The 112,960-nt window shown below is 65.7% G+C and carries 103 protein-coding genes, 1 tRNA gene and 2 pseudogenes; 45 read left to right on the plus strand and 61 right to left on the minus strand.

Annotated features, from left to right (window positions below; all coding sequences use genetic code 11):
* Positions 1-165: 165 nt before the first annotated feature.
* From ACX80V_RS18340 to ACX80V_RS18355, 4 genes are all read right to left on the minus strand, one after another.
* Positions 166-477, minus strand: coding sequence for an AzlD domain-containing protein (locus ACX80V_RS18340; RefSeq protein WP_485844356.1), 312 nt, complete (start codon positions 475-477; stop codon positions 166-168).
* A complete protein-coding gene (locus tag ACX80V_RS18345; RefSeq protein WP_485844442.1) occupies positions 474-1,277 on the minus strand; it encodes an AzlC family ABC transporter permease in 804 nt (267 codons plus the stop codon). The genes ACX80V_RS18340 and ACX80V_RS18345 overlap by 4 nt, the downstream gene beginning before the upstream one ends.
* On the minus strand, positions 1,274-1,762 hold the full coding sequence (locus ACX80V_RS18350) for a DoxX family protein (protein WP_485844357.1): 489 nt from the start codon (positions 1,760-1,762) through the stop codon (positions 1,274-1,276). Before ACX80V_RS18350 ends, ACX80V_RS18345 begins: the two co-directional genes overlap by 4 nt.
* Before the next feature lie 76 nt (positions 1,763-1,838).
* Positions 1,839-2,747, minus strand: a complete 909-nt coding sequence (locus ACX80V_RS18355) for a glycerophosphodiester phosphodiesterase (RefSeq protein ID WP_485844358.1) — start codon at positions 2,745-2,747, stop codon at positions 1,839-1,841.
* Positions 2,748-2,797: 50 nt separating this feature from the next.
* On the opposite strand from ACX80V_RS18355, the gene ACX80V_RS18360 reads away from it, so the two are divergent.
* Positions 2,798-4,147 carry a DUF445 domain-containing protein gene (locus ACX80V_RS18360; RefSeq protein ID WP_485844359.1) on the plus strand — a complete coding sequence of 450 codons (1,350 nt, stop codon included), beginning with the start codon at positions 2,798-2,800 and terminating at the stop codon, positions 4,145-4,147.
* Positions 4,148-4,175: 28 nt separating this feature from the next.
* Here the strand turns inward: ACX80V_RS18360 and ACX80V_RS18365 are convergent, their stop codons facing one another.
* Positions 4,176-4,925 (minus strand): LamB/YcsF family protein, encoded by a 750-nt coding sequence (locus ACX80V_RS18365; RefSeq protein WP_485844360.1) that lies wholly within the window; start codon positions 4,923-4,925, stop codon positions 4,176-4,178.
* A complete protein-coding gene (locus tag ACX80V_RS18370; RefSeq protein WP_485844361.1) occupies positions 4,915-5,718 on the minus strand; it encodes a hypothetical protein in 804 nt (267 codons plus the stop codon). Before ACX80V_RS18370 ends, ACX80V_RS18365 begins: the two co-directional genes overlap by 11 nt.
* 154 nt (positions 5,719-5,872) lie before the next feature.
* Here ACX80V_RS18370 and ACX80V_RS18375 point away from each other — a divergent pair, with 154 nt between their 5' ends.
* Positions 5,873-7,234, plus strand: a complete 1,362-nt coding sequence (locus ACX80V_RS18375; RefSeq protein ID WP_485844362.1) for an MFS transporter — start codon at positions 5,873-5,875, stop codon at positions 7,232-7,234.
* Between the two features lie 31 nt (positions 7,235-7,265).
* Here the strand turns inward: ACX80V_RS18375 and ACX80V_RS18380 are convergent, their stop codons facing one another.
* From ACX80V_RS18380 to ACX80V_RS18395, 4 genes are all read right to left on the minus strand, one after another.
* Positions 7,266-9,608: a glycoside hydrolase family 65 protein gene (locus ACX80V_RS18380; RefSeq protein ID WP_485844363.1), complete on the minus strand. Its 2,343-nt coding sequence runs from the start codon at positions 9,606-9,608 to the stop codon at positions 7,266-7,268.
* An 81-nt stretch (positions 9,609-9,689) separates the two neighbouring features.
* Positions 9,690-10,493, minus strand: coding sequence for an HAD family hydrolase (locus ACX80V_RS18385; RefSeq protein ID WP_485844364.1), 804 nt, complete (start codon positions 10,491-10,493; stop codon positions 9,690-9,692).
* A gap of 518 nt (positions 10,494-11,011) precedes the next feature.
* Positions 11,012-11,629 (minus strand): alpha/beta hydrolase, encoded by a 618-nt coding sequence (locus ACX80V_RS18390; RefSeq protein ID WP_056348960.1) that lies wholly within the window; start codon positions 11,627-11,629, stop codon positions 11,012-11,014.
* Positions 11,630-11,719: 90 nt separating this feature from the next.
* Positions 11,720-12,187 carry a MarR family winged helix-turn-helix transcriptional regulator gene (locus ACX80V_RS18395; protein WP_485844365.1) on the minus strand — a complete coding sequence of 156 codons (468 nt, stop codon included), beginning with the start codon at positions 12,185-12,187 and terminating at the stop codon, positions 11,720-11,722.
* A 108-nt stretch (positions 12,188-12,295) separates the two neighbouring features.
* Between ACX80V_RS18395 and ACX80V_RS18400 the strand changes: the two genes are divergently transcribed.
* The 6 genes from ACX80V_RS18400 to ACX80V_RS18425 all read left to right on the plus strand — a co-directional run bounded on the left by ACX80V_RS18400 (position 12,296) and on the right by ACX80V_RS18425 (position 18,319).
* Positions 12,296-13,537 carry an FAD-dependent oxidoreductase gene (locus ACX80V_RS18400; protein WP_485844366.1) on the plus strand — a complete coding sequence of 414 codons (1,242 nt, stop codon included), beginning with the start codon at positions 12,296-12,298 and terminating at the stop codon, positions 13,535-13,537.
* Between the two features lie 96 nt (positions 13,538-13,633).
* Complete coding sequence (locus ACX80V_RS18405; RefSeq protein WP_485844367.1) at positions 13,634-13,891, plus strand: DUF6458 family protein; 258 nt, start codon at positions 13,634-13,636, stop codon at positions 13,889-13,891.
* Between the two features lie 227 nt (positions 13,892-14,118).
* Entirely contained in the window at positions 14,119-14,922 is an 804-nt protein-coding gene (locus tag ACX80V_RS18410; protein WP_485844368.1) for a DeoR/GlpR family DNA-binding transcription regulator, read from the plus strand.
* The gene (locus ACX80V_RS18415) at positions 14,919-15,914 is read left to right on the plus strand and encodes a 1-phosphofructokinase family hexose kinase (protein WP_485844369.1); all 996 of its coding nucleotides are present in this window, start codon (positions 14,919-14,921) and stop codon (positions 15,912-15,914) included. The genes ACX80V_RS18410 and ACX80V_RS18415 overlap by 4 nt, the downstream gene beginning before the upstream one ends.
* 2 nt (positions 15,915-15,916) lie before the next feature.
* Positions 15,917-17,974 carry a PTS fructose transporter subunit IIABC gene (locus ACX80V_RS18420; RefSeq protein WP_485844370.1) on the plus strand — a complete coding sequence of 686 codons (2,058 nt, stop codon included), beginning with the start codon at positions 15,917-15,919 and terminating at the stop codon, positions 17,972-17,974.
* A gap of 66 nt (positions 17,975-18,040) precedes the next feature.
* On the plus strand, positions 18,041-18,319 hold the full coding sequence (locus ACX80V_RS18425; protein WP_485844371.1) for an HPr family phosphocarrier protein: 279 nt from the start codon (positions 18,041-18,043) through the stop codon (positions 18,317-18,319).
* Positions 18,320-18,391: 72 nt separating this feature from the next.
* On the opposite strand, the gene ACX80V_RS18430 is transcribed toward ACX80V_RS18425, so the two are convergent.
* Positions 18,392-18,823 (minus strand): SRPBCC domain-containing protein, encoded by a 432-nt coding sequence (locus ACX80V_RS18430; RefSeq protein WP_485844372.1) that lies wholly within the window; start codon positions 18,821-18,823, stop codon positions 18,392-18,394.
* A complete protein-coding gene (locus ACX80V_RS18435; RefSeq protein WP_485844373.1) occupies positions 18,823-19,668 on the minus strand; it encodes a class I SAM-dependent methyltransferase in 846 nt (281 codons plus the stop codon). Before ACX80V_RS18435 ends, ACX80V_RS18430 begins: the two co-directional genes overlap by 1 nt.
* Positions 19,669-19,931: 263 nt before the next feature.
* On the opposite strand from ACX80V_RS18435, the gene ACX80V_RS18440 reads away from it, so the two are divergent.
* The gene (locus ACX80V_RS18440) at positions 19,932-20,198 is read left to right on the plus strand and encodes a DUF7218 family protein (RefSeq protein ID WP_485844374.1); all 267 of its coding nucleotides are present in this window, start codon (positions 19,932-19,934) and stop codon (positions 20,196-20,198) included.
* Between the two features lie 72 nt (positions 20,199-20,270).
* On the opposite strand, the gene ku is transcribed toward ACX80V_RS18440, so the two are convergent.
* Entirely contained in the window at positions 20,271-21,287 is a 1,017-nt protein-coding gene (gene ku / locus ACX80V_RS18445; RefSeq protein ID WP_485844375.1) for a non-homologous end joining protein Ku, read from the minus strand.
* A 40-nt stretch (positions 21,288-21,327) separates the two neighbouring features.
* Here ku and ACX80V_RS18450 point away from each other — a divergent pair, with 40 nt between their 5' ends.
* The gene (locus ACX80V_RS18450; RefSeq protein WP_485844376.1) at positions 21,328-23,850 is read left to right on the plus strand and encodes an ATP-dependent DNA ligase; all 2,523 of its coding nucleotides are present in this window, start codon (positions 21,328-21,330) and stop codon (positions 23,848-23,850) included.
* Positions 23,851-23,977: 127 nt separating this feature from the next.
* Here the strand turns inward: ACX80V_RS18450 and ACX80V_RS18455 are convergent, their stop codons facing one another.
* The gene (locus ACX80V_RS18455) at positions 23,978-24,238 is read right to left on the minus strand and encodes a hypothetical protein (protein ID WP_485844377.1); all 261 of its coding nucleotides are present in this window, start codon (positions 24,236-24,238) and stop codon (positions 23,978-23,980) included.
* Positions 24,239-24,309: 71 nt separating this feature from the next.
* Positions 24,310-24,522, minus strand: a complete 213-nt coding sequence (locus tag ACX80V_RS18460; RefSeq protein WP_056347939.1) for a hypothetical protein — start codon at positions 24,520-24,522, stop codon at positions 24,310-24,312.
* 491 nt (positions 24,523-25,013) lie between these two features.
* On the opposite strand from ACX80V_RS18460, the gene ACX80V_RS18465 reads away from it, so the two are divergent.
* Both ACX80V_RS18465 and ACX80V_RS18470 read left to right on the plus strand, forming a co-directional pair.
* A complete protein-coding gene (locus ACX80V_RS18465) occupies positions 25,014-26,612 on the plus strand; it encodes an MFS transporter (protein ID WP_485844378.1) in 1,599 nt (532 codons plus the stop codon).
* Positions 26,613-26,849: 237 nt separating this feature from the next.
* Positions 26,850-27,929: an FUSC family protein gene (locus tag ACX80V_RS18470; protein WP_485844379.1), complete on the plus strand. Its 1,080-nt coding sequence runs from the start codon at positions 26,850-26,852 to the stop codon at positions 27,927-27,929.
* Here the strand turns inward: ACX80V_RS18470 and ACX80V_RS18475 are convergent.
* On the minus strand, positions 27,895-28,662 hold the full coding sequence (locus ACX80V_RS18475; RefSeq protein WP_485844380.1) for an SDR family NAD(P)-dependent oxidoreductase: 768 nt from the start codon (positions 28,660-28,662) through the stop codon (positions 27,895-27,897). The two genes, ACX80V_RS18470 and ACX80V_RS18475, sit on opposite strands and share 35 nt — an antisense overlap.
* Positions 28,663-28,680: 18 nt before the next feature.
* A complete protein-coding gene (locus tag ACX80V_RS18480) occupies positions 28,681-29,037 on the minus strand; it encodes a VOC family protein (protein WP_485844381.1) in 357 nt (118 codons plus the stop codon).
* Positions 29,038-29,244: 207 nt separating this feature from the next.
* Here ACX80V_RS18480 and ACX80V_RS18485 point away from each other — a divergent pair, with 207 nt between their 5' ends.
* Both ACX80V_RS18485 and ACX80V_RS18490 read left to right on the plus strand, forming a co-directional pair.
* Positions 29,245-29,664 (plus strand): YciI family protein, encoded by a 420-nt coding sequence (locus tag ACX80V_RS18485; protein WP_485844382.1) that lies wholly within the window; start codon positions 29,245-29,247, stop codon positions 29,662-29,664.
* Positions 29,665-29,685: 21 nt separating this feature from the next.
* Entirely contained in the window at positions 29,686-30,933 is a 1,248-nt protein-coding gene (locus ACX80V_RS18490; protein WP_485844383.1) for an RNA polymerase sigma factor, read from the plus strand.
* Positions 30,934-31,078: 145 nt separating this feature from the next.
* Here the strand turns inward: ACX80V_RS18490 and ACX80V_RS18495 are convergent, their stop codons facing one another.
* From ACX80V_RS18495 to ACX80V_RS18545, 11 genes are all read right to left on the minus strand, one after another.
* Positions 31,079-32,953 (minus strand): IucA/IucC family protein, encoded by a 1,875-nt coding sequence (locus ACX80V_RS18495; protein ID WP_485844384.1) that lies wholly within the window; start codon positions 32,951-32,953, stop codon positions 31,079-31,081.
* Positions 32,950-33,543, minus strand: a complete 594-nt coding sequence (locus ACX80V_RS18500; RefSeq protein ID WP_485844385.1) for a GNAT family N-acetyltransferase — start codon at positions 33,541-33,543, stop codon at positions 32,950-32,952. Before ACX80V_RS18500 ends, ACX80V_RS18495 begins: the two co-directional genes overlap by 4 nt.
* Positions 33,540-34,955 carry a lysine N(6)-hydroxylase/L-ornithine N(5)-oxygenase family protein gene (locus ACX80V_RS18505; protein WP_485844386.1) on the minus strand — a complete coding sequence of 472 codons (1,416 nt, stop codon included), beginning with the start codon at positions 34,953-34,955 and terminating at the stop codon, positions 33,540-33,542. Before ACX80V_RS18505 ends, ACX80V_RS18500 begins: the two co-directional genes overlap by 4 nt.
* Positions 34,952-36,628: a pyridoxal phosphate-dependent decarboxylase family protein gene (locus tag ACX80V_RS18510; RefSeq protein ID WP_485844443.1), complete on the minus strand. Its 1,677-nt coding sequence runs from the start codon at positions 36,626-36,628 to the stop codon at positions 34,952-34,954. Before ACX80V_RS18510 ends, ACX80V_RS18505 begins: the two co-directional genes overlap by 4 nt.
* Positions 36,629-36,927: 299 nt before the next feature.
* Positions 36,928-37,257, minus strand: coding sequence for a GNAT family N-acetyltransferase (locus tag ACX80V_RS18515; RefSeq protein WP_248763105.1), 330 nt, complete (start codon positions 37,255-37,257; stop codon positions 36,928-36,930).
* Positions 37,254-38,618, minus strand: coding sequence for an acyltransferase family protein (locus ACX80V_RS18520; RefSeq protein WP_485844387.1), 1,365 nt, complete (start codon positions 38,616-38,618; stop codon positions 37,254-37,256). Before ACX80V_RS18520 ends, ACX80V_RS18515 begins: the two co-directional genes overlap by 4 nt.
* A gap of 135 nt (positions 38,619-38,753) precedes the next feature.
* A complete protein-coding gene (locus ACX80V_RS18525) occupies positions 38,754-39,158 on the minus strand; it encodes a DUF1304 domain-containing protein (protein ID WP_485844388.1) in 405 nt (134 codons plus the stop codon).
* 36 nt (positions 39,159-39,194) lie between these two features.
* Positions 39,195-40,046 (minus strand): class II fructose-bisphosphate aldolase, encoded by an 852-nt coding sequence (locus ACX80V_RS18530; RefSeq protein ID WP_485844389.1) that lies wholly within the window; start codon positions 40,044-40,046, stop codon positions 39,195-39,197.
* Positions 40,046-41,512: a GntP family transporter gene (locus tag ACX80V_RS18535; protein WP_485844390.1), complete on the minus strand. Its 1,467-nt coding sequence runs from the start codon at positions 41,510-41,512 to the stop codon at positions 40,046-40,048. Before ACX80V_RS18535 ends, ACX80V_RS18530 begins: the two co-directional genes overlap by 1 nt.
* A gap of 148 nt (positions 41,513-41,660) precedes the next feature.
* Complete coding sequence (locus tag ACX80V_RS18540) at positions 41,661-42,560, minus strand: NAD(P)-dependent oxidoreductase (protein WP_248763110.1); 900 nt, start codon at positions 42,558-42,560, stop codon at positions 41,661-41,663.
* Positions 42,561-42,644: 84 nt separating this feature from the next.
* Positions 42,645-44,114, minus strand: coding sequence for a four-carbon acid sugar kinase family protein (locus ACX80V_RS18545; protein WP_485844391.1), 1,470 nt, complete (start codon positions 44,112-44,114; stop codon positions 42,645-42,647).
* Between the two features lie 143 nt (positions 44,115-44,257).
* Here ACX80V_RS18545 and ACX80V_RS18550 point away from each other — a divergent pair, with 143 nt between their 5' ends.
* The 5 genes from ACX80V_RS18550 (at position 44,258) to ACX80V_RS18570 (ending at position 48,480) form a co-directional block, all read left to right on the plus strand.
* Positions 44,258-44,962: a FadR/GntR family transcriptional regulator gene (locus tag ACX80V_RS18550; protein ID WP_248763112.1), complete on the plus strand. Its 705-nt coding sequence runs from the start codon at positions 44,258-44,260 to the stop codon at positions 44,960-44,962.
* Between the two features lie 105 nt (positions 44,963-45,067).
* On the plus strand, positions 45,068-45,277 hold the full coding sequence (locus ACX80V_RS18555) for a dodecin (RefSeq protein ID WP_056347910.1): 210 nt from the start codon (positions 45,068-45,070) through the stop codon (positions 45,275-45,277).
* 267 nt (positions 45,278-45,544) lie between these two features.
* Entirely contained in the window at positions 45,545-46,366 is an 822-nt protein-coding gene (locus ACX80V_RS18560; protein ID WP_485844392.1) for an aldo/keto reductase, read from the plus strand.
* A 90-nt stretch (positions 46,367-46,456) separates the two neighbouring features.
* On the plus strand, positions 46,457-47,428 hold the full coding sequence (locus ACX80V_RS18565; RefSeq protein ID WP_485844393.1) for an aldo/keto reductase: 972 nt from the start codon (positions 46,457-46,459) through the stop codon (positions 47,426-47,428).
* Positions 47,425-48,480: an NAD-dependent epimerase/dehydratase family protein gene (locus ACX80V_RS18570; protein WP_485844394.1), complete on the plus strand. Its 1,056-nt coding sequence runs from the start codon at positions 47,425-47,427 to the stop codon at positions 48,478-48,480. The genes ACX80V_RS18565 and ACX80V_RS18570 overlap by 4 nt, the downstream gene beginning before the upstream one ends.
* A gap of 58 nt (positions 48,481-48,538) precedes the next feature.
* Here the strand turns inward: ACX80V_RS18570 and ACX80V_RS18575 are convergent, their stop codons facing one another.
* A complete protein-coding gene (locus tag ACX80V_RS18575) occupies positions 48,539-48,919 on the minus strand; it encodes a nuclear transport factor 2 family protein (protein WP_485844395.1) in 381 nt (126 codons plus the stop codon).
* 335 nt (positions 48,920-49,254) lie between these two features.
* On the opposite strand from ACX80V_RS18575, the gene ACX80V_RS18580 reads away from it, so the two are divergent.
* The 6 genes from ACX80V_RS18580 to ACX80V_RS18605 all read left to right on the plus strand — a co-directional run bounded on the left by ACX80V_RS18580 (position 49,255) and on the right by ACX80V_RS18605 (position 54,607).
* A complete protein-coding gene (locus ACX80V_RS18580; RefSeq protein WP_485844396.1) occupies positions 49,255-49,746 on the plus strand; it encodes a DUF2975 domain-containing protein in 492 nt (163 codons plus the stop codon).
* Entirely contained in the window at positions 49,746-49,973 is a 228-nt protein-coding gene (locus tag ACX80V_RS18585) for a helix-turn-helix domain-containing protein (protein WP_485844397.1), read from the plus strand. Before ACX80V_RS18580 ends, ACX80V_RS18585 begins: the two co-directional genes overlap by 1 nt.
* Positions 49,974-50,157: 184 nt before the next feature.
* Positions 50,158-52,713: a rhamnogalacturonan lyase gene (locus tag ACX80V_RS18590; RefSeq protein ID WP_485844398.1), complete on the plus strand. Its 2,556-nt coding sequence runs from the start codon at positions 50,158-50,160 to the stop codon at positions 52,711-52,713.
* Positions 52,714-52,741: 28 nt separating this feature from the next.
* Positions 52,742-53,575 carry an aldo/keto reductase gene (locus ACX80V_RS18595; protein ID WP_485844399.1) on the plus strand — a complete coding sequence of 278 codons (834 nt, stop codon included), beginning with the start codon at positions 52,742-52,744 and terminating at the stop codon, positions 53,573-53,575.
* 134 nt (positions 53,576-53,709) lie between these two features.
* Positions 53,710-53,976 carry a GlsB/YeaQ/YmgE family stress response membrane protein gene (locus ACX80V_RS18600; RefSeq protein WP_058930334.1) on the plus strand — a complete coding sequence of 89 codons (267 nt, stop codon included), beginning with the start codon at positions 53,710-53,712 and terminating at the stop codon, positions 53,974-53,976.
* 112 nt (positions 53,977-54,088) lie between these two features.
* On the plus strand, positions 54,089-54,607 hold the full coding sequence (locus ACX80V_RS18605; protein WP_485844400.1) for a hypothetical protein: 519 nt from the start codon (positions 54,089-54,091) through the stop codon (positions 54,605-54,607).
* Positions 54,608-54,756: 149 nt separating this feature from the next.
* Here ACX80V_RS18605 and ACX80V_RS18610 read toward each other — a convergent pair whose 3' ends face one another.
* Entirely contained in the window at positions 54,757-55,347 is a 591-nt protein-coding gene (locus ACX80V_RS18610; RefSeq protein ID WP_485844401.1) for a DM13 domain-containing protein, read from the minus strand.
* Between the two features lie 123 nt (positions 55,348-55,470).
* Here ACX80V_RS18610 and ACX80V_RS18615 point away from each other — a divergent pair, with 123 nt between their 5' ends.
* A complete protein-coding gene (locus tag ACX80V_RS18615) occupies positions 55,471-57,294 on the plus strand; it encodes an HNH endonuclease signature motif containing protein (protein ID WP_485844402.1) in 1,824 nt (607 codons plus the stop codon).
* 105 nt (positions 57,295-57,399) lie between these two features.
* Here ACX80V_RS18615 and ACX80V_RS18620 read toward each other — a convergent pair whose 3' ends face one another.
* Entirely contained in the window at positions 57,400-58,224 is an 825-nt protein-coding gene (locus ACX80V_RS18620) for a putative protein N(5)-glutamine methyltransferase (RefSeq protein ID WP_485844403.1), read from the minus strand.
* A 283-nt stretch (positions 58,225-58,507) separates the two neighbouring features.
* On the opposite strand from ACX80V_RS18620, the gene ACX80V_RS18625 reads away from it, so the two are divergent.
* On the plus strand, positions 58,508-61,549 hold the full coding sequence (locus ACX80V_RS18625; protein ID WP_485844444.1) for an alpha-amylase family glycosyl hydrolase: 3,042 nt from the start codon (positions 58,508-58,510) through the stop codon (positions 61,547-61,549).
* Positions 61,550-61,559: 10 nt separating this feature from the next.
* Here the strand turns inward: ACX80V_RS18625 and ACX80V_RS18630 are convergent, their stop codons facing one another.
* Entirely contained in the window at positions 61,560-62,486 is a 927-nt protein-coding gene (locus ACX80V_RS18630; RefSeq protein ID WP_485844404.1) for an SDR family oxidoreductase, read from the minus strand.
* On the minus strand, positions 62,483-64,729 hold the full coding sequence (gene malQ, locus ACX80V_RS18635) for a 4-alpha-glucanotransferase (protein WP_485844405.1): 2,247 nt from the start codon (positions 64,727-64,729) through the stop codon (positions 62,483-62,485). Before malQ ends, ACX80V_RS18630 begins: the two co-directional genes overlap by 4 nt.
* Positions 64,730-64,958: 229 nt before the next feature.
* Here malQ and ACX80V_RS18640 point away from each other — a divergent pair, with 229 nt between their 5' ends.
* Positions 64,959-67,664, plus strand: a complete 2,706-nt coding sequence (locus tag ACX80V_RS18640; RefSeq protein ID WP_485844406.1) for a GH32 C-terminal domain-containing protein — start codon at positions 64,959-64,961, stop codon at positions 67,662-67,664.
* 122 nt (positions 67,665-67,786) lie between these two features.
* Here the strand turns inward: ACX80V_RS18640 and ACX80V_RS18645 are convergent, their stop codons facing one another.
* A complete protein-coding gene (locus ACX80V_RS18645; protein WP_485844407.1) occupies positions 67,787-68,080 on the minus strand; it encodes a putative quinol monooxygenase in 294 nt (97 codons plus the stop codon).
* Between the two features lie 99 nt (positions 68,081-68,179).
* Positions 68,180-69,181, minus strand: a complete 1,002-nt coding sequence (locus ACX80V_RS18650) for a LacI family DNA-binding transcriptional regulator (RefSeq protein ID WP_485844445.1) — start codon at positions 69,179-69,181, stop codon at positions 68,180-68,182.
* Between the two features lie 165 nt (positions 69,182-69,346).
* Between ACX80V_RS18650 and ACX80V_RS18655 the strand changes: the two genes are divergently transcribed.
* From ACX80V_RS18655 to ACX80V_RS18670, 4 genes are all read left to right on the plus strand, one after another.
* Positions 69,347-70,459: a substrate-binding domain-containing protein gene (locus ACX80V_RS18655; RefSeq protein WP_485844408.1), complete on the plus strand. Its 1,113-nt coding sequence runs from the start codon at positions 69,347-69,349 to the stop codon at positions 70,457-70,459.
* A 28-nt stretch (positions 70,460-70,487) separates the two neighbouring features.
* Positions 70,488-71,534 (plus strand): ABC transporter permease, encoded by a 1,047-nt coding sequence (locus ACX80V_RS18660; RefSeq protein WP_485844409.1) that lies wholly within the window; start codon positions 70,488-70,490, stop codon positions 71,532-71,534.
* On the plus strand, positions 71,531-72,325 hold the full coding sequence (locus tag ACX80V_RS18665; RefSeq protein ID WP_485844410.1) for an ATP-binding cassette domain-containing protein: 795 nt from the start codon (positions 71,531-71,533) through the stop codon (positions 72,323-72,325). The genes ACX80V_RS18660 and ACX80V_RS18665 overlap by 4 nt, the downstream gene beginning before the upstream one ends.
* A gap of 77 nt (positions 72,326-72,402) precedes the next feature.
* Positions 72,403-73,389 carry a carbohydrate kinase family protein gene (locus ACX80V_RS18670; protein ID WP_485844411.1) on the plus strand — a complete coding sequence of 329 codons (987 nt, stop codon included), beginning with the start codon at positions 72,403-72,405 and terminating at the stop codon, positions 73,387-73,389.
* Between the two features lie 25 nt (positions 73,390-73,414).
* On the opposite strand, the gene ACX80V_RS18675 is transcribed toward ACX80V_RS18670, so the two are convergent.
* Positions 73,415-74,419 carry a LacI family DNA-binding transcriptional regulator gene (locus ACX80V_RS18675; protein WP_485844412.1) on the minus strand — a complete coding sequence of 335 codons (1,005 nt, stop codon included), beginning with the start codon at positions 74,417-74,419 and terminating at the stop codon, positions 73,415-73,417.
* A 6-nt stretch (positions 74,420-74,425) separates the two neighbouring features.
* Positions 74,426-75,010 carry an HhH-GPD-type base excision DNA repair protein gene (locus ACX80V_RS18680; RefSeq protein WP_485844413.1) on the minus strand — a complete coding sequence of 195 codons (585 nt, stop codon included), beginning with the start codon at positions 75,008-75,010 and terminating at the stop codon, positions 74,426-74,428.
* A gap of 551 nt (positions 75,011-75,561) precedes the next feature.
* Here ACX80V_RS18680 and ACX80V_RS18685 point away from each other — a divergent pair.
* Complete coding sequence (locus ACX80V_RS18685; protein WP_485844414.1) at positions 75,562-76,479, plus strand: ANTAR domain-containing protein; 918 nt, start codon at positions 75,562-75,564, stop codon at positions 76,477-76,479.
* 97 nt (positions 76,480-76,576) lie between these two features.
* Here ACX80V_RS18685 and ACX80V_RS18690 read toward each other — a convergent pair.
* Positions 76,577-76,649: transfer RNA gene (locus ACX80V_RS18690), tRNA-Lys, on the minus strand.
* A 205-nt stretch (positions 76,650-76,854) separates the two neighbouring features.
* Here ACX80V_RS18690 and ACX80V_RS18695 point away from each other — a divergent pair.
* The 3 genes from ACX80V_RS18695 to ACX80V_RS18705 all read left to right on the plus strand — a co-directional run bounded on the left by ACX80V_RS18695 (position 76,855) and on the right by ACX80V_RS18705 (position 79,417).
* Positions 76,855-77,514 carry a hypothetical protein gene (locus tag ACX80V_RS18695; RefSeq protein ID WP_056347859.1) on the plus strand — a complete coding sequence of 220 codons (660 nt, stop codon included), beginning with the start codon at positions 76,855-76,857 and terminating at the stop codon, positions 77,512-77,514.
* 270 nt (positions 77,515-77,784) lie between these two features.
* Positions 77,785-78,402: a DUF47 domain-containing protein gene (locus tag ACX80V_RS18700; RefSeq protein WP_485844415.1), complete on the plus strand. Its 618-nt coding sequence runs from the start codon at positions 77,785-77,787 to the stop codon at positions 78,400-78,402.
* A gap of 1 nt (position 78,403) precedes the next feature.
* Positions 78,404-79,417, plus strand: a complete 1,014-nt coding sequence (locus ACX80V_RS18705; RefSeq protein ID WP_485844416.1) for an inorganic phosphate transporter — start codon at positions 78,404-78,406, stop codon at positions 79,415-79,417.
* Between the two features lie 172 nt (positions 79,418-79,589).
* Here the strand turns inward: ACX80V_RS18705 and pstB are convergent, their stop codons facing one another.
* From pstB to pstS, 4 genes are all read right to left on the minus strand, one after another.
* A complete protein-coding gene (pstB, locus tag ACX80V_RS18710; protein ID WP_058930354.1) occupies positions 79,590-80,369 on the minus strand; it encodes a phosphate ABC transporter ATP-binding protein PstB in 780 nt (259 codons plus the stop codon).
* 79 nt (positions 80,370-80,448) lie between these two features.
* Entirely contained in the window at positions 80,449-81,561 is a 1,113-nt protein-coding gene (gene pstA, locus ACX80V_RS18715; RefSeq protein WP_485844417.1) for a phosphate ABC transporter permease PstA, read from the minus strand.
* The gene (pstC, locus tag ACX80V_RS18720; protein ID WP_058930356.1) at positions 81,562-82,494 is read right to left on the minus strand and encodes a phosphate ABC transporter permease subunit PstC; all 933 of its coding nucleotides are present in this window, start codon (positions 82,492-82,494) and stop codon (positions 81,562-81,564) included.
* Between the two features lie 102 nt (positions 82,495-82,596).
* Positions 82,597-83,718 carry a phosphate ABC transporter substrate-binding protein PstS gene (gene pstS, locus ACX80V_RS18725; RefSeq protein ID WP_485844418.1) on the minus strand — a complete coding sequence of 374 codons (1,122 nt, stop codon included), beginning with the start codon at positions 83,716-83,718 and terminating at the stop codon, positions 82,597-82,599.
* Between the two features lie 233 nt (positions 83,719-83,951).
* On the opposite strand from pstS, the gene ACX80V_RS18730 reads away from it, so the two are divergent.
* The 3 genes from ACX80V_RS18730 (at position 83,952) to ACX80V_RS18740 (ending at position 88,277) form a co-directional block, all read left to right on the plus strand.
* Complete coding sequence (locus ACX80V_RS18730) at positions 83,952-85,079, plus strand: FUSC family protein (RefSeq protein WP_485844419.1); 1,128 nt, start codon at positions 83,952-83,954, stop codon at positions 85,077-85,079.
* 80 nt (positions 85,080-85,159) lie between these two features.
* Entirely contained in the window at positions 85,160-86,533 is a 1,374-nt protein-coding gene (radA, locus tag ACX80V_RS18735) for a DNA repair protein RadA (protein WP_056347843.1), read from the plus strand.
* Positions 86,534-86,603: 70 nt separating this feature from the next.
* The gene (locus ACX80V_RS18740) at positions 86,604-88,277 is read left to right on the plus strand and encodes a sensor histidine kinase (RefSeq protein WP_485844420.1); all 1,674 of its coding nucleotides are present in this window, start codon (positions 86,604-86,606) and stop codon (positions 88,275-88,277) included.
* 10 nt (positions 88,278-88,287) lie between these two features.
* On the opposite strand, the gene ACX80V_RS18745 is transcribed toward ACX80V_RS18740, so the two are convergent.
* The 12 genes from ACX80V_RS18745 to ACX80V_RS18800 all read right to left on the minus strand — a co-directional run bounded on the left by ACX80V_RS18745 (position 88,288) and on the right by ACX80V_RS18800 (position 100,284).
* Entirely contained in the window at positions 88,288-89,409 is a 1,122-nt protein-coding gene (locus ACX80V_RS18745; RefSeq protein WP_485844421.1) for an L-idonate 5-dehydrogenase, read from the minus strand.
* The gene (locus ACX80V_RS18750) at positions 89,409-90,179 is read right to left on the minus strand and encodes an SDR family oxidoreductase (protein WP_485844422.1); all 771 of its coding nucleotides are present in this window, start codon (positions 90,177-90,179) and stop codon (positions 89,409-89,411) included. The genes ACX80V_RS18745 and ACX80V_RS18750 overlap by 1 nt, the downstream gene beginning before the upstream one ends.
* A gap of 160 nt (positions 90,180-90,339) precedes the next feature.
* On the minus strand, positions 90,340-91,281 hold the full coding sequence (locus ACX80V_RS18755; protein ID WP_485844423.1) for a 2-hydroxyacid dehydrogenase: 942 nt from the start codon (positions 91,279-91,281) through the stop codon (positions 90,340-90,342).
* Between the two features lie 58 nt (positions 91,282-91,339).
* Complete coding sequence (locus tag ACX80V_RS18760; RefSeq protein WP_485844424.1) at positions 91,340-92,089, minus strand: SDR family oxidoreductase; 750 nt, start codon at positions 92,087-92,089, stop codon at positions 91,340-91,342.
* 79 nt (positions 92,090-92,168) lie between these two features.
* Entirely contained in the window at positions 92,169-93,509 is a 1,341-nt protein-coding gene (locus ACX80V_RS18765) for an MFS transporter (RefSeq protein ID WP_485844425.1), read from the minus strand.
* A gap of 48 nt (positions 93,510-93,557) precedes the next feature.
* On the minus strand, positions 93,558-94,571 hold the full coding sequence (locus tag ACX80V_RS18770; protein ID WP_485844426.1) for a 5-oxoprolinase subunit C family protein: 1,014 nt from the start codon (positions 94,569-94,571) through the stop codon (positions 93,558-93,560).
* The gene (locus ACX80V_RS18775) at positions 94,568-95,284 is read right to left on the minus strand and encodes a 5-oxoprolinase subunit B family protein (protein WP_485844427.1); all 717 of its coding nucleotides are present in this window, start codon (positions 95,282-95,284) and stop codon (positions 94,568-94,570) included. Before ACX80V_RS18775 ends, ACX80V_RS18770 begins: the two co-directional genes overlap by 4 nt.
* Position 95,285: 1 nt before the next feature.
* Complete coding sequence (locus ACX80V_RS18780; RefSeq protein WP_485844428.1) at positions 95,286-96,074, minus strand: LamB/YcsF family protein; 789 nt, start codon at positions 96,072-96,074, stop codon at positions 95,286-95,288.
* Between the two features lie 225 nt (positions 96,075-96,299).
* Positions 96,300-97,115 (minus strand): ABC transporter permease, encoded by an 816-nt coding sequence (locus ACX80V_RS18785; protein WP_160676873.1) that lies wholly within the window; start codon positions 97,113-97,115, stop codon positions 96,300-96,302.
* 2 nt (positions 97,116-97,117) lie between these two features.
* Positions 97,118-98,038: an ABC transporter permease gene (locus ACX80V_RS18790; protein ID WP_485844429.1), complete on the minus strand. Its 921-nt coding sequence runs from the start codon at positions 98,036-98,038 to the stop codon at positions 97,118-97,120.
* Positions 98,035-99,147 carry an ABC transporter ATP-binding protein gene (locus ACX80V_RS18795; RefSeq protein WP_485844430.1) on the minus strand — a complete coding sequence of 371 codons (1,113 nt, stop codon included), beginning with the start codon at positions 99,145-99,147 and terminating at the stop codon, positions 98,035-98,037. The genes ACX80V_RS18790 and ACX80V_RS18795 overlap by 4 nt, the downstream gene beginning before the upstream one ends.
* 48 nt (positions 99,148-99,195) lie before the next feature.
* Positions 99,196-100,284, minus strand: a complete 1,089-nt coding sequence (locus tag ACX80V_RS18800) for an ABC transporter substrate-binding protein (protein ID WP_485844431.1) — start codon at positions 100,282-100,284, stop codon at positions 99,196-99,198.
* A gap of 316 nt (positions 100,285-100,600) precedes the next feature.
* Between ACX80V_RS18800 and nac the strand changes: the two genes are divergently transcribed.
* From nac to ACX80V_RS18815, 3 genes and pseudogenes are all read left to right on the plus strand, one after another.
* On the plus strand, positions 100,601-101,518 hold the full coding sequence (nac, locus tag ACX80V_RS18805; RefSeq protein ID WP_485844432.1) for a nitrogen assimilation transcriptional regulator NAC: 918 nt from the start codon (positions 100,601-100,603) through the stop codon (positions 101,516-101,518).
* 286 nt (positions 101,519-101,804) lie between these two features.
* Complete coding sequence (locus ACX80V_RS18810) at positions 101,805-101,969, plus strand: hypothetical protein (protein ID WP_485844433.1); 165 nt, start codon at positions 101,805-101,807, stop codon at positions 101,967-101,969.
* A 133-nt stretch (positions 101,970-102,102) separates the two neighbouring features.
* Positions 102,103-103,597: pseudogene (locus tag ACX80V_RS18815) on the plus strand (HNH endonuclease signature motif containing protein).
* 152 nt (positions 103,598-103,749) lie between these two features.
* Here the strand turns inward: ACX80V_RS18815 and ACX80V_RS18820 are convergent.
* Together ACX80V_RS18820 and ACX80V_RS18825 are read right to left on the minus strand one after the other, a co-directional pair.
* The gene (locus tag ACX80V_RS18820) at positions 103,750-104,427 is read right to left on the minus strand and encodes a 4-carboxy-4-hydroxy-2-oxoadipate aldolase/oxaloacetate decarboxylase (RefSeq protein ID WP_485844434.1); all 678 of its coding nucleotides are present in this window, start codon (positions 104,425-104,427) and stop codon (positions 103,750-103,752) included.
* Between the two features lie 26 nt (positions 104,428-104,453).
* Positions 104,454-105,662, minus strand: a complete 1,209-nt coding sequence (locus tag ACX80V_RS18825; RefSeq protein ID WP_485844435.1) for an aspartate transaminase — start codon at positions 105,660-105,662, stop codon at positions 104,454-104,456.
* 268 nt (positions 105,663-105,930) lie between these two features.
* Here ACX80V_RS18825 and ACX80V_RS18830 point away from each other — a divergent pair, with 268 nt between their 5' ends.
* Positions 105,931-106,461, plus strand: coding sequence for a hypothetical protein (locus ACX80V_RS18830; protein ID WP_485844436.1), 531 nt, complete (start codon positions 105,931-105,933; stop codon positions 106,459-106,461).
* 12 nt (positions 106,462-106,473) lie between these two features.
* On the opposite strand, the gene ACX80V_RS18835 is transcribed toward ACX80V_RS18830, so the two are convergent.
* The 3 genes from ACX80V_RS18835 to ACX80V_RS18845 form a co-directional block, all read right to left on the minus strand.
* A complete protein-coding gene (locus ACX80V_RS18835) occupies positions 106,474-107,703 on the minus strand; it encodes a beta-ketoacyl-[acyl-carrier-protein] synthase family protein (RefSeq protein WP_485844437.1) in 1,230 nt (409 codons plus the stop codon).
* Between the two features lie 6 nt (positions 107,704-107,709).
* Positions 107,710-109,323 carry a peptide chain release factor 3 gene (locus ACX80V_RS18840; protein WP_485844438.1) on the minus strand — a complete coding sequence of 538 codons (1,614 nt, stop codon included), beginning with the start codon at positions 109,321-109,323 and terminating at the stop codon, positions 107,710-107,712.
* A gap of 617 nt (positions 109,324-109,940) precedes the next feature.
* Positions 109,941-110,159: a hypothetical protein gene (locus ACX80V_RS18845; protein ID WP_157768957.1), complete on the minus strand. Its 219-nt coding sequence runs from the start codon at positions 110,157-110,159 to the stop codon at positions 109,941-109,943.
* A gap of 160 nt (positions 110,160-110,319) precedes the next feature.
* Between ACX80V_RS18845 and ACX80V_RS18850 the strand changes: the two genes are divergently transcribed.
* Positions 110,320-110,772, plus strand: coding sequence for a hypothetical protein (locus ACX80V_RS18850; protein ID WP_485844439.1), 453 nt, complete (start codon positions 110,320-110,322; stop codon positions 110,770-110,772).
* Between the two features lie 342 nt (positions 110,773-111,114).
* Here ACX80V_RS18850 and ACX80V_RS18855 read toward each other — a convergent pair.
* Positions 111,115-111,254, minus strand: a pseudogene (locus tag ACX80V_RS18855) (IS3 family transposase); the annotation flags it as partial.
* A gap of 155 nt (positions 111,255-111,409) precedes the next feature.
* The gene (locus ACX80V_RS18860) at positions 111,410-112,066 is read right to left on the minus strand and encodes a hypothetical protein (RefSeq protein WP_485844440.1); all 657 of its coding nucleotides are present in this window, start codon (positions 112,064-112,066) and stop codon (positions 111,410-111,412) included.
* Between the two features lie 245 nt (positions 112,067-112,311).
* On the opposite strand from ACX80V_RS18860, the gene ACX80V_RS18865 reads away from it, so the two are divergent.
* A complete protein-coding gene (locus ACX80V_RS18865) occupies positions 112,312-112,716 on the plus strand; it encodes a VOC family protein (RefSeq protein WP_485844441.1) in 405 nt (134 codons plus the stop codon).
* Positions 112,717-112,960 lie beyond the last annotated feature (244 nt).

Here is a 112,960-nt window from a genome sequence, read left to right on the forward strand (position 1 = left end):
TTCAAGCCCTCTGCGCTGAACTACTCACCCTGACCACCGCGAAGCAAGGCCCTAAAAGCCAACCGCCCATCCGGGCACAATCAAGTGATTCTTCGATAGGAGCTACGCGCGCATCTTGACATGATTCCCCGGGGTGTTCCGGCGTCGGTTTCACCAGATCGGCGGTCAGTTCCATCCGATGAGCCGCAGCACGGCTGCGGCACCGGCTCCCACCACCACCACCAGCAGGAAGGGCGCCCGGAAAGCCAACGCGACGGCGGCGGCGGCGAGGGCTCCCAGGCGCGCGTCGGCGGCCAGCGTCTGGCCGGACGCCACAGTGTTGACAATGGTCAGGGATGCCAGAAGTCCGATGGTCATGGTGCCGGCGATACGCGACATCCGGGGGTCCTTCAGCAGCTTCGCCGGGACGAAATAGCCCACCAGCTTCCACGCGTAGGCAAGGACGCACGCCAGCAACAACCAGATCCAGAGATTCATGCGCCCGCCTGCCCCGTCTGCCCGTGGCCGTCCCCGTGGCTGTCCCTCTGATTGTCCAGGTGCGCGTCCCGGGTTTTGTCCCGGCGCCCATGGCGCTCGTCGTAGGGATCCACGTCCGGCTCCAGGCCTTCGTCACTGCGTCCGTGGCTGAACCAGCCGATCAGTGCAGCCACCACCGCGGCGATCAGGATGGGCACGCCTGCGGGAACGAACGGCACGGCTACAACCGTGGCGAGTGCGCACACCACGGCAATCGCCGCCGGTTCCCGCCCCTTGAGCCGCGGCCACAGCAGGGCCAGGAATGCGGCCACTGCCGCACCGTCCAGGCCCCACTGTTTGGGATCACCCAATCCGCTTCCGGCGAGGGCCCCCACGGCGGTGAAAAGGTTCCAAAGTACGTAGATGCCAATGCCGGCCGTCCAGAAACCGCGGCGTTGCTCGTCGGGGTCGGTCTGCCCGCTGCTGGTGGCGGTCGACTCGTCAATGGTGACTTGTGCGGCAACATACTTCCGCCAGCCCGTCGGATGCAGGAGGGCGTTGAGCTGCATGCCGTAGATGCCGTTCCGCATGCCCAGCAACGTGGCTGCGCTCATGGCGGCAATTCCGGAGCCTCCGCCCGCCACCACACCGATGAACGCGAACTGGGAACCGCCGCTGAAAAGCAGCAGGCTGAGCGCCATGGTCTGCCAGAAATCAAGTCCTGAGGTGACGGACAGCGCGCCGAAAGACACTCCGTAGAGGCCGGTGGCAATGCTGATCGAGATTCCGACGCGCACGGCGGGCGAGGCTAGCAGCTTCACCGCCGTCGTCCCGGGTTCCGCAGGCTCCAAGCCCACAGGATGAGCGGCAGCTGAAGCGGAAACCGGACGGTATGTACCTTGCGCTGCGTCGGGGACCCGGCGGAGCCATAGGCGCGGCGAATTGCGTCCACGTGGCCGGCCAGGAATACCGTGAACATTCCAGTCACGGCGGTGGCGGTAGCCCGCCGTGTCACCGGGATCAGGAGGCCGACGGCGGCACCCGCCTCCAGCAGTCCGCTCACCGCAATCCATTCCTCCCGTGACATCACTGCCAGGGGCCGCCTACCGCCGTCGGGCGCTGGCACTTCGCGCCCCTCCGGCGACTCGCCGCCGGCACCTGGAGTCTCGCGGCACAGATAATCCGGGACCACCTGTTCGAAGAACCGTGGCTCGCGGAAGTGCTTCATGGCGCTGGTCATCAGCAGCGCGCTCATGGCCGCCGCGGAGACTGTTTGGGTGGCCCGGGCGGACCAGCGAAAAGGCATGGGTCCACTCAATCACAGCGCCGCCCCGGGGGCGAAACAGCAGCGGCTGAACAGCAAACGACTGAACAGCAGCGGCTCAGGACGGCAGCTGGACCTGTTGCCCGCTCGATTGCAGCTGCGCCAGCACCTTGGCCGGTTTGTTCGTGGTGATCTCGTGGATTCCCAGCCCTTGGCAGAGCGCCACATCCCGCTCCGAATCAACGGTCCACACGCGGAAGCGGCGGCCGGACTCCAGCCAGCGCTGCACGGTCCGGGCGTGCTCGCGGACGTACATGATTCCGGGCCCCGCGAGTCCCACGTCGCACTCGTTCAGGATGCGTTCGCCTTCCAGCTGCGCCGCCTTCATCAGGTTGGCGATGGCGCCGCCAGCCAGGGGGCCGAGGCTCAGTTCGTCGCGGAGTTCGTCGACGTCGATGTCGTCCACCAGTTGGCAGAGGAATTCGGCCGGCACACTCCGGAGCAGGTGCTTTACGGAATCCGGGCTGAAGCTCATGAACGTCACCTGGATGTTGTCCACCGAGGAAGTTCCGGCGTCCCAGCCTTCGCCCCGGAGCACGTCCAGCACACGGTCTTCCAGTTTCAGCTGGTAAGGACTGGGGTGCTTGAGCTCGATTGCCAGGCCGATCGGCCGGCCAGCGCCGCGCAGGATGTCCAGGAGTTGAGGGAGCGTGAGGAACTGCTCTGACTTTGCGCCGTATTCCTCCGGGATCCGGGCGCCTTTCCAGGACGAGAAGTCCAGCAGCCGCAACTCCGCCAGTGTTCGGTCAGCAACAGGTCCGGTTCCGTCCGAGGTCCGGTCCAGGTTGGCGTCATGGAGCAGCACGGCGTGCTGGTCCCGCGTCAAGTGGACGTCGCATTCCACCCCGTCCGCGCCGTCGGCAATGGCCTGGAGGTAAGCGGCGCGCGTGTGTTCGGCAAATGCCGCGCTGGCGCCCCGGTGGGCAAACACCAGCGGCCGTTCCGGCTCAGGCTCCTCGAATGTCATGAGGACACGCTAGCGGACGCGGCCCGGCGGAGCGGGGCTAGGCTGGGCACATGCAGGTGAACTCTCAGCCAACTACCCGCCAGGACCCGCCCCGGCCCGCAGGTCCGGCGCCGCGGCCACCGAAGGTGGGCGCTGCCGTCGTCGGTCATCAACTCAGTGCCGGGGACGCTGAAAAGGCGGCAGCGCTGCGGAAAATGAAGCTGGTGGCACTGGGACTCCTCATTGCCATGGCCGTCATTTTTGTGTTCGCGTTCGCGCTGCAGAAGGAGTATCCGTGGCTGCAGTACGTCCGCGCCGCGGCCGAAGGCGGCATGGTGGGCGCGCTGGCCGACTGGTTCGCCGTGACCGCGCTGTTCAAGTACCCCATGGGCATAAAGATCCCGCACACCGCCATTATCCCGCGCCGCAAGGACCAGATCGGGGCGTCGCTGGGCGAGTTTGTGGAGACCAACTTCCTGTCCGAACAGGTGGTCCAGGAGAAGCTCGCTTCGGTGGACGTGGCGCGGAAGGCCGGCCAATGGCTCGCCGGTCCGGGTGGCGCCGAGCGCGTGGCGAAGGAGGGTGCCGCCGTCATCCGCGGTGCGTTCAAGGTATTGAACGACGACGACGTCCAGGCGGTCATCGAGGGAATGGTGCGTAAGCACTTGCTGGCTCCGCCCTGGGGACCGCCGGTGGGCAGGATGGCGGAACGGATTTTTGCCGACGGGCACCACCATAAGCTCGTGGACCTGCTGGTTGACCGCGCCGCGGACTGGGTGGACGACAATCACGAAACCGTCAGCCGGCTGGTCTCGGACCGCTCCCCCACCTGGGTTCCGCAGTTTGTGGACGGGCTGGTGGGCGACAAGGTGTACGTGGAGATCCTCAAGTTCACGCGCGCCGTCCAGTCCGATCCGAACCACCAGGTCCGGCAGCAGATCGACAAGTACCTGAACGACCTCGCGCAGGACCTTCAGCATGATCCCGCGATGATCGCCCGGGCCGAGGACATCAAGGCACAGGTTCTGGGAGATCCAGAGGTCCGCGAGCTGGCCTCCCGCACCTGGGGAACCGTGAAGAGCGCCCTGCTGTCTGCGGTGGACGATCCGGACAGTGAACTGACGGTTCGGTTCAAGGCGGCGGTGCGCGATTTCGGCTCACGCCTGGTGAACGACGCCGAACTGGCCGGCAAGGTCAATGCCTGGATCGGCGACGCCGCCGGCTACCTGGTGCGGACCTACCGCTCCGACATCGCCGGCGTGATCACCGATACCGTGGCCCGCTGGGATGCCGAGGAGACGTCGCAGAAGATCGAACTCCAGGTGGGCAAGGACCTGCAGTTCATCCGGATCAACGGCACCGTGGTGGGCTCACTGGCCGGACTGGTCATCTTCAGCGCGGCGCACCTGGTCTTCGGTTGACCTGGCCCTTCTAGGCAACGCGGGACGGCTACGCGAAGGACTCCAGCTGAACTCCGGCCGCTTCGAGCCCGGCGCGAACACCGGCGGCCATTTCCACGGCCCCGGGGGTGTCGCCATGGATGCACAGGGAGTCGGGCCGGACTTGAACCACCGTTCCGTCCACGGCCACCACTTCGCCCTTCGTCGCGAGGCGCACTGCGCGCTCAACGATCGAGTCGACGTCGTGCAGGACGGCACCAGCCTGGGAGCGCGGCACCAAAGTCCCGTCCGTCTGGTAGGCGCGGTCCACAAAAGCCTCAACAAACACCGGGTGGCCGGCTTCCTTGGCCTGGATCAGCAGCTGTGAGCCCGGCAGTCCGAGGATCGGCAGGCCGGGGTCGTAGGCCTGGATGGCGGCAACTACGGCGGACGCCTGCTCGGCGTCGTGGACGAGGCGGTTGTAGAGGGCGCCGTGGGGCTTGACGTAGTCAACGGAGGCCCCGACGGCGTGCGCCACGCCGTCGAGCGCGCCCAGCTGGTAGAGGACGTCACCGAACAGTTCGTCGAAGGACATGTCCAGGGACCGGCGGCCGAAGCCGGCCAGATCCCGGTAGCCCACGTGCGCACCAACGGTGACGTCGAGCTCGAAGGCGGCGCGGCAGCTGTCCAGCATGGTGACGGGATCCCCCGCGTGGAACCCGCAGGCCACGTTCGCGCTGGTCACCAGCCGGAACATGGCGGCGTCGTCCCCCATGTTCCACGAGCCGAACGATTCGCCGAGGTCAGCGTTAAGATCCAAGGTTGTTGCCTTCCAGAGTAAGTTTTTCCGGTTCCGCCGCCACGGCCCTGAGCTCCCCCGGGATGGTGTCCGGCATCGGGCCAAAGGCTTCCTTGGCGTTCGCCACCACGGCACGGCCCATAATGAGGTTACCGGCACCACCCACCACCGCGCCGATGCCGAACGGAAGCGCCCGGCCAAGCAGCGCCGTGCCCTGGCGTTTGAGCAGGTTCTTGAGGAAGGCCTTCTGGATCTTGTTCCGAATGGCACCGAAGCCCGATGGCATGGACTTGGTCAGCACGTTGCCCCAAGCCTGGGTGGCGCTCGCTCCCTTACCCATGGCCTGGCCGCTCAGCGTTCCCAGCAGTGAAGTCCCCTCCTCGCCCAGCATGATGGCCATGACCATGGTGCTGGCCTTTTCCGGGTTGGTCAGCCGGATGCCATGAAGTTCCGCCAGCGACGTGGCATAAAGTGCCGTGGCCTCGAGGAAGCCAACGGTAGCCACGGCGGAGAGGCCCAGGGAGGCCACGGTTCCGACGCCGGGCACAACGGCAGTTGCCCCGACGATCGCACCGCCGCCGGTCACCGCCCGCAGGTAGTCGCGTTCCAGGATCTCCGCGAGCCTGGCGGCGCTGGCGCGCGGGTGTTTGCGTTGCAGCCGCCGGACGTAGGCGAGCACCAGCGGCCGCTGGATTTCGACTGCCCGGAGGAGCATGTTGTGGACTCCGGGTTTCGGCTTGCCGTCGGCGTCGAACACCGCGTTGTGGGCGGTCTCCTGTGCGATACGGACTGCGGGATTGCTGCGCTTGGCCATGGTCACCTCTGCTTCGGTACTGCTTGTGTCCGCCGGCAGTTTTTGGCTGCGGCCCTGCCTTAACACTAAGGGTGCTTAAGAATAAGCGGTCCCGGCGCCCATCGGACCACGTCGTTGAGTTCCGCCAAAAACTGGCCCAGCCTAGACTTGCCCTATGCCCACACTCCAAGCCCTGCGGCCCTTTGCGCACCGCGAGTACCGGGTCCTCATAGCGGCGCTGGCCATCTCCATTTTCGGATCGGGAATGTGGGCTGTCGCCATGGTCTACCAGGTGATCCACCTCGGCGGCGGCCCGCTGGAACTGTCCCTGGTGGCCACTGCTGGCAGCATCGGCCTGGTGGCCTTCGTCCTCGCGGGCGGGATCGCCGCTGACCGCGTGCCGCAGCGGCTCCTGATCATTGCCGTTGAAGGCGCCAACCTCGCCGTTATCGCGGCGATCAGCGGGCTGGCCATGGCAGGGTGGCTGCAGCTGTGGCATCTCGCCGTGGGCAGCTTTGTGCTGGGCGTGGGCGCCGCGTTCTTCTTCCCCGCCTACTCCGCGATCCTGCCGCGCATCCTGCCGCCCGAGGACCTGCTGGCCGCGAACGGCATGGAGGGGACCATGCGGCCCATCCTGCAGCAGGCGGCCGGACCCGCGGTCGCGGGCGTGGTGGTGGCGGCGCTCTCGCCGTCGCACGCCGTGACCGGAGTGGCCACCTGCCATCTGCTGGCGTTCATCGTCCTGAACTTCCTGGGGCGCCATGCCCTGGACGCGCCCCACAACGGGGCCGACGGCGGGGCTCACGGCGGGAGCGCGAGGGCCGGGGCGCACGCCGGGGCAGACGGAGACGTCGAGGCAACGGGCGCCGCGAAAACGTCCTTCTTCCACGACCTCCGCGAGGGCATCAGCTACACCATCCGCACACCGTGGCTGCTCTGGACCTTGCTGTGGGCCTGCGTTTCCGTGCTCTTCCTGATCGGTCCCATCGAAGTGCTGATGCCGTTTGTGGTCCGCGACCAGCTCGGCGGCGACTCGAGGATGTTCGGCTTCCTGCTGGCCGTGATGGGCGTGGGCGGGGCCGTCGGCTCCCTGGTGACCGCATCCCTAAAACTGCCGCGCCGCTACCTCACGGTCATGATGGTGTCCTGGGGTGCGGGCAGCCTGCCGCTCGCCGCCGTCGGCATTCTGGACAGCTTCTGGACCGTGGCCGCCGCAATGTTCGTCTGGGGCGCCACCGGCAGCGTGGGCATGGTCATCTGGGGCACCCTGCTGCAGCGACGGGTGCCGAGCCACCTGCTGGGACGCGTCTCCAGCCTGGACTTCTTTGTGTCCCTCGCGCTGATGCCCATCTCCATGGCACTTGCCGGACCGGCAGCCGCGGTCTTCCCCATCTGGGCAATTTTCCTTGCCGCCGGCGTCGTCTGCCCGGTCCTGGCGGTGATCGCCATGATCGCCGCCCGGATGCCCGCCGACGAACTAGCCCACCCGCTGGACAGGCAAGTTGAAGTGGAACGCACGACGGCGGCAGGAGACTGACGCACCCCGTCACCTCAGGCGCGCAATCACGTCAGGCGCGAAACCCCACAATGGGGAGGCTCGCCGTCGAGGGCCCGCTGGGGAAGACAGTACGTTCAGGAACCTCAAAGGGATCCAGGGCAACCCGGACCGCTTCTTCACCGATGCTGTGCACCTGGCCGCGGACATCCACGTCCAGGGGTCCGCCGCTGCGGACGCTGAGCGTGAGTGCCCCGGCGTCGAGCTCCACCAGCAGCAGCCGGCCCTGGATCTTCAGGTGGAAGGACAGCGCTTCCCACTCCGCAGGAAGCCGCGGATCGAAGAACGGCACGGCGCCCTGGTCCCGGAGCCCGGCAAAGCCGGAGACCAGCGAGCTCCAGACTCCCCCGGCGGAGGCGATGTGCACGCCGTCGATGGTGTTGCCATGGGTGTCGTCCAGGTCGATGAAAACGGCGTTCGTGAAGTGCTTCAGGGCAGCTTCGGGGTGCCCCACCTCGGCGGCCATGATCCCCTGCACGCAGGCGGACAGGGTGGAATCGCCGGTGGTGATGGGGTCGTAGAAATCGAACGCGCGGCGCTTCTCCTCGGCGGAGAAATCCTGCCACTGCAGGAACATGGCCAGCACCGTGTCTGCCTGCTTCAGCACCTGGTGCCGGTAGATCACCAGCGGGTGGAAGTTCAGCAGCAGCGGGTACTTGGACCGGGGGGTGGTCCAGTCCCACGGCTCCAGGGTCATGAAGTCGTTGTCCTGCGAGTAGACCTGCAGGTCTTCGTCGAAGGGCAGGTGGATGCGGGCCGCGGCCTGCTCCCACACCTCGCGTTCGGCGTCCTCGATTCCCGGGTGGTCCAGCGCCGCGGCGGCCCGCAGGTTAAAGCGGGCCATCACGTTGGTGTAGAGGTTGTCGTTGACAACCGCCGTGTACTCGTCAGGGCCGGTAACGCCGTGGATGTGGAAGGCTCCGTCCTTGCCGAAGAAGCCCAAGGCGGCCCACATGCGGGCGGTTTCGATCAGGAGTTCGGCGCCCATACCCTCGCGGAAGGTTTCGTCGCCGCTGGCCCACAGGTAGCGGTTGGTGGCGAAGGCGATGGCGGCTGCGATGTGGAACTGCGCCGTGCCGGCGGCGTAATAGGCGCTGGCTTCCAGGCCGTTGATGGTGCGCCACGGGAACAGTGCGCCGTCCACGCTGAGTTCCTTGGCCCGGATCTTGGCGGCTGGCAGCATGTCGTGCCGGAACTCCAGGACCCGGCGGGCGCCGCCGGGGTTTGTGTAGGTGAGGTAGGGCAGGAGGTAGACCTCCTGGTCCCAGAAATAGTGCCCCTCATAGCCTGAGCCCGTGACGCCCTTGGCGGGGATGCCGGCGATGTCGGCCCGCGCGGTGGCCTGGGCCAGCTGGAACAGGTTCCAACGGATGGCCTGCTGGAGCTCAGGCTGGCCGCCCACCACGATGTCCGAGGTGTCCCAGTACGCCCGGTAATGCTCGCGGCTCTCGGTGAAGATGTCCTCCACAGACCGGAGCCCGGCTTCGGCGGCCTCCGCCGCGTCCCGGTCCGAGTCCTGGACGCCGCGGCCGGCGGCATAGCTGACGCTCTTTTCGAGCCGGAACGGCTCGTCGGAGCGGACGGCAAGGACGTACCGGACGCTGCTGTCGTCTTCGCCTGCCACGGTCTCAAAGGGCTGGTGGCCGGCGGAAGTCCAGTGGTCCACGGCGATTCCCACGCGCTGCCCGGATTCCGCCGCTTCCCAGGAGAGACGGAGCGAGCCGTCGCCGCCGTCGGTCCTTACCGGCAGCAGGACCCGGCCTGCGTGCCGGCCTGCCCGGCGCGGGTCATGCGCCGAGTGGTCCTCCACAGGCTGGTCCTGGCGGTTGATGACGGAGGACGTCACGTCGGCGGAAACCTCGCGGTCCGAAGCTACTTCGAGCGAGATGCCCAGGCTGCCGCGTGAGGCGAAGCCCACGGCGCGGCGTTCTGTGGTGGTCACCGTGGCGCCGGACCGGCACAGCCAGGTGATCCGGCATTCGTAGATGCCGGTGGCGAAGTCGACGGAGCGGCGGTAGTCCAGCACGGCGGATTCGGCGAGGGTGAGGCTCTCGCCGTCGATGATCACCGTGAAGTTGTTCGCATCCGGGATGTAGATGATCCGCTGCCCGGTCCGGGCGAAGCCGAATGCGTTCTCCGCATGCTTGATGTCCCAGATCTCATGGAGGCCGTTGATGAAGCTGCCCGGAAGGTCTGCGTCCGAGGCCGCCCAGTGGGCACCGCGGATGCCCAGGTGCCCGTTGCCCAGGGCAAAGAGCGTCTCAAGGGTGCCCGCGCTGCCCGGCTGGTGGTGTGTTTCCACAAGCTGCCAGGGGGTGTTGGGGAACCGTTCACGGTCCGCGGTGATAAGTGCCATGGTGTTGGGGTCCTTTGGCGTTGTGCGTTGCGGGGAAGTGCTTCGTGTCTGAGGCCGGGGAGCGTCAGGCGGCGGTGGCTGTTAGAGCAGTTCGTCGAGGTCGTTGACCACGCTCGTGGCTCCGGCGTCGAGCAGGGTCTGCCGGCCGGCGCCGCGGTCCACGCCGATCACCGAGTGGAACTGCCCCGCGTGTCCGGCCTGGACACCCGAGACGGCGTCCTCAACCACCACGCATTCTTCGCTGGGCAGGCCCAGCAGTTCCGCGGCGTACTGGTACGTGGCCGGGCTCGGTTTGCCGGGCAGGCCCTGGGCCGCAGCCACCACACCGTCGACCACTATTTCGAAGTGCCCGTTCAGGCCGGCGGCTTTAAGCACGGCCGGAGCGTTCCGGGATGAGGAGACGACGGCGACCTTGAGTCCGCGGTCCACGGCGGCTTCCAGGAAGCGCACCGAGCCTTCAAACGGCTCGACGCCGGCGCTGACGATGTCGTTGAAAACCGTGTTCTTCCGGTTGCCCAGTCCCTGGACGGTGGCGTTGGCGGCGTCCTGCTGGGTAAGGTCCTGCTGGGTGGCGTCCTGCCCGGAGTCCTCGGTGGAATCCTGACCGGTTGTGCCGTCACTGGGCGCGCCTTCGGGCAGCACGATGCCGCGGGACGCCAGGAAGTCCCGGACGCCGTCGAACCTGGGCTTGCCGTCGATGTGATCGAAGTAATCGTCCTCGCGGTAGCCGGGCACATCCGGACGGGACGCCAGGAAGCCCTCGAAGAGTTCCTTCCACGCCTGTTCGTGGACAGTGGCCGTGGGGGTCAGCACGCCGTCGAGGTCGAACAGGATGGCGGAGGCAGTGGTCCAGCTGGTGCTTTGGGTTTTCAGTACGTCAGTCATGCGCGGTGTCCTTTCAGACGGCGGGCAACAGGCGGGATGTCACGGGGCGGTAAGTAATGGGGCTACGTAAGTGGGGGCTGTGCAAACAGGGGGAACGTGGAAGAGCTGGCAGAAAAGCGGCGGGCAGCAAGGAGGGGTCCAAGCAAGGAGCGGAGAGGGGCGGCCACGATGCCGCCGGGTCAGCAGGGTCGGCTAAAGGCCACGGTAAAACCACGGCGGGCCGATGGGCTGCTGTTTAACGTCTTCTTCCATCATGAGCGCCTTGGCACGGCCTGACAACTTGGCGGAGCAGGCATCGCGGCGCAAGTCGGGCAGGAGGCTTGGATGGAGGCCTGGCACATGGCATCTGTCCGGCTGCCCTTTCCGACGGTTTCAACGGCCCGCAAAGAGTGGACCACGGACGAGTGTAAGCGCTTACAAATTTCGCGCGCAACTGTTTTTTCTCATATTGCGATACGGGGCACACGCCCGGCCGGGCACAGGTTCAACCGATCACGCGCTTGAACCGATGACGCAGGTCAGCCGAGCACGTAGTGGCGCAGGAAGGCGCTGACGTCCACCATCTCCGTCTTGCTCATGGCGTGGCCCATGCCCGGATACGTCCTGGCGGTCAACCGGGTGTTTTCGTTCAGCCATTGTCCGGTGTAGGCCGTGGCGTCCTCATTGATCACCAGGTCCGCCTTGTCCCGCCCCCAGAAGAAGGGCGGCGGGGCCGTGAAGGATTCGGTCAAGGACAGCAGCTCGTTTTCCAGCACAAAACCGGAAAGCCCAACCGTGGCCCTGTAATCCGCGGGATGGAGCCGGAGCAGCGTGCTGGCCATGGCCATTCCCTGCGAGTAACCCAACAGACTCACGCTGCTGTGCTGGCCCCTGACAGAGTTAATCCACGCCTGGACTGTGTTGGTGGCAGCGATGACATCCGCGAAATCGTTGGCCAGGAAGTAGTCCAGCAGGAACCAGCCGTAGTGGTCGCCGATCACCATGGGTGCGCGCAGTGCAACACAAGTGAACTCGGCCGGCAGGTATTCAAACAGCCGCACCATCCGCGACTCATCGGTGCCGTAGCCATGCATCATGACCAGTAGCGGCGTGCCATCCCGTTCGCTTTCCGGCTTGGACCACGTAACTGTTTCCATCGGATCAGCGTAGCCAGTCCAGCGGGCCAGCGGCTCGCATCGACTCCTGCCGCGAATGTGCCGGAAAAGCCGCCCGCCCTGCTTGGCTCTCTATTCTGCCCCGGACCCGAGGCGCCCGGCCGCATCCTGCTGGACCGCAGCAGCCTTGGACGAGAAGTCGGCGATGGTCCGCAACTGCTCGTCGCTGTAGCCCTCCAGCAGGGCCGCCAGCCCGCCCATGAAATCCAGGAAATAGGGCGCCGCGGCAGAGGCCTGGTCCCCCACCAGTTCGATCAGCACCTTGCGTCTGTCCTCCTCATGCCGGACGCGCCGGGCCACACCCTTGGCCTCAAGCCGCTGCATCAGGCCGGTCACGGAGGCGGGGGCCAGGCCCGACAGCTCGCCGAACTCCCCGGCCGTCAGGGGTCCGAAGCGCATCAGAATGTCGATCGCCTTGCCCTCGGTGGCTGAGAGTCCCCGCAGTTCGGAGAGTTTCGTATGGAACATGACCGCCGCCGTCGACAGTTCCCGTCCTGACTCGTAGACCGCCTGAAGCAGGTCCTCACGCTGTGTCCGCATGCTCAGAGGCTAACAAATTATTTCGTACCACCGAAAGGATTGCCCTGGATCCCTTTTGCGAATATATTTCTTTTGGACGAACGAAATAAATTCAGAAGGAGAACTGCCATGTTGAACTGCCTCATCATCGGGTCCGGCGTCGCAGGGCTGGCGACGGCCCTGTCACTGCAAAAGGCGGGGCACACCCCCCTTGTCTTCGAAGCGTACGGCGGCCCGTCGGACGGCGTCGGAGGCTTCCTTACTGTCGCCGTCAACGGCTTCGACGCCCTGGACACCCTGGGGCTGAAGCACGCCGCGGCAGGGCTGGGGTTCAGCACGCCGCGGATGTCCATGTACCTGGGCTCCACGGGACGCCACCTGATCGACTTCGAGTACGGTGGCGCCCTGTCGGACGGGACCACCGCCCGCACACTGACCCGTTCCGAGCTCTACGGCCTGCTCCGCACGGAAGCGACGCGTCGGGGCATCCGCATCCTGTACGGAAAGAGGCTCAGGCCTGTGACGGGAACCCCCGACGGCGTGACCGCAGCATTCGACGACGGCACCTCCGCCGAAGGCCACCTGCTGATCGGCGCGGACGGGCTGCGGTCCACCGTCCGGACGCTGATCGAACCCCAATCTCCGCCACCGCGGAGCATCCCGCTGCTCAATACAGGCGGCATCGCGGAAACATTGCCAGGGCAGATGAAAATGATCTTCGGCAAACGCTGCTTCTACTGCTACATGCAGGATCCGGACGGCCGGATCTGGTGGTTCGCCAATCCCTTACAGCGGGCCTCGGAGGATCCATCGAGGCTCGCTCCCGCGGCGCTGAAGGACTGGCTGGCAGGCCTGGTGTCCGCCGACAGGACACCCATGGCGGCCATCGTCACCGCCACACCCGACATCATCAGGCCTTACTCCACCTTCGATTTCCCGAGCATCCCCAGATGGCACCGGGGCCGGATGGTCCTGGTTGGCGACGCCGCCCACGCCGCCTCGCCGTCGTCCGGACAGGGCGCCTCCATGGCCTTCGAGGACGCCGTCACCCTGGGCCGGGCATTGCAGGGCATCAGCCCCGAAACCCCCACCGCAGGCGTCATCGAGGCCGCGTTCACACGCTACGAGGGCGAGCGCCGCGAACGCGCCGAGGCCGTGGTGGAGTGGGGCCGGCGCAACGCGGCGCCAAAGATCCGAGGGCAGTTCAAGCGCGTGTTCGAGGACCTGATCCTGAAATCCGTGTTCCGCTCGCTCTCCCGGAAGGCTGCGGAGAACTTCGACTGGGTCTACCGGCACCACATCGACTGGGGTGCCGGGCGCGGCTCGGGATTTGAAGCCAGCATTCCGCCCAACACCGGACGCATGATGTAGCCTGACGCTGGAAAGCATGCTTAGCAAGTGCGGCGCACAGAACACTGCCGCACACAGTACCGCCCTCCAAGATCAGCGGACAACAAGGAGCAAGTCATGAGAATCGGTTCCTCCATCTTCCTTATTGCACTCGGCGCCATCCTGGCCTGGGCCGTCGCCCCGGGACTCATCCCCTTCATAGACCAGGTCATGGTGGGCTACATCCTGATGGCCGTTGGTGTTATCGGGCTGATCGCCTCCCTCTTCCTGGCCTCACCGGGCCGCAGCCGCCGGGTCAGCGAAACCCGTTCGGTGGTTGATCCCAACACCGGCGAGCGCATCACCCGCAACGAAAGCCGCGACGGCGGCGTCTAAGCTCCACAACCACCCGGACGCCGGGCCGGACCACACAGGTCCGGCCCGGCTTTTTCGTCCTGCGGACCGCCCTACTCATAAGACCGGCCGGCAGGCTTTGTTTCATGTGGGTTTCCATTGACAAACCAACATAAGCGAAGATAAAGTCAAGTAATTCAACATCATGTGATGCCAGTCACTGAAGTTCGCAGCCGCTGGGATTCAGCACTTTACGCAATGGAGGGTACGTGTTCGCCGAGGAGCGCCAGCAGAAGATTGCCGAGCTAGTCGCCGGCACCGGCCGGGTCAGTGTGACCATGCTGGCGGACCGCTTCCGCATCACCACCGAAACCGTCCGCCGCGACCTCGCCACCCTCGAAACCACCGGCACCGTGCGCCGGGTCCACGGCGGAGCAGTGGCGGCCGACCGCTTCAGCACCACCGAGGAAAGCATCAACGAACGGACCATCCAGCGTCCGGACCAGAAGATGCGCATCGCGCAGGCGGCCCTGGCCCTGATCCCCCAGGCAAAGTCCGGCAGCATCCTGCTCGACGCCGGTTCCACCACCGAAGCGCTGGCCGACCTCCTCTCCCGGCGCGCCGCCGTCGAGCCTTCCGCAGCGGAACCCCGGCCCGAACTGGTGGTCATCACGCACGCCGTTCCCATTGCAGCGAAGCTGTCCAGCGCTTCCGGCATCGCCCTGCAGATCCTCGGCGGCCGGGTGCGCGGCCTCACCCAGGCCGCCGTGGGGCAGTCAACAGTGGAGGCCGCGCAGCGGATGCGCCCGGACATCGCCTTCATCGGCACCAATGGCATCCACCCCACCTTTGGCCTCAGCACGCCCGATCCTGAAGAAGCCGCCGTCAAGGCGGCCTTCGTCCATTCGGCCCGCCGCATCGTGGTGCTGGCCGATTCCTCCAAGCTGGACGCAGAAACCCTGGTCCAGTTCGCCTCCCTGAAAGATCTGGACACCTTGATTACAGACAGCGAGCCCAGCCCCGAACTGGCGGCAGCCCTGACCGAGGCCGGCGTCGACGTGGTGATCGCATGATCGTCACCTTCACGGCGAACCCCAGCCTTGACCGCACGGTGGCCCTGCCCGGCCCCCTGGAGCGCGGCGAGGTCCAGCGTGCCGTCTCCGTCAGCCAGGAATCCGGTGGCAAGGGTGTTAACGTCTCCCGCGCTCTGGTCGCCTCCGGCCTGGAGACCATTGCGGTGCTCCCGGGCGCCGACGCTGATCCCGTGCTCGCCGGGCTGCGCCACGATGGCGTGCCGTTCGCGGCCCTCCCCATCGACGAGCCGCTGCGCACCAACGTGGCGCTCACCGAGCCGGGCGGCGTGACCACCAAGATCAACGAGCCCGGACCGGTGCTGAGCGAGGACGAGCAGGAAGCCCTGATCAAGCTACTCCTCGAGCGCGCCCGCGGCGCCAGCTGGGTGGTCCTGGCAGGTTCCCTGCCTCCCGGATTCCCGGCCGACTTCTACGCCGCCGTCACGCGGCGGTTGCGGGCGGCAGCCAACGGCGGCGCCCCGCTGATCGCCGTCGATTCGTCCGGCGCCCCGCTCGTCGCCGCCGTAGCTGATGCTTCGGCGGACGGTGTGTCCGGGAAACCGGACCTCCTCAAACCCAACGCCGAGGAACTGGCGGAACTGGCTGCTGCAGCCGGGTTCGCCACGGCGTCCACCGCAGACGAACTGGAAGCGGATCCGGAGGCCGCCGCAGCGGCCGCCGCCGCCGTCGTGCGTTCCGGTGTGGGTGCTGTGCTGGCAACTCTCGGATCCAAGGGAGCTGTCCTGGTAACGGCCGACGGCGCGTGGCTGGCCACGCATCCGCCGGTCGCCGCGGTCAGTACTGTCGGCGCGGGCGATTCGTCGCTGGCTGGCTATCTGCTCGCCCACGGCCAGGGCGCCGCCCCGGCCGATTGCCTCCGTCAGGCTGTGGCACATGGTGCCGCCGCCGCTTCACTGCCGGGTTCCACTGTTCCGGCAGTCCACCAAACCACCCCGGAAGCCGTAACCATCACGGCCCTTCGAAAGGATTGACAGTGACTCAGCTCATCACCACCGAACTGGTCGAGCTCGACCAGAACCTGGGCACCTCGCCCGAGGACGTGATCCGGCACCTGGCCAGCAAAGTTGCTGCCACCGGCCGCGCGTCAGAAGTTGAAGGCCTCTTCGCCGACGCCTTCGCCCGCGAACAGAAGACAGCGACCGGCATCCCCGGCGGCATTGCCATCCCGCACTGCCGCTCAGCCGCAGTCCTCGAACCCACACTGGCCATGGCCCGACTTAACCCCAAGGTGGACTTCGGCGCCAAGGACGGCCCGGCGGACCTGATCTTCTTCATCGCCGCCCCCGAAGGCGCGGACCAGGAGCACCTGAAGCTGCTGTCCAAGCTGGCCCGGTCCCTGATCAAAAAGGACTTCACTGCCGCGCTACGTGCGGCGTCTTCCCGCGAGGAAATCGTGGAACTCGTGGACGGCGCTTTGGCGGACAAGCCGGCAGCCCACGCGGCTGCTGCGTCTGCTGCATCTGTCGATGCGACTGCAGCTGGCGCCGCTGCTGCCGGGGCCGGCGCCGCTGCTGCCGCCAGTGGGTCTGCAGCCCGGCCGAAGCGACTGGTGGCTGTGACCGCGTGCCCCACAGGCATCGCCCACACGTACATGGCGGCCGATTCACTGGTTGCCGCTGCCCAGGAAATGGGTGTGGACCTGCAGGTGGAAACCCAGGGTTCCTCCGGCGCCAAGCCGCTGGACCCGGCCGTCATTGCCGCCGCTGACGCCGTGATTTTCGCGGTGGACGTGGACGTCCGCGGCAAGGAGCGCTTTGCCGGCAAGCCCGTCATCAATGCGCCCGTCAAGCGCGGCATCGACGAGCCCGCCAAGATGGTCCAGGAGGCTCTCGCTGCCGCTGACAATCCGAATGCGCGCCGCGTCCCCCACTTCGGTGCGGAGGAACAGGCTGAGAACGAGGCCACCGAAAAGGGCGAGCACATCGGCCAGAAGCTGAAGAAAGCGTTGCTCACCGGTGTCAGCTACATGATTCCGTTTGTGGCCGGTGGCGGTCTGCTGATCGCCCTGGGCTTCCTGCTGGGCGGTTACGACATCACGGGCGTCGCTGACAAGGTGGTGGTGGAGAACAACTTCGGCAACCTGCCCGAGGGCGGACTCGCGATCTACCTCGGCGCGGTCATGTTCAAGATCGGCGCCCTGTCCATGGGCTTCCTGGTGCCCGCCCTGGCCGGCTACATCGCCTACGCGATTGCCGACCGTCCGGGCATTGCGCCCGGTTTTGTTGCCGGCGCCGTAGCGGGGTTCATGGGTGCAGGCTTCCTCGGCGGCATCGTCGGCGGCCTGCTGGCGGGCTACATGGCCCACTTGATCGGGACCTGGCAGGTTCCGCGGTGGCTCCGTGGCCTGATGCCTGTGGTGATCATCCCGCTGCTGGCCTCCATCTTTGCGTCCGGCCTGATGTTCCTGGTCCTCGGCGGTCCCATCGCCGGTCTTACGGCAGCGCTCAACGGCTGGCTCTCGGGCATGACCGGCGCCTCAGCCGTTGTCCTCGGAATCATCCTTGGCCTCATGATGTGCTTTGACCTCGGCGGCCCTGTCAACAAGGTTGCGTACGCGTTTGCTGTTGCCGGTCTGAGCGCCGGCAGCGCCACCAACCAGGCACCGTGGCAGATCATGGCGACCGTGATGGCTGCCGGCATGGTTCCGCCGTTGGCAATGGCCCTGGCCACCACGCTGGACAAGAAGCTCTTCAGCCTGGCTGAGCGCGAAAACGGCAAGGCCGCCTGGCTGCTGGGCGCGTCCTTCATCTCCGAGGGTGCCATCCCGTTCGCCGCGGCCGATCCGCTGCGCGTCATCCCCGCCAGCATGGTGGGCGGCGCCCTCACCGGCGCTCTCTGCATGGCCACCGGCGTCACCTCGCAGGCACCCCACGGCGGTATCTTCGTATTCTTCGCCATCGGCAACCTGGTGATGTTCGTCGTCGCCATCCTGGCCGGAACCGTGGTCAGCGCGCTGGCAGTCATCGCCCTCAAACGCTGGGCCGCCGCCAAGCCCGCTGCTACCGTGGAGTCCGTTCCCGCAACGGTCTGACCCAGCCTTACCAAAAAACGATTCACGGTGCTGAACCAACAGGCGCCGAAAGACAAAGGAGCAACAATGTCAGAACGCACCGCAACCGTCGCCAGCCGCGTAGGCCTGCACGCCCGCCCCGCCGCCATCTTTGCCGAGGCCGCCGGCGAGTTCGACCTGGACATCACCATCGCCCGCCAGGGCGAGCCGGTCGATGAGGCAATGGACGCCGCGAGCATCCTGTCCCTCATGAGCCTGGGTGCCGCCCACGGCGACGTTGTGGTGCTCCGCGCCGAAGGTACCGGCGCGGATGACGCCCTGGCGCGTCTGGTCCAGATCCTGGAAACGGATCACGACGCCAAGTAGACAGCTTAACGCCGGCGGCCGCCGTCGCGCCTGTCCCCTCTTTGGGGAAGGTACGACGGCGGCCGCTGGTTCTTAAGCGCGTTCCGCGATCTTCTTGACGTCCGCCACGAGCATGTCCCACATGCCCTTGGAGTGCTCCGCCGCGTCTTCGTTGGCGTTGTTGTCCTGTGAGAGCGTGAGCGTTGTTGCACCGTCCTGGTCCTCGAGGGTCCAGGTGAGCGTGTGGTAATTTTCCGGTTTGTCCTCTTCGCCGCCCAGCGGACTGAAGTGCGTGTGGACCAGCTTGCGGCCGGGATCTACCTCGAGGATCTTGCCCTTATCTTCGTAGGGTTTGCCTTCCCACTCGCCGCGCCACGCGATGGGGCTACCCTCCGTCCAATCCGTCTCCAGGTCCGCGCCGAACATAAATTCCTTCACGGCGGCCGGATCGGTGATGACCTTCCAGATGCGGTCCGCCGGAGCATCAATGGTGATGGTGGATATGGCTACGAGGTTCACGGGCACTACCGGGCCTCTTTGGCGGTCAACAGCAGATATTCCCACTCCATTTGCCATACGGCATCACCGTGGGCCTCGCCAAACGAATCGGCCAGTTCAGTGAGGGCTTTGTCCAGGGCCTGTGCCTTGTCCTGGTCGTCGCCGATGAACTTGTAGACCGAGATGGTCGGGCCGTAGTGGGACTTGAAGTACCGCAGGAAGTCCTCCGGCTGGTGGAAACTGCGGATGGCCAGCGTGCGCTTTTTCGCCTGGATATCGGTGATCCTGTCGCCGAAGAGTTCCCGCACGTGGTCTTCGCTGCCCCACAGCGGGGGCGGCTGGGCTCCGGGCGGGGGCGGCGGCGCGAACGGCTTCATGGTGGCAAACATCCTTCCGATGAACCCTTCGGGCGTCCAGCTGAGCAGGCCGATGGTGCCACCGGGTTTGCACACCCGCACAATTTCGTCCGCGCCGGCCTGATGGTGCGGAGCGAACATCACGCCCAGGCAGGACGTGACCACGTCAAATGAATCGTCCTCGAACGGCAGCGCCTCGGCGTCACCTTCCACCCATTCAAGCCCGACGCCGCGGTCTGCTGCCTGGTGCCGCCCGGCGTCGAACAGTTCCGGAGTCAGATCACTGGCAATCACCTGGGCACCCATCATGGCAGCGGGAATGGCCGCGTTGCCGGAACCCGTAGCGACGTCCAGAACACGCTGCTTAGCTTTGACTCCGCACGCATCCACCAGGATGGCTCCGAGATCCAGGAGCATCTCACTGGCCAGCGCCGGGTAATCCCCCGAGGCCCACATGGCCCGGTGCTTTTGCTTCAATGCCCGGTCTGCCTCGTCTACGTCCGCTTTGTCATTCATGGTGGCACCCCTCTTCTTTGACAGGCTTTTCCCTTGACAGGCTTCGAATGACAGCTCGCTGCTGCACAGGGCTGTAATGCGACCCATTGTGGCCGCAGTGGGGCGGGCTGTAAAGCGTCTGGAGCTATGGGCTCGGCGCGAAAGCAAGCAAACTTAGGTTTCCTTGTGTTTCCACAACCCCGGAATTAGCGTGGAAGCCTGACCAGCCATTACGGCGCTACGGCGTCCAGGATTTCCCGGTCCCGGCGAAGGAGGAGGACGATATGCCCGGCAAGAAGAACCCGAGCCTGAAAGATCCTGAACTCTACGAGGAACTGCGCGAGGACGGCGCGTCCAAGCAGAAGGCCGCCCGAATCTCCAACGCGGCCGCCAAGAAGGGCCGCTCCGCGGTGGGACGCAAAGGCGGCAAAGCCGGCGACTACGAAGATTGGACGGTTCCCCAGCTCAAGGCCAAAGCCAAGGAAATCGGCCTCAGCGGCTACTCAGCCAAAAAGAAGAGCGAGCTTATCTCCGCCCTGCGGAACTCCTAGGCGGCTGCCATCCCCACCAACACAGCGTGTTCGCGGCCTACGCATTCCCGGTCCGGTTTTGCGCGGACGGCCTCAAGCACCCTTTCGCGCCCGCGTGGTGGTGGCCTTCGCCGCAGGCTTCGCGGCGGCGGTTTTGGTTTCGGAGGACTTCGCAGCAGCCGTCTTGGCACTCGTTGTCCTCGTCCCCGCAGTCTTGGCACCGGCTTTGGCGGGAGCCTTCCCGCCTCCTGTGCCGGCGTCGTCCGCGTCCCCGGAGGCCGCGTCCTCAGCGTCCGCATCCTCAGAGGCGGCAGGCTTCCCGCCGCCGCGCTTCCGCTCCAGGCTGCGCTTCAGCGCCTCCATCAGGTCGATGACCTCACCGTTGCCGCCCTCACCCGCCTCCGCGCCGAACGTTTCGTCGGTATCGAGCGAATCGCCCTTCTCCAGCTTGGCCTCGATGAGCTTCCGGAGCTGCACCTGGTAGTCATCGGTGAAGTGCTCGGGTTCAAAATCAGCGGCCATAGACTCCACGAGGGCGGCGGACATTTCGCGTTCCTGGGCGGAAATCCGGATGGACGTGTCCAGCGCAGGGAAGCTGGCCTCCCGGACCTCGTCGGGCCACAGCAGGGACTGCAGCACCAGCACCTCGTCCTTGATGCGCAGCGCCCCCAGCCGTGTCTTCTCGCGCAGGGCGAACTGGACGATGGCCACACGGTCCGTATCCTCGAGCGCCCGGCGCAGCAGGACGTAGGCCTTGGGCGACTTGGAATCCGGCTCGAGGTAGTAGCTCTTCTCGAACATCATCGGTTCCAGCTGCTCCGACGGGACAAACTGGACCACCTCGATCTCGTGGCTGTTCTCCGCCGGGATGGATTTGAGCTCATCCTTGGACAGGACCACCGTCCGGCCCTCGTCCTCAAACGCCTTGTCGATGTCCGAATAGTCGATGATTTTGCTGCACACCTCACAGCGTCGCTGGTACCGGATCCGGCCGCCGTCGGCATTGTGGACCTGGTGGAGGCTGATGTCGTGGTCCTCGGTGGCGCTGTAGACCTTTACGGGCACGTTGACCAGGCCAAACGCGATGGCACCTTTCCAGATGGCTCTCATCCCTCAAGTGAACATCACGCGGGGCCGGAGGTGAAGACCCATGGCCGGCCCTAAAGAGCGCGTCAGGGTCGCGGGGCGGGAACTGACACTCACCAACCTGGACAAAATCATCTACCCGGAGACCGGCACCACCAAGGCCGATGTCCTGGCCTATTACGCCGCCGTGGCCCATGTTCTGATTCCCGCCGCGGCCAACCGGCCCGCCACCCGCAAGCGATGGGTCAACGGCGTGGGCACCGCCAGGCATCCCGGCGAGGTGTTTTTCCAGAAGAACCTGGAGGATTCAGCGCCGGGCTGGCTCCCCCGCGCCGCCATCACGCACAAGGACCGGACCATCTACTACCCGATGGTGAACGATCCCGCCACGCTCACCTGGTTCGGCCAGATCAATTCGCTGGAAATCCATGTCCCCCAGTGGCAGGTGGACTCCCACGGCAAGCAGCTGAACCCGGACCGCCTGGTCCTGGACCTCGATCCCGGCGACGGTGCCGGACTGGAGGAATGCGCCGAGGTTGCCAGGCTGGCACGGACCATCCTGCAGGACGTGGGCCTGGAGCCGGTGCCGGTGACCAGCGGCAGCAAGGGCATCCACCTCTACGCGGGCCTGGATGGCACGCAGACCTCCGACCAGATCTCGGACTTTGCGCACGAACTGGCCCGGGCGCTTGAAGCGGACCACCCGGATCTTGCCGTGAGCGACATGAAAAAGACGCTGCGCAAAGGCAAGGTGCTGGTCGACTGGAGCCAGAACAGCGCCGCAAAGACCACCATCGTGCCGTACTCACTGCGCGGCCGCCTCACGCCCACGGTGGCCGCCCCGCGGACCTGGCAGGAGATCGGGTCTCCCAAGCTCGAGCACCTCGACTACAAAGCCGTGCTGCGCCGGGTCAAGGCGGGCAAGGATCCGTTCGCCGCCGTCGCCAGCGGTGCCGGGCACCCTGGGGACGCCGGGAACCCCAGTGCGAAGACGGACGACGGCGGCGCGCACGCCCGACTGGAGCGGTACCGGTCGATGCGGGACCCTGACGCGACGCCTGAGCCGTTCTCCGGCGCCTCCGGAAATGGGGATACTTTCGTGATCCAGGAGCACCACGCGAGCAGGCTCCACTTCGACTTCCGGCTGGAGCACGAGGGGGTGCTGGTGTCGTGGGCCCTGCCGAAGGGCGTCCCGGAATCCGGCGGGAAGAACCACCTGGCCGTCCAGACCGAGGACCACCCTTTGGACTACGCCACGTTTGAGGGCACCATTCCCAGAGGCCAGTACGGCGCCGGCGAAGTCACTATCTGGGACCACGGCACGTATGAACTGGAGAAATGGATCAACGGACGGGAGGTCATCGCCACGCTGACCGGCGCCGAGGGCGGCGGCCTGGGCGGCACCAAGAAGTTCGCCCTCATCCACACCGGCCGCGGGCAGGGCAGTGACGCCGAAGGGCAATGGCTCATCCACCTGATGGACAAGGACCACCACACCTTCCATCCGCGGCGGGCTCCGGCGGAGGATGAACCGGCGGAGGGTGAGCCGGAGGAGGACGCGGCGGATGCTTCCGGGACTGAGCCTGCCGCGGACGTTTCCCCGGCCGCGGCCGCGCCTTCCCCACTGCGTGCTGAAGATTTCGGTCCCATGATGGCAACGTCCGGGACCGCCGCCGACCTTCACGGCAGCGACTGGCAGTTCGAGCTGAAGTGGGACGGCGTGCGTGGCCTGCTGGTCGCGGACGAAAAGAAAATCCGGATCTTCAGCCGAAACGGCATCGACGTCACCACAACCTACCCCGAACTGACGGACCGGACCTGCTGGCCGGCGGGCCCGTTCGTCGCCGACGGCGAGATTATCGCCGTCGGGCCTTCCGGCAGACCCGATTTCGGGCTGCTCCAGGGCCGCATGAAACTGACCCGGCCCGCCGACGTCGCCAAAGCCCGCGCAGCAATCCCTGTCCGGCTGATGCTTTTTGACCTGCTGTCCGACGCCGGCGGGGACCTTCGCCGGCTGCCTTTCGCGAAGCGGCGGCAACGGCTGGAGGAGTTCCATCACCCGTCGGAGTGTCCCGTGGAGCTGTCCGCCGTCCTGGACGAGAAGATCGAACACATCCTGGAGAGCGCGCAGGAACTGGGCCTCGAGGGCGTAATGGCCAAGCGGACCGACAGCCGCTACGTCAGCGGGCAGCGGACCCGGACGTGGATCAAGATCAAGCTGGAACAAACCCAGGAAGTGGTGGTGGGCGGCTGGCGGCCAGGCAAGGGCGGGCGGCAAGGTTCGGTGGGTTCGCTGCTGGTGGGCATCCCCGACGGCAACAAGCTGCGGTACGTGGGCCGGGTGGGCAGCGGGTTCAGCATGCGCGAACTGGAGGAACTCCGGCAGAAGGTGGACGATCTGGCGCGCAAGACGTCACCGTTCGACGACGTTCCCCGCGAGGATGCCTCGGACGCCCATTGGGTGACGCCACGGCTGGTCGGCGAGGTGACCTTCGGCCAGTGGACCGGGAGCGGGAAGCTCAGGCATCCGGTGTGGCGGGGCTGGCGGCTGGACAAGAACGCCGACGAAGTGGTGCCGGAGGGCTAATGACGCTGCGGTGGCGACGCGCAAATTTTCCCGGGACACGCAAAAGGCCTGGCGACACCCGAATTCAGGTGTCGCCAGGCCTTTTGCGTGTTGTCAGGTCAGATGCGCGTCGTCAGCGAGGGTGTTCCTAGGACGAGTGCGGCATCTGCGGGCGTCCGGTACGGTGCACGGCAGTCACTGCAGCTTCCTGGCCCACGCGGCCGTGGCCTGCACCCTGCTCTTTGGGGTGCCGGCGTTTGCCGTTTCCGTCCGGCCAGTGGCGTTCGCCGGCCATCGCCGTAGTCACCGCAATGGTGGCCGGGTCCGGCATGGACGGGGTGTCCATGGCTGCCGCGAGATGGTCCGCGACCTCCGGTTCGATCTTTGTTCCAGCATGTTTTTCAGCCATTTTTTCTTCCTTCCGCAATGAAATGAAGTGGTTACCAATAGTAGGTCTGGCGTGCTGTCCTGGCGCTGGATTTACCAGCGGACCTTCTTCTCTGCCGGGCCCTGCTTGCCGCTGACATGCGTGGGCTTGTGGTTCTTGCCGACGCTCTGCAGCCCGGAGTCGCCGCCCCTGGATTTGCTGGCCAGCATGGCCCGCTGCGCTTCGGTCAGCCCGGCCCGGATGCCCTTGGCTTCGGCGTCGTCCTGCGCGGATTCGGGCTGGCTGGGAGTGTTGTTTTCAGTCATTTGGTGGAACCTTTCTGAGGAGAATCAGTGTGTCTGACGAGATCAGCACGGACGGGGCCGGTGGTACCAAGCCGCAGGCGTCCGCCTACTCAAAAATCAGTGTTCCCATGAATCAACAATAGGCAGTTTCAGGCTCGGTTGTGAACCCCCGGTTTCCGGCCCGTACATGGGGCCGGGTGGCGGCCGGAACTGGTGCCCGAACGGCCGTGGCGGCCGTCACTTTTCCGCGCGAATCAGGGGAAAAATGGCACAAAAAATGGGTCGTGAACAAAAAGATTCGGTAACGATGGCGGCGAACCGTCCGAATCCCAATGATGACGGGGCGAGAGCAGCCAAAAGAAATCCCTGAAAACCGGTGGAAACCCTCTCTAAGGAAGGCACTTTACGGTATAAAACTCTCATTTGCCATGGAATCCGCGTAAAATTGAAAGCCTGCCCAGAGCGGGGCAGCTACAAGTCGCAAGCAAATGACCTCCATAGGAGTCGCCCAAATGCCCACAGACCGAAGCACGACCGACTCTTCAGCAGGCGTGAACAACGCCAGCCGACCCAACGAAGCAGCACCAAATAACGCACTCCCAAGTGCGCGTAAACCGAAGATCCTTGCACGCCGCAGGCTCAAAGAGTCCGACGTGAACGTTGTAAACCAGCCCATGCTGAAAAAAGCGCTCGGCGGAACCATCGTGGGTAACACCATGGAGTGGTTCGACGTCGGCGTATTCGGCTACCTGATCACCACCATGGGACCTGTCTTCCTTCCCGAGGCCGACAAGTCCGTCCAGACGCTGTTCCTGCTTGGAACGTTCGCTGCCACCTTCATTGCCCGTCCACTCGGCGGTGTTGTGTTCGGCTGGCTCGGCGACAAGATCGGGCGGCAAAAAGTACTCGCCGCAACACTGATGATTATGGCTGCCAGTACGTTCGCCGTCGGGCTGTTGCCCGGATACGCCCAGATCGGCATCTGGGCCGCTGCGCTGCTGGTAATCCTGAAGCTTGTACAGGGCTTCTCAACCGGCGGTGAATACGCAGGCGCCACCACGTTCGTGAGCGAATACGCCCCGGATAAGCGCCGTGGATTCTTTGCAAGCTTCCTGGACATGGGCAGCTACCTCGGCTTTGCCCTGGGTGCGGCGCTGGTTTCTGTCCTGCAGCTGACCCTTGGCCAGACAGCCATGGAGGAATGGGGCTGGCGCATACCCTTCCTCATTGCCGGCCCGCTGGGCCTCATCGCCATCTACTTCCGGAACAAGATCGAGGAATCCCCTCAGTTCCAGGCCACCCTGGATGCCCAGGAATCCATCGGGCAGGCCGCCGCAGCAGCTGACGTGGACGCCGCCAAGAGTCCGGTCGGAATCGTCAAGGCCTATTGGCGCTCGCTCATCGTGGCCATGATCCTTGTGGCCGCTGCCAACACCGCCGGGTACGCCTTGACGTCCTACATGCCGACGTACCTCACGGAGTCCAAGGGCTACGATCCCGTCCACGGGACACTGCTGACCATCCCCGTGCTGGTCATCATGGCCTTGTGCATCCCGCTGACGGGCAAGCTGTCCGACCGCATCGGCCGCCGGCCGGTCCTCTGGATCGGCGCCATCAGCACCGTGGTGCTGGCTACGCCGGCGTTCCTGCTGATCGGCGTCGGTGACGTCTGGTCCACGCTGGCAGGCCTCTCGCTGATCGCGTTCCCAGTGACGTTCTATGTTGCGAACCTCGCCTCGGCATTGCCCGCACAGTTCCCGACAGCCAACAGGTACAGCGCCATGGGTATCGCCTACAACTTCGCAGTTGCCATCTTCGGCGGCACCACGCCGTTCATCGTGGCCGCGCTGATCACGGCGACCGGCGATGACATGATGCCGGCCTACTACCTCATGGCGACCTCAGCCATCGGGGCTGTGGCCATCTACTTCCTGAAGGAATCAGCCAAGCGTCCGCTGCCCGGCTCCATGCCCAGCGTGGACACCCAGGCAGAGGCCAAGGAACTCGTGGCCACCCAGGACGAGAACCCGCTGATCGACCTGGCCGACATGCCGTTCGAATCCCAGGACGTCACCGATGCCGCGGCTTCCAAGGTTCCGGCCGGAGTCTAGGCACCACAGTTAAGCACCGCAACAACAAACCGGCCTGACCGGGCCGTCTTGTAGCCCGCGCTCAAAGGCCCGTCCCGCGCGCTTTCCTTGGGGGAAGCACGCAGGGCGGGCCTTAGCCGTGCCCGGCGCCGCCCTTCCGGCCGTGCCCACGCGACGCCCTGTGACCCAGCTAATGGTGGCCATTCCGGGGTTCTGCTAATTTTCGAACAAGGGCTTGATTGATAGGTGGTGTTGGCTGTGCGCAGAGTCATGGCCCATGCCCGCACGCTGCACGCCCTGGGCCCGGCAAACAACGACCGGCTCTCGGCCGTTCGGGTTGCCCTCAGCGTGGCAGTGCCCTCGTTGGTACTCCTGGCCATCGGCCGTCCCGAGCTGACCATGTACGCGGTATTCGGTGCCCTGACCGCCATGTATGGACGCTCGGAATCGCACCAGCTTCGCCTCAAGCATCAGGCGCAGGCTGCAGTGGTCCTGGTCAGCGGCATCACGGTGGGCGTGTTCCTGTCCGTCAACCACCTCCACTCCTGGTGGCTGGTGCTGGTTGAGGCCGTGCTGGCCGGCGCCGGTTCCCTGTTCTCCGACAAGGTGCGGCTCAAACCGAACGGACCGTTCTTCGGCATCCTGGCCCTGGGCGCCTGCGCCTCGGTCCCGACGAGCGTGCCGTTCCTGACGGCTGTGCTGATCGGTGCGGCCTCGGCCGCGTTCTCGATCCTGGTGGGCTTCGCCGGCTGGCTGCGCGTCCGGGCCTGGGAGGCGGGTGCCGTGCGGGATGCTCCGCGTCTCAGCGGTGAACTCCGGCAGGCCGCGCTGGTGCACGCCGCCCGCTATGTCCTGGCCGTCGGTGCCGCCGGAACCTGCGGCGTCCTGAGCGGCAGCGGCCACCCGCACTGGGCCATGGCCGCGGCCGCCGTCCCGCTCGCGGGGGCCGACCTGCCCAGCCGCGTCCACCGCGGGATCCACCGCATCGTGGGGACGTTCGTCGGTTTGGCACTGGTCGCCGTCGTACTTTTCCCGGGGCCATTGTCCCCGCTGCAGTATTTCCCCGGCCACACCGCCGCCGTGCTGGCGCTGCTGGTGATCGCATTCCAGTTCCCCACCGAACTCTTCATGGCGCGGCACTACGGCTGGTCCATGGTCTTCTTCACGCCGGTGATCCTGCTCATGACGCAGCTTGCCGCGCCCGTGGACCCGGGCTTGCTGGTCACCGAACGCGCGGTGGAGACCTTTGTGGGCGCCGTGATCGGTATCGCCGTAGTGGTGGCCGTCCGTGCGCCGCGGAGGGCTACTGCTTCGGACGCCGCGGCGGCCCGGAGGTAAACCGCGCCGGCAGCACGCGCGAAATGGCGGCGACCAGTTTGTAGCGTTTGGTGGGGATCGAAACGCCCTTCCCGCGGGCGTTGTCAGCCAGGCCGTCCCGGACCACCTCGTCCGCCCGCAGCCACAGCCAGCGCGGGGCGACCGACTTGTCCACGCCCATGCGGTCGTGGAATTCGGTGTGCGTGAATCCGGGGCACAGCGCCGTGACGTGCACGCCTCTCGGTCCGTAGGCCAGGTTGGCCCAGCGGCTGAAGATGACCTGCCAGCCTTTCGCAGCCGAGTAGCTGCCGCGGTTGGCGAAAGCCGACACGCTGGCCACGTTGATGATCCGGCCGGAGCGCCGCTCCAGCATCCCCTGCAGGGCAGCATGGCAGAGCTCCATGGGGGTCTGCACGTGCAGGCGAAGGTGCCTTTTCTCGTCCTCCAGGGAATTTTTTTCGAACGAATGCAGCAGCCCGATCCCCGCATTGTTCACCAGGACTTCAACCGGCCGTGCAGCGTCCGTGAGGCGCCCGACGACGGCGGCCACGCCGGCGTCGTCCGTCAGGTCGGCGGGCAGCACCTCAGTGGAAACGCTGTAATCACGCTCGAGTTCGTCAGCGATCTGCTGGAGCCGGGCGGCGTCGCGAGCCACCAGCACCATGTGGTGGCCTTCCTGCGCGAGCTGGCGGGCGAACTCCGCTCCCAGCCCTGCGGTTGCCCCTGTTACGAGCGCGGTGGTGGGTGTCTCCATGCGCCCAGACTAGCCGTGTTACGGAGCCGGCGGCTGGTGCAGGCCGAAGGTCGAGCCCTGATCGTCCTTGCAGAGCTTGAATCTTCCGTACTCCGCCCGGTCCTCGTCGCCCAGTTCCGCGCTTTCCGTCGAGCCGCCAAGTTCACGCACACGGGCCAGGGCGGCGTCCATGTCGTCCACCCGGAAGAACAGGTAAGGCACCGCGCCCTTGTCGCCGCCGTGCAGCCCGCCGGGGATGCCGGTGGTGCCGATTATGGACCCGCCCTCGTCGGACGGTCCGGGCCTGAAGTCCCAGCCGAAGAGCGCGCCGTAGAACGCCCGGCCCCGTTCGGGATCTTCGACGCCGATTTCAAAGAACGCTGGTTCGCCGGCCATGGCTTCTCCTTGTCTCGTGGGGTCAGGTGGGTCGAGTGCGGTCCATCGGACGACCCCACCCTAGACCTGCCCGGCACCCCGGTCCAGAGCCAGCCTGCCGTTCAGAGTTTGGAAAAAGTCCTGGGTTTGTGTCGATCCGGTCTCGCGCCGTTCGACCTATGGATGAGAAGGTCGAAGGGCGACCTTCCACAAACCAAGGAGTACGTGATGGCCAAGTACATGTTGATTATGCGGGAAACCGAAGAGTCCCTCGCGAAGTTCACGGACGTCGACTTCGACGAGGCGATGAACGCCATGGGCAAGTTCAATGACGAACTGATCCACGCCGGCATCCTGCTGGCGGCCGAGGGCCTGGAGGATCCGAAGGAGGGCGTTGTGGTCGACTTCACCGGCGAAACACCGGTGGTCACCGACGGCCCCTACGGAGAAACCAAGGAACTGTTCGGCGGCTTCTACATCCTCGATGTGGCGTCGAAGCAGGAAGCCATCGAGTGGGCGAAGCGGGCGCCGCTCACGGCCGGCCGCAAGACCGAAATCCGCCGCGTGCCCACCATCGACGAGTTCCCGCAGGACAACGAATGGATCCAGAAGGAACGCGCCTGGCGCGAGCAGACCGGGCAGCTGTGACCGGGTAGCGCTGACCCGACGGTGAGTGGTGCTGAGGCGCGGGGCGCCGTCGAGGCGGTGTGGCGGATGGAGTCTGCCCGCATCGTCGGCGCCCTGGCCCGCTATACAGGCGACTTCCCGCTGGCCGAGGATCTCGCCCAGGAGGCACTCGCCGAGGCACTCGTCTCCTGGTCAGTCAACGGGGTACCCGCCGAACCCGCCGGCTGGCTGCTCACCACAGGCCGCCGTCGTGCGATTGATACGTTCCGCCGGCGGGCGGCGCGGGACGAAAAGTACGCCCTGCTGGCCAGCGACCTCGCGGCGGAGGAGCCAGGAGCGGACGCCTTGTTCGACCCCGATGCGATCGACGACGACGTGCTCGCCCTGATGTTCATCTCCTGCCATCCGGTGCTGGCCAAGGAAGCCCGGATCGCGTTGACGCTGCGCGTAGTGGGCGGCCTGGGCAGCGACGAGATTGCCAAGGCTTTCCTGGTCCCGGTGGCGACGATCCAGGCACGCATCACCCGTGCCAAGAAGACGCTGGCCGCCGCGCAGGTGCCTTTCGCGGTGCCTGAGCCGCACGAGCGGGCTGAACGGCTCGGCTCGGTGCTCAACGTCATCTACCTGATCTTCACGGAGGGCTCGTTTGCCTCGGGCGGCGCGGAGTGGATCCGCACGGACCTGGCCGGCGAAGCCCGCCGCCTTGCCCGGGTGCTGGTGCGGATCTCGCCGGAGCCCGAGGTGTTCGGGCTGATTGCGCTGATGGAACTCACCGCTGCGCGGTTCCCGGCCCGGCTCGACGCGTCGGGCCGCCCGGTGCTTCTGGAAGACCAGGACCGACGGCGGTGGGACCAGTCCGCGGTCCGGCGCGGACGTGCGGCGCTGGCGCGGGCCGCGGGATCCGGACGCGGGTTGGGTGCGTACGGTCTCCAGGCTTCCATCGCTGAGTGCCACGCGGTGGCTCATTCGGTTGCCGAGACGGACTGGCAGCGGATCGTCATCCTCTACGAAGCCCTCGGCCGGCTGGCCCCGTCCCCCGTCGTCGAACTCAACCGTGCGGTCGCCGTCGCGATGGCCTCCGGCCCGGCGGACGGACTGGAGCTGGTGGAGGCGATCGCTGCACGCGGTGAACTGGCGGGCTCGCACCTTCTTCCCGCGGTCCGTGGCGAGATGCTCACCCGGCTCGGCAGGCGTGACGACGCACGGTCCGCACTCCTGCAGGCCGTGGCGCTGTGCGGGAACGCCGCCGAGCGCGCGGTGCTGCAGCGCAAGGTGGACGAGCTCAGCTGACCCGGGGGTGGGCCGCGGTCCAGCACCGAGCGCGAACGGACACTTAAGCCCCCGCCCTCCCCGCCGAGGTGGCACTTCACAGCAGTGTTGGGCGGCAACTGCCGCGAACTGCCACGAACTGCCACGAACTGCCACCTCGACGACGCTACGCGAACCTGGCGAGCGGGTTGGCGAGCCGGCCGGCCATCTGCAACCCGCCGGACGGGTCCGTGAGGTCAAGCATCTGCTGGTTGTTCCGCAGCTGCAGCCGGTTCAGGCACGACAGTTCAAAGTCAGGGGCGAACAGGTCGTGGCGGGCGAACTGGTCCGCCAGCTCCGGGTGTTCAGCCTGGTAGTCCTGGATGACCCGCGCGGCCGTACCCCAGAACTCCTCCTCGCCGAGTTTCCCGTCCTCCACCAGCAGGGCACCGAGGAAGCGGAAGATGCAGTCGAAGACATCCGTAAAGATGGCCAGCACCTTTTCGCCGTCAGGGATATCAACCTGGATCCTCGATACCTCCTCGGGCAGGTCCAGCCGGCGCCCCATCACCACGATTTCCTCGGCGATGTCCTTCATCACCGCACGGACGGGCACACCGTTATCCAGCACGAGGATCACGTTCTCGCCATGCGGCATAAAGGCGAGTTCGTACCGGTAGAGGCAGTGGACCAACGGGACGAGGTAGGCCTCGAAGTAGCGGCGCAGCCATTCGGAAGGCTCCAGTCCGGAGCGCTCAATCAGGGCAGACACCATCGGTTTGCCGGTCGAATCGACGTGCAGCAGGGACGCCATGGTGGCAAGCTGCTGGCCGTCCTCCAGCAGCGGGAGCGGACTTTCCCTCCACAGCGCGGACAGCATCTTCCGGTACGGCGAGCCCTTGGCGGACGCGGCCTCGTAGTAGCCGTTGTGGTAGCCGATGGCAGCGATTTCGCTGATCATGGCCAGTCCGCGTTTCTGCAGGGCTTCGTCTGACCTGATCAGGTCCTGCAGCCAGTCGTTGATGGCGGGGGTTGCCTTCATGTACTGCGGCGAGAGTCCCCGCATAAAGCCCATGTTCAGTACGGACATCGCCGTCTTGACGTAGCTCTTGGCGGGCGCGGCCGTGTTGAAGAACGTGCGGATGGACTGCTGGGCCTGGTAACTGTCTGCGCCGGTCCCCAGATGGATGATGTGCTGGTGGGCGATTTCGGCAGCGAACGTGACAGTGAGCTTGTTCTCCCACTGCCACGGATGCACCGGCATCAGGAAGTACTGGGCGGGGTCCACACCCTGGGCGGTGAATTCGGTGTCAAAGGACTGCAGCGCGGCGGCGCCGAGCTCGGCCTCCAGGTGGGCGCGGTAGTCCAGTCCGGCGCTGGCGGTGAAGACAGCCTTGCTGCGGTGGACCCCGATCCATTCCAGGCGGACGGGGGCTCCGGTCTCCGGCGCGAACGCCCGGTAGTCACTGATGCCGAACCCCAGCCTGCCGTTGTTGGCCACGAAACACGGGTGGCCCTCCGTCATGCTGCGTTCGATGGCCTGGAAGTCGGCGGCGGGGTCCGTGCCGCCGGTGACTCCTGCCGCGAGTTCCTCGGCGGACGGCTGTCCCAGCCACTGCTTGTAGGAGTGGCCGGCCAGGGTGCTGCTGATCTCTTCAAGGTAGACCGGGAGCATCTCCTCGCGGATGCCCAGAGCGCCCCTGAACTCGGTGATGAAACGCAGGGCGTCCGGGGCCGCATCCTCGCCGCTGCGTGTGCAGTGGATGGAAGCGGCGTCCACCGACCAGTGCTCCAGCTCAAGCACGCGGGCCGTGAACGAGTACGCCGTGAGGCCGTCGTCGCTGCGGACCACGTACACCGCGGGCTCGTCCGGACCCGTGGCACCCCTGCCGGAGCCCAGGCGCTGCGGCTCCAGGATGCGTTCGTGCAGGAATTCTGCAAGCGCCTTGCGGACCAGGTGGCGGTTGGCCGCCGCCCAGCGTTCGGGTGCGAGGTGGGGAACGGTGTTGGCGGTGCTGTCCGGTATTTCGACGACGGCGGGGTCCAGCTCGATGATGGTCACAGTGATGCTCCCTGGAGGATCGGGGTGGAAAGGTCATGGGAATGGACTCGAGGGTGGCCCAGCGCTGCGCGGGCGGCGAGGTAGTCCTGGCGTGTGCAGAAGCTGAGCAGCGCTTCCTTGTCCGGCAGGGTGACAACCCCCGCCGGCTGGAAGCCCAGCCGCTCGTTGAGCACATGGATCTTGGAGTTCCTGGCGTCTGGTTCAACCACCACGCGTTCCACGCCCGGTTTTTCGAACAACCGCTCCAGCACGGCATCCATCACCGCGGCCGTGTACCCCGGTTGGGGATCTCCCGACGGCGGCGCCACCAGCAGGTGCATGCCGATGTCGCCCTCCTGCACGGCATAAATCGCGGCCAGCGGCGAGGCGGCTGGCAGGTATTCCTCCGTCAGGAAGGCGGGGACGCCGTCGTCGTTGATCCCCAGCAAGGCGTGGTGATGCCCCGTTGCCTGGATTTTCGAGTATTCCTCCACAACGCCGTCAACTGTGGAGGACAGCATCCCCCAGAACGACGCGTACGGCTGGGTGACCCAGCTGTGGAGGAGTGGTGCATCGGCAGCGGCGTCAACACAGCGGAACGTGAAGCTCATGCGGACACCTCCACGGTCTGGGTGGGAGCCGGCTCGGCGCTGCGTCCGGCCGGACCGGAGACTGAAGCGGAGACCGGGCCGGCAGCAGTCGGAACACTATTCGGCGCGCCGAACTGCTGGAACGCGATGCTGCGCTCCACGGGATAGACCTCGCGGCCGGTGATCTCACGCAGGATGCACGAGTTGCGGTAGGCGGCCATGCCGAGGTCCGGGGTGACAAAGCCGTGGGTGTGCAGCTCGGCGTTCTGGACGAAAAGTTCGCCGGGTTCGACGCCGGTGCTGTAGTTGCGCGCCACGGCGAACCGGCCGGCGGAGTCCCTGGCAATCCGGTCCTGGATGCCCGCCAGGAAGTCCGGCTCCCGGTAGGTGTAACCGGTGGCCAGGACCACGGCTTCGCTGTCCAGCACATAGTCCGAGCCCTGCTCCTCGTGCCGGAGCTGCAGCGTGTGGGAACCGGTGGCCTGATCCCAAGCGCCGCCGGTGAGCGACGAATGGGTCAGGAGCTGGGTGTCCACCATGCCGGAGAGGCTCTTCGTGTACAGGAGGTCGTAGATGGCGTCGATCAGCTCGGAGTTGATGCCTTTGTACAGGTTCTTCTGGCTCTTGATGAGTCCGTCGCGCTGGTCCTGCGGCAGCCCATGGAAGTAGTCCACGTACTCCGGCGAGGTCATCTCCAGGGTGAGCTTGGTGTACTCCAGCGGGAAGAACCGCCCGGACCGGGTGACCCAGTTCAGCTGGTAACCGTAGGTGTCCATGTCCTGCAGGAGCTCGTAGTAGATTTCCGCGGCGCTCTGGCCGCTGCCGACGATGGTGATGCTGCGCTTGGCCTGCAGCTCACTCTTCCGCGACAGGTAGTCGGCGTTGTGGAGGACGAGTCCCCCGCCGCCGTTCGCAGCCGCCTCGACTATTCCGTCACAGGACGCCGGCACGTATGGCGACGTTCCAGTGCCCAGCACGAGCCGCCGCGCCAGCAGCACCTCAGGCCCGTCCGGACCTTCCACCGAAAGGCGGTACACGCCGGCGTCGTAGGTTATATCCAGCACAGCCGTGCTAAAACGGACGGACCGCAGCTGACCGGCCACCCACTGACAGTACTGGTTGTACTCCGCGCGCAGCGGATAGAAGTTTTCGCGGATATAGAAGCGGTAGAGGCGGCCGGTCTGCTTGAGGAAATTCAGGAACGAATACGGCGAGGTGGGATCGGCCAGCGTCACCAGATCCGCCATGAACGGCACCTGGAGGTGGGCCGGCTCCAGCATCATGCCAGGGTGCCAGTCGAAGGATTCCCGTTGCTCCAGGAAGACGCCATCCAGCCCGTCCACCGGTTCACTGAGGGCGGCGAGGCCGAGGTTGAAGGGCCCGACGCCGATGCCGGCGAAGTCGAAAATGCGCGGTTCGGTGGAGGTGCTCATGCGGACACCTCGCTGGTGCTGGCGCTGGCACTGTCGCTGGCCAGCAACTGCACGCCGGTGCTGCGCAGCAGCTCGATGATCTCGCTGATGTCCTCAAGGGTTGCTTCGGCGTTGAGGAGCGTGAACTTCAGATAGTGCCTGCCGGCCACCTTGGTGCCGGCCACGACGGCCTGCCCGGACGCGAAAACCGCTGCGCGGATGGCCGGATTGAGCGTGTCGGCCGCATCCTCGGAAAGCCGGCCGTGAGCGCCGGTGAGGCCGACATCGGCAAAACCGGCGTCGGTGAGGCCGACATCGGCAAAACCGGCGCCGGCAAGGGCAGCAGCAGTTCCGGGCACACGGGGCCGGTACCGGAAGACCAGTGTGCTGAGCTGCGGAGCGGCGGCGAGCTCAAAGTCGTTGTCGGCCGCCAGCACTGATCCCACCCGGGCGGCGAGATCGATCGCTTCATCAAACAGAGCGCCAATGGCATCCGCGCCCATGATGCGCAGGGTCAGCCACAGCTTGAGCGCGTCAAAGCGCCGGGTGGTCTGGATGCTCTTGTCCACCTGGTTGGGGATCTCGGCCAAGGCGGCGCTTTCCGGGTTCAGGTAGTCCGCGTAGTACGTGACGTGCTGGAGCATGGCGCGGTCGCGGACCAGCAGGGCGCTGGAGCTGACGGGCTGGAAGAACGTTTTGTGGAAGTCCACGGTGACGGAGTCTGCCAGGCGGGTCCCGTCCAGCAGGTGGCGGTAGCGGCCGGAAACCATCAGCCCGCCGCCGTAAGCCGCATCAACGTGGAACCAGGCACCGTAGGCGCGGGCCAGGGCGGCGAGGTCCGCGAGCGGGTCCACCGCACCGAAATCGGTGGTCCCGGCGGTGGCCACAACCGCCATCGGCACCAGCCCGGCGTCGTGGGTTTCCGCCATGGCCTCGGCGAGCGCGGCCGGGTCCATCTTGTGGTCCGCGGCGCATGGGACGGAGATGACGGCGTCGAAGCCCATGCCCAGCATGGACGCGGACTTCTGGATGCTGAAGTGGCTGTCTGCTGACGTGAAAATCCGGAGCTTTTCCAGCAGTGAGGGCAGCCGGAGTCCGGCGTTGGACGGCTCCTGCCGCAGCCCGGCAACGGCGTGGTTGCGTGCGATCAGCAGCGCCTGCAGGTTGGACTGGCTGCCTCCGGAGGTGAACACGCCGTCGGCTTCAGCCCCCAGCTGCAGCCGTTCGGCGGTCCAGTCGATGAGCCGGCGCTCGATCATGGTGGCCCCGGCGCTCTGGTCCCAGGTGTCCATCGAGGAGTTCACCGCGGACAGGATGGCCTCCCCTACCAGCGCCGGGATCACCACCGGGCAGTTCAGGTGTGCCGCGTACTTCGCATCGTGGAAGTAGATGGCGTCCCGGAGGTAGACGGTCTCCAGCTCCTCCAGGGCCGCGGCGGTGTCCGGGAGCGGCTGGTCCAGGTCAACGGCGCCGATGCGCGCCTTCATTTCGGCGGGCCCGACGCCGGTAAAGGGCCGGGTGGTGCGGTCGATTTTGGTGGCCACGGCGTTGACGCCTTGCAGCACCTGCGCCACGTACCGGGTGGAGTTCCTAGTGTTGAACAGATGGTTGGTGGCAGCGAGGGCCAGCTCCACGCGGGAGCCGAAATCCTGCCCGGGCAGGGCTTCGCCCACCCGATTTTCATCCACGTACATCTCATCAACACGGGGCAGCAGCGGCACAGTGGTCATCCTTAGTTCGACGTTGGGGTTGTCTTTAGCAAGGTAAGCCTTACTTAGGTGAACCTTTTCGTCAAACTTTAGTGACTTATTTATCTTAAGCCGCGGGAATACGGGCGTTCTTCAGGTCGCGGGCGCGTCATTGACTGGCCCCGATCGCGAATCGGGTGCAAAATACTCCGCGCGAACGGACACTTGAGGCCCTCCGGAGGGAGTTTCCGGGGGCTTAAATGACCGTTCGCGCTGGTTCGAGGGGGCTTAAATGACCGTTCGCGCTAGTTGTCCGGCCAGTCGATGTGCTGTTCGTAGCCCTCGTGAGCACGGAGGTACCCGGAGATGAAGGGGCAATGCGGGATGATCCGTTTACCCGAAGCCACCACGTCGTCGAGCGCGAAGTGAGCCAGCACCTTGCCCAGTCCCTGGCCCTTGAAGTCCTCGGCGGTGTCGGTGTGGAGGAAATCCACATGTCCGGGCAGGTCCCGGAAGAAGGACTGGACGGCGACCTTTCCGCCCACCCGCAGCTCGTAGCGGTGATGCTCGTCATCCCTGGACAGCGAGACGTCGGGGCTGAACTTGTCCTCGGTGGAAATCATGTTCTCAGTCATGGTTCGACATTGGCACTACTTGGCCCCGCTGGCAATGGCCCGTCAGACTGGCTGCCATCGTGGGCGACGCGTTCGGCACCGACATCGCCGGGGACACGTTCGGGCATCCGGCCCAGCAGCAGGACGGCCAACACAAAGCATGCTGCGCCGCCTCCGAGCAGGCCCAGCGTCAGGCCGTTGAGGGCAGCGTCCGCCACGGGAATGAAGACGACGACGGCGGCCGTCACCACCGCGGCGGCGGGCCGGCCGCGGGTGTGGACAGACGCCGTCGGACGTTCCTCAAGGTGGCCGAACGCGGCCAGCACCGGGAGCAGGAGGGCCACAACCCCCAGGAGGACCAGCGGGCGGGCCCACCACCATTCGGCGGTGCCGGCCGCGGGCTTGGGGAAGTCGGTGAGGAGCAGGAGTCCGGACATGGCCGCGAGCAACGGCAGGTGCCACAGGTACACGGTCATGGAGCGGCTGCCGGCAACCATGACCACCGCGCGGATCCAGCGCACCCCGGAAACCCAGCCGAGCCCCGGCCGGAAAAGCTGGAGCGCGGCAGCCTGGGACACGCCCAGGAGCAGCAGGCAGAGGTTGGGCGGGTTGAGGTTGACCAGCATATTTCCGGAGTAGAGACCCAGGCCGGTGACCAGCCCGAGCAGCAGGTTGGCTGCCAGGATGAGCCCCACCAGGCCGGAGCGCGTGAGCCTGGCGAAGTAACCGTCGGCCATGAGGAAACCAAGCTGCTGCACGGCGCACCACAGGAAAACAAGATTTGCGTAGGCGAGCATGGGCAGGGCTCCGCGGAAGCAGTCGACGGCCACCACGAGTGCGGCCAGGACGGTCATGGTCAGCCAGGGCGCGCGCTCGTGGAACCGGGCCAGGAGCGGGATGTTGAGCTGGGCTGCCAGGTAGGCGGCGAGGAACCATAGGGGCATGCCGGCCCCGGTGGCCATCAACTGGACCACCTGGGGGTCCACGCCGAGCAGGAGCGCCGCCGAAAATCCCAGGAACATCACCGCCAGGAGTGCCGCCGCCGGGCGGACCAGCCGCAGCAGCCGGGCCTGGGCAAACTCGACGCCCGTACCGCCGCGCGCCCTCAGCCGCTGCCACGACTGCAGCCCGGTGGTGCCACCGGTTACGAAGAACAGCGGCATCACCATAAAGATCCAGATGACGGGCACAAACCAGGGCTGATCGCCCAGCGTATTTTCCGAGGTCACGGTGCCGTCCCTTTGTAGGACGGGGCTGACCATCATGCAGTGGCCCACCACCACCAGGGCCAGGCAGACGAACCGGACAAGGTCGATCACCAGGTCGCGCTGGACCGTCTGTTCACCGTGCGGGGCCGGCCCCGGCTCCTTCACACCACTCACGTGCAGTCCCTACATGCGCCGATGCTGTTGTTCACTCAATTGTCCGCCCGTGATGCGCTCCCGGCCAGAAAAGCGTGCTCCCGGCCAGAAACGGGCACAACGTCGCCTCAGCAGTGGTCGCCTCAGGAGCGTCAGTCAGCCAGCAACGGCCAGCAACCCAAGCACGACGGCGAGCATCGGCGTCGTGCCTTGCAGAACCGCGGCGCGGAGGTACTTTTTCCCGCTGAGCGCCAGCACCGCCGCGGCGAGCAGCATGGAGCCGCAGCAGCTGAAGATCAGCGTCCAGCCCACCACGTGCTGCGCCGAACCGTCGGGGCCAAGCGCCACGCAGCCCACCCCGATGAACGCGCCGATGGCCAGGAACAGGTTATAGAAGCCCTGGTTGTAGGCGAGGGGTTTGGTGGTCTCGGCGTCGGCCTGGGAGGCGAGGCCGAAGCGCTTCCACGTGGCCGGTGTGGTCCAGGTGAGGGATTCCATGGTGAAGATGTACACGTGGAGCGCGGCGGCGAGGAAGGCAAAAAGCAGGGAGGCCAGGATCATGTGCTGATCCTAGCCTCCCCAAAACTCAAACGAGCGTCAGCGGGTGAGCATGCCCAGTGCGGACGTGGCGAATTCCCTGGCCGAGGTGTTCCAGTGGCCCAGCAAGCCCTGGAGGTTCTCGCCGTCGGCCCGGTGCGCCGGAAGCTGTTCCTGGAGCGTGGACAGCACGCCGGTGCGGAGCTCGGTATTGAAGTTCACTTTGCCCACGTTCATGGCGGAGGCGTTGACCAGCTCGCCCGCCGGAATGCCGGACGCGCCGTGGAGCACCAGCGGGATGTGGGTCCGCACGGCAATGTCCTGCAGTACGTCCCAGCGCAGCTGCGGCTCGCCCTTGTACTTGCCATGGACGTTGCCCACCGCAACAGCCAGCAGTTCCGCACCTGTCCGGGCCACAAAGTCCTCCACCTGCGCGGAGTCCGTCAGGCCGGCCACGGCCACACCGGCTTCGTCGGCACCGAAGGCCCGGTCTTCGTCGCCGGCCAGTCCCCCGAGTTCCGCTTCTAGCACGACGCCGGCACCGAGCACAGCGCGCGCCTCACGGACCAGCGCAATGTTGTCCTCATACGGAAGGGACGAGCCGTCCGCGAGGACCGAATCCGCCCCCGCGGCGACGGCGTCGGCCATCACCTTGAGGTCCGTCGCGTGGTCCAGCTGGACGGCCACCGGAACGGATGCGGCGTCTGCCAGCCCGCGGAGCGCGGCGATCAGGCGGAGGCCGTTGGACGTGCCGGCCGTTTTGGGGGCCACCAGCAGGATGACCCCGTGGCCGGCGTCCTCGGCCGCGCCCACAACAGCCAGCGCGGTGGTGAAGTCGTAGCAGGTGAAGGCGGGAACGGCCGAGCCCTGCTGGAGGGCGGCGGTGACGAGGTGGTCGAGTCGGGTGCGCATCAGACGCTCAGGCCTCCCACGAGGATCCAGGCCACGTAGGTCAGGATGAAGCCGGCCACGCCGAGGACGGTGGTGAGGACGGTCCAGGTTTTCAGGCCGTCGGATACGGTGAGGCCGTAGTAGCGCACTACGGTCCAGAAGCCGGCGTCGGTGACGTGGGACAGGCCCAGCGAGCCGAAACCGATGGCGATGACGATGACGGCGATCTGCGCCGGCGAGTAGCCGCCTTCCATCACGGCGGAGGTCAGCAGGCCGGTGGTGGTGACGATGGCGACGGTTGCCGAACCCTGGGCTGCACGCAGTGCCAGGGAGATGACGAAGCCGAGAACAATCACCGGCAGGCCGAGGTGGTCCAGCGTCTGGGACAGTGCGGCACCGATGCCGGAGGTCCGCAGGACCTCACCGAACACGCCGCCGGCGGCGACAACCATCAGGATGGACGCGATGGGAGGCAGGGCACCCTCGAAGATCTCGCCGGTTTCCTTCAGGGACCAGTTGCGGCGGACCGCCAGCAGGAAGAAGGACAGGGCCACAGCCACCAGGAGGGCGAAGAACGGGTTGCCGATGAACGCAGCGAGGCCGTACCAGGAGTTGTCCTTGGGGATGGTGAGCGTGCCCAGGGTGCCGATGAGGATCTGCACGATCGGGGCGGCGATGAGGAAGATGATCAGGGCCGGACGCGGCGGGGCGATGCCGACGGCGCCGGGGCCTTCGTGGCCAACCTTGACCAGGGAGTCGGAACCGAATTCGTCCACCTGGGCCTTGACGCCGGGGAGGAGCTCGTACTCCTTGCGGTTCATGATGCTGGCGACCCAGTAGGACAGGAATCCGAGCGGGATGCAGATGAGCAGCGAGATCAGCGTGATGAGCCCGATGTCGGCGCCGAACACGCCGGCGCCTGCCACGATGCCCGGGTGCGGCGGCACGGCGACGTGGATGGAGAGCATAATGCCGGCCATCGGCAGGCCGAACTTGACCGGGTGCACGTTGGCGATCTTCGCAAAGGCGTAGACGATCGGGACGAGCACAATAATGCCCACCTCGAAGAACACGGGGATGGCCACCAGGAAGCCGACGGCGGTGAGCGCCACCGCGACGCGTTTGGCGCCAAGCTTCTCGGTGAAGTGCGCGGCCAACGACTGGACGCCGCCGGAAACCTCGATCATCCGGCCCAGGACGGCGCCGAGCGCGATCAGCAGGGCTACCTTGCCCATGGTTCCACCCACACCGTTGGCGACGACGGTGAAGACGTCCTTCAGCGGGATCTGCGAGGCCACGGCCACGGCGATGCTTACGGTCAGCAGGGCCACAAAGGCCTGGATCTTGAAGCGGATGATCATCACCAGCAGGACGGCGATGCCGATCGCCGCGATGGTGAGGAGCAGCGGAGTACCCAGCTCCACCGCGGGTTTGATGGCGGGGGCGTCGGCCGCCCGCACCATCAGCGAGTTAGTCAGGGGGTTCATTGCGGTGTCTCCTTCGACAAGCCAGTCTTCCAGAAGACGGGCTAGCGGGCGCTGTTTCTTGTGCTTTGTGAACGCGGGAAGATACGACGACGGCGGAGGGGGGACCGCCGTCGTCGTAAGTTTTTTGGGGGTGCTTTAGCCGGGCTGCTTAGGCGGTGCGCTTGGTGGGCGCGACAACCTTGATGACTGCGGAATCGTCGGCGGCGGCGAGGCCCTGGGCCTGGCCCAGGAGGTACAGCTGCTCGGCGGCGGCGGCAACGGGGGCTGCCAGGCCGGCGGCGCGGGTGGCCTTGCCCACGATGCCCATGTCCTTGACGAAGATGTCCAGGCGGGACAGGACCTCTGCGCCTTCCTCGGTGTAGGCCTCGAGGATGCGCGGGCCGCGGTTGGAGAGCATGAACGAACCTGCCGCGCCGGCTTCGAGGGCTGCGAGGGTCTTGGCCTGGTCCAGGCCGAGCGCGTCGGCGAGGGCCATGGCCTCGGCGGCGGCCGCGATGTGGATGCCGCAGAGGAGCTGGTTGACGGTCTTGAGGGCCTGGCCGTCGCCGGGCTTGTCGCCCACCACGGTGAGCGTGGAGGCCAGCAGTTCGAGGGCCGGGCGCGCCTTCTCCTGGGCTTCCGGGGAAGCGCCGACGACGATCAGCAGGTCGCCTTCGCCGGCGCGCTTGGGACCGCCGGACAGCGGCGCGTCCACGAGCTCAACGCCGTATTCGGCGAGGCGTGCCACGGTGGCGGGGATGGCTTCGGTGCCCACGGTGCTGCCGAGGATGACGACGGCACCCGGCTCCAGCACGGAGGCCACGCCGTTCTCGCCGAAGAGGACGTCGTTGAGCTGCTCGCCGTTGCGGACCGCGAGGAGCAGGGCGTCGGCGCCCTTGGAGGCTTCCCGGGCGGAGGCGAAGGTGCGGATGCCGGCTTCTTCGGCGAGCTTCAGGCGCGGCTCGGCGATGTCGAAGCCGTGGACGGTGAGCTCGCTGGCCAGGCGGGTGGCCATGGGCAGGCCCATGGCGCCGAGGCCCAGGACGGTGATGGTGTAGTTGCTGGTCATGGTGTTCTTCCTTGAATACTGGCGGTGGGCCCACGCCGGCGAGGGCCCCGGCCCGAGCTTGCGAGGGTTGGGAGTCGGTGGGGATTAGAAGGTGCTGCTGAGCTTGCGGGTGACGTCGGCGAGGGACTGGTCGTCGCCCACGTTGCCGGCGAACACGATGTACGGGATGCCCTTGGCGGGGCCGTCCACCGGCTCCCAAAGCGAGACGATGCCCGGCAGCATGGGACCGCGGACAATGGCGTGGCGGATTTCCAGGCCGTGGGCGGCGACGTCGGAGGACGTGATGCCGCCCTTGGCGATGACGAACCGCGGTGGGAAGGTCTTGAGGGTCCGGTTCACCACGGCGACGACGGCGGCGGACACCGTGCGCGCGATCCGCAGGCTCGCTGCGGCGTCCTCGGTCTTGATGAGCAGGCGGCTGGTATGGACGATGACGTCTCCCCCGTGGAGTGCCTCCACGACTGTGTCAACGGTCCGGTCGAGGTGGGCGTCCCCGGCGTCGCTGAGGAGCTTCTCGACGTCGATCTCCACGATGCGCGCGGCTCTGTGCTGTTCGGTGAGGGCCTTGAGTTGGCGGGTGGTGACGCCCACGTGGGAGCCCACCACGATCAGGCCGCCGGCCTCGGACGGGGTGTTGCCCGCGTAGGCTTCAGCGCCGGTGAGCTCGGTGCGGATTTCCTGGCCAATCCGTGCGCGGACAAACGGCGGTCCCACGCGGCAGAGGAGCTTCTTGCCGCGCCGTTCGGCTTCTTCCAGGCCCAGGGACAGTGCGCGGAGATCGTTCTCGGTGACGATGTCAGCGACGATCGGCGTGGAGTTGGTGGCGGGCTCGATGGCGTCGGCGATGGCCTTGGCGGTGATCTGCGGATCGGTAGAGGCGCGGATGATGTTCAGGTCCAGGACAATCACGGATTCCGCGGCGAAGCGGCCCCGCGACTTCTCTTCCACGTATTTGGTCATGTCCGAGCTGGCGAAGCCGAAGCTGGCGTCCTTGGCGAATTCGGTCTCGGCCACGGGGGTGAGCTTGCCGGCGTCGTCCCCGGTGCCGCGCATGTAGTGCACGCCGCCGATGGTCACGCGGCCGGCGTCGGGGAAGGCCGGCACCAGCACAACGCCGTCGGTGGCTTCTCCGCTGACGTCAGCAACAGTGGCCGCAATAACGTCGGGCTCCAGCGGGTAGTGGCCACGGAGGGTGGAGTCGCTGCGGCTCACGAACCCCAGCCGCAGCGCATCTGCGGAGCCGGCGGCGGCCAGTGCGTTGCGGACCACTTCCTCGTTGCGGGCTGCGGCTTCTGCTGGGTCCAGGCTGCGGGTATTGGTCAGCACGTACACGGCGAGCTTCGCCTGGCCAAAGGCCCAGATGAAGTCCTCCACTTCCCAGCGGGTGAGCACGGGCAGATCCGCAACGGACTGCGTTCCGGTGGGGTCGTCGTCGAGCACTACGAGCATCCGGGGGGTCTCCGCGCTGGACGCGGCGACGGCGTCGGCAACAAGGCGGGCGGGAATCCGGACTTCGGCCGGGAAGGCGGCCAGGATGTCTGCTTCAAGCGTCACAGTGCACTCCGTTGTGTGGAAATCTCTAAGTATTGGTAACTGTAAGATGTCTGACATCTAACATTTCAAATAGTGTGGCACAGGACATAGGAACGCGCAAGTAGACTTGTCAGACATATCTGGCGACGCCGCAAGGGGGACATATGGCACGGAAATCACTGGTGGGCGTTGTTGCCGACGAACTCCTGGACCGGATCATTGCCGGGGACTTTCCACCCGGATCCAGCGTGCCCGGCGAGCTGGAACTCAGCGCCAGGCACGAGGTGAGCCGGATGACGGTGCGCGAGGCCATGAAAACCCTGGAAGCGCAGCGGATCCTCAGCGTGGAACGCGGCCGCGGCACGTTCGTTAACCCGTTGAACCGTTGGGCTTCGCTGGAAGCTGTCCTGCGCGCCGCGTCAGAGGGACAGAACGAAGCCGCTGCCTCCGTGCAGCTCATTGAACTGCGCCGAATGCTTGAAACCGGGGCGTGCGAACTCGCGGCGGCACGGATCAGCGACGCCGACATCCAGGCGCTGTTCGGCCATGTAGCGGCGATGCGGGCCGCCCATGAGGTCAACGACATTGCCGCCTTCGTGGAGGCTGATCTGGCTTTCCACGACCTGATCCTGCGCGCCTCGGAGAACGTTTTTGTGGCGGTCCTTTTCGCACCGCTGCACCGGGTGCTGGAAAAGCGCCGGGCCGAAACATCGGCCGTGCCAACCATCCAGGAGCACGCCATCGGACACCACCAGAACATCGCCGAGGCGCTGGAATCGCGTAACCCGAGCAGGTCGCGCGAAGCCATGGACCTGCACATGCAACAGACCCTGGATGACCTCAAGAACCTGGTCCTCGAAGCGCCCTGACCAGAGTCCACTCCGAAGTATTGGCTCTGGCCACGCTTCAGAAGTGCCACTAGTGTTCAAGAACGGCCCGCAACCGGGAATCGAAGGCGATCACGAGGAGCGAAGTTGTCCAACCACACGTACAGCATTACTGAAATTGTCGGCACCTCCGAAGAAGGCGTGGACGCGGCAGTCCGCAACGGGATCGCCGAGGCCGCCAAGACCTTGCGCAACCTGGACTGGTTCGAGGTCAAGGAAATCCGCGGTCACCTCGAAGACGGCAAAGTTGCCGACTGGCAGGTACGGATCAAGCTCGGTTTCCGCCACGAAGGCTGACCCTTCCAAGGTCTGAACAGTGATGGCCGCGTCCTTTGGGCGCGGCCATCACTGTTCGGCCATCACTGTTCAGCCATTCGGCACGGCCCTGCCAGGCACTTCCTACAACGAAGGTAGGACTGCCGGTCCTAGGAAAAACAGGGACACGGTCAAGGACTGACTATCGGCGCGAAAGTGCATAGGCTCGTACCGGAGCAGTTCCCGAAAGCGGTTTCCTGCCGGACATCCCGAGCCAGGAACCATCCTTCAGCACTACGAGGAGTACCCATGTCAGAAATCTCGCTGAACAACGGCGTCACTATCCCCCAGCTCGGCTTCGGCGTTTTCCAGGTTCCGCCGGAAGACACCCAGCGGATCGTTGAGGATGCCCTGGCAGCCGGCTACCGCCACATCGACACCGCCGCCGGATACCGCAACGAAGCAGGTGTGGGCGCTGCCATCGCAGCCTCGGGCATTCCGCGCGAGGAAATCTTCGTGACCACCAAGCTCCGCAACGGCGATCAGGGCCGGGCCTGGGACGCATTCCAGGACACCCGCGAGGCGCTGGGTCTTGACTTCGTGGACCTCTACCTCATCCACTGGCCGGTCCCGTCACAGGGCCTCTACGTCCAGGCTTGGAAGGAACTGGAGGCCCTGTATGCCGCCAAGGCGATCCGTGCCATCGGCGTCTCGAACTTCCTCTCTGACCATCTGGACACCCTGCTCGAGTCCACGGACGTCGTACCCGCCGTGAACCAGATTGAACTGCACCCCAGCTACCAACAGGCCAAACTAGCCGCCAAAAGCCGTGCCCTCGGGATTGCGGTGGAGGCCTACAGCCCGCTGGGCCAGGGTGGGGACCTCAACGGAAACGCCGTCACCGCCGTTGCGAAGGCACACGACGCCACCACGGCGCAGGTGGTCCTGGCCTGGCACCTGGCCGCCGGCACCATCGTCATCCCCAAGTCGGTTAACCCGTCCCGTATCCGCGAAAACTTCGCGGCCGCTTCCCTAACCCTGACCGACGACGAGCTCGCCTCCATCACCGCCCTCGAGCGGGGCGCGCGCATCGGTTCCGATCCGGCCGTCGCCGCTTTCACACAGCTGTAGCCAACGCTGACCGAGCCTGCCGGCACCGATTCCGGCGGGCTCGGTCGCCGCGTTCCGCCACGTCCAACCACCAGCGAAGGATCCCTCCGTATGCAGTACACGCACCTGGGCCGTTCGGGCCTGAAAGTTTCCCGGCTTTGCCTGGGCACCATGAACTTCGGCCCGCACACCGACGAGCCTGACGCGCACCACATCATGGATTCCGCCCTGGACGCCGGCATTAACTTCTTCGACACAGCCAACGTCTATGGCGGCAGCGGGCACCGGGGCTGGACCGAGGAAATCATTGGCCGCTGGTTCGCGAAGGGCGGCGAGCGCCGCGAACGGACCGTCCTGGCCACAAAGCTGTACGGCACCATGACGGACCGCCCCAACGAGTCCAAGCTTTCCGCGCTGAACATCCGGCGCGCCCTGGATGCCAGCCTGAAGCGCCTCCAGACGGACTACATCGATGTGTACCAGTTCCATCACATTGACCGGGATACGCCGTGGGACGAGATCTGGCAGGCCATAGAAGTGGCCGTCCAGCAGGGCAAGATCCTCTACTCGGGCAGCAGCAACTTCGCGGGCTGGCACATCGCCCAGGCGCAGGAAGCCGCCCGCCGCCGGAACTACACCGGGCTGGTCAGCGAGCAGTCCATCTACAACCTGTTCCGCCGCGAGGTGGAGCTGGAGGTCATTCCCGCGGCACAGCAGTACGGCCTGGGCCTGATCCCATGGTCCCCGCTGCAGGGCGGGCTGCTGGGCGGCGTCCTGAAGAAGGAACGCGCGGGCGTCCGGCGCACCGAAGGACGTGCTGCCGAAACACTCAAGCAGCACCGGGACCAGATTCAGCAGTTCGAGGATCTTGCGGACGGACTGGGGCACGAACCCGGTGACATCGCCCTCGCCTGGCTGCTGCACCAGCCTGCTGTCACCGCACCGATCGTGGGGCCGCGCACGCAGGAACAGCTCGACGCCGGCATCCGGGCGTTGGAGGTCACGCTTGACGCCGACGCGCTCAAGCGGCTCGACGACATCTTCCCGGGCCACCGGCCGGCACCGGAAGACTACGCATGGTGACTCTGTTTGATCCGGCCGCGTTGGATTCCGCGGCCGACACCGTGGCACCACGGAGCCTCCTCTTCCTGGGCGGCACCGGCGTGATCAGCGCCGCAGCGGCGGAACGCGCCGTCGTACTGGGACACCGGGTGACCATCCTCAACCGCGGCCAATCCGGCAAGCCGGCACCGGACGGCGCAGAGGTCCTGCACGCGGACATCCGCGACCAGGCCGCTGTGCGGGAGGTGCTGCAGGGCAGGGAGTTCGACGCCGTAGCGGACTTTATTGCCTTCACTCCGGACCAGGCGCGGTCCAGTATGGAACTGTTCCGCGGCCGGAGCGGCCAGTACGTGTTCATCAGCACGGCGTCGGCCTACCAGAAGCCGCCCACCCGGCTGCCGATCCTGGAATCCACTCCGCTGAAAAATCCGTTCTGGCAGTATTCACGGGACAAGATCGCGTGCGAGGACCTGTTGTTCGAGGCGTACCGGTCGGACGATTTCCCGGTGACCGTGGTGCGCCCCTCCCATACCTACGACCGCACGCGAGTGGGCCTGGTGGGCGGCTGGACAGATATTCACCGGATGCGCACCGGCCAGCCCGTCATGGTGCATGGTGATGGCACGTCGCTCTGGACGGTGACCCACGCCAGGGACTTCGCGAAGGCCTTCGTGGAACTGCTCGGCAGGCCGCAGGCAGTGGGCGAGAGCTACACCATCACCTCCGACGAATACCTGCCCTGGAACCAGATCTACGGCCTGTTTGCCCGGGCGGCGGGGGTTCCCGATCCCGAGTTGGTCCATGTGCCCTCGGAAACCATCGCCGCACACGGTGCCGGGCACAGCCCCCATCTAGGGCCAAGCCTCCTGGGCGACCGCGCCCACTCCGTGGTCTTCGACAACGCCAAGATCAAAGCCCTGGTGCCTGGCTTTGCGGCCACCATCCCCTTCGCTGACGGGACCCGGGAGATCGTTCAGTGGCATGACAGGCACCCCGAGCTGCAGGTGGTGGACCAATCGTTCATGGATCTGAGTGATCGGCTGATCAGGTGGGCGCGAAGGGCGGCTGACTGACGGCAGTGCCGGAGCGCATCCTGTGGCGCCCCGGCACTAGGCCGGCCGCGGCGCGGTGCTAGGCCTTTTCAACCCACTGGGCCCGCCACTCGGGCGCCTCGAAGGCCTCGCTCCAGTAGGCCGTCTCCTTGGCGATCCTGCCGTCCCGGAATTCGAAGATGAACACCGTTTCGTACCGCGGCCCGTTGTAGTCCAGCAGGGCTTCGGCCACCACCAGGTTCCCGCCGCTCAGCATCCGGCGTGGCGTGATGGTGGGCAGTTGCGGGAAGGCGTTGTAGATTCCCCGCCGGTTTTCCGCCCCGCGCACAAGCTCCCCGGATTGCGGCCAGTGCATCACCGCGTCGTGGTGAAACAGTTCGTCCATGACCTCAATGCGGCGGTCGTTGATGCACTCGATCAGCCGGTTGACCACGTTCTCATTAGCGTTTGCTTCAACCACGATGTTGACCTGATTCCTCGACGATGTTGGGGACGGCTAACTCTTGCATTGTGCTCCTGAAATCCAATATGCACCACGGTGGGCGGCCCCTCTCCCCGCAGGCCTGTGCGCTCCTGCCCAGTTGCTTGTGGCCAACCTGCCGACATGCCGTGGCGCGGAGCGGTTTTGCCGGCCTCGTCCCGGAGTAACCGGGCTGGAGCGCACGCAGGTCCGCGGTCTTGAGCCCAGGCCCCTTGCTCCCTTGCCAAGGTCCTTGCCTGGTTCTTGCCAAGTACTTGCCGGATCAATCGAATATCGATAGCCTTACGTTGTTATTCGATACCCTAGGAGATCCATTGGGAAAGCTGCTCACCCTCGCCCTGCGCGCCGTGCTGGCGATTGCGCTTGCCGGTTCACTCTTTGTCCAGGTCCGGATGGTGCCGCTGCTGTCCATCGACCTGGAGGAATCCGGCACCGACGCAGGCGTGCGCATGCTGGCCCTCGCGATCATGGTCCTGGGCATCGCCGCCGTCCAGGTCACCCTGGTGTGCGTCTGGCGCCTGCTGACGATGGTGCGGCGCGGAACAGTGTTCTCGCACGCCGCTTTCCGCTACGTGGATGTCATCTTCTGGGCCGTTGCGGCCGCGTCCGTCTTGGTGTTCGCGCTTGCCGTGATGCTCGCGCCGGGTGACGCCGCCCGCGGCGTTGTGCTGCTGATCTGCGGGGCGTCGCTGCTGATCGCAGGAGTGGCCCTGATCATTCTGGTGCTCCGGGTACTGCTGGCCCAGGCGGTGGCCCGCGACGCCGAGGCGAACCACCTGCGCGCCGAGCTGGGCGAGGTGATCTGATGCCGATCATTGTTGACATCGATGTGATGCTGGCCAGGCGCAAAATGCCCGTGGGTGAACTGGCGGACCGGATCGGGATCACGCCGGCCAACCTTGCAGTCCTCAAGAACGGCCGCGCCAAAGCCGTGCGCTTCACCACCCTTGAGGCGCTGTGCGATGTCCTCGAATGCCAGCCCGGGGACCTGCTGCGCTGGGAGCCCGGGGAAGAGGAAGCCGCGACGGCCTGACTGCAGGCAGGCCCAAAGCCCTCCCCACTCCGAACACGCCATCAGGAACTCCGCCCGGCCATGCCATTTACAACGTTCTAAATACTCGGGATTCCCACCGGGCGCAAGGGTTGATTTGTGGCGCACACCCCCACTAAGTTACTGGGGAAGCGTTTTCCCAATCCAAAATTGAAAGGATTCACTGATGAATCCGAGCAGGATATCCGTACGCCGTTTTTCGGTGGCCGCAGCTGCGGGCCTCGCCCTGACCGTGGGGTGCCTCACCACCCCGGCAGCCGCCGTCGGGCCTTCCGCGAAGCCCGCCACGGCGGGCGTACAGCTGGATTATCTGGACCGCGGGCTGGTTGCTGCCGGCACGTCCGAGGGCGTCTTCCTGAGCTGGCGCCTCTTGGGCCACGAGGCAACGGGCTCGTCCGCCACAGGCCTCACCGGCACCGACTTCAATGTGTACCGCGACGGCCAGAAGCTCGCATCCGTCACGGACAGCACGAATTACCTTGACGCCGGCGGAACTGCGTCGTCGGCATATGACGTGCGTGCCGTCGTCGGCGGCGTTGAACTGGACCGGAGCGCCACTGCCACCTCGTGGGGCGGCAACTTCAAGGACATCCCGCTGAAGAAGCCGGCCGACGGCGTGACGCCCGCCGGCCAGGCGTACACCTACTCGGCGAACGATGCTTCGGTGGGAGATGTCGACGGCGATGGCCAGTACGAGTTCGTGGTCAAGTGGGATCCGAACAACTCCAAGGACGTCTCCCAGGTCGGCTACACGGGCAACACCTACGTGGACACCTACAAGGCCGACGGCACGCTGCTGCACCGCATCGATCTGGGCGTCAACATCCGGTCCGGCGCCCACTACACGCAGATGCTGGTGAACGATTTCGACGGCGACGGACGTTCGGAAATGATGTTCAAGACAGCCCCGGGCACCAAGTCCATCTCCTACAATCCGGACGGCTCCGTGGGCGCAGAGTCCTTCATCTCGCTGCTGCAGAAGGACCTCGACGCCGGCTATTCCAACTCCGACGATTACCGGATGAGCGCCGCCGACTACTACCAGCACATGGTGGACACGTTCCTGGGCTGGAGGGACCACCCCGATGTCAAGGCCGGCAACTGGCCCGCCACCCTGGAAGAAGCCTTCGGCATCGCCCCGCAGTACCAGTACCCGCTGTCCCGGACTGATGCAGAAGCGGTGACGGACTACTTCATGGATGTCTACGCGCCCGCCCGCAGCGCCCGGAACGCCCTGCGCGCCTTTGAGGGCTTCATCGTTTCCGGCCCGGAATACCTCACCGTCTTTGAGGGCGCCACGGGCAAGGAACTGAAGACGGTCGCGTATGAGCCCGGCCGGCACGACGACGGCCTGATGTGGGGCGACTACGCCATGGCCCGGATCGAACCCGGCAACCGCGTGGACAGGTTCCTGTCCGGCGTCGCATATTTGGACGGCAAGAAGCCCGCCGCCGTGTTTGCCCGCGGCTATTACACGCGCAGCACACTTGCCGCCTACACCTGGGACGGCGCCAACCTCTCCCCGGTGTGGAACGTGGACTCGGGCTGGACGCCCATGACCAACCCCTTCAAGGACAGCCCGCACGGGCGGGACGGCACGAACCCCGAGTTCGGCACCCTCACCACGCAGGGCTTCCACTCCCTCAGCACCTCCGACGTCGACGGTGATGGCAAGCAGGAAATTGTGTACGGCTCGGCCACCATCGACGACGACGGTTCGCTGCTCTACAGCTCGTCCGACACCATGCCGGCCGGCAGCGCCACCCCGCGAGAGGAGGCCCGGCTGGGCCACGGCGATGCCATGCATGTCACGGACATTGATCCGGCCCGCCCCGGCAAGGAGATCTTCACGGTGCACGAAGGCGGCACCTACGCCCCGTACGGCTATGCCATGCGCGACGCCGCCACCGGCGAGGTACTGTTCGGCGCCTATTCGGGGAAGGACACCGGCCGCGGCATGATCGGCGACGTGGATCCTGCAGTGCCCGGCATCGAAAACTGGGCCATTGGCATGCAGTCGGCCGACGGAGACAAGCTCTCCGCGACCTCGCCGGGCACCAACATGAGCATCAGATGGGCTGCCGACATGACAACCCAGATCATCAACGGCTCCGGCGACCAGACCCCCTCCATTGACGACTGGAAGCGCGGCAGGCTGCTCACCGCCACGGACACCCGGACCAACAACGGCACCAAAGGCACACCGAGCCTCGTTGCAGACGTAGTGGGTGACTGGCGCGAGGAAATGCTGGTCCGGACGGCCGACAGCTCGGCGCTCCGCATGTACCTGAGCACCGAAGTGACCAACCACAAGCTCTACACACTCATGCACGACCCGCAGTACCGCGCTGAAGTTGCCCGGCAGAACACCACGTACAACCAGCCGTCCTACACGGACTTCTACTTCGCTTCGGACATGCACTTCGGTGATGTGCCGCTGCGCGCGGCTTGGCTCCCGGGCAGCGTGAAGGCCCTTCAGCAGGCTTTGGAGGACCTGGTTGAGTCCGGCGACGTCGCCGGCCAGGTCGCGAAGCAGCTGGCAGCGAGTGTGCAGCAGGCGGCAAAGGCAGTGGACGACGGCGCTGCCTCCCAGGCGGCACAGGCCATCCAGCGCTTCGTGAAGTTCCTGGACCAGCAAAAGAAGCCGGATCAGGTATCCGACGTAGCGCGAACAGTACTCGACCACCAGGCCGGAAATATTCTACGGGCGTTCGAAGGCTAGGAAGGCGAAAGCACGGCAGACTGTTGAAATGACTCTCTCACCGCTCATCACGCTCAATGACGGCCACGGCATCCCGCAGCTGGGGCTCGGCACCTGGCCGCTGGACGACGAACAGGTGACTGCCGCCGTCGTACATGCCCTGGAAGCCGGATACCGGCACATCGATACGGCAGTGAAGTACGGCAATGAGAAAGGTGTTGGGAACGGCATCCGCGCCAGCGGGGTGGACCGGGGCAAAATCTTCGTCACCACCAAGCTGGACGGCCAGTTTCAGGGCCAGGACCGCGCGGTGGCGGGGTTGGAGGGGTCGCTGACACGCATGGGGCTGGACTACGTGGACCTGCTGCTGATCCACTGGCCGCTCCCTGCGCGTGATGATTTCGTCTCGACGTGGAAGACGTTTGAGCGGCTGCAGGCGGACGGCAAAGTCCGGTCCATCGGCGTCTCCAACTTCAAGCCGGCCCACCTTGAGCGGCTGCTGGCCGAAACCGGCGTGGTGCCGGCCGTGAACCAGATCCAGCTGAGCCCGGCGATCACCCGCGTGGCCGACCGCGAGTTCAATGCCCGGCACGGAATCGTCACCGAATCGTACAGTCCGCTGGGCGGCTCCGGAGCCAGCCTGCTGGGCGCTCCCCTCCTTGCCCAACTCGGTGAAAAGTACGACAAAACGCCGGCCCAGATGGTGCTGCGCTGGCATATTCAACAAGGACTTGTGGTCATTCCAAAATCAGGCGATCCCGAGCGGATGCGGGAGAATCTGGACATCTTCGATTTCTCCCTGGATCGGCAGGATCTCGCGGAACTTGCCATCCTGGACGAGGGGCCCGGCGCCGGCAACGATTCAGACACAACAGGGCACTGAGCGGGCCCGAACAGGCTTTCCATGGGGATTCGGAGTGGCGAAAATAAACTAAGCATGATTAGTATTAGGGCAGAGGGATTGAAGCGTACCCGGGATCCGGGGACCTCCCTGATGTAGGAAGAAGGAACGACAAAATGGGTTTCTTTGCATTTCTGATTCTTGGCCTTATTGCCGGCGCGATCGCTAAGGCGATCCTTCCGGGCAAGCAGGGTGGCGGATGGATCATCACCCTCATTCTGGGCGTTGTCGGGGCATTCCTCGGCGGCTGGCTCGGCGGACTGCTTTTCAATGCGCCGCTGCAGGAGTTCTTCTCGCTGCAGACCTGGCTGCTCGCGATCGCCGGCTCGATCATCGTGCTGCTGGTTTACAGCATGGTCACCAAGCGGAGCGTTCGCAGCTAGCGTCGTCACCGGCATGAATACCGGCCCCGGGACCAACATCCCGGGGCCGGTTTTCTTTCCCCCGGCCAAGCGGATCGGGGACTGACACCTTCTCAACGAGCAGGAGTTCACTATGAAATCAAAACTACTTCTAGGTATTGGCATCGCGGCAGGCTACGTCCTGGGATCGCGGTCCGGCCGGGCAGCGTACGACAAGCTCAAGGCCAGGGCGGCGAGCATCTGGGACAGTAAGCCGGTCCAGGACAAGGTCAGTGCCGCCACTGAGGCCATCAAGGAGAAGGCTCCCGAGGTGGCGGACCAGCTCGGTGAGGCCGCGCGCCGGGCGGGCACCGTCATCGGCTCGGCCGTCCACCACGACGCCGCGTCCGGTGCCAGCAAATCCAAAACGTCCGACGCCGGCGCCTCGGTGGGTGCCTACGGCACCGCGGCGGCTGGCAGCGCTGCGGCCGGCAGTACTGCGGTGGGCGATCACGTTCCCGCCCACAGCACGCACCCGGAAACGGTGAACCTGGGGACACCGGACGTTGAGTCAGACCCCGCGTTCAATGACAACCAGGGCCAGGACTGGTCTGGTGAAGGCGGCGCCACTGCTGCCGGCGCAGCCACGAACGTTGACCCCCGACGGGAATGATCGGGGATCGTTGTCGGGACGTTACGCGGGATTCGCCGTGTGACACGGAAGCCACGTTGAAATTGTGCTAAAAATGGTCGTTGCTGGCCGCCGCGCTCCTTGGGGGACGCGGCGGCCAGCCACGTCTCAGGTCATGGCCAGATGCCGTCTCAGGTGACCAGCTCGGCAGCACCGAACGACACGCTGAACTGAACGCACCACAGGTCAACTGACGGGTATTTCGGCAGGTCAACGTCGGCGGGAATCCGGTAAACCTGATTGCCCTGATTTCCTTTGATCAGGCCGAGGTCGTAGTAATCTGCGGAGCCAGCGGTGAACCAGCCGGCCGTCCCTTCCACCACGTGAGCGGCACTTAGCCAGACGTGCACATCCGGACCATTGGACGTATCCAGGTTTTCGAGCGTCAGCAGCCTGGCGCCGTCAGGCTGCTGTACGATCCGGACAGTTCCCGTGGTGGCGTGTTCATGGCTGATCAGCGTACCCACAGCAAGCTGCACCGGGCCTGCAGGCATGGGTGCCGGAGTCGGCGCCAGGGGTGTAGGCGGAGTCGGTTGTGCTTGCGCTGGACTGCTGGCCACGATGGGGAGCTGTTCATCCACTCTCACGTCCACAAAGAGAAGCCAGGGCTTGAACAGCACAAGTCCAATCACCAGACCCACCGCTGCAACGGCCGCCGCAGCGATCATCCAGGTCCGGCGTCGGTTTGGACTGTGCTTTCGGCTCATGGACTTTCCGCTCATGGAATCATCGTCCGCGTATCCGGCGACTGGCGCAACGGATCAGCCGTAGCCGGAATTTGTGGCTTTTTGGAGCTCAACCGCAGGACTGGCTTAAATGTCACACCCCCACGGCAGAGTATTCCCATGGAAGCTTTCGGGGATCAGCTCGCAGAGGCTGGCGGCACCGCCGTGCTGACGGCCGACGCCGGACTGGCTCCGGTGATCGCCTCGGTGAACGCTGCCGCCGCTTCTGCTCCCGGGACGCTGGCGATGGCCAGCTACGTCGAAGCCGCCGACTTCGCCGGACTGGTTGAGGAGCTCTCCCGGACCGTGGACTACCTCCAGATCCTCGCCGCGGGCGCGGTGGACCGCACCCGCACGCAGGCCATCACCGCCGCCGCAACCACACGCACCACCCGGGACTGGGTCACCGGGTGGGATAACGGCATTGAAACCCTGAACGAAACCGACGCCGCCTGGCCCGCCGGTACCACCGCCGGAACCCCAGAGACCGCCACCGGGAGCACCCGGAATGTGCCACGTTTCCCGGCCGATGACGGCTGCAAAAACACCGCCGAATTCCTGCGCCTCCGGCTCCGGATCGGGCGCAGCGAAGCCCACCGCCGCATCCACCTCGCCCACACCATCCTGCCCGCCACCACCCTCACCGGAGACCCCGCACGCCCATTGAAGGAACACCTCGCCGCAGCCCCCACCCCGACCTCCACTACCGGCAGCCCGGCAGAGACCAGCGCCGACGACGACGATGTAACCCCGTTTCAGGCCGTGACAGGGTCAGGGCCCGTGGTCTCCTCCCGCGCCGGGACCATCATCAGCGCCACCCTGGACCGCCTCAAACACCACACCACCCCGGAAAACCTGGACCGGATCGAACACGACCTCACCCACACCGCCGCCACCGCGGACCCCGACTTCCTCGCCCGCGTCGCCCGCCGCTGGGCCGACACCCTCGACGCCGACGGCACCGAACCCACCGAAGAAGCACTCCGCCACACCCAAGGCGCGTTCATCCGCAAACCCCGCCACGGCCTCCACCACCTCGAAATCTTCGCCACCACCGACCAATACGAACACTTCGCCACCGTCATGAACGCCGCCACCAACCCCCGCACCACCACAGCCACAGTGACCGGCACGGGGACCGGCGCAGCCACGGGTACAGAAGCCGGGTCCGAGACCGGCACTCCCGACACCGGGCAGGGCAACAACGTCTGGCAGGACAACGACCTCGACCTGGACCGACGCACCCGCTCCCAGAAACAACTCGACGGCATCATCGGCGCCCTCAAAGCCGCCCTCAGCACCAACCAACTCCCCACCACCGGCGGGAACCGCCCCCAAATCCTCGCCACCATCAACTACCAAGACCTCCTCCCCCACCCAGCCACAGCCACCGGCACTGGCACTGGCACTGGCACTGGCACTGGCACTGGCACTGGCGACAGATTGGCGGCAGGAACAGGCGCAGACAACAACAGCGGTAATGGGATTAGCACGGGAACGGGCACGGGCAGCTTCACGTTCACCGGGTCCGTCGCAGCCACTACCCTCCGCAAACTCGCCTGCGACGCCGACATCATCCCCGTCCTCCTCGGCACCGGCGGCGAAATCCTGGACCAAGGCCGCAAAACCCGGCTCTTCACCCCCGCCCAACGCCTCGCCCTCACCGCCCGCGACCAAGGCTGCACCTTCCCCAACTGCACCATCCCAGCCCCCTGGTGCGAAGCCCACCAGATCACCTACTGGTCACAACAAGGCCCCACCAACGTCAGCAACGGAGCCCTCCTCTGCTCCCATCACCACCACCTCATCCACCAAGAACAATGGACCATCCACACCCGCAACGGCGTCCCCTGGTTCACACCCCCACGCCACATCGACTCCACCCAAAAACCCCAACAAAACCACTACTTCAAACCACCACCCCCACCACCCAAACGCGAATAAACGCTGCAGCAACGCGAATAGACACTGCCACAGCGCGATAAGGCAGCCACAACGCGAATGGGCAGCCGCCCCCGCAGGAAGAGGTACCTGCCGGCGCCCGCGTTACTAGGGCCGGGCGCGTCCGACTACAACGGTGCCGTCCAGCTCTTCCGAGCGGACAGTCCTCACCGCGAAGCCCGCACTCGCCAGGATCGATGACGTTCCTGCGGCCTGCCGCTGGCTGGTTTCGATGATGAGATGCCCGCCCGGCCGCAGCCATTCGCTGGCCTCCGCAGCGACGCGGCGGTGGAACTCGAGTCCGTCAGTGCCGCCGTCGAGCGACCACAACGGTTCGTGCTCGCGTGCCTCGTGCGGCATGGAATCGATAGCACCGGTGGGGACATAGGGGGCGTTGACAACCATTACACTGATCCGCCCTCTGACGGCGGGCGGCAGCGCCTCAAACAGGTCGCCCTGGTGGACCTCACCACCCACACGGCCAATGTTCCGGCGGGCGCAGGCCACCGCAGCCGGGTCAATGTCCGCCGCATGGAGCTCCAGCCCCGGAATCCGGAAGGCGATGGCGGCCCCCACCGCACCGGACCCGCAACACAGGTCCACAACGACGGGCTCCGAATCCTCCCGGTGCTCCCGCTTCGGGTCCGCCGAGAGCAGGGCTGCGGCCTCATTCACCAAGAGCCCAGTGCGGCGGCGCGGAACAAAAACCCCAGCATCGAGCTCAATCCGGAGTCCGCAGAACTCGGCCCAGCCCAGGATGTGCTCCAGCGGGTACCCGGCAACGCGCTGCTCCACCGCCGCAGCGATTTCGGCCGGGCCGGACACCGCGGCGAGGAGGAGCCGGGCTTCCTCCTCCGCAAAGACGCACCCGGCCGAGCGCAGCCGCTCAGCGATCCCCAAAAGGGACTCAACATGAAATTCAGTGGCTGACATGCGTACACCTTCCGCGAACTGATGGGCGCCGAGCACCGTCGCCCGCCTCTGAATGTACGCGAAGATAGCCTCTGCCGGCCCAACCCAAAAGACTGGATTTATTCAGTGCAAGCGCTTACAGTGTGCCGTGGTTCACCTGGCGATCATCCCTGATCGCCAGCGCGAACCCCACCCCCCGACCGCCAACTGACGCCGCCCCACTCGCATCCCCACAGCAGCCTGAACAGCATCGCCACTACCAGGAAGGTCTCCTGACGTGAAAACACGCACCCGCAGAAGCTCAATCCAACGCCTCAACTATCCGATAACGCCATGGCTGGGACTGCTCGCCGCAGCCGTAGTTGCTTCCACTTCCGTCCTCCCGGCGCACGCGGCGCCGGGCCCGCAAGACCCAGGGTCGTCGTCGGCCCTTCACTCCCTCCGAGCCCCGGTGACGGACGAGAATTTCTACTTTGTGATGGCTGACCGCTTCAGCAACGGTGACACAACCAATGACGACGGCGGCCTGGGCAGCGACCCCATGGTGTCCGGCTTCAACCCGACGAAAAAGGGCTTCTACAACGGCGGCGACCTGGCCGGGCTGCTCGACAAGATCGACTACATCCAGGGCCTGGGCACCACGTCCATCTGGCTCACCCCCAGCTTCAAGAACAAGGCGGTACAGCCCGAGGACAATTCGGCCGGCTATCACGGCTACTGGATCACCGACTTCACCCAGATCGACCCCCATCTAGGAACCAACGACGAGTTGAAGGCCCTCATCGACGAAGCCCACTCGCGCGGCATGAAGGTGTACTTCGACATCATCACCAACCACACCGCGGACGTGATCGGCTACGAACAGGGCGCCCGCAAGAGCTACGTCTCCAAGGACGAGGTTCCGTACAAGACCGCGGCCGGTAAGGCCTTCGACGACCGCGACTTAGCAGGCTCCGACGACTTCCCGGAGCTTGATGCCAAGACGTCCTTCCCCTACGTCCCCGTTCTGGATAAAGCCGAGGAGAACCTGAAGGTCCCCGCCTGGCTGAACGATCCCACGCTGTACCACAACCGCGGCGACACCACCTTTGTAGGCGAGGACTCCTACTACGGCGACTTCTTCGGCCTCGATGACCTCTTCACCGAGAACCCCAAAGTGGTGGACGGCATGGCGGAGATCTACAAGACCTGGATCGGCGATTTCGGCGTGGACGGCTTCCGGATCGACACCATGAAGCACGTCAACAACGAGTTCTGGCAGGAATTCGGCCCGGAGGTGCTCAGCTACGCCAAGGCCCAGGGCAAGGACGAGTTCTTTATGTTCGGCGAAGTCTTCGACACGACCAAGTCCTTCACCTCCCAGTTCACCACCCGCAACCAGATGCAGGCCGTGCTGGACTTCCCGTTCCAGGAGGCCGCCCGGAACTTCGCGTCCAAGAGCCAGGACACCCGCTCGCTGGAAACATTCTTCGCCGGCGACGACTGGTACACCGACGCCGATTCCAACGTCTACCAACTGCCAACCTTCCTGGGCAACCACGACATGGGCCGCATCGGCAGCTTCATCGCCGCCGACAACCCGGGCTCAGCCGACACGGAGCAGGTGGCCCGCGACCAACTGGCCCACGAGCTGATGTATTTTTCCCGCGGCAACCCGGTGATCTATTACGGCGACGAGCAAGGCTTCACCGGCCCCGGCGGCGACCAGGACGCCCGGCAGACGCTCTTCGCCAGCCAGGTGCCGGAGTACCTCGACGACGACCTGCTGGGCACCGACGCCACGCACGCCACCGACAACTTCAACGCCGGCCACCTTCTGTATTCCAAGATCAGTGAGCTCGCGGCGTTGACCAAGGACCACCCGGCCCTGCGCGACGGCGCCCACCAGCACCGCTATGCCTCCGAAGGGCCCGGCATCTACGCCTTCTCCCGCACCGACGCGGAGGACCAGCGTGAGTATGTCGTCGCCCTGAACAACAGCGAACAGCCGCAGACGGCGGACGTGCCCACCTACATCGGCAAGCGCAGCTACACCCGGATTTATGGCGACGCCGCCGAGGAGTCCAAAACCTCCGCGGACGGGAAGCTGACGGTCACCGTACCGCCGCTGTCCGCTGTGGTCTACCAGTCATCGGGCCGCATTCCGCACTCCAAGGCGGCTCCCGCCGTCGCACTTCAGGAACCTGCCGCGGCACCGGCGGATAACGGCCGGATCAACGTGACGGCCGACGTCGGCGGTGCTTCGTTCTACGAGGTCACCTTTGAGGCCAGGACGGCGGGCGGTGGCTGGGCGCCGATCGGCACCGACGACACCGCGCCGTACCAGGTGTTCCACGATGTTGCTGCCCTGGAAGCAGGCACCGCCGTCGAATACCGCGCCACAGTGCTGGACAACGGGGGCCACCGGGCCACCAGCCAGCCCCGGGCAGCCTCAGTTCCGGCGCCGGTCCTCACGATCCAGAAGCCCCTGGAAGGAAGCAGCGTGGAGGGGGCCGTTGAGCTCAGCGCTACGGCCGATCCGGAAAAGTCCAACCACGTGGTGTCCTTCGCGCGCAACGTGGCCGGCGGCGAGTGGACGGCCGTAGGCTCCGATGACTCCTCACCGGTGTACTCGGTCACCGATGACCTGGCGGCACTCGAACTCGCGGACGGCACCCAGGTGCGCTACCGCGCGGTCATGAGCGGCCCCGGCTTCAGCGTGGTCAGCGAGCCGCGGACGGTAACGGTGGGCGAGGCTCCGCAGCCGGATTCGGTGACCGTGGCGGGGTCGCTGAACTCCGAGTTGGGCTGCCCTGCCGATTGGGGCCCGGCCTGCCCAGCCGCGTTCATGATCCTGGACCCGGCGGACAACATCTGGCGGCTCTCAGCAGACCTGCCAGCCGGGACGTACGAGTACAAGGCCGCGCTCAACGGCAGCTGGGACGTGAACTATGGCGCCGGCGGAGTCCTTGACGGCAGCAACATCGTGTTGGACCATCCTGGCGGGGCCGTCACATTTCGCTACGACAACAGCACACACGTCCTCAGCGCCGGGTACGCCTCCCAACAGCCGGGCGCTGTCGCCATCGCGGGGAGCCTGGACAACGAACTCGGGTGCGGCGCGGACTGGGAACCCACCTGCGACCAGGCCCAGCTGACGCTGGACCCGGCAACGCTGGTGTGGAAGCTGTCCGTGCCGGACCTGCCGGCCGGGACGTATGAGTTCAAGGCGGCGCTGAACCGCAATTGGGACATGAATTACGGGGCTGACGGGGTGCCCAACGGGGCCAACATCTCCTACACGCACGACGGCGGCGCGGTCACCTTCCGGTACGACCACGCCACCCACCTCCTCACGGCGGGATAGCCGCGGCTGGCTAGGGCTTGTCGCGGGTCTGGGTGCGTACCGTTTGCCCCAGGCCCGTGACGAACCGCCGGATGGCGAGCTCGGCAGTGAGCGGCTCCCCGAAGAACTGCCGCTGAAGAGTGGTGTCCGCGACGTACCGGCCGGTCTGGAACCACGCGATCATGGCAGCGAGGTCCTTGGCCATGGGGTTGACCGGCGCCAGCACGGTCCCCGCAGCCCGGACAACCCCGGCGGGGACGGACCGGACACGAAGGGGCCAGCCGGTGAGCCGGCCCGCAATGTCCGCGACGTCCTGCATGGCCACTGGCCGGTCCCAGCCGATGTCGATGCGCCGGCCCTCCAGATCCGGAAGGTCAACCGCCTCCGCAAGATAGCCGGCGAGGTCGGAGGTGAGCACGAATGTCAGCGGGATCCGCGGCGATCCGATCCAGCTGAGCCGCCCTTTGCTGAACGGGTCGCCGCCGAACCGGGTGACCTGGTCCAGGAACGCGCCCGGCCGAAGCGCCACAAACGGGACACCGAGTTCCTCCAGCTTGTCTTCGGTCAGCTTCTTATGCCAGAAGTGCGGAACCTTCGGGGTCTGGTCGCACGTGAGGATGCTGGTGAGGACAAACCGCCGGATGCCCGAGCGGCTGGCTGCCTCCACGAGGTTGGTGTTGCCCACCGTGTCGGTTCTCGGAGTGTCCCCCTTGCGGTGCCTGGTATAGCCCGCTGCCGAGGTGATCACGGCGTCGACGCCCTCCATCGCCCGCAGCAACGACCAGGGATCCATCATGTCGCCTCGCGCGATCTCCACCCCGGCAGCCTCGAGCACGGAGGCTTCCGAGCCGGGCCGCACCAGCGCCCGCACCCGCTTACCGCGCTTGAGCAGCTCCGTGGCAACCTGGCTGCCCAGCATGCCGGTGCCTCCCACTACGAGGACTGGCCCGTCGGTCATTGCGAATCCCCCAGCGCCTCCGAGACGGCACCCAGCAAGGCGTTGAACCGCGTGTTTCCGGGAAGGTCGTCGATAAACACCGGCTTACCGTCCGGACCGCCGAGCGGGACCTGCCAGTTCGGGTACAGCGCCTCGGTGGTACCGGGCTGGTTCTGCACGCGCCGCTCCCCCACGGCATCCACCAGCGCCACCCCGAGAAGGACCGACGGCGTCTGGGCCAGCAGGCGGTGCAGCGCCTCGATGGTGCGTTCCTCGCTGCCGGTGCTGCCGTAGCCACCGTCAGCGGAGACGCCACCGTCAGGCAGCAGGCCGCGTTCCCGCAGCAGCCCCATCATCTTTTCGAGCGTGGCCGCGTGGTCCGCCCGTTCTTCCGCCTCGGAGCGTTCCAGAAGGCCCAATCTGCTGCGAAGGGCCACGTGGTCACCCGCCAGGTAGCCGGCGGTGGGCGGCAGGTCGTGGGTGTTGACGCTGGCGAGGGCCTGCGTGCGGTACCGCTCCGGCGGCAGGGGTGAATCGCCGTCGTTCTCGAACCAGAGGATGGAGGTGCCCAGGATGCCGCGGGCAGCGAGGTAGTCGCGCACCCACGGCTCGAAGGTTCCCAGGTCCTCGCCGATCACCACGGCGCCGGCACGCTGGGCCTCCAGTGCCAGGATACCGATCAGCGCTTCGTGGTCGTACGTGACATAGGCGCCGTCGCGCGGGGAGTTGCCGGCCGGCACCCACCAGAGGCGGAACAGGCCCAGCACGTGGTCCACCCGGATGCCGCCGGCATGCCGGAGCACGGTGGAGAGCATGTTGCGGAACGGCGCGTAGCCTGCCTCCGCCAGGCGGGCTGGATGCCACGGCGGCTGATTCCAGTCCTGACCGAGCTGGTTGTACATGTCCGGCGGCGCCCCCACGCTGATCCCGGGCGCCAGGACACCGCGGAGGGTCCATGCGTCGGCGCTGCTGAGGTCCACGCCCACGGCAAGATCGTGCACCACGCCCAGCCGCATCCCCGCCCGGCGCGCAGCCTGCTGCGCGTTCTCAAGCTGCTCGTCACAGATCCACTGCAGCCAGCGGTGGAACCCGATCCTGTCGGCAAGCTTCCCGCGCAGTGACTCCGCCTCAGGGGAACCCAGCGCGCAGTCCGGGTCCGTCCAGACCGGATGGTCCGGTGCCAGGTCTTCCCGGATGGCGGACCACAGGGCGAAATCATCCAGCCCGGCGCCGGAGATCCGGCAGAATTCGTCGAACGCTGCTTGCCGCGCCGGCGAGCGCCGGGCGTGATAGAGAAGTTCCAGGGCCTGGAGCTTGGCAGCGTATACGGCATTCCGGTCCAGCCGTTCGCCGTCCTTGTTCAGGGCCTGGACCTGCTCCTGCAAGCTGTCCACCGCCGCGCGCTTACGCGGCTTCAGGTAGGCGATTTCGGGGATGGCCTCCACACGGATGTACAGCGGGTTGAAGAAGCGCCGCGTGGACGGCGAGTAGGGCGAGGGCTGGACCGGCGGCACGGGTTCCGCGGCGTGCAGCGGGTTGACCAGCACATAGTCCGCACCACGGGCGCCGCTGAGCGTGGCCAGGTCCGCGAGGTCGGCGAAGTCGCCGATCCCCCAGGACCGTTTGGACCGCACGGAGTAGAGCTGCGTGGCGAGACCCCATCCCCGACGCTCCACCAAGGAATCGGCGGTGGTGAGCCGCGCCGGAACCACCACCAGCGCGCCCTCGGCTGTGACGCCGTCGGACTCTGCCTGCAGCGCGTGCCAGCCCAGCGGCAACCCCGCCGGCACGGCGAAGGTGGCTCGGCCGGTGGCCACGCCGTCAACGTCCTGGGGCGGCACCCAGACGTCCTGCTGGACAGCTTCCACGGGCTCGCCCGTACCGGCCTCGAGCACAACTGTCAGACGCGCTGTCGAACCGTCCCGGACGTGGACGGGAACCAGTGCGGTTTGGCCCTGCTGGACCACGACGGCGGGCGGCAGCATCCGCCGCCACGGCGCCACTTCCGCCTCGGCCAGGGCAGCCTCGATCAGCTGGTTCGTGTGGGCCGGGACGCCCAGCGCCGCCAGGACCTTGGTCAGGGTCTCCGGGGCCACGCTGTGCGGCAGCCCGTCCCAGCCGTGGAACGAGGTGCCCACGCCGTGAACGTCGGCGAGGCGCTGGAGCAGGTGCCGGTCCACGGGCCCATGACCGGCGGCATCACCATCGCCCGGTGAAACCGGCGTGCCGAAAATGGGAGCGTGCTGCTGGTCTGGAGCCTTCATGGATGTCCGCCTCGTCTGGTGTGATGGGCCCGAACTTACATTGCTGCTTTGCACGCCGGAGCTTCGCTGCGCCCGGACACACTTTGCCTCCGATTATTGCAGGGCCGCCCCGGACTGCTCCAACGCCGCTTCGAACCGTTGACTTGTCTTGTGGACATCCCCTACCGTTCCTGTCACTGACAACGTTGTCTAGCCACTAGGCACGCGCGATGAAGGGCAACCCCTATCCATGCAGATCAACAAATCCCGAACGCTCCTTACGTGTTCGGCACTCACCCTGGCTGGCCTCAGCCTCACGGCAACGCTCGCCGGTTCGGCCCCGGCCTGGGGCACGGCAGCACCGGCAACCACGCCAGCCTCACGAAACGTTTCCGACGCTGACGCCGGCTCCGGAACGCCCCTCGGCGGGGAACAGTACCGGCCTGCCTTCCACTACACGCCAAAACAGAACTGGATGAACGACCCCAACGGGATGGTCTTCCACAAGGGCGTCTACCACCTGTATTACCAGCACAACCCGTCGGGAAACACGTGGGGCAACATGTCCTGGGGGCATGCCACGTCCAAGGACCTGACGCACTGGACGGAGCAGCCGGTGGCCATCGCCACCGATGACCAGCAGGACATCTTCTCCGGCAGCGTTGTGGTGGACAAGGACAACACCACAGGGTTCGGAACCGCGGAGAACCCGCCGCTGGTCGCCGTCTACACCAGCGCGTACAAGCCGGGCTCACCCCACCAGGGCCTGCAGGCACAATCGCTCGCCTACAGCCTGGATGACGGCCAGACCTGGACCAAGTACGACGCCAACCCGGTGCTGAACCGCAACTCGGCAAACTTCCGCGATCCCAAGGTCTTCTGGTACAGCACCCCCGATGGCGGCGGCTACTGGGTGATGGCCGCCGTCGAGGCCACAGACCACAAGGTCCTGCTGTACAAATCCGGAAATCTCAAGGACTGGACGCTCCTGAGCGAGTTCGGGCCGGCCAACGCCACCGGCGGGCTCTGGGAATGCCCGGACCTCTTCCCGCTGGCTGTTGACGGCGACCCCGCCAACATCAAATGGGTCATGGTGGTCAACATCAACCCCGGCGGAGTCGCGGGCGGATCGGCCGGTCAGTACTTTGTTGGCGACTTCGACGGCACCACCTTCACCTCCGAAACCACCAAAGGCAGCGATACCCTGCCTGCCGGGACACCGCTCGCCGGTTTCAACACCGGCACCTACGACGGCTGGACCGTGGCCAACGAGCCAGGAAACTGGAAGAACGGCCCGTTCGGAGATACGCCAGCCACCGGTTCGCTGCCGGGACAAAACACTGTGAGCGGCTTTGCCGGGGCAGGGCTGATCAACTCCTTCAACGACGGCGACTGGCCCGTGGGCACCGCGGAATCACCGCAGTTCACCGTCACCAGCGACTACCTGAACTTCCTGGTGGGCGGCGGCCAGCACCCCCGCGTCTCCGACAAGCTGGACAACACCCCGCCGGCCGGCGACCTCCTGTTCAACGGCTTCGAGGTTCCGGACGGAACATCAATGGCCGACGCCGGCTGGACCGGTACCGCCGACCTGGCACCTTCGTTCCAGCCCGCCACGTCCGGCGGTGACTTCTATATCGGCGCCAAGCGGATCAACACATTTGATACCGGCGGCGCACCGGGCGACGACAGGCAGGGAACGATGACGTCGCCGTCGTTCACGCTCTCCCGGGACTTCATGAGCATGCTGGTGGGCGGCGGACACCGGGCCGCGGGCTCGGGCCAGCAGCTGGACGTGCAGCTGCTGGTGGGCGGCAACGTAGTCCGCACCCTGGCCGGGGACGATGCCGGCGCCCTGAACTGGAAGGGCTGGGACGTTTCCGAGTTCGCCGGACAGGAAGCCCAACTGCGCATCGTGGACCAGGCCACCGGCGGCTGGGGCCACCTGACACTGGACCACGTGATGCTCACCGACCAGGCCGCGGTGCCGCGGTCCGACGAGACCACCGTGAACCTGGTGGTGGACGGCCAGGTGGTCCGGACCGCCACCGGCGCTAACAGCGAGGTCCTGGACTGGGCCTCCTGGAACGTTGCCGAATTCAAGGGACGGGAGGCCAGCATCAGGGTGGTGGACAACAACCGTTTCGGCTGGGGCCACATCCTGGCCGATGAGTTCGTGGCGTCGGAGCAGGCGGCCACACCGCGGATCCAGACCTACGACTGGCTGGACTACGGCCGGGATTACTATGCCTCCGTTTCGTTCGCCAACATGCCCCAGGACAAACGCGTGATGCTGGGCTGGATGAACAACTGGGACTACGCGCAGGCCATCCCCACTTCGCCGTGGCGCAGCGCCATGTCACTGCCCCGGGAAGTAGCGCTGACGCAGACTCCGGCCGGACCGCGCCTCACCCAGAGGGCTGTCAAGCAGGTGGATGACCTGGCTGCGAAGCCGAGCTACGCCGAGAAGCGCGCCCGGGACATTGCCCCGGGGACCACTGCGCTGCCCGCGGCAGCCTGGGGCCAGGTCCAGCGGATCGACGTCACGCTCGCGCCGGGCACAGCTTCACGGGCCGGAATCACCGTACTGGGGATCGGCAACACCGCCACCGAGATCGGCTACGACCGGACCACCGGCGAGGTGTACGTGGACCGGGAGAATTCGGGAGACACCGGCTTCCATCCGCTGTTCACCTCCGTGGACTCTGCGCCCGTCACCCTGGATGCAGACGGCACAGTCACCCTGCGGGTGTATGTCGACAGGTCTTCCGTGGAGGTCTTCACCCAAGGCGGGCAGCGGACCATCACGGACCAAGTGTTCCCCGAAGCGGGAGCTAACCAGGTGGCGCTCTTTGCCGACGGCGGCACGGCGCAGCTGAAGGCAATCACCGTGACTCCGCTGGCGCAGTCGATGTTCAGCACGTTGACCAACCCGGTCAAGGAGCGCCAGAAGTAGGCTGAACCGTCCCGGGCTTGTCCGCAGAACCCTGCCTTCAAGGTTAGGAATCGCGGACAAGCCCGGGACTGGCGTTTCCGGCGCGGACGGTCAGTGAAGCGCGTGACCTGTATCCCGGCTGGTCAGTGAACTGGCTGCAGCCAGGTCAGCACCGAACCGTCCTCTTCGATAAGGTCCGCGAGCTCGCCGTTGAACCGAGCGCCGTAGTCCGCGCTGATGTGCTCCTGGAAAGCGGCGTCGTCCTCGTAGACCTCGAAAACGAAGTACTCACGGGGATTCGCTTCCCGGGTGTAGGGCAGGAACAGCTGGTTCCCGGGTTCCTGTCTTACTTCGTTGGTCAACTGGCGCATCATCTCCGCCACCCGGTCTTCGCTGCCGGGCTTGACGGTGAATTCGGCGTAAAGCGTTTTGGTCATGATTGTCCCCTCGGGATTGCCTGGATCTGCTGGTGGTTGGGTTTGCTGAGCGATGAGTCGGCCGTGGATTGCAGCGGGATCGGATTGGATCTGTTGTGTTCAGCCAGCGGGCGGCGGGAGCTCTCCGGAGCCGCGCTGGATGAGCTCGGACGGAACAACGTATGTCTGCGGTGCGCTGCTATCGCCGTCGATCCGGGCGAGCAGACGTTCCGCGGCGAGCTTCCCAATCCGCTCCGGGTGCTGGGCGATGACCGTGATGCCCGGCTCCATCATGTCCGCCAAGGTGAAGTCGTCAAAGCCCACCAGAGCCACGCGGCGGCTGGCACCAAGTTCCTTCAGTGCGCGCATAACGCCGAACGTGATGAGGTTCTGGCTGGAGAAGATCGCCGTCGGAGGATGCTCGGCCGTGAGGATCTCCAGTGCGGCCAGCCGGGCAGACTCCTCGTCGTGAAGCCCCTCCCGGACCGGCACAGCGGCCGTCGCCTGTCCCGCCCGGCCCAGTTCCTCAATGAAGCCGCGACGCCGTTCCCGGGCGGTCTGAATATCCGGCCGGTCGCCCAGGTAGGCAAGCTTTGTGTGGCCGTGGGCCATGAGGTGGGCAGCTGCGCGCGCAGCGCCGACGGCGTTGTCCGTCACCACGGCGTCGGCCTCGATGCCCACGGGCTCGCGGTCAATGAAGACCATGGGCAGGTCCCGGGAATGTTCCGGGATGGCGTACGCCTGGCTCCGGGCGATGGGGGTCAGGACCAGGCCATCCACGCGCCGGCCGAGGAACGCGGACACGAGCGCCTTTTCCCGCTCGGGGTCATCGTCCAGGCTGGCGGCGAACACGGCAATCCCGCGGGCCGCCAGGGTGTCTTCCATTGCCCGGTGGATCTCGCTGCTGAACGGGTTGGCCACGCTGGGCAGGAGCAGCCCGATGGACAGTGTCTGGCGGCCTGTGCGTCGGAGGCTGCCCGCCGCCATGTCCAGCTGATAGTTGAGCTGCTGCGACGCCGCAAGCACCCTTTGCCGGGTGGCCTCGGAGACGCCCGGTTCGTCGTTCATCACCCTGGAGACGGTCTTAATGCCCACCCCGGCCAGCGCGGCAACATGTCGCATGGTGGGCCGGTTCGTGGCGGAGTCCGCCTGGTAACGATTCGACATCGTTGTCATTAACTCGCCCTTCATCATCGAATTTCACTTGACTCTACCTTGTGACGTTGATTACATGTGTTTTGACATCGTTGTCAGGCACGGGAAAGTGCCACGAACACAGGAGATTCAATGTTGAGTTCCAAAGCCACACCCACGCTTTCGCACCGCCTGCTGGCCATCGGCGCAGTCCTGACCCTCGGTACGCTCAGCCTCACCGCCTGCGGTGGCGGCACCTCCGCCGGCGCTGGAACCGCCACCGACGAGAAGGTGGGCGTCTCCCTGATCGTCAAGACCACCACCAACCCCTTCTTCATTGCGATGCAGGAAGGCGCCAAGAAGGCCGCAGAGGCCGACGGCGTTGACCTGAAGCTCGCCGCCGGCAAGGCCGACGGTGATGAGGACACGCAGATCCAGGCCATCGAGAACGCCATCTCCAAAGGCGACAAGGGAATCCTGATCACCCCGAACGGCCCGTCCGTCGTGGATGCCCTGAAGAAGGCCAAGGACGCCGGGCTCTTTGTGATCGCCCTTGATACCCCGCCGGACCCGGCCGATGCCGCGGACATCACCTTCGCCACGGACAACTTCGCCGCCGGGGAGCTGATCGGCAAATGGACCGCCGCGCAGCTGGGCGGCAAGAAGGCCACCATCGCCCTGCTTGACCTGTTCGACGACAAGGTTGTCTCCGTCGACTACAACCGCGACCAGGGCTTCCTCACGGGCCTGGGCATCGACACCGCGGACGCGAAGAAGAACGGGGACGAGGCCAAGACCGGCAAGTACACCGGCGGCAAGGGCGGCGACTACGAGATCGTCGGCAGCCAAGCCTCCCAGGGCGCCGAGGACGGCGGCCGTTCCGGCATGGAAAACCTGCTGTCCAAGAACCCGGACATCAACGTTGTCTACACCATCAACGAGCCCGCAGCAGCGGGCGCCTTCGAGGCCCTGAAGTCAGCAGGCAAGGAGAAGGACGTCCTGATCGTTTCGGTCGACGGCGGCTGCGCCGGCGTGGACAACGTCAAGTCCGGCGTCATCGGCGCCACCGCCCAGCAGTACCCGGTCAAGATGGCCGAAATGGGTGTCAAGGCCATCGTCGAACTGGCCAAGACCGGCAAGAAGCCGGCCAACTCCGCCGGACTGGACTTCTTCAACACCGGCGTTGAGCTGGTCACGGACAAGCCCGCCGACGGCGTCAAGAGCATCACCACTACCAAGGCCAGCGACATCTGCTGGGGCAAGTAAGGGCAGAACGATTACTTCAGGAGCAACCGTGACCCAGCAACAGACCGCCGGTCCGCCCGCCGCAGGCCAGGCCGACCTGGCGGAGGAATTCCTTGACCGCAGGACGCCGCTCAGCCGCATCCGCAACACCCTGCACAGATATCCTGCCCTCAGCCCGGCCATTGTGCTGATCGTCGCGGTGGTGGTGTTCGGGCTGCTCAATGACAGGTTCCTGCGGGTCGAAAACCTGTCGTTGATCACCCAGCAGGTGTCCGTCGTGGGCACCCTGGCTATTGCCCAGACACTGATTATCCTCACAGCAGGCATTGACCTGTCCGTGGGTGCAGTGATGATCCTTGCCTCCATGGTGGTGGCCCAACTGGCCGACTCTTACGGCCTGCCCGGGCCGCTGGCACTCGTCGCCGGCCTGGCGGTGGGCCTGGCCGCGGGCGCCCTGAACGGCTTCCTGGTCACCAGGTTCCGGCTGCCGCCGTTCATTGTGACCCTCGGAACCCTCAATATTTTCATTGCCCTGACGCTGCTGTATTCGGGCGGTTCCACGGTGCGCGGCTCAAGCATGCCGGGGCTGCTGACCTGGATGGGAAGCACATTCCCGGTGGGTCCCGTGCGCATTTCCACAGGCGTGGTCATGATGCTCCTGCTCTACGTCGCGGTGGCGTTCATCCTGGGCAAGACTGCCTGGGGACGCCACGTCTACGCCGTTGGCGATGACAAGGAAGCGGCCAGGCTGGCCGGCATCCCCGTCAACCGTGTCCTCATGAGTGTCTATCTGGCCGCAGGCGCTGTCCTGGCAGTGGGTGCGTGGATCCAAATCGGCCGGACCAACGCAGCCAGCCCCAACGCCGGGGTGGACCTGAACCTGGACTCCATCACCGCCGTCGTGATCGGTGGAACCAGCCTCTTCGGCGGGCGCGGTTCGGTGTGGGGCTCACTCCTGGGCGCGCTGATCGTGGGCGTGTTCCGCAACGGGCTGTCCCTCGCAGGCCTGGATGTGCTCTACCAGACCCTCGCCGTGGGCGTCCTTATCATCATTGCTGTGTCCGTGGACCAGTGGATCCGAAAGGTGAAATCATGACCGCCTCCCAGCTGGAGTCCACGGGCACGGAACTCCGCCAACCCATCCTGCAGGCCAGGAACCTCGTCAAGACTTTCGGCCGGGTGGTGGGGCTCGACGGCGTCAGCCTGGACCTCTATCCCGGCGAAGTCCTGGCGATCATCGGCGACAACGGGGCGGGCAAATCCACCCTGATCAAATGCCTCACAGGGGCAGAAGTCCCGGACTCCGGCGAGCTCTCTGTGTCAGGACAGCCGGTGCACTTCAAGCGACCGCAGGACGCCCGGGTCCACGGCATCGAAACCGTCTACCAGAACCTGGCGGTCTCGCCGGCCCTGGACGTCGCCTCCAACCTGTTCCTGGGCCGGGAGGAACGGCGTGCGGGACTCCTCGGGAGCGTGTTCCGGATGCTGGACACCAAAGGCATGCGCTTGAAGGCCAAACAGGAGCTGACGCGGCTCGGAATCTCCACGCTCCAGGACGTGACGGTGCCGGTGGAGAACCTCTCCGGCGGCCAGCGCCAGGCTGTCGCGGTGGCCCGCGCCGCGGCGTTCGGTTCAAAGGTAGTGGTGCTGGATGAGCCGACGGCGGCCCTGGGCGTCAGGGAGTCCAACCAGGTCCTGCAACTGGTCAAGGACCTCCGGGACCGGGGACTGCCCGTGATCCTGATCAGCCACAACATGCCGCACGTGTTCGACGTTGCTGACCGGATCCACATCCAGCGCCTGGGCAAGTGCGCTGCCACCATCACGCCGCAGTCCCACACGATGACCGATGCGGTGGCCATCATGACCGGTGCCGCCACCGCCTGACCGCACCACCCGACTGACCTCACCGCCGTCCGCGGGCCTGCATCAGGCCCGCGGACGGCCCCATGAAAGGCTCTCCCGTGCACAGCAAATCCCTTGGCCGCACCTCCGAGATTCCCCCGGCGGCCGCCGTAGACGTCGTCGTCATCGGCGAAGCGCTCGTTGACGTTGTCGCCTCAACCAACGGCCCCATCGAGCATCCGGGTGGCTCGCCGATGAACGTGGCCTACGGCCTGGGACGACTCGGCGTATCCACCGCGCTGCTGACGTCGCTGGGCGCAGACGCCCGCGGCGAGGCGATCGAAGCGCACCTGCGAAGCGCCGGCGTCGAACTCCTACCGGGCTCAAAGTCCGCTGCGCGAACAGCGTCCGCCACGGCAACCCTCGCCGCGGACGGCTCCGCCACATACGACTTCGACATCAGCTGGGAACTGGCGGCAGCGGCCCCCGCCCACCTGCCCAAAGTTCTACACACCGGATCCATCGCCACCTTCCTGGCGCCGGGCGCGACGGCGGTGCGGGCACTTCTGGAACAGTCGCACCGCGAGTGCCTCGTCACCTACGATCCGAACATCAGGCCCGCATTGCTGGACAGCCAGGCAGAGGCCGTGCGGATTTTCGAGGACCTGGTTCCGCTGACGGACGTGGTCAAGCTCAGCGATGAGGATGCCGCCTGGCTGTACCCGGGAGTCCGCCTCGAGGACGCGGCAGAACGGATCCTGCGGCTGGGCGCCGGACTGGCAGTGGTCACCCGCGGCGGAGAAGGTTCTTTGTTGGCGACGCCCGCCACACAGCTTTACATTCCGGCCATCCGGTCCACGGTGGCGGACACCATCGGTGCCGGTGATTCGTACATGGCGGCCCTGATCTGCGGCCTGTTGTCGCGCCGCACCGAGGGTCTGGGACAGGACGCCCTGGCCACGATCGGGCACATGGCGTCGAAGGCGGCAGCCATTACCGTTCGCCGGCCGGGCGCGAATCCTCCCACGGCTGTGGAGCTGGCTGCGGACGTGCCGGGGGCGGAAGTGAGCCAAGGAACGAAAGCTACTGCCGCCGTCGTGGTCTGAAGGAACTGATGTCCGGCGGCAGCCCTCAGGGCGCCGAATCCCGGATTTTCAGGTCAAAGCCCGCCTCCGCATGGACCCCGTCTGCCCTCGCTTCCAGCCCGTCAATCCGGTCGATCAGCAGCCCGACGGACCGTTCCGCAATCTCGTCCATGCCGGGCGACACGGTGGTGAGCGACGGCGAGGCGAACCGTGCCTCGTCGATGTCGTCAAAGCCCGCCACGGCAACGTCCTGGGGCACCTTCACGCCACGGACGAGCAGTTCGTGCATGGCGCCCAGGGCGAGGGCGTCGTTGAGCCCGAAGACGGCGTCGAACGGAATGCCGCGTTCCAGGAGGCCGGCGACGGCGGCTGCTCCCCCGTCGCGGCGCCATTCCCCGGGTGCCACCAGGGCCGGGTCAAACGGCACTCCGGAGTCCTCCAGTGCGCTCCGGTAACCGTTGAGCCGCAGGCCGGCCGAGCCCGCTGATTCGTCAGGATGGGCGCCGAGCACGGCAATACGACGGCGGCCTCCCGCCAGCAGGTGGGCGGTGAGGGCCTGGGCGGCGTCCTGGTTTCTCATGGTGACCAGATCCAGCCGGGGATCCTGAATGTTCTCGCCGAGCAGCACCACCGGCTTGCTGCCGCGGTGGGAGGCGACGGCGCCGGCCCTCATGACGAGTGGCGTGAACAGGAGTCCGTCGGTCAGTTGCCGCAGCGGACCCTGCAGGGCACCGAGTTCGTTGGCTTCCAGGGCGCCGGACTGTTCCACCAGCACGCGGTAGCCGCGCCGCTCCGCCGCCGTCATCACCCTCGAGGCCAGCTCTGCGTAGTACGGCGCCGCGAGGTCGGACAGCACCAGGCCCAGCATGTGCGTCTTCCCGGAGCGCAGGCTGCGAGCTGTCAGGTTCGCCTCGTAGCCCAGTGCGGCAATGGCGTCCTGGACCCGTTGCCTGGTGGCCGGCCGGATGAACTCGTAGTCGTTGAGCACGTTCGACACGGTCTTCAACGACACCCCGGCGACGCGCGCCACATCGTTCATGGTCACTGCCATGAGCGGTCAGCCTTTGGCAGCCTTGGCCGCCGCCTTTGCTGCCTGCTTGCTGGCCCGCACCTTCGCGAGCGATTCAGGACTCACGATGTCGGCGACCGAAAGGAAGGAATTTTCCTCGCCGTAGTGGCCGGCCGCCTCGCGCCATCCCGGTGTGTTCAGCCCGCGCTGCTTCCCCAGGAGCGCAAGGAAAATCTTTGCCTTCTGCTCCCCGAATCCGGGCAGTGCCTGCAGGCGGCGCAGCACCTCCGGGCCGTCCGGGTCGCCTTTGGTCCAGATCAGCGTCGCGTCGCCGTCCCAGTCATGCTGCACCGTCTCGGCGAGCGCCTGGACACGTCCCGCCATCGAGCCGGGGAACCGGTGCACCGCGGGCCGTTCCTTGAACACGTCGACGAAAGCCTGAGGTTCGTACGCCGCAACCGCGGCCGGGGCGATGGACCCGATCCGGGCCCGGATCTTCTCCGGCCCGGCAAAGGCGGATTCCATGGTTACCTGCTGGTCCAGCAGCATGCCTGTCAGCAGCGCAAACGCGTCATCGGTCAGCAGTTGGTCGGCGGCCGGGTCGCCGGTGATATGCAGTTCCATGGCCCTCATCTTTCCACCTCCCGCGGCCGGCGTCATGACCTGGAGTTTTTGTCCATGTAATGGGACTTCGCCAGTCGTTTTGCGCGCATTACCTGGACAAAAACTCGGGTCCGGACACGAAGTTGCCGCCCGGTACCGGACAGTGGAAACACCAAGTTCGCGCTGAACGCCGGCTCGATGGTGATCTTGCCGGCGGAGGAGAACTCATCAGCACCGAGTTGAGTAGTCCTTCCGAAAAACCAAGTACTACCTAATTTGAAAAACAAGTACCGATTACGCGGTTGCCGGGGACCATGCCAGAACTACGTTCGAGTAATGAGTTAAGACTCGCAAATCGCACTGGTTTGGATGTCTCACTAGGGGGTTGTGGGAAGGATGAATACACGACTCGGCAGCCGCGTTTTCCCGCTCCAAGGGGTCCGGGAAATAAGCGGGGCCGGCGACGAGGAGGTCTTAGAGACCAAGGCCTCTCCCCCAGCCGTCGCCGGCCCTTTGTCCTACACGCTTCACATTCATCCAACGCTTCCAATCAGTTCCTGGTGTCCCAGCGGGAGGCGGACGTGAAGTATTCCCGATCCGAGGCTTCCCAGGCACACGCGTCGGCGGGCAGGAGGCCAGCGCCCGCTCATCCGGCCCAACACACCACCCAGCATGCAGCCCCGCATCCGGGGCCGGCGGCAATCCCGGACCGCAGGCCCATCCCGGCACCGGGCGATCGTCCTGGCGCGGAACCGGCAGCCAAGGCGTTCACCATCGGGATGGTCGGCGTCGACGGGCTTATCCCCGATTTGGTCACCGGCTCGAAGGACCTGTCTGACTCCCTGGAGATCCTGGCCCACCTGGGAGCGGCCACGCTGAGCCGGCTCGCCGGCGTTCCCATCGAATGCGCCCTGGTCCTGAGCCGGGCCAAACGCTCCAGAGCCACCGCTGGAACCGGCACGCGGACCGCGACGTTGGCCCGGCTGGAAAAGGAGGTCGGCGAAGGCCCCCTGACCGAAGCCCTCACCGGCACAGGGACCGCGGCCATGAACCACGTGGCCTCCGACTTCCGCTGGGGACGCTACAGGCCGCACCTGCAGGACGCCGGGTTCGACAGCGTCCTGAGCCTGCGGCTTTCCCTGGATGAGGGCACCGAGGCCGCCCTCGCCTTCTTCGCAGCCAGCCCCCAGGCGTTCCCGCTGCACATCATCGCCGAGGCCCGCAGTTTCACCGACCTCGCGTCGCGCGGCCTCAGGCTGGCCCTTGAGTTGGAGTCGGCCAGCACCAGAGCGTCGGACCTGCAGTCAGCCTTGGAAAGCCGGACGTCCATCGACATTGCCTGCGGCGTCATCATGGCGCAGAACAGGTGCTCCTACAACGACGCAATCGCCATCATCGCCAAGGCATCCAGCCACCGGAATATCAAGCTCCGCATGGTGGCCGAGGGCATCCTGGCGAACCTGCCAGGCGGAGCACCGGACACGCATTTCGAGCATTAAGCTTCCTCAGGTCATCCACGTTGGCCACCGCCAATGCCCGTGCTGGGTGTACACGAAAGAAGACCAGAGACGAAGTGTCTCTGGTCTTCCGCGTGGGTGGGCCCTGTGGGGATCGAACCCACGACCCACGGATTAAAAGTCCGATGCTCTACCAACTGAGCTAAAGGCCCCAGCCGACGGTCAAACAACCGATCAGCCCAGTCCATTTCTGGACGTAAAATACTTTACCCCACACACGGGGCGGCTTTGGCACGCAGGTTGTCCGCCGCCGTCGTATGTTCCGAATTCCGCACAGCGTCACCGGCGCTGGCAAGGTCCATCCCGGCTGCAAACAGTACTCGATTTCCCGCGCGGCACAGGAGTAGCGTGGGGGGCATGAGCGAACAAGCAGGACCCAGTCACTACGGCGGAGCCAACCGGCATCACAAGCCCAAGCCGTTCGCCCCCATCGACTTTGAGCCGTTCGCAGGCGGCCCCGATCCTGCGCGCGTCTCCGAGGCCGCCCACCTCGCCGCCCAGGCACTGGTGCGCCACGGACGCGACAGCGACGATCCCGTCATCACCGAACGCCTGGTCAAGCTGACCGACGAGCAGGGCCTGGAGGCCATCGCGGAGATGTGGGCGGAAAGCCCGGCGCGTTCGCTGCCAGGCGCCCTCTGGCGGCTTTACGCCCTGCGCGCCGCCACCGTCCAGGACCCCGAACGGATCTCCGTGTACTTCCGGGCAGGCAAGGACACCGCGCAGGTTTCCAACGTGGTGGCCGGCGCCGCTGAACCGCCGGGAGCCGAGGAAATGCGGACCATGGCTGACGCCATTCTCTCCGGAGCGTTCGACGGCGAGTTCGACGTCGCGCTGGAACGTTCCGCCGCGTTCTGCCGCGTGGTGGCGCTCGGCCAGGCGACGATCGCCGACGGCGCCGAGCTCGGCAACGAAGCCCACGCGAGCAAGCTCACACGCAACTCGCACCAGCTCGTGAAGACGGCCGAGGACCTTGAACATGCGGCAAACGCCTGGCGGCTGGGCGAGCTCGACTGAACCACCGGCGCCGATCTGTCAATGTTGACTTGGGCCAAGCAACGTAGAACACTGAAACTGGTGTCGAGCCGCGAAACCCCCGGGCTTCAACAATTAGCCGCCTAGAGCGGCCTACCGCCGAGAGGCGTATCCGGTTCGGCACCATTTTTTGCGCCTGTTTACAGGCCGCGGGTACTGGGCCGGTAGAATCAACATCAGCTGCTGGCCTGCGTCAAGTCACAAGTGGGCGGCCCCCGACCCCTGTACATCCCCGGAGACCGGTATCCCAACGTGAAGCTGCGCCTTTTTCCCCAGGAGCCCGCAGGGCTGACCCTGCTGTCCCAGATGGCCCAGCAAATTGTGCATGCCAGCGCCACCATGGCAGAGATCCTTGGCGTCCCGGCATCCGAGCACGCCAAGCTCGTGGACGACATGCACAACCACGAGGCCAGGTCCGCCGAGCTGCACTTTGCTTTGCTCACCCACATGCGCACAAGCTTTGTGAACCCGCTCCCCCGCGAAGACATGTACGCGCTGTCCCGCTACCTCAACGAAGCCCTCGAGAAACTGGACGGCGCCGCGGAACTTGTGTCCCTGTACCAGCTGGACCGCCTGCCGCGGCGGGCAGCGGACCAGCTCGAGATCATCAGCCGGCAGGCTGAGCTCACCGTGGACGCCATGCGCCGGCTCGACAACCTCGACGACCTCGAGGATTACTGGATCGAGATCCTCAGGCTCGCCAAACGCGCGGAACGGACCCACCGGGTATGGGTAGCGGACATGATCCGGGACATGAAGTGGGCGCAGTATTCCCGTAACCGCGACGTGGCCAACCAGCTGGTGGAAGTCACCAAGGACATGCGCCGCATCGCTACCCAGGTAGGCAGCATCATCGTCAAGGAATCCTGACGTGACAGCAGTGATTTTCGGCGTTGTGGTTCTGTTGACCGCGGCGTTTGCCTTCCTCAACGGCTTCAGGGATGCCTCCACATCCGTGGCGCTGGCGGTCCGCACCAGGGCTCTCACGCCCAGTGTGGCCGTGCTGCTGGCCGCCTTTTTCAACTTCGTGGGCGCCCTGGTCAGCGCCACCGCAGTGGTTGCCGTCAGCCACACCTGGATCCACCTGCCGGATGGCGAAAGCGGTCTCAGCATCCTGGTGGCAGCCCTGGCCAGTGCCTGCGTCTGGGGCCTGCTGATGTGGTGGCGCGGCATCCCTGCGTCCTCCACGCACGCCCTGGTGGGTGGGCTCGCCGGGGCCGGGCTCGCCAGCCTCGCCGTGGGCGGGGTGGGAGTGGGTGGAGTTAGCCATTCCCTGCTGCTCCAGGTGGTCCTGCCGCTGCTGCTCTCGCCTGCCGTTGCCTACATTGGCGCATACCTGCTGGTTTTCCCGGTGACCTGGGCAGCCCGGTATGCCCAGCCCAACGTCGTCAACCAGCGCTTCCGCCGCAGCCAGGCCGTCGCGGCCGGCGCCGTGGCGTTCGGCCATGGCCTGCAGGACGGCCAGCGGGTGGGCGCTGTGCTGCTGCTTGCCCTGCTCGCGGCGGGCTATTCCGACGGCGAGAGCATCCCCCTGTGGGTTGCGCTTGTCTCGGCCGTGATGATCACGGCCGGAACACTCTTTGGTGGCTGGCGGATCTCCCAAACCCTCGGCTACAAGATCACCCGGGTGGACCCCTTGCGGGGATCAGTGGCCCAGACCTTCAGCGCCACGATGCTCTTTCTCGGGGCGATCGCGCTTCAGTGGCCCCTCTCCACCACCCACACTGTGACCGCGTCTGTGCTGGGGGCCGGCGAGAACCAGCAATTCTCAGTCATCAACCGGAAGCTGGTCATGCGAATCCTGGGGCTGTGGGTCCTCACTCCCGCGGCAGCCGCGGCCGGGGCCTTCGTGCTGGCCCTGGCGATGTCACCTTTGGCGGGCTGAGCTCGAGCTTTAAACGCCGCATCGACTGTCCCAAAAGCGCCCTTCTGAGCTGTCAAAAGGGCGGGGTGGGCCCACGCCGGCAGGGTGCCCTGGCCGAGCTTGCGAGGCAAGGGAGCCGGTGGGGACAATCGATGCGTATTTGTGGCTGGGAGCCGGCGGGAGCGGCTGGGGCCTATCCGAAGCGGCCGGAGACGTAGTCCTCGGTGGCCTTCACGTTGGGGTTGTTGAAGATGGTCTGGGTGTTCCCGTATTCGATCAGCTTGCCCGGCTTGCCGGTACCGGCGATGTTGAAGAACGCCGTCTTTTCCGAAACGCGGGCGGCCTGCTGCATGTTGTGGGTCACGATCACCACGGTGTACTGGTCCTTGAGATCGTTGATAAGGTCCTCGATGGCCAGCGTGGAGATCGGGTCCAGCGCGGAGCACGGCTCGTCCATGAGGATCACCTGCGGTTCCACCGCAATGGCACGGGCAATGCAGAGTCGCTGCTGCTGGCCGCCTGACAGGCCGGATCCGGGCTTCTCCAAGCGGTCCTTGACCTCATTCCAGAGGTTGGCGCTCTGCAGGGACCTCTCCACGAGGACGTCGGCCTCGCCCTTGGAGATCTTCTTGTTGTTCAGCTTGACGCCGGCCAGCACGTTGTCGCGGATGGACATCGTAGGAAACGGGTTGGGCCGCTGGAAGACCATGCCGATCTGCGAACGCACCGTCACGGGGTCCACGCCGGGGCCGTAGAGGTTGTCGCCGTCCATCAGGACTTCGCCTTCGACGCGGGCGCCGGGCAGAACCTCGTGCATGCGGTTCAGGGTGCGCAGGAACGTGGACTTGCCACAGCCTGAGGGACCGATGAAGGCCGTTACGGACTTGGCCTCGATGTTGATGCTGACATCCTCCACGGCCAGAAAATCGCCGTAGTACACGTTCAGGTCTTTGACGTCGATGCGCTTAGACATGGTGTTCCTTCACTTGCTGGGGTACGGATTGAAGTCTATGGTTTGGCCGCGAGGACCGGAATGGCCTGCTGAAAAAATTTCACCGGCCGGTCTTGGGGGCAAAGGCCCTGGCGATCAGCCGGGCGCCAAGGTTCAGCACCATTACCAGGATGATCAGCACCAGGGCGGCGCCCCAGGCCCGCTGCGAGGACGGGTCCGGGTTGGCCGGCGAGGTGGGGTTCAGGATCTGGGTGTAGATGAACGTGGGTAGCGAGGCCATCCAGCCGCCGAACACGTTGTTGTTGATGCTGGTGGCAAACCCGGCGGTGACCAGGATGGGCGCAGTCTCACCGATAACGCGGGCGATCGCCAAGGTGACGCCGGACGCGATGCCGGAGATCGCCGTCGGGATAACCACCTTGAGGATGGTGCGCCACTTACGCACACCCAACGCGTAGGCCGCTTCGCGCAGTTCGTTGGGGACGATCTTGAGCATTTCCTCGCTGGAACGCACCACTACGGGAATCATCAGGACCGAAAGCGCGACGGCGGCGACGGCACCGGTTTTGGTGCCGGGACCCACCACGGCGAAGAAGAACGCTGCGGCGAACAGGCCGGCCACGATGGACGGGATGCCGGTCATAACGTCCACAAAGAAGGTGATGGCGCGGGCCAAACGGCCGTCATTGCCGTACTCCACCAGGTAAATGGCGCTCAGCAGTCCGACGGGCACGGAGATCACGGTGGCTACCAGCGTGATCTGGATGGTACCCAACAGGGCGTGGTAGATGCCACCGATAACGGGGGCGCCCTCTTCAACGGCCTTATTGTCGTAGACGCCCGTGACGCCGTTCATGGAGCTGGTGAGGAAGCCCGGGGCGATGACGCCGGGAACTCCGTTGACCAACACCGTCCAGATCACGGAGACCAGCGGGAGCAGCGCGACCAGGAACGAGCCCACCACCAGGCAGGTGGCCAGCTTGTCCTTGGCTTTGCGGGAGCCTTCCACCGCGGCGCTCCAGCCCACCAGGCCGCCAGTGAAGAGGACGGCCGAAACGATGCCCCAGCCAAAGGCATTGAACCCGATCAGTGCCAGGATTGCCGCGCCCACGATGAGCGCGAGTGCCAGGACAACGTACGGCGCGTACTTGGGTAGCTGGCCTTTGGTGAGGGCTGAACGCTTACTGCGCACGGGGGTAAGAGTGGAGGACATTTAGTTGGCTCCCGAGAATTCTTTGTGCCGGGTGATGATCCAGCGGGCGATCATGTTGACTCCCAGGGTGATCACAAAAAGGACCAGGCCGGCAGCGATCAGCGTGCTGACCTTGAGGCCACTGGCTTCGGGGAAGTTCAGGGCGATCTCCGCGGCGATGGTCTGGTTGCCGGACGTGATCAGGCTGGCTGTCAGGGCACCGGAAGAGAGGACCAGGGCAACTGCCATGGTCTCGCCCAGCGCACGGCCCAGGCCCAGCATGACGGCGCTGATGATGCCCGGACGGGCGAACGGCAGGACCGACATTTTGATCATTTCCCAGCGCGTGGCGCCGAGGGCCAGGGCGGCTTCCTCATGGAGCTTGGGCGTCTGCAGGAAAATTTCGCGGCTCAGGGACGTGATGATCGGCAGGACCATCACCGAGAGCACAATGCCCGCGGTCAGGATGGTTTTGCCGGTGGCAGAGGCGGGACCCTGGAAGATGGGCAACCAGCCCATGTTCTCGGCCAGCCAGTTATAGGCGGGGGAGATTTCCTTGGCAAGGAACGCCGCACCCCAGGCACCGTAAATCACCGACGGGATGGCGGCCAGGAGGTCCACCACGTAGCCAAGCCCCGACGCGAGTCCGCGCGGGGCGAAGTGAGAGATGAACAGGGCCACGCCAATGGCGATGGGTGTCGCGATCACCAGGGCAATGGTGGCCGCAATGAGGGTGCCAATAACGATCGGCCAGATGTAGGCGAAGAAGCCTTCGCCGCCCTGGATCTCGGCGGCCGGGGCGGTGAGCGCCGGAATGGCCTGGACAACAAGGAAGAGTGCCACGCCGAACAAGACGGCGAGGATGAGGCACCCGGCGGTCAGGGCGGCGCCGGAAAAGATCTTATCCCCGGCGCGGCCTGCGCCCTGGGAACTACTCAGGGGGGTGGCGGTCATTCCAGACCCTTCGGTTGTGGGCGGTGCCTAAATCGAGCTTACAAGCCAAAGTTCCCCGCCCCGCCTTTCGGCGTGGCGGGGAACGTGGTTCAGGGACAGGTACTAGGACTTGACCTTGATGGATTCGATGGCCTTGACGGCCTTCTCGGCGAGGGCCGAGGAGAGCGGCGCGGACTTGGCAGAATCGGCGGCGGCCTGCTGGCCTTCCTTGGAAACTACGTAGTTCTCGAAGGCCTTGACCAGGTCCACGGTCTCCTGCTTGTCATAGGTGGCGCAGACAACGTGGAAGGAGACCAGGACGATCGGGTATGCGCCTTCAATTGTGGTCTTGCGGTCCAGCTTGATGGACAGGTCGTTGGCGGTGCGGCCTTCAACGGGCTTGCCTGCATCAACAGCCTTGGCGGCTGCGTCAGCGGAGATCTTGGTGAAGGACTCGCCAACCTTGATCTGAGCAACGCCGAGCTTGCCGCTGACTGCGGAATCATCTGCGTAAGTCACTGCGCCGGGGGTATCGGTGACGGTCTTGACAACACCGGAGGTTCCCTTGGCGTTCTCGCCCTGCAGGCTTGCAGGCCAAACGCCGGAAGCCTTGTCGGTCCAAACATCCGCAGCAGCGGCCGCAAGGTACTCGGTGAAGTTGGTGGTGGTACCGGAATCGTCAGAGCGGTTCACGGGAGTGACCTTCAGTTCCGGGAGGGAGACTCCCGGGTTCAGGGCGGCGATGGCGGGGTCGTTCCAGTTGGCGACCTCGCCGCGGAAGATCTTGGCCACGGTGGCGGCGTCAAGCTTCAGCTCGGTGATGCCCGGGAGGTTGAAGGCAACCGCGATCGGGGAAATGTAGACCGGGATGTTGATGGCGCCGTCAGGGCCACAGACGGTCTTGGAGGATGCGAACTCTTCGTCCTTCAGGTAGGCATCCGAGCCGCCGAACTGGGCTGACCCGTCCACGAGCGCCTTGCGGCCGGCGCCGGAGCCATCCGGGGAGTACTGCACGGTGGCGCCGGGGTTGGCGGCGGCGAAGCTGGTCTTCCAGGCGTCCATCGCTGCGCCCTGCGCGGAAGAGCCGATGCCGGTCAGCGTGCCGGTGACCTTGGGGCCGGCAGAAGTCTGGTTGCCTGCAGGCGTGTTGCCCGTGGCGTTATCTGAACCGCAGGCGGTGAGCGCGAGTGCGCCGGCTGCGATTACAGCGATAGCCGCGTGGCGGCCGAAACGGAGTGCCTTCACTAGATGTACCCCTTCCAGGGATATTCAGCGGCGGCAGGACCGGAGACGCCCTGCAGCGCGATGCGTACGTTTTGTACCTTCAATGAAGGTATGGGCCGCAGGTAACGGGATTGGCGGCCAAGAGTGAACGGAAGGTTAACGACGGTTGGACATTAGCCAACAACTGCAGCGTCACCATTGCGCACGTCACACTTTCGGGATTAGGTGCCGGGGCGGCAAATAGACTGGAGGGCATGGCCGCAGCAGCAGGACTCTCAGCAAGCAGGCGTTTCCTGCGCGGACGCATCCGGACGGGCCTGGTCCGGAGCCGGAACTCCCTGGTCCCCGCCGTCCAGATGACCGCGTGCGCGGTGGGGGCGTACGCCTTCGCCGAGTACGTCCTGGGGCACTCCGGACCCCTCTTTGCGGCCACATCGTCACTGATCGCCTTGGGCTTCTCGCGTGACCCGCGGCTGCGCCGGGTGATGGAGGTGGGCCTCGGCTGCACCATCGGGATCGCCGTCGGTGATCTGCTGCTGCACTGGCTGGGCAGCGGAATCTGGCAGGCCGCCGTCGTACTTCTGTTCTCCATCCTGCTGGCCCGTTTCCTGGACAGCGGCAACATCTTCACCACGCAGCTGGGGCTGCAATCCTTGCTGGTGGTGCTGCTGCCGGCGCCGGACGGCGGGCCTTTCACGCGCAGCCTGGACGCCGTGGTGGGTGGCCTTTTCGCCCTCCTGGTGACCATCCTGATTCCGAAGGATCCGCGCCGGGAGCCCCGCAAGGATGTCCGGAAGCTGCTCCACGAACTGGCCGAAGTGCTGCGGGAATGTGCCGCCGCCCTGACCGAAAGCGACTCCACGCAGGCCTGGCACGCGCTGATCCGCGGCCGGAACTGCCAGCCGCTCGTGGACGCGATGCGCCATTCCCTGCGCGCTTCCGGTGAAGTGGCCACCCTCGCGCCGGCCCACCGCCGGCACCGCGACGAGCTGGACCGGCTTGAGAATTCCCTTGACTTCATCGACCTTGCGCTCAGGAACAGCCGCGTCTTCGCACGCCGGCTGACCAGCGCCATCAACCACGCCGCGCTTTCAGACAACGCCACCGCGAACATTGCCGACGTGCTCCAGGAAACCGCGGCCGCGATTGATGAACTGTCGCTCGGCCTGGCGGAAACGCACGACGGCGTCCGCCGCGCCCATCTTCGGACGGCCCGGCAGGACTTCAGCGAGATCGCGCTGCGGCTGCACCCCAAATTGCTGGAGGTCGAGCGGCTTGAGGGTGAGACTGTGGTGATGCTGTTCCGGCCGCTCATGGTGGACCTCCTGGAGGCCACCGGCATGGATGCGCGCGAGGCCCGGGACGTGCTGCCGGGGTTGTAGCGCTGTCGCCCAGATCACATTGGTGCATGCTGCCCTCTCGCGGGCCAATACTGTCGGTGCCCGCCAGTAGGGTGGAACCCATGGCAACAAAGACTTCCCGGGCATCCAAAGCGCCGGCTTATAAGTGCGCCGAATGCGGCTGGACCACGGTCAAGTGGGTGGGGCGCTGCGGCGAGTGCCAGGCGTGGGGCACAGTTGAGGAAACCGGCGCCGCCGTAGCGCGTACGACGGCGGCAACCACAGTGCTGGAGCCGGCCCGCCGGATTGCCGAGGTGGATGCCACTACGGCGGCTTTCCTGCCCACCGGTGTGGACGAGCTGGACCGGGTGCTGGGCGGCGGCCTGGTTCCGGGCGCGGTCATCCTGCTGGCCGGGGAGCCTGGAGTGGGCAAGTCAACGCTGCTGCTGGATGTCGCGGCGAAGTTTGCCCGCACCGCCCAGGACGTTCTGTATGTCACAGGCGAGGAGTCCGCCGCGCAGGTGAAGCTGCGCGCCGAACGGATCGACGCCGTCGCCGATTCCCTGTACCTGTCCGCCGAAACGGACCTGGGGCAGGCACTGGGGCAGGTGGAGAAGATCGAGCCGCGGCTGCTGATTGTGGACTCGGTCCAGACGCTCAGCAGCGCAGACGTGGACGGCAGCGCCGGCGGCGTCTCGCAGGTGCGTGAGGTTGCGGCGTCCATCATCGCGGCGGCCAAGCGCCGGAACATGACCACGTTGCTGGTGGGGCACGTGACGAAGGACGGGTCCATCGCGGGGCCGCGGCTGCTCGAACACCTGGTGGATGTGGTCTGCCAGTTCGAAGGCGAGCGTCATTCCCGGCTCCGGATGCTGCGCGCGGTGAAGAACCGGTACGGGCCCACGGACGACGTCGGCTGTTTTGACCTGAATGAGAACGGCATCGAAGGGCTGACGGACCCCAGTGGGCTGTTCGTCAGCCGCACCAAGGAACCTGTTTCAGGCACCTGCATCACGGTGACCATGGAAGGGCGGCGGCCGCTGTTGGCCGAGGTGCAGTCGCTGCTTGCCGAGAGCGCCAACTCGCAGCCCCGCCGGGCCACCAGCGGCCTGGACAGTTCACGGGTGTCCATGCTCCTGGCGGTGCTGCAGCAGCGTGCCGGCTGCCTGCTGCACAAGGACGATTCCTACGTGGCCACCGTGGGCGGTGTGAAGCTCAGTGAACCGGCCACGGACCTCGCCGTTGCCTTAGCTGTCGCGTCCGCGAAGGCCCGCAAACCCCTACCCATCCGGCTGATCGCGTTCGGCGAAGTGGGCCTGGCCGGCGAGGTCCGGCCCGTGCCCGGCATAAACCAGCGCATCCAGGAAGCACACCGTCTGGGCTTCACCCACGCAGTGGTCCCGGCCAGCCACAACGGACCCGGACCCGTGCCACCAGGCTTCTCCGTCCGGGAAGTGGAGCACCTTACGGAGGCGTTGAGCCTGCTGATCGGGTAGGGCAGCTAGGCTTTCACAACGACCTTCAGGCAGCCGGAGGTCACCACGGCTGTGTCTGGGGGACAGACTGATGCACCAAACGCAAGGAAATGGCTCGACGCCGGGCCAGGAACCGCCTAACGACGGTCTTCTCGCAGGGAGGATCGACGCGCTATTCGGGGGCCTTGACGCCCGCGGGCGCGTGGTGTTGAGCCACCTGCCGCTGACGGTAACGGTGGTCCTCATCGTGGCGGCCGCTGCGTTGTTCAGCCCTGAAACCCTCGTGGATGAGCGTTTCAGGCTAGCGCTGCTGGGCCATTCGGTCATCTTCGTTGCGTGTGCGGCTATCCCATGGGGCAGGCTGCCGGCCGGCGTGTTGAGTGTGATTCCGGTCCTGGATTGCCTTGCCATTGGCTTTACGAGGGAAGCCGGCGGGCCAGGCTTCAATGTCTTGAGCCTGATGCTCGTCTTCCCCGTGATCTGGCTGTCCGTGGGCCGCCAGCGCAGCAGGGTGCTCCTCGCTATCCTGGGGGTCGTGCTCAGTACCGTCATCCCGGCCGCGGCCCTCGACTCCCCGCCCACCCAGGGGTCGATGATCCGGACCATCTTCCTGCCGTTGGTGATGGCTGCAATCGCCGTCTCCGCGCATATCGTCTCAGGAACACTCCACCGGCAGCGCAAAGCGCTGCTGCGGAAAGACCAGGCCCTGGCGGAAACGCTTGCTGAGAGTGTGGACCGCCAGCGGCTCCTGGACGCCGTGCTGGCGGCGGTGGGAGTGGGCGTCTGGGTGGTGGACAAGGACGGAAACAATGTCCTGATCAACCGGGCCATGCGCGATGATCCGACGTTGGCCCGACTGACCGAAGTGGAGAGCACTACCACCCTGCTGCTCAGCGACCGGGCGACGCCGGTCCCTTCCGGCGGGCTCCCTGCTGCCCGCATTGCACGGGGCGATATGTTCACGGACGAGCTGATCTGGGCAGGCGATGAAAAGGACCAGCGCGCCTTTTCCGTCAGCGCGCACGAAATTTGCTCCAGGGACGGAGCGCGCAGCGGCGGTGTCATAACGTTGGTGGACGTGACAGCCCTGATCACAGCGCTCGCCGCGAAGGACGACTTCGTTGGCACCGTCTCCCACGAGCTGCGAACGCCCCTGACGTCCATTCTCGGCTACCTCGAACTCGTTCTGGAGGAACCCGGGCATGAAGGGATCGAAGCCGAACTGCAGGTGGTACACCGGAACGCGACACATCTGTTGGGCCTGGTGAACGATCTGATTGCGGTGGCCTCTGAACATGTGGACCTTTCGCTGCAGGAGGCCGACCTCGCCCGGCTCCTCGCCGACGTCGTCGATTTCACGCTCCCCCAGGCCGCCAACAGGGGCCTTGAACTGGTCCTGGAGGTGGAGCCGTCGCTCACCGCCCGGATGGATATCCCGCGGATCCGCCAGGTGGTCAGCAACCTGCTCTCCAACGCGATCAAATACTCTCCCGACGGCGGCCGCATCACCGCCCGGGCGCACCGCACCGGCACGGACCTCGTCTGCTCGATCACCGATCCCGGCGTGGGCATGAGCACGGAAGACCAGGAACAGGCGTTCACCAAATTTTTCCGCTCCGCGCGGTCCCGCGAAACGGCCATCCCCGGGGCGGGCCTGGGGCGCCCCATCAGCAAGACCATCGTCGAGGGCCACGGCGGCTCCATGAGCCTGACCAGCGCTCCGGGCGCAGGCACCACGGCGACATTCGTTCTGCCGGCGTCCTGAACGACAGTTCTCAGGGCTGGACCACTGCGCCTGCCGGTTGGAAGTTGAGGAGGACTTTTCCTGATCCGGCGGAGTTCCTGGCGGTTTCGAAGGCTTCGAGTCCTTGGCTGAGGGGGTATTCGTGGGTGATGACGGGGCCGATGTGCAGGGTGCCGTCGGCGAGGGCGGTGATGACGTCGTCGATTTCGTTGTTGAAGCGGAAGGATCCGCGCAGGTCCAGTTCCCGGGTGATGGCCAGGGAGATCAGGACCGGCTGGGGCCCGGTGGGCAGCAGCCCGACCATGACCACGGTCCCGCCGCGCCCCGCGCCCTGGATCGCCGAGGCCAGGCCGTGGTGGCTGCCCGAGGACTCGATGACGACGTCGGCCTGCACCGCGGCGATCGCGTCCGCGTCCCCGGCCTGCAGGGTGTGATCCGCTCCGACGGCGGACGCAATCTCCAACGGTTTGGCATGGACATCGACGGCGGTGATCCGGGCCGCGCCGGCACGTTTGAGGACCGCGACGGCCAGCGCACCGATCGGGCCGCAGCCGATCACCAGCACGCTCTTCCCGGCCACGTCCCCGGCCCGGGCGACGGCGTGCCAGGCCACGGCGGCCGGCTCGATCAGCGCCGCGGTCCGCAGATCCACGCCCGCCGGGAGCACCCGCAACATCCGGGAAGGCAGGTTCACGTACCGGGCGAACGCCCCGTCGGTGTGCGGGAACCGCGCCGCGCTGCCCAGATACGTACAGCCCGGGGAGAGGTTGGGCCGGTCCGCCGGCCACCGCACCTCCCCCGCACCGGGGCCCGGGGTGGCCGGGTGGACCGCGACCGCGGTGCCCGCGGCCGGGCCGGTCCCGTCCGCCGCGGCCCGGACCACGGTCCCGGAAATCTCATGCCCCAGCACCATCGGCGCCTTCAGGACGGACTCCCCCGCCGCCCCGTGCAGCCAGTAATGCAGGTCCGACCCGCAGATCCCGCCGTAGGAAACCTCCACCACGGCCTCGTCCGCGGCCGGTGCCGCCAGCGGGACCTCCTCGATCCGCAGATCCCCGGCCGCATGCGCCACCACCGCCGCACCCGACACCGGCAATCCCGGCGCAGACACGGCTGTTGCTTCGGTCCCCTGAGCCACTGCTGAGGTGCCCATCAGACCACCACCGTCATTCCGCCGTCGATGAAGATCGTCTGTCCGTTCACAAAGTCCGAACCGTCCGAGGCCAGCCACACCGCCGGGCCCGCCAGGTCCTGGACCGTGCCCCACCGGTGCGCCGGGGTCCGGCCCAGGATCCAGGCATTGAATTGCTCATCGTCCACCAGGTTCTGCGTCATCTCGGTATGGATATAGCCCGGAGCAATCCCGTTGATCTGCAGCCCGGACCCCGCCCACTCCGCCGTCATGGCCCGGGTCAGGTTCCGCAACCCGCCCTTGGCCGCCACATACGGGGCGATCGTGGGCCGGGCCAGGTCCGTCTGCACCGAACAGATATTGATGATCTTGCCCCTGCCCCGCGGGATCATGTGCCGGGCGGCCTCACGCCCCACCAGGAACGCGCTCGTCAGATCCGTCCTGATCACCCGCTCCCAGTCCGCGACATCGAGCTCCAGCATCGGCACCCGGTGCTGGATCCCGGCATTGTTCACCAGGATCTGCAACGGCCCCACATGCTCCTCCACCCACGAAATACCCCGGGCAGCCTCGGCATCACTCGTGACATCAAACGCGACACTATGGACCCGCCCCGGCGCGAAGTCCGCGGCCATCGCAGCCTCCGCCGCCTTCAACCGCTCCGCATTAATCCCGTTCAACACCACCGTCGCCCCGGCATCAGCCAACGCCCGCGCCAACGCATGACCAATCCCCCGGCTCGAACCCGTCACCAGGGCAACCCGCCCCGTCAAATCAAAAAGTGTATTCATAGTTGAGCAGCTCCTTCGCCGCGGTTTGCACTGTTTTGCGCCGATCGCTGGGGCGCGGTGGTTGTTCCTGGCCGCGCATGTTGGGACGGCCGTTCTTTTCGCGCGAACGGACACTTGGGGCGCTGCTCAGAGGGCCCCAAGTGTCCGTTCGCGCTGCTCCCTAGAAGGTGCCGTTCTGCACGAGGTTGGCCGGAAGGCGGCCAGCTGCCAGCGCTTCCAGCTGCTGCGACAGGAGCTTGACGATCCGTGGTTCGAAGGCGGACGCGTTGCCCCCAATATGGGGCGTGATCAGGGCATTCGGCGAACCCCACAGCGGGTGGTCAGCCGGGAGCGGTTCCGGATCCACCACATCGATGGCGCACTGCAGCCGGCCGGACGTGACTTCCTTGGTCAGCGCGGCTGTGTCCACCACGGCTCCCCTGCCCACGTTGACCACGAGTGCGCCGTCGGGCAATGCTGCCAGGACCTTCTCGCCGATCAGCCGGTGCGTCTGGTCACTCAGGGGCAGGACTGAAATAAGGATGTCGTGGCTGGCCGCGAGGTCTGCCAGTTCGGAGGAGGCGTGCACATGCCCGTGTTCGTCGTCGCGCGCGGCGCTGCCCACCCGGGTGACGGTCACTTCGAAGGGCTCCAGGCGCTTTGCTATCTCCTGCCCGATGCCGCCGACGCCGGCCAAAAGCACGCGGCGGTCCGCGAGGGATTGGCGGCGCTCCGGCCGCCAGGCCGCCTGCAGCTGATCCCTGACCGCCTGGTCAATCCCCCGGAGCTTGGCAAGGATGAGTCCCACCGCCAGTTCCGCTGTGGCCGCAGCGTGGACTCCGGCGGCACTGGACACACCGGCCGACGGACCAGCTGCTTCCCGGACACCATCAAAGCCCGTGGACTGGGTCTGGACGAACTTGAGCCCTGGAACGTTGGCCAGCGCGGGCAGCACCGCCCCGGCGTCGATGTAGGGCAGGATCACGGCATCGATCTCGTCCAGGGTCCCGCCCTGGGGATCGGACCGGAGGTCCCAGACGACGCCCCGAAGCCCGCCCGGAAGGGGCTCCAGATCGGCGAGCAGCTGCTGGTCGGGGAAACTGACCGTACGGATGTTATGCATCGGGGGACCTATCGTTTTCTGCTGTAGGCGGGCAGGGCGGTGCGGGGACGGTTGCTGGTCAGCGGCGGTCGAACGTAAGTCCGCCGGGGACCTGGAAGGTGGGCATGAGTTCCAGCATGCCCACGTTCACGTGCTGGGGTGTTTCGACTGCATAATCCAGCGCATTGACGATGTCATCAGTCGTGAGGGACTCATAACCCTCGTAGTAGGTCTTCCATGCTTCCTCCATGGCCTCGGGCGTGCCGCCCATGTTCCGGCCGAAGATTTCGGTCTCGACCCGGCCGGGGCAGATCTCCGTGACCCTGATGCGCTTGCCCACGGTATCGTTGCGCAGCTGCCGGGAGACCTGGTGCACGGCCGCCTTGGTGGCGTGATAGACGGTGTGGCCATAGAAGTTGTAGACGCCGGCGATGGAGCTGATGTTGACGATGTGGCCCTTGTCCCGCTCCACCATGCCCGGAAGCACCAGGCGGGTCAGCTGAAGAAGGGAGCGCAAATTGACGTCCACCAACTCGTCGATGTCGTCTTCCGTGGAGTCCAGGATGTTTCCGGGGCGGGAGACGCCGGCGCAGTTGACGAGTACGTCTACCTTCAGGCCCTCCACCGCTGCGGTCAGTGCCGGAGTGTCCGTAAGGTCGACGGGGTGCGGGACGGCTCCGGTGCGGTCCGCCAGTTCCTGCAGGCGTTCTTCATTCCGGGCGAAGGCGTGTACCTGGAGTCCACGTTTGGCCAGGCGTTCAGCGATGGCGGCGCCCATGCCGGTGGAGGCGCCGGTCACGAGTGCTGTTGAATAGTCTGAAAATGACATGGAAGTCTCCAATGAGTGGGGTTTGGCAAAGAATGACGGGCTTGGACGCGCGGGCCTAGCCCCCGGCTCGGTGTGTGGTTCAGGCGTCCCGGAGCGGCTGGTGCGCCCGGTCTTTGACCGTGCTGACGGCGGCAAGGGTGCCCAGGGCGGTGACCACGGCGTAGAACGCCGGCATGTAGATGTTGCCGGTGGAGGAGATCAGCCACGTCATCAGCAACGGCGCCGTGCCGCCGAAGAGTGCCGAGGAGACGTTATACCCGAGGCCGTAGGCCGAGTACCGCACCCGGGTGGGGAACAGTTCGACGATCAGGATGTGGATCACTGCGGTGTGGCCGGCGAAGACGACGGCCATGATGCAGGCACCCACGATGGCCAGTGCCATCTCGCCGGTGGCGATGAGGGCGTACGCCGGAATTCCGACCACGGCCATCGCGATTGCGGAACCGGCGATGACCTTTTTGCGGCCGACACGGTCGGAGAGGGCGCCCATGAAGGGGATGGCGATGCAGATGACAACCAGGCTGCAGGCGGTGACGAGGAGTGCTTCGCCGATGGTGAAGTTGAGCTGCTTGCCCTTGAGGAACGTGGGCATGTAGGAAAAGAGCACGTAGTAGCCGGAGCCGTTCATCAGCGGGATGAAGAGGGCCAGCAGCATGGCACGGCGGTGTTCGGGCGAGGCGAAGGCTTCCTTCAGCGGGTTCTTGGAGAGCCCGCCTTCTTCCTTAAGTTTTTGAAAGTTGGGGGTATCGCTGATCGCCTTGCGGATGTACCAGCCGATGACGCCCATGGGGATGGCGACCAGGAACGGAATGCGCCAAGCGAAGGAACCAAACCCGCCGCCGTCGATCGCTGCCTGGGTGAGCCAGGGCGACATGGAGAAAGCAACCATGGTGCCCGTCAGGAGTGCAGCGAACGATGCGATCTGGGCGTAGGAGGTAATGATGCCGCGCTTGCCTTCCGGCGCGTGCTCGGCGAGGAACGTCATGGCACCGGCGGATTCGCCGCCGACGGAGAAGCCCTGCAGCATGCGGAGCAGCACAAGGAGCGCCGGGGCGGCGACGCCGATTGCCGAGTAGGCAGGCAGCAGGCCAATGCCGGCCGTCGCCACACTGATGAGCAGGATGACAAAGACCAGCAGTTTCTGGCGGCCGATGCGGTCCCCCAGGAATCCGCAGACCACGGCACCCAGAGGGCGTACGAAGAAGGACACGGCATACCCGGCGAAAACAAAGAGGAGGGCGTTGTCCGGGTTGCCGGGGGCCAGGAAGACCAAGGCAAGGGTTCCGGCCATAAAGGCGAAGATGCCGTTGTCGTAGAGTTCCACGAAGATGCCCACACAGCCGGCGGTAACCACCTTCCGGGTTTGCCTGGCATCCAGGCGGTCGTTCTGCGGACCGGCCGCTCGCGTTGACGTTGACATCTTGATCCTTACTTGTTTCTGGTGGCTGAGGCGGGACATAACGGGGTCTCAGGTTCCGGACGCCGGCATGAGTTCCCGCCAGCTTGCCGGGGCTCCCACACCCAGTAAGCCAAAGACTGTATTTACTGACGTTCGCAGCGCCTCGAGTTCGCGCATGGCGGTGCGGTGCCGCGCGGTGGCCTCGGCCACGGTGGTTTTGCGGAACCGGATGGTATGCCCGGGTCTGGCCTGGGCAAGGACATCCAGCGATCGGCTGGTAACGACGCCGAGTACCGGGTATCCGGCCGTTACGCCCCGTCCCCGGTGAAGCACCAGGAGCTCGTCCCGGGACGGGACCTCGATGGCACCGACCGGGACGCCCCTGGACAGGACTTCCGCTGTTGACTGCCGTTCCGGAAGCGCCCCGCCGAGGCGGAGGCCGATGTGGTTGCTCCGTCCGCTCACCGTGTAGCTGGTCTTGAACAGGAGATCGGCGGTGTCGCCGAATTCGGCGATGTCCGGTCCGTCGGTGACGTCGATGACCGGGCTGGCGCTGGTTCCGGGGCGGGTCAGCCCCAGCCGGAACAGTGGAAGATCAAAGTACGGCTGCCTGATCGGGGGCACGGTTTTGCGGGCACCGAGGACAGTGCCCTCCGCAAGTTTCAGGCCAAACCCGACGACGGTGTCCGGCGCGCAGCTGCCCAGCAGCGTCGGGGCGTCCAGGCCGCCGTGGACTGCGAGGTAGGCGCGGAGCCCGGTGTTCATACCGCGCAGGGCAACGGTTTCCCCGGCGAGGACCGACACCGGCTCCCATTGCGGACATTCGCGTCCACCGACGGTCAGGGTCAGTGGCGCACCCGTGACGGCGATGAGCAGGTCTGCGTCTGCCCGCATCCGGAAGTCCAGTGCTGTGACTTCGAGGAGGGGATCGTTGTCCAGGTTGCCGGCAAGGATATTGGCTGCCCGGGCAGAAAACTGGTCCAGGGCCCCGTTCACAGGGAGGCCGTAGCGCGGCCCCTTGAACCGGCCGAGGTCTGTGACGACAGCGTGGCCGGCTTGCTGGATGGTCAGGGTCCCGCTCATGCGGATGCCTCCAGTGCAAGGCCGGCAAAGCGCTGGAACTCGGCGGCGGGCAATTGGTGGAACCGGAGCAGGTCGCCGGGCATGTACGGAACCAGGGGCTGTTTGTTCGGGTTCAGAACGGTCAGCGGCGTTTGGCCGATCACGCACCACCCGCCGGGAGCGGAGGCCGGTGCGATCACTGCCTGCCGGCCGGCGACGGCGACGGCGCCCGCCGGCACGGAAAGTCGGGGGTCCTTGAGCCGGGGTACGGGCAGGGGGAAGTCCGGGCCGTCCATCATGGGCGATCCGGCCGGGGCCCCCAGGCAACGGATGACGTAGGACTTGGCAGTGTGGAGGGCAATGATCTCGGCAACGGAGAGTCCCTGGTGGTCCGCAACCTTCTGGAGATCGGGTCCGTGCTGGCCGCCGTAGACGACGGGGACATCGAACTGCCGGGGCGTGCGGGCCGGGGTGCCGACGTAATCCAGCTGGCGCATGCCCAGGAGGACAAAGGCCCTGATCTGGCGGGCGGATGTGACGTAAGGGTCGAACTCCACCAACACCGAATCGTAGGTGGGAACCGCGCCGTGTACACCGTCGACGTCGGCCGTATCCAGCCATGCCGCCAGGGCGTGGACCGAGGCCCAGTTCCGCTCCCGGTCAGGGGAGGTGGCGACGACCCGGAGGGCGGCGTCGCCTGATTCGTGTACCTCGATAGGGGTTGCAGCGGTCATCTCACGCGGCTTCCGCTTTGGCCGCCAGCACCTGGGGCAGCGGGGCGATGGTCACGCCGGCCGCGGTGAGCTCCTTGCGGATGAGGCGGGCCAGGTCGACGGCGCCGGGGTTGTCCCCGTGCAGCAGGACGGTATCGGCACTGACGGGAAGCTTCACGCCCGACGCCGATTCGATGATCCCCTCGCACACCATGCGGATGGTGCGGTCGACGATGGTTGCCGGGTCATGGATGACGGCGCCAGGCTGGCTGCGCGGCACCAGAGTTCCGTCGTCCTCGTAGGCCCGGTCCGCGATGCCCACGATGGCTACGGGCAAACCGTGGCCGGCCGCGGCCTGCGCAAGTTCGCCGTCCTGGGCGAGGACGATCAGATCCGGGCGGAAGCGGCTGGCGGCATCGGCGACGGCGAGGGCGTAATCCTGACGGGTGGCGACGAGGTTGCCCAGCCGGCCGTGCGGGGCGATGTGGGAGACGCTGGTGCCGTGGTAGGCGGCGAAGGCGGACAGGGCTCCGAGCTGGTAGAGGACGTCGTTGCGGACTTCCGCCGCGGTGAGATCCATGGCGCGCCGTCCGAAGCCCCGCAGGTCCGGGAAGCTGGGGTGTGCACCGATGCTGACGCCGCGCCGGACGCATTCGGCAACGGTGCGGTCCATGATGTCCGGGTCACCGGCGTGGAATCCGCAGGCGATGTTCGCGCTGGAGACGATTTCCAGAAGTGCGCTGTCGTCACCCAGGGAGTAGGCACCGAAGCCTTCACCGAGATCTGCCACAAGATCAACCGTGCGACCCATAGTGTGTGCCTTCCTTCGTGGTGTTCTGAGCTGTTGTGCCCCGTGTGGGGCCGGAAAACTTGAGGGGGAAGCGGCCGTCGCGTAGTGAGTCATCGGCATTGCTTATGGCTGGAAACTGCTGCGCCGGCCCTACCCAAAAGTCTGGCACCGTGCGCTGCCCCACACAAAGACGTAATCCATGTCACGGGATAGGCCCCGGTTATGACCCGGGCCTATCCCGGGCGCCTAGCGCAGGGCTTTGCGCAGGCCCATGACACGCTCAACGACTACGACGACGGCCAGGGAGATCAGGATGAGGATGACGGACAGTGCCGCCACGGCTGCGTCGGCAGAGTTCTCCACGTACCGCAGGACCTGCACGGGCAGCGTCGGCAGCCCTGATTCGGCCACAAACAGCGAGATGACTGCTTCGTCGAAGGAGACGATGAACGCTATGACGCCGCCGGCGATGACCCCGGGCTGGATGATCGGCAGGGTGATCCGCCGGAAGACGGTCCAGGACCCTGCCCCGAGAATCCTTGCCGCCGCCTCGCAGGACGTGTCGGTGGTGGCCAGGCTCATCAGCGTTGTCCTGATCACGAACGGGATGGTGATGGCCACGTGGCCGATGATGATGCCGGTGTAGGTGTTGTTCAGGTTCAGCGGACCGAACAGCAGGACCATCCCCAGCGCCAGGACGATGCTGGGGATCAGCAGCGGCGAGAGGAAGAATGACTGCACCGCGGCCTTGGCCTTGAACTCAAACCTGTCCAGCGCCAGTGCCACGGGAACTCCGAGCGCCAAAACGATGACCGTGACGATCACGGCGACTATGAGGCTGACCCGCATGCCGTTCATGAAGGTGCTTTCCTCCGGCAGCATCTCGTACCACTTGAACGTCAGGCCCTCCGGCGGGAAGGACAGGTACTGGTTGGAGGCGAACGAGACAACAAAGACGATCAGCAGCGGCGCCAGGAGGAACAGGTAGAGCAGGAATACCAGGATCCCGAACGCGGGCTTGGCCGGGTTGAACCGCGGCTTGAACAGGCGGGCCTCGGACATGGCTAGCCTCCGATCTTTTTGGTGAGGCGCTGGTACACGGCGATGATCAGGCCGAACAGGACCAGCAGGATGACGGAGAGTGCTGCCGCGAACGGCCAGTTGAGCAGCCCGGTGGTCTGATCGTAGATTTCCGTGGCGAGCACCTGGACGCTGCCGCCGCCGAGGAGGCGCGGGGTGATGAACGTACTGATCGATAACACAAACACCAGCAGGAACGCCGTGAGGATGCCGGGCAGGCTCAACGGAAGAGTCACGCGGCTGAATACCTGCAGCTTGCTGGCGCCCAACGATCCGGCTGCTTCTTCCAGCTGCGGGCTGAGGCGCCCAAAGCCCGAGATCATCGCGAGGATGGCATAGGGCATAAAAATCTCAACCAGGCCGATGGTTACGCCGGTCATGTTGTTGGTCAGCTTGAGCGGCGTATCGATCAGGCCCATTCCGTCCAGCGTGGAGTTGACCAGGCCGTTGGTGCCCAGGATGACCATCCACCCGTAGGTCCGCACAACCGCCGAGGTCAGCAGGGGTGCGATGGCGACGGCGATGAGCAGCCCGCGGTATTTGCTCGTGCTCCGGGCGAGGAAGAGGGCCACCGGGTAGGACACGAGGACGCAGAGCAGTCCCACGGTGACACCCATCTGGAAGGTGTCCAGCGTGACCCGCCAGTAGTACGGATCGGTCAGCGGCTGGATGTACGTGTCCAGCGTGAAGGTTTCCTCGATGACACCGTCCGGCGCACCCTTGTTGAAGGACATCCGGACCATGTAGGCCAGCGGGAAAACAAAGCTGACCACGAGTCCGAGGACGCCCGGTATCAGGAGGGCAAGGTAGGTCCGCCGGTTGCGGCGTCCTGTGGACCTTTCCAGCTCGCCTTCAGCCGCGCCGGCCCGGCGGGCGGCGGGGGCCTCGGTCTGGGTGACGGTCACGCTGCCGGCTCTTTCACTGGGGTGGGCAGCAGGTAGGCATCTTGCTCGTTCCACGAAAGATAGGCTGCGTCGCCCGCATGGGGCAGGTCGCCGCTGGACGTGGGCATCTGGGCTTGCAGGACGCGGTCGCCGGCTTTGACAGCTACGGAGAGGGCATCGCCGGTGTAGTTGACCCGTTCGATGACGCCCGCAATGGTCTCGGTCCCCGCCGGCTGCAGGGACACCCTGAGCCGGTGGGGGCGGATGACGAGTTCATGCGTGGATCCGGTCAGGCCGGGCGCGCCCACCGCACCGAACTGGCCGAGTCCGTCGATGGAGACCCGGTAGTGGGTTTCGCCCTTGGCGGCGGAACCCGTCTCGGAAAGGACCCGGGCGTTGAGGAAGTTCGCCTGGCCGATGAAGTTCGCTACGAACCGCGTCCGCGGCCGTTCGTAGACGTCAGTGGGCGACCCAAACTGTTCGATCAGGCCGCCGTTCATCACGGCGATGCGGTCGGCCATGTCCAGAGCTTCGTCCTGGTCGTGGGTCACGAACAGCGTGGTGGCCCGGGTCCGCTGCTGGATGGAGCGGATCTCGGTCCGCATCGTCTCGCGGAGCTTGGCGTCAAGGTTGGACAGGGGCTCGTCGAGGAGCAGGAGCGTGGGCTCCACTACGAGGGCGCGTGCCAGGGCGATGCGCTGCTGCTGCCCGCCGGACAGTTCCTTGACCTGCCGCTTGGACAGGTGGCCGAGCTGGACCATGTCCAGCGCCCCGGCCACCCGGCGTTTCTGCTCGGACTTTGAGGTCTGGCGCATCTGCAGCCCGAAGGCCACGTTCTGTTCCACGTTCATGTGCGGAAAGAGGGCGTAGGACTGGAACACCATGCCCATGCCGCGCTTGTTCACAGGGGTGTGGGTGATTTCGTTGCCATCCACCACGATGGAACCAGCGGTGGGGTCCATCAGGCCGGCCACCATCCGCAGGGTGGTGGTTTTGCCGCAGCCTGACGGGCCGAGGAGCGCCACCAGGTGCCCCTCCTCCACCTCCATGTTCAGGCGGTCGACGGCCGGGTCAAGACCGACTGCGTATCTCTTGGTCAGATCCACGATCGACAGTTTTGATTCAGTCACGATTTCAGTTCTCCTGAAGCAGGTGGGGGGAGGGCGCCGTGGGGACGGCTACTTGGTGATGATCTGGCGCTTCCAGGTGTCAGTCCACTTGTCCCGGGCGGAGGACAGGAACTCAACATCGAGGGGGACGATGTTCAGGGAGCCGTCAGTGGGAACCACGCGGTCCTTGACGTCCGCCGGCAGGTCGGCGTTGGTCACAGACGGGGCGTAGAAGAGAGCCTTGGCGAAGGCGGTCTGCGCTTCGGCGGAGAGCGCATAGTCAACGAACGTCTGGGCGGCAGCCTTGTTGGGCGCATCCTTGACGACGTTGACGGTGTTGATCTGGTAGACGGTGCCCTCCTTGGGGAAGGTCACACCCATCTTCTTGTTGCTCTGGTCGCTGTAGAACTGGCCGCGGGCGTTCTGTCCCAGTCCCAATACCGTCTGGCCGGTGATCACGTTCTGGTATTCGTCCGGGTTGGGGGCGAACGTCTGGACGCCCGGCGCCATCTCCTTAAGGCGGGCAACCGCCTTGTCGATGCTCTTGGTGTAGTCCTCGCCCTCCATCTTGGACGTGATCGCGGTCAGGGACAGACCCAGCAGCGACGGCGGGGCGTTGACGTTGATCTTGCCTGCGTAGGCCGGATCCCAGAGCACATCCCAGCTCTCAGGCGCCTTGGGGAAAGTTGCCGTGTCATAGAGCAGGCCAACCGCATCCAGCATGACTACCGGACCGAATCCGCCCTTGTTCTTGAACTGCTCAGGTACGTTCGCCAGGTTGGGTACCGCGGCGGCGTCGATCTTGTCGAAGAGTCCCTGCGTGTTGCCCGTAGTGGATACGGAGTTGTCCATGATGGCCACGTCAGTGGCCGGGTTGTTCTTCTGGCCCTGGAGTGCGCTCAGCATTTCGGCGGAGGAGCGCTTGGAGGAGTAATTGATCTTGATGTCCGGGTATTTGGCCTTGAACGGTTCGATCACGGCAGCCGTGTACTGGTCCTGCCAGACACCGGAGTAGGCAATCAGGTTCAGCTCGCCCGACGTGGCGCTGGAGTTTCCGCCGCTGCTGGACCCTGCGCTGCCCCCGCAGCCGGTCAGCACCAGGGCTGCGGCTGTCGCGGCAGCAGCTAATGCGATTTTGCCTTTAGTGATAACTCTCATTTGAGTCTCTTCCTTAGTCAGGAGGGAATCCGTCGGATTCTGGAGGATGCTTCTAAAAGGTATGGAGCGTATATTTCGGGGACGTAAAAGAAAGCGACGCTTTCTGTAAACGGAGTGATTATGCAAAAGCCATATAGAGGCATCATCGCCGCTTATGGATGGAGAGGTATAATCTGCTTGTCACAGAAATTGTGTTCTGAAGATCAACCTAGTGTCCGAGATGTGGATCACACAAAGACCTATTGCGTATCCCTCCATAAAATCCGGATATGACCCGTCGGGGCTTCAGGGCGCCGCAGACGAAAGAAACGCCGGTATGGACACTCGAAAACTCGCCTACTTCGTGAAGATTGTTGACTCAGGGAGCATCACGAAGGCTGCCGCAGCCCTGCACGTGGCCCAGCCTGCCCTGAGCCAGCAGGTCTCCGCACTGGAAACCGAGCTGAAGCAGCGGCTGCTCATCCGCAGCAAGCAGGGCGTGCAGCCCACAGCCGCCGGCCACACGCTCTACCGGCACGCCCAGACCATCCTGCGCCTGGTCGAGCAGGCCCGCCAGGATGTGGCGAGTTCGGGGGCCGCCCCTGCCGGCCGCGTGTCGATAGCGATCGCACCGTACAGCATGGCTTCGAGCCTCACGCCGCGCATTATCAGTGAAGTAGCGCGGCGCTACCCGGACATCGTGCTCCACCTGACGGAGATCTACGGGGGTGTACTGAGCGAGGCGATCAAGAACGGCAGGCTGGACATGGCCCTGATCTACGAGCCTGGGCCCATCCGCGGCGTGCAGTTCACCACCATGATCGTGGAGGATCTTCACCTGGTGGTGAACGGCAAGAACACAGCCGCAGCCAAGTCGGGCGAGATCACCCTCGACGAGGCGGCCGAATTCGGCCTGTTCCTTCCCGAACAGAACCACACGCTGCGTCAGATTGTCGAGACTGGCATGCGGGACAAGGGACTCAGCCTTCGCTTGGTGGGCGAGGTGGAATCAGTGCCTTCCCTGACCCGGCTCCTGCGGGCGGACATGGGCGCCACCATCCTGCCGAAGTCAGCAGCCGACGCGCTTTTCCACGAGGAAGACTTCCGGGTCCTGCGGATTGTTGATCCCGGGCTGCAGTGCAAGATAGCCCTCTGCACCCCGGACCACGAACCGCTGTCAGAGGCGGCATCGGCCGTCCTGATGGTGTTGAAGGAAATGCTCCAGGAAATGCTGAGCGCTAAATACGCGAGGTAGCTGGGACCCACAGTTTTTCCTTATCATGGCACGTGGTTTTGGTCTTAGTAAACGCGCTTCCGCGAAACTAATCTTGAAATGTGAAAGGCCGGATGAACCGGCAATCATTTCTTCATTGGAATTAGTTGATTGGGAGCACGACGTGAAAAAGATCAGCACTGCGCACCGGGTCCCTTCGAGCGGCAGCCGCTTGGCGGCGAGAACCGGATCCCACTGCCCCGCGAACGGGTTCTGGCTTCCCGAAGGACAGCCCGGTCAGGCCGTGTTTGTGTTTGAAGGCAGTATCATGCCCAGGGGTGCGTCAGGGGCGACGCTCTGGCTCCTGGACGAGACCGCCACCGGCCCGGCCGCCTATCCCCTGCCCGGACCACAGCTTCTCGAGACTGTCAAAAACACTGCTACTGACGTGCCCATGATTGCAGCTTCCATGGCCGGCTCGCTGGTTGGCTGAACTCGTTGGTCGGCAGAAATAAGCAGGATCAACACCAGGCGTAACCGGACACCTCTGGCGTCGACGACCGTGAAGGCAGGGAAAGCCTGGGCCAGCCGCGGAAAATGTCAGACCCCCGCTGGATGATTTAGACATGGGAAACCCAGCAGTGGCGAAGGCATTCACGGACATCAATGCCGCTATTGCTGTGCTTACTGCCGTTGTGGCTGAATCAGGCTCCGATGCGTTTTATCGGGGCGATCCGCGGCACGGGTTGGCCGAAGATTGCCTGGACATTCTGGCCGGGGCGGCGGCGTCGGATGCGCGGATGGCTGCCCTGAAAGCCCAGGCCGCCGCGAAATTCGCTAAAACGGCGGAATCTGTAGCGCCTCCCGGCGCCTCACCCGGGGAAGGTTCGGCGCAAGAGGCCGCGGTGACCGCGGAGGTCGCATGCGTCCTGACCATCGGCGAACGGGCCGCAAGTGCGCTGCTGAACCAGTCACAACTGCTGACGACCGCTTTGCCGCTGACGCTGTCCGCTCTGCAAGCGGGCACCATCTCGTGGCAGCACGCGCGGGCCATGGTAGACGAAGCCGCAACCCTTGACCCGGCCGGGGCCGCAGCTCTGGAGGCCCACTTTTTGGACCCGGATGCGCCGAACCCCCGCCCGAGGCTGTCCCGCCGGGGAAATGCCGGCGTCCCGGTTCCGTCACAAGGCACGTACCTGGCGCGAACGCCACCACACCGAGAGCATCGAGAAGCGGCACGCCAAAGGCGTCCTTGACCGCCGGGTCGAGTACGCCCCGGATCAGGACGGGATGGCCTGGCTTTCGGCCTACCTCCCCGCGGATCAGGCGGCAGCAATCTGGAATCGGACCACTGCCGTCGCCCGTGGTTTGCAGGGCCCGGACGAGCCCCTGACCCTCACACAGCTACGCGCCGACGTCCTCGCCGCCGCCCTTCTCAGCAGCGGTAACCCGGCAGAACATGATCCCGGGCAGGTTCCGCCGCCCCGGGCCCTCGTGATGGTGACGGTCCCGGTGTTTTCACTGCTCGGCGCCACCGAGGAGCCTGCGATGCTTGACGGCTACGGTCCGATCCCCGCGTCGATGGCAAGGGATCTCGTGGCGAACGGGGCCGATTCGTTCTACCGGGTCCTGGTTGACCCGCGGGACGGGGCGCCCCTGGAGATCGGTCGAGCCAACTACCGTCTCACCAAGGCCATGCGGAACTGGCTCCGGCTGCGCGACGGTAAGTGCCCGTTCCCGGGCTGTTCCAACCACTCCCTGGACAACGAAGCAGACCACATCCTCGCCTGGCATAAGGGCGGAACTACTGGTGTATCGAATTTGGGACAGCCCTGCCCCAAACATCACCGCCTGAGACACACCAGCGCCTGGCGACCCACAGCGGCGAGCAAGAACGAACCACCCGGCTGGATATCGCCCACGGGCCGGCACTACAAGAGCGAACACCAGGATTGGGAACCACCACACTGGCCAAAAGGACTGAAACCGGAGCTGACATCAAACGGGCACGCGCCATACTCCGCCCCGCGTGATGCCCCCGGCTGCCAGCCGGACATTGTGCACCTCGGGATATCCCTCGGTGAGGGCCGATTGGAACGATTCCTCCACGCCCGCGCCTGAGCGCCTGACCGCTGCCCGACACACAGACAAGACGGACAGACAGACAGCACCACGCAGAATCCACCCGGCGGTCCACTCTGCGGCGGCACTGTCAGGTCTGCGGCGTCGCTGTCAGCTCTGCGGCGGCACTGCCAGGCGCGGAGGAGCCGTTGCTAGGCCTGTTCGACCAGCAGGCCCTTGGCCTTGAGCACCTCGGTGAGGTTGCACAGCTCGATGGTAGTGCCGCCGGCCTTGTACAGGCCGATAAGTTCGCGCTCGGCGTCGTCGCGCTCCTGGGAGAGCCTGATGACATCTTCCACTTCGTCCTTGCGCACCACAACCACGCCGTCGGCGTCGCCGCGCAGGATGTCACCGGGGTAGATGATCTCGTCCCCAAAAACCACAGGGTGGTTGATGGGGCCGATGGTTTCCTTGACCGTTCCCTTAATGCTGACGCTGCCGGAGAACACCGGCAGGCCCAGTTCGATGAGGTCCTGGGTGTCGCGGACGCCTGAGTCCGTCACCATGGCTGCAAGGCCCTTGGCCTTCATGGCGTTGCCCAGGACGTCGCCAAACGTCCCGGCCTCTTCGAACTCGCCCGCGGCAACCAGGACAACGTCGCCTGGCTCCGCATAATGGATGGCAACCTGCAGCATCAGGTTGTCGCGGGGTGCGCAGCGGACCGTTGTGGCGGGTCCACAGAAGGACATGCTGCGGTCAATCGGCTTGATCTTCGAGCTGAGCGCACCCTTCCTGCCCTGGGCTTCGTGGATGGTGGCAGAGGAGAACTTGGACAGCCTGAGGACGGCGTCCGCCGTCGGCCTGTCAACGTTTGTCTTGACGTGGATCATGTGGTGTCCTTCGGTTTGGGGATTGATCAGCTGAGGGCTTGGACGGCTTTGTCGATGGCGGCGACAGCCTCTTCGATGACGGCCAGGCGGGTCGCATACGAGATCCGGAAGTACGGCCCGAGCCCATAAGCGGAGCCCGCAATGGCAGCGACGGATGCCTGGTCGAGCAGGTAGAGCACAAAGTCCTGGTCATCTCGGATGACGCTGCCGTCCGGCGTCGTCTTCCCAAGTACCCCGCCGCAGTTCACGTACGCGTAGAAGGCCCCATCCGGCGTCGAACATGACAGCCCTGAGATCGCGTTCAAGCCTGCGACGGCGGCGTCCCGGCGGCTGCGGTACACCTCGCCGCTGGTGCGGATGAAGGACTGGTCGCCGGTGAGGGCGGCCGCAGCCGCCGCCTGGCTGACCGACGACGGGCACGAGGAGATCTGTGACTGCAGCTTGTTGATGGCACCGATCAGGCCCGCCGGACCCGCGCCGTAGCCGAGCCTCCAGCCCGTCATGGCGTACGCCTTGGAGACGCCGTTGATCACCAGGACGCGGTCCTTCAGTTCGGGAGCCGCTTCCACGAGGCCTGTCAGCTTGCCTGTGCCGAAGTAGATCTGGTCGTAGATTTCGTCGGTCAGGACAAAGACGTGCGGGAAGCCGGCCAGGACCTCCGCGAGCGCGCGCAGTTCGGCGCGCGAGTAGACGGCTCCGGTGGGGTTGGAGGGTGTGTTCAGGATCAGCCACTTGGTCCGGTCGGTGATGGCACCGCGCAGGGCGTCGGGCGTCAGCTTGAACCCCGATTCCTCGCCGCACGGGACGATCACCGGCCGGCCGTCATTGGCCAGGACCATGTCCGGGTAGGAAACCCAGTACGGCGCGGGGATGATGACCTCGTCGCCTTCGTCCAGGGAAGCCATGAACGCGGTGAAGATGACCTGCTTGGCCCCGCCGCCGATGGTTATTTCGTTGGCAGAGTATTGCAGGCCGGTGCTCAGCTCCAGGGTCTGAAGGATGGCCTTCTGCAGGGCCGGCGTCCCGGTCACGGAGGTGTACTTGGTTTCGCCGGCGGCTATTGCCTGCACGGCCGCGGCCTTGATGTGCTCCGGCGTATCGAAGTCCGGTTCCCCCACGGTGAGGTCAAGAATGCTGCGGCCCTCTGCTTTGAGCTCCCGGACGCGGGCAGCAGCGGCCACACTTGGAGACGATTTGATGCGTGAAACACGCGATGCAGGCACGAATTCAGACATGTTCTCTTCCAATGGTTCATCAGTGAGGGGACTTGTGTCTTCGAGCCTATGGACTGCAGGCGGCTGTGGATAAGACGTATTCTGCGTGGACGGATAAGGAAGCCTTATGGCCCCGACCCCACACGATTCACTTATTGCCGCACCGGATTTAGGTATTTCCCGTGAGCCGCGGACGCGCCTAGCGTTGTGCGTACTGTTCAAGGGAGAGGAACCGATGGCCCGCCACCAACCAGCAACGGCAAGGGACGGCGGGACACTGCGGCGCCCGGTGCGATCCTCAGCCCGGGGAGGCTACCGCTATCGGGGCGATCAACGCCGGCAAGCGGCGGACCAGCAACGGGTGGAGTTCAGCCGGTTGCTCACGGACAAGCAGGGCGCCATCCGCTTCCGGTCGAGCCGGATCCGGTCTCTTGGGGCAAGCCTCAACCAACTGGTGGCGCAGGCCCTCCGGGACGGTACTCCCGTCGCGGACCTGGTCCGGATCACCCACCTGCCCGCCCTGGCGGTGCGGCGGACCGGCCGCGCCTTCGACGATCTGCAGCCGACAGGGCTGGCGGCGGCCGAGCACCTCAGGGCGATCTCACACCTGCTGCGGGAACTGACCGCCTTGGAGGACTCGAAGGCAGCAGTTGAAGTGGAGCGCCTGCACCTGCTTGCCGAGGCCAGCAAGCGGCAGATTCTGGACGAATTTCAGCTGGCATCCCTGACGGGGCTCAGGCCTGAACAGATCAAGAAAATGACCCGCGGTGTCGCGGCGCAGCCACGCAGGAACTTCGCGGACCACCGCGCAACCGGCTGACCGGCTAACTGGTTAGCTGGCCGTGATCACCAGGGCAACGCTGTGTCCGCCGAAGCCAAAAGCGTTCACCAGGCCGGCGGGGGCGGAGCCGGGCGCCAGCGTGTGGGCATTCTCAGTGACGATGTTCAGGTTCACTTCGGGGTCCAGCGCCTCGACGTTCGCGGTTCCGGGGAGCTGACCTGTCTGCAGGGCCTGGACCACCACAACCGCCGCGAGCGCACCGGCGCCGCCAAGCAGGTGGCCGGTGTGGCCTTTGGTGGAGGTCACGGGCACGTCGGCACCGAAAATGGCGTTGATGGCCTGGGCTTCCAGCCGGTCCCCTACCGGGGTGGAGGTGGCGTGCGCATGGACGAAGCCGATCTCCGAAGCCTGCATTCCGGCCGACTCCAGGGCCTTCTGCATGACCCGCCGCTGCATGGCAGGGTCCGCGGCCACGATGTCGTTGGCGTCGGAGGTTACCGCCCCGCCGGCCACTGCGCCGAGGATGGCGGCGCCGCGCGCCCGGGCGTGGGCTTCACTCTCAAGCACCACAATGCCGGCGCCTTCCGCGAGGACAAAGCCGTCGCGGCCGCCGTCGAACGGGCGCGATGCGAGCTGGGGTTCGCCGTTGCGCGTGGAGAGTGCCCGAATCTGGGAGAAACCGGTGATCACCAGGTCGTTGACGGAAGCGTCCACGCCGCCGGCAATCACGACGTCGGCCGCGCCGGAGCGGATCATTTCGGCGCCCTGGACAATTGCTTCCGCGCCGGACGCGCAGGCGCTGACCGGGGTCCGGGCTCCGCCGCGGGCGCCGAGGTCAATGGAGACCCAGGCCGCGGGGCCGTTGACCATAAGCCGGGTGAGGGTGTGCGGCGAGACCCGGCGCGGGCCGCCGCTGGCGAGCGCACGGTCCTGTTCGAGGGTGGAGCCCAGGCCGCCGTAGGCGGAGCCGATCACCACGGCGAACCGTTCGGGGTCGACGTCGGGCGCCCCGGCCTGCTGCCAGGCTTCGCGGGCAGCCACCAGCGCCAGTTGCCCGCACCGGTCCATGCGCTTCAGCTCGCGCGTGGTGAGATGCTCCGAGAGATCCGCGGTGACCTGTCCGGCGATGCGCACGGGCAGTTGTTCCGCCCAGTCCTCGTCCAGTGCGGCGATGCCGGACTGTCCCGCCAGCAGGCCGGTCCAGGTTTCCGCCACACTGGAGCCGAGCGGGTTGATGGTGCCGGCGCCGGTGATCAGCGCGCGGGGTTGGTCTGCAGGCATTGGTCGCTACTTTGCGGGGTTGTGGGTGCCGATGGGCACGAGGGTCAGATCGGGGTGGTTCTTCTCGATCCGGCGCAGGGCCCAGACGTCGTTGAACAAGGCGAGGTATTCGCCGTCGGACCTCAACAGCACCTCGGCGCCGGGGACGTTGGCCAGCGCCGGCATGGCGTCCGCCGTCGAAATCCTGGCGATGGAGTACGGCAGGCGCTCCAACCGCATGGGGGCGCTGAAGTCGTGCGCCATGCGGTCCTCCACCACCTCGAACTGCATGGGGCCGACGGCGGCAAGCACCGGCGCCTGGTCGCCGCGGACGTCGGAGCGGAGCACCTGAATGACGCCCTCGTGCTCGAGCTGCTCGATGCCGCGGCGGAACTGCTTGAACTTGCTGGGGTCCTTGGACCGGGCCACCTGGAAGTGTTCGGGGGCGAACAGCGGGATGGCCGGGTATTCCACCGCGCCTTCGAGGAAGAGGCTGTCGCCCACGCGCAGTGTGGAGGCGTTGACCAGGCCCACGACGTCGCCGGGGTAGGCCTCGTCGATGACCTCGCGTTCGCGGCCGAACACCTGCTGGGCGTACTTGGTGGCGAAGGACTTTCCGGTGCGGGTCTGGGTGACCACCATGCCGCGTTCAAAGACTCCGGAGCAGACGCGGATGAAGGCGACATGGTCGCGGTGGGCCTTGTTCATGCCGGCCTGGACCTTGAAGACAAAGCCGGAGAATGATGATTCAACCGGGCGCGGGGTGCCCTCAACGTCGGGCCGGGGCGCGGCGTGCGGCGCGAAGTCCACCAGGGCGTCGAGCAGTTCCTTCACGCCGAAGTTCAGGGCGGCGGAGCTGAACAGGATGGGGGTGGCGGTGCCTGCGTGAAAGGCGTCGACGTCGAATTCGAGGTTGGACTCGATGACCAGGCCGGCCTCGTCGACGGCGTCGGTCCAGTTGTTGCCCTGCGTCTCCGCGGCCTCTTCGGGCGTGAAGTACTCGGTCAGCGCGATGTTGGCGCCGGAATTGTTGCGCTGGAAGCGGGCGAAGCGGTCCTGGCGGAGGTCCCAGACACCGCGGAAGTCACCGGAGATGCCCACGGCCCAGGTCAGCGGCATGGGCTGCAGGCCGGTGCGCTCGGTGAGCTCGTCCATCAGCGCCAGCGCGTCCAGGCCGGGCCGGTCCCACTTGTTGATCACGGTGATGATGGGCAGGTTGCGCTGTTTGCAGACCTCAAACAGCTTCATGGTCTGCGTTTCCAGGCCCTTGGCGGCGTCCACGAGCATCACTGCGCAGTCGACGGCGGCCAGGACCCGGTAGGTGTCCTCGGAGAAGTCCGCGTGGCCGGGGGTGTCCAGCAGGTTGATGACGGTGTCCCGGTAGGAGAACTGCAGGGCGGCGGAGCTGATGGAAATACCGCGGTCCTTCTCCATCTGCATCCAGTCCGAGACCGTTTCCTTGCGGTTGGCCTTGCCGCTGGAGGCGCCGGCGGTTCCGATCACCTTCGCATGCAGGGCCAGGGCCTCGGTGAGGGTGGACTTGCCGGCGTCAGGGTGCGAAATGACAGCAAAGGTCCGACGCCGGGCCGCCTGTTTGTGAATCTCGTTGACCCGGGCGGGGCTAAGGACATCTTGGGACACGGTGCTACTTTCGCTGCGGTGGGGTTACCCCAAGGCGCTCGGCAGGCCTCAAGGGGAAGCATGGCTCTGTGACAGCCAAGTTCCAAGTTTATCGCAGTGCGGGCTGGCTCCGAAGGTGGCAGCTTGTCGCCCCCGAAACCAGCAGTTCAAGACTGCGAAACCCGTCCGGCTAGCTTGGGCGCATGATCCGGGAGCCGGGACCTTGAGTGGCTCCTGCGCCGTCGGGCACGCTGACCCGTAGGTGAGCCGCTGGACGGCAGCCGCTGTGTCCAAGCGGCCGGGCGTGTATGGCGATTTGCCGTCCCGTTGAAGGAACGCTGAACGGACAGTTTTATGGGCGGAGCGAATGCGACCGTTGCCGGTCGGCAGTTGCCTTCCGTCTTTTCCGGCACTGTCGGCATTGCGACACAGTGCCCGTCCAACCCGGCGGGCCCAGCTCGCCGTGTTCCTCCAGCCTCGGCAGCCAGAGGTCCATCGTCGCGGCCAGGTACTTCCCGGAGGGCCGGCCCGCGAGGTTCCAGATGCGGATCAGGGCCGTGAGCGTGTCATACCCGTACGGCCGCGGCCGCGGCTTGCGCGCCCCCGCCTTGGCCGGTCCCTTGCCTTCCTGGCCGCCGTCAAGGCCCGCCGCGCGTTGGCCGCGACCAGCCCGTCGTCGCGACCAGATGGTCCAGCATCACACCCTTGGCCTTCTTGGACGCCTTGGCGTACTCCGCGGCGTGCTTCTTCGTGATCTCCCGGCGCGCACCCATCGACGATGACTGACCCATCCGCCGAGCCCACCGCAGCGCCCGGACGGTGGCCGGCATTTCGCGAGCATTTATCAGATGAGGCACGCACCCCATTTTCGCGAGCACTTTAGATGAGTCTTGTCGCGACGTGTTGGGCCGGAGTATAACTGGGAGCCTGAGCAGTAGTCCAGCTGGGGCGCATTGTCGCATGGCGCCCCTAGGCAGGTTTGGATCACAAACTAGGAGGATTACCATGGTTCGCCGCATGCTTGTCGTACTTCTGGCCGCAGCCCTGATGTGGGTCGGAGCACCGGCCTTCGCCGCCGGACCCATAACGGAGACCATCAACGAGAAGGGTCTCGTCGAGACCTTCGTTGACGTGGTGCCCAGCTGCGAAGGGGGCGGGCCGCTTTACACGATCACTGCCACCAGCAACTTCGTGGTCCACGAAACGATCTTCGCTGACGGCCGGGTTCACGCCACGTTCACCCAGACAGGGACCTTCGTCGCCGTGCCGCTCACGGCGGGCCTTCCGAGCTACACAGGCAAGTTCACGGTCTGGGGCGGCTTCAACGACAACGGCAAGGTCGTCGAAGGCACATTCACCTTCAACGTGCGCGGGACAGGATCTGACGGGTCGACATTCAAGAACCATGTCAACGAACACTTCAACGTCCGACCGAACGGCACGGTCAACGAATTCTTCAACTGCCACTGAGAGCCCGACGCGACCGATGCCCCGCCGGCCCCACATCGGACCGGGCGGGTGGAGCATCGCGACTGGCTCCCAAGATCGACTCGCTCCGCATGACGCTGTCCGGAGGGTGACGCACATCCACGGGCGGGCGGGTCGAGGTAGACCTTCTGTCGGGAGCGTGCGCTCGTCATGTTTTTGGAGACAGGCCGAATTAAGGGGCACGGTACTGTGCTTGGAAGGGGCTGCCCCGTCTTGTTGTACTCCTGGTCGCCGGGACCAACTTGAGAGACTTCTTGATCAGTTTGATAGGCGTGCCGATGCGAAGTAGAGGCGGTGGTTGGGCCCCCGTTAGCAGTCCAGCGGCTATGCGATGGCTGACTGGTTTTCCTGCGTCCACGTATCCCAGTAGCGGATCGGCGTCATGCCGTCCAGGGATCCGTGGGCCGTTCAAGATTGTAGATAGCTTTCCATTCCTCGGCTAAGTATTTGGCTTCGGCCATGGTTGTGACTGTTAACCGGGAATGGCGGTTAAATCACAGTTTGAATGGCGGTTTGCCGTCCCGTTGAAGGAACGTCTACCGACACGTTCATCGGACTATACGGGGTCGACGCGTGCGGCAGAAGCTGCCGTTCGAGGACAACTAGTGTGGAGACCCGGTCACCGTCGCTCGACCGTCAGGCGATGGGCCTCTGCAGGCTGGGCGGGGGACTTCCAGATCAGCCATCCCCACCACAGTTGAACCGCTCCGAACAGCGCCCCGGAGAGCACTCCGGCGACGGGAATGAAAGGTCCGCCCAGAGCCAGGTACGCCGGGCCGCTGACGGCCAGCAGCACTCCGGCCGCGCGAGGAAATAGTGCCGCACGCGCGGCGGCCACTCCAATGACCGCCAGGCCGAGCACCCACCCGAGCGCTAGCAGCCCGGCCCCAATAGCCAGCCAAGATGTGAACATCGGCCCGTTGAGCTCCAACAACTGTGGGTCTCTGTCCGCCAGCACAGGAAAAACCAACGCTTCGAAGAAGCCAATGGCGGAACCGCCTATTGCGCCGGCGAAGGAGAACACTAATCCCACATGCCCTAACCGGCGTAGCTGGCCGTTGTGAACGGCGACGAGGCCGGCAGCACCGATGAACGCCAATGCAAACACAAAGATGCTCGCGACATGGATGGGCTGCCACACCTCCGTGTCCCGTACAACCTCATCAACGGGACGGTCAAAGATGCTTGGGTGCAAAGGCACGAGAGCAGCGGTGACTGCACCACTCACCGCAAGGGAGATGGCGGAAACGCGGACAGACACCTGCACTACGGCCACTCCCACAGTCTACTGCGCTACCCCTTCGCGGCAATGCCGCCTGACCGCGCCGCGCATAGAGCGGGCGCACTGAGGCGGGCGAATGTGTTGTCCGGCGCCGCGGGAGGCACACGTAGCTCTCGTCCACCCTGCAGAGTGCCCCGGTGAAGGATCCCCAAACGGGACTCCGACGCGGGAGACAGCGATGGAATGGCTCCGTCCCATAACTGAAGCCATCGGACAAATCTGCGTGAAAGACTCGCATAGTGAATGATGACTCAGAAGGTGCCTTGCACCATATCGAACTGTGGGTTCCTGATCTCCAAAGAGCCACGGCTGAGTGGGGCTGGATCTTGTCCACGTTGGGGTACGAGACCTATCAGACTTGGCCGCATGGAATCAGTTGGCTGAGGGGCTCTACCTACATAGTTCTGGAAGAATCGCCGGACTTGAGTGGCCGGCATCATTATCGAACAGCGCCTGGTTTGAATCACCTTGCATTCCATGCTGGTAGCCGATTACGCGTGGACGCGCTGGCTGGAGACAGTGCTGAGTATGGCTGGGCGCCGTTGTTCCCGGAGAAGTATCCACACGCAGGCGGACCGGACCATTACGCCGCCTACCTTGCGAACTCAGACGGCTTCGAAATTGAGCTCGTGGCCACGCATTAGGACCACTGGCTACCGATGTCTTCAAAACTGTCCCGTTGAGGGTTCCCCCTACGGACGGACTTTGGCCCGCTTCCATCGACAAGCTGCGGTCCAGCCGTTACTTTTCTCCACGCGGCCTTAGCGTACGTTTTTTTCCTTTTTCTGAAGCGACCCCTTGTACGGCGCGATTTTCGGCCTCGTCGTCCTGAAGCTGCTGCTCGGCACCGTCCTGCTTGCCGGGCGCCGTCGCCCCGCACCCTGACGG

Source organism: Pseudarthrobacter arbutini (genome assembly GCF_054510915.1).

Bases quoted from the DNA above. Each gene is read 5' to 3' on its own strand.
- ACX80V_RS18340 (WP_485844356.1), bottom strand. From the start codon at position 477: ATGAATCTCTGGATCTGGTTGTTGCTGGCGTGCGTCCTTGCCTACGCG.
- ACX80V_RS18350 (WP_485844357.1), bottom strand. From the start codon at position 1,762: ATGCCTTTTCGCTGGTCCGCCCGGGCCACCCAAACAGTCTCCGCGGCG.
- ACX80V_RS18355 (WP_485844358.1), bottom strand. From the start codon at position 2,747: ATGACATTCGAGGAGCCTGAGCCGGAACGGCCGCTGGTGTTTGCCCAC.
- ACX80V_RS18360 (WP_485844359.1), top strand. From the start codon at position 2,798: ATGCAGGTGAACTCTCAGCCAACTACCCGCCAGGACCCGCCCCGGCCC.
- ACX80V_RS18370 (WP_485844361.1), bottom strand. From the start codon at position 5,718: ATGGCCAAGCGCAGCAATCCCGCAGTCCGTATCGCACAGGAGACCGCC.
- ACX80V_RS18375 (WP_485844362.1), top strand. From the start codon at position 5,873: ATGCCCACACTCCAAGCCCTGCGGCCCTTTGCGCACCGCGAGTACCGG.
- ACX80V_RS18380 (WP_485844363.1), bottom strand. From the start codon at position 9,608: ATGGCACTTATCACCGCGGACCGTGAACGGTTCCCCAACACCCCCTGG.
- ACX80V_RS18385 (WP_485844364.1), bottom strand. From the start codon at position 10,493: ATGACTGACGTACTGAAAACCCAAAGCACCAGCTGGACCACTGCCTCC.
- ACX80V_RS18390 (WP_056348960.1), bottom strand. From the start codon at position 11,629: ATGGAAACAGTTACGTGGTCCAAGCCGGAAAGCGAACGGGATGGCACG.
- ACX80V_RS18395 (WP_485844365.1), bottom strand. From the start codon at position 12,187: ATGCGGACACAGCGTGAGGACCTGCTTCAGGCGGTCTACGAGTCAGGA.
- ACX80V_RS18400 (WP_485844366.1), top strand. From the start codon at position 12,296: ATGTTGAACTGCCTCATCATCGGGTCCGGCGTCGCAGGGCTGGCGACG.
- ACX80V_RS18405 (WP_485844367.1), top strand. From the start codon at position 13,634: ATGAGAATCGGTTCCTCCATCTTCCTTATTGCACTCGGCGCCATCCTG.
- ACX80V_RS18415 (WP_485844369.1), top strand. From the start codon at position 14,919: ATGATCGTCACCTTCACGGCGAACCCCAGCCTTGACCGCACGGTGGCC.
- ACX80V_RS18425 (WP_485844371.1), top strand. From the start codon at position 18,041: ATGTCAGAACGCACCGCAACCGTCGCCAGCCGCGTAGGCCTGCACGCC.
- ACX80V_RS18435 (WP_485844373.1), bottom strand. From the start codon at position 19,668: ATGAATGACAAAGCGGACGTAGACGAGGCAGACCGGGCATTGAAGCAA.
- ACX80V_RS18440 (WP_485844374.1), top strand. From the start codon at position 19,932: ATGCCCGGCAAGAAGAACCCGAGCCTGAAAGATCCTGAACTCTACGAG.
- ku (WP_485844375.1), bottom strand. From the start codon at position 21,287: ATGAGAGCCATCTGGAAAGGTGCCATCGCGTTTGGCCTGGTCAACGTG.
- ACX80V_RS18450 (WP_485844376.1), top strand. From the start codon at position 21,328: ATGGCCGGCCCTAAAGAGCGCGTCAGGGTCGCGGGGCGGGAACTGACA.
- ACX80V_RS18455 (WP_485844377.1), bottom strand. From the start codon at position 24,238: ATGGCTGAAAAACATGCTGGAACAAAGATCGAACCGGAGGTCGCGGAC.
- ACX80V_RS18460 (WP_056347939.1), bottom strand. From the start codon at position 24,522: ATGACTGAAAACAACACTCCCAGCCAGCCCGAATCCGCGCAGGACGAC.
- ACX80V_RS18465 (WP_485844378.1), top strand. From the start codon at position 25,014: ATGCCCACAGACCGAAGCACGACCGACTCTTCAGCAGGCGTGAACAAC.
- ACX80V_RS18475 (WP_485844380.1), bottom strand. From the start codon at position 28,662: ATGGAGACACCCACCACCGCGCTCGTAACAGGGGCAACCGCAGGGCTG.
- ACX80V_RS18480 (WP_485844381.1), bottom strand. From the start codon at position 29,037: ATGGCCGGCGAACCAGCGTTCTTTGAAATCGGCGTCGAAGATCCCGAA.
- ACX80V_RS18485 (WP_485844382.1), top strand. From the start codon at position 29,245: ATGGCCAAGTACATGTTGATTATGCGGGAAACCGAAGAGTCCCTCGCG.
- ACX80V_RS18500 (WP_485844385.1), bottom strand. From the start codon at position 33,543: ATGAGCTTCACGTTCCGCTGTGTTGACGCCGCTGCCGATGCACCACTC.
- ACX80V_RS18505 (WP_485844386.1), bottom strand. From the start codon at position 34,955: ATGAGCACCTCCACCGAACCGCGCATTTTCGACTTCGCCGGCATCGGC.
- ACX80V_RS18510 (WP_485844443.1), bottom strand. From the start codon at position 36,628: ATGTACGTGGATGAAAATCGGGTGGGCGAAGCCCTGCCCGGGCAGGAT.
- ACX80V_RS18515 (WP_248763105.1), bottom strand. From the start codon at position 37,257: ATGACTGAGAACATGATTTCCACCGAGGACAAGTTCAGCCCCGACGTC.
- ACX80V_RS18525 (WP_485844388.1), bottom strand. From the start codon at position 39,158: ATGATCCTGGCCTCCCTGCTTTTTGCCTTCCTCGCCGCCGCGCTCCAC.
- ACX80V_RS18530 (WP_485844389.1), bottom strand. From the start codon at position 40,046: ATGCGCACCCGACTCGACCACCTCGTCACCGCCGCCCTCCAGCAGGGC.
- ACX80V_RS18535 (WP_485844390.1), bottom strand. From the start codon at position 41,512: ATGAACCCCCTGACTAACTCGCTGATGGTGCGGGCGGCCGACGCCCCC.
- ACX80V_RS18540 (WP_248763110.1), bottom strand. From the start codon at position 42,560: ATGACCAGCAACTACACCATCACCGTCCTGGGCCTCGGCGCCATGGGC.
- ACX80V_RS18550 (WP_248763112.1), top strand. From the start codon at position 44,258: ATGGCACGGAAATCACTGGTGGGCGTTGTTGCCGACGAACTCCTGGAC.
- ACX80V_RS18560 (WP_485844392.1), top strand. From the start codon at position 45,545: ATGTCAGAAATCTCGCTGAACAACGGCGTCACTATCCCCCAGCTCGGC.
- ACX80V_RS18565 (WP_485844393.1), top strand. From the start codon at position 46,457: ATGCAGTACACGCACCTGGGCCGTTCGGGCCTGAAAGTTTCCCGGCTT.
- ACX80V_RS18585 (WP_485844397.1), top strand. From the start codon at position 49,746: ATGCCGATCATTGTTGACATCGATGTGATGCTGGCCAGGCGCAAAATG.
- ACX80V_RS18590 (WP_485844398.1), top strand. From the start codon at position 50,158: ATGAATCCGAGCAGGATATCCGTACGCCGTTTTTCGGTGGCCGCAGCT.
- ACX80V_RS18595 (WP_485844399.1), top strand. From the start codon at position 52,742: ATGACTCTCTCACCGCTCATCACGCTCAATGACGGCCACGGCATCCCG.
- ACX80V_RS18600 (WP_058930334.1), top strand. From the start codon at position 53,710: ATGGGTTTCTTTGCATTTCTGATTCTTGGCCTTATTGCCGGCGCGATC.
- ACX80V_RS18605 (WP_485844400.1), top strand. From the start codon at position 54,089: ATGAAATCAAAACTACTTCTAGGTATTGGCATCGCGGCAGGCTACGTC.
- ACX80V_RS18610 (WP_485844401.1), bottom strand. From the start codon at position 55,347: ATGAGCGGAAAGTCCATGAGCCGAAAGCACAGTCCAAACCGACGCCGG.
- ACX80V_RS18615 (WP_485844402.1), top strand. From the start codon at position 55,471: ATGGAAGCTTTCGGGGATCAGCTCGCAGAGGCTGGCGGCACCGCCGTG.
- ACX80V_RS18620 (WP_485844403.1), bottom strand. From the start codon at position 58,224: ATGTCAGCCACTGAATTTCATGTTGAGTCCCTTTTGGGGATCGCTGAG.
- ACX80V_RS18630 (WP_485844404.1), bottom strand. From the start codon at position 62,486: ATGACCGACGGGCCAGTCCTCGTAGTGGGAGGCACCGGCATGCTGGGC.
- malQ (WP_485844405.1), bottom strand. From the start codon at position 64,729: ATGAAGGCTCCAGACCAGCAGCACGCTCCCATTTTCGGCACGCCGGTT.
- ACX80V_RS18640 (WP_485844406.1), top strand. From the start codon at position 64,959: ATGCAGATCAACAAATCCCGAACGCTCCTTACGTGTTCGGCACTCACC.
- ACX80V_RS18645 (WP_485844407.1), bottom strand. From the start codon at position 68,080: ATGACCAAAACGCTTTACGCCGAATTCACCGTCAAGCCCGGCAGCGAA.
- ACX80V_RS18650 (WP_485844445.1), bottom strand. From the start codon at position 69,181: ATGCGACATGTTGCCGCGCTGGCCGGGGTGGGCATTAAGACCGTCTCC.
- ACX80V_RS18655 (WP_485844408.1), top strand. From the start codon at position 69,347: ATGTTGAGTTCCAAAGCCACACCCACGCTTTCGCACCGCCTGCTGGCC.
- ACX80V_RS18665 (WP_485844410.1), top strand. From the start codon at position 71,531: ATGACCGCCTCCCAGCTGGAGTCCACGGGCACGGAACTCCGCCAACCC.
- ACX80V_RS18675 (WP_485844412.1), bottom strand. From the start codon at position 74,419: ATGGCAGTGACCATGAACGATGTGGCGCGCGTCGCCGGGGTGTCGTTG.
- ACX80V_RS18680 (WP_485844413.1), bottom strand. From the start codon at position 75,010: ATGAGGGCCATGGAACTGCATATCACCGGCGACCCGGCCGCCGACCAA.
- ACX80V_RS18695 (WP_056347859.1), top strand. From the start codon at position 76,855: ATGAGCGAACAAGCAGGACCCAGTCACTACGGCGGAGCCAACCGGCAT.
- pstB (WP_058930354.1), bottom strand. From the start codon at position 80,369: ATGTCTAAGCGCATCGACGTCAAAGACCTGAACGTGTACTACGGCGAT.
- pstA (WP_485844417.1), bottom strand. From the start codon at position 81,561: ATGTCCTCCACTCTTACCCCCGTGCGCAGTAAGCGTTCAGCCCTCACC.
- pstC (WP_058930356.1), bottom strand. From the start codon at position 82,494: ATGACCGCCACCCCCCTGAGTAGTTCCCAGGGCGCAGGCCGCGCCGGG.
- ACX80V_RS18730 (WP_485844419.1), top strand. From the start codon at position 83,952: ATGGCCGCAGCAGCAGGACTCTCAGCAAGCAGGCGTTTCCTGCGCGGA.
- radA (WP_056347843.1), top strand. From the start codon at position 85,160: ATGGCAACAAAGACTTCCCGGGCATCCAAAGCGCCGGCTTATAAGTGC.
- ACX80V_RS18740 (WP_485844420.1), top strand. From the start codon at position 86,604: ATGCACCAAACGCAAGGAAATGGCTCGACGCCGGGCCAGGAACCGCCT.
- ACX80V_RS18745 (WP_485844421.1), bottom strand. From the start codon at position 89,409: ATGGGCACCTCAGCAGTGGCTCAGGGGACCGAAGCAACAGCCGTGTCT.
- ACX80V_RS18750 (WP_485844422.1), bottom strand. From the start codon at position 90,179: ATGAATACACTTTTTGATTTGACGGGGCGGGTTGCCCTGGTGACGGGT.
- ACX80V_RS18755 (WP_485844423.1), bottom strand. From the start codon at position 91,281: ATGCATAACATCCGTACGGTCAGTTTCCCCGACCAGCAGCTGCTCGCC.
- ACX80V_RS18760 (WP_485844424.1), bottom strand. From the start codon at position 92,089: ATGTCATTTTCAGACTATTCAACAGCACTCGTGACCGGCGCCTCCACC.
- ACX80V_RS18765 (WP_485844425.1), bottom strand. From the start codon at position 93,509: ATGTCAACGTCAACGCGAGCGGCCGGTCCGCAGAACGACCGCCTGGAT.
- ACX80V_RS18770 (WP_485844426.1), bottom strand. From the start codon at position 94,571: ATGAGCGGGACCCTGACCATCCAGCAAGCCGGCCACGCTGTCGTCACA.
- ACX80V_RS18775 (WP_485844427.1), bottom strand. From the start codon at position 95,284: ATGACCGCTGCAACCCCTATCGAGGTACACGAATCAGGCGACGCCGCC.
- ACX80V_RS18780 (WP_485844428.1), bottom strand. From the start codon at position 96,074: ATGGGTCGCACGGTTGATCTTGTGGCAGATCTCGGTGAAGGCTTCGGT.
- ACX80V_RS18785 (WP_160676873.1), bottom strand. From the start codon at position 97,115: ATGTCCGAGGCCCGCCTGTTCAAGCCGCGGTTCAACCCGGCCAAGCCC.
- ACX80V_RS18800 (WP_485844431.1), bottom strand. From the start codon at position 100,284: ATGAGAGTTATCACTAAAGGCAAAATCGCATTAGCTGCTGCCGCGACA.
- nac (WP_485844432.1), top strand. From the start codon at position 100,601: ATGGACACTCGAAAACTCGCCTACTTCGTGAAGATTGTTGACTCAGGG.
- ACX80V_RS18810 (WP_485844433.1), top strand. From the start codon at position 101,805: ATGCCCAGGGGTGCGTCAGGGGCGACGCTCTGGCTCCTGGACGAGACC.
- ACX80V_RS18820 (WP_485844434.1), bottom strand. From the start codon at position 104,427: ATGATCCACGTCAAGACAAACGTTGACAGGCCGACGGCGGACGCCGTC.
- ACX80V_RS18825 (WP_485844435.1), bottom strand. From the start codon at position 105,662: ATGTCTGAATTCGTGCCTGCATCGCGTGTTTCACGCATCAAATCGTCT.
- ACX80V_RS18835 (WP_485844437.1), bottom strand. From the start codon at position 107,703: ATGCCTGCAGACCAACCCCGCGCGCTGATCACCGGCGCCGGCACCATC.
- ACX80V_RS18850 (WP_485844439.1), top strand. From the start codon at position 110,320: ATGCTTGTCGTACTTCTGGCCGCAGCCCTGATGTGGGTCGGAGCACCG.